An 82,456-nucleotide genomic window follows, 5' to 3' on the forward strand; every position below is an offset into this window, starting at 1 on the left:
TCGTCAGGGCGGCACAACCGAGCAAGAATGCGAAGAAACCCAAAGTGTTGGCATTCTCCAACACGCCTCGCAGGCGGCCACCCTCGAAGCCCAGCGCTGGAACTAGAGCGCCGAGTGCTAAAGAACTCACGAGAAGGGCGCCTAGAGCCCAAACAACACCCTTCCGGAGATCCTGGTCCGTCGCTGACACGCTTGCCGTCGCCGCAACGACCAGAAGGACGAGACCAATCATATAAAGAATAAAGGTAGTGATTTGAGCATGGAAGGCCGCGCCGACCACAAAGTAAAGCGCCAAACTAGCCCCGAATACATAAACCCACGACTTGGAGGTCTGCTCGGTCTCTGAGTGCGCTGGCGAGGAGTGGCGGAGCGCAAGAACGGTGATAATCGCGAAGCCGCCGACTCTCAGGGCGACAGAGATGGCCATCCCAGCCTCTGAGGACGCAATGGCCGTTGAAGAAGCTCCAACTATGGCTAACAAAGCAACCGCGTATGCGAATGGCCTACGAGCCCTGGGGGACACCGCTAAAAAGCATCCGGCAAGTATGACGGTCACGCCAAGAAGGCCCAGCGCAGGACTGCGATTCACCGAGAAATAGGCAAGTAATCCCGCGACGAGCATCAGCCCCAAGACGGAGAGGGGTCTTCTGAAAGTCATAGAAGGTTGCCCTCCAATCCATTGGGCCCTGACGAAAGATCGGCTGTGCGTCGCCAAGGCGGCTCGAGCGCAGATTCGGGATTCTGGAGTATAGAATGCAGATATTGAGCCGCGGCCTCTGGGGAAATGGCCTGATCAGCCCATTGCTGAATACGAATACGTTTTTCAGCTCGAACTCGACCAGCGCGAATCACAGACTTGAGAGCATCCGCGAAGGCCTGACGCGAGTGACTGTCGAATACCGTCCCCAGTTCATCGTCGACGATGAGATCTGAGCTTCCTGCGGCCGAACTGACGAGAACAGGCGTGCCAACGGAGAGGGACTCGTTGACGACGGCACCCCAACCGTCGAAAGCGCTAGGCAGAGCTAGGACGTCTGCCTCTGTCAGTACAGATGAAATCTCCGAGTTTCTAAGTGTCCCGAGAAAATCTACTCTAGCTTTGGGGTGTGCCTCAGCCGCAGACTTAAGTTTGTTGAGAAGCGGCCCGTCGCCCACGAGTGTCAATCGCCAGGACTGACTCGGGATTTCAAGTAAGAGGTCGAGAAGAAGGTCTGGGCGTTTTCGTTCCGTCAAAGAACCAACATACATTACGTGGACGACCCCGTCGATGTCAGCTATGGCTTTATTCAAGACTTCAGAGGAGCGTACAAAATATCCGAAGCTCAGTTGGCGAATGCTTTGTGGCAGCATTCCCGAGTATTGTTTCCGAGCTAGTGCGCCGATAAGTAGAACCGTATTGACATGCTTAATACGTGACATGCGGGACGCGTACTTTGCTTTGCGCAGGAAACGGCCAAGACCCCGATTATCAAACGGTTCCGTCGAAATGACTATCTGACCGTGGGGTTCTGCTTCAACCTGTTGACGTGCGTAGGCGAGAAGCGGGTAAGCATCAAGGCCAGAGAATATGTGATGAGTGGACCGGTCCTGGGCAGCGACGATGGAGCGCACTTCATCCTCGGAAGGGGCAACCACTAGTTGAGCAAGTCCGTAGTCAGGCTCGTCTTCCCAACCCATGGACTTACGCATGGTACTGGCCGCACCTTGCGTGACGACCAGGACTCGAACCTGCGACTGAGCTATGGCTTTTATCATGGGAGCTTGATGAACTGAGACTGTATTTTGCCAGAAGACAATATTCACGCGTGAATGATTCATGAAGAACTCCTGAATTTTTTTACTGCAACAAGAGCGGAAGCTGTTGCAAAAACTGAGCAAGCGACGGTCGCGTAGACAAGATCGGCAAAGAAGGTAGATGAAACCGCAACAATGAAGATAATGACCATTCCGATCAAGACTGGCTGCTTCATCAGGGCTTTACCGCCTGTCATGCAAAAATGCAGCGCCAAGCCGAGGAGCGTGACGACAGCGGCTCCGATAGAGGGTGCGTCGACTCGGGGGATAAAGAAGAAGAGGAGCAGAATAAGCGCGAGGGCCGTTGCGCTGGACCGGATTGCCAGGGAACCAGCCCTGAGCCGTAATTGTAGTCGCCAACCATTTACTTGGCTCAAGCCTGCCATTGTTGACGCAGCGACGAGCAGGGTTAGGATGGGTAGATCGACAAGATCAGGGTTAACGATTCTTGAGGGTAGCCAACCGTTTCCGAAGATAAAAGCCGCGATACAAGCGGAGCCCACGGCCAGAATCATGAAGGATGTTCTCTGCAGTCTCCGGTCGACAATGCTTTCATTTCCGGAATCCCACGATAGTCGAATGCTAGGGTATTGAACAGTCAAATAGAGACTAATCAATGCGGCGCTGGAGAGAACGGCGAGTTGAGACATCGCTGCAAAGGGTGCTGCGGCTTCGGAACTAGAGAAGTGCTGCAGAACAATCAGGTTCGCGCTCGCGAGAACAGTGACGCCGAGACTTGCTAAAGCGAGCTGATATCCCAATTGTCGTGGCCAAGGCGGAGTTTCGAGTTTCCGTGATGTCTTGCTGCTCCGAGGCGCGAGAAGGAGGCTGGCAAGCGTGGAGACAAGACCTGCAGTAGCCACTGCCAGCATGCCGTCTTCCCCCAAGAGGATGAGACCGATCAGAGTGAGCGTCCTAAGCGACGTACTAGTCATCAGGTTGCTCGCGTAGGCCCATGGCCTGTTCCACATGAGCCAGGCTGTCGCAGTGAATCTGGCCACAGCTAGTCCACTACCCCATGCGGCGACTGCAAGAGCCACTTCAATGTCACTGGCGAGGAGTCCGGCCACGCAGACTATAACCGCCAGTATTGCCATGGAGGCGATGAGGCGAGCCCTTGCATATCCATAGTTGCCGCGTTCGCCGTTCGAACCCGGGTGTCTTTGAAACGCGAGAGTCGCCGGTTCGGCGCCGAAAAGTGCGAAATAGGAAGAAAGCGCGAACACGATCGCCACGGTTCCGTAAGCTTCCGCCGGCAGTGCTCTCGTCAAAAAAGGCAGTTGCGCTGCTGCTGCGGCAAGGCTCAGAAGCCGCGCGGCCAACACAGCCGGCCCCGAACCACTTTTCTTCATAAGAGCCCGAAGGCGGATGTTGGCCCTCACAAGTACCGGATAATTCTCGCAGGTGTTCCGACTAGGAGAACGTTATCCGGGTAGTCCCCGATTACCGTGGAACCTGCTCCGACGACAACACCCTTTCCGACGGAACTGCCCCCTAGAAACGTGGCTCGGGCGCCCACCCAAGTGCCATCTCCTACGGATATTGGGCGACTTTTACCCTTTCCAGCTCTTCTGTCGGATTCACCGATTTCGTGTGAGCCCACGACGAACAAGACATCCTGTGAGATGTCGCAATTTGATCCAATCGAGATGTGGGCATTCGATGTCGATACAAATTCAGTTCTACGGCCGACCCAGCTGTCCTGACCGATTGATACGTTGGCATTCTGAAAGACGACGCCGCCGTTTATTCGTGACGACCCGGCTAATGCGATCCCGGCATGTCTGTAAATTCTTCTTCTCAGAGCGAAGCAGCGTGTCTGGGGCAGAAGCGAAGATACCAGGTTTGCTATATGTAATTTAGCGCCCATGGTTAGGACTTTCGCGGATTCCTGCCAAAGCGTGGTGGGCAGAGGCCTTCGAATGAATAAAGTTCAGAACGCGCAAGCTGGTATTCGCTACTTCGTAGCCAGCCGGGACGGGTGTTCCTTCGGGCATCACATTTGTTTCGATCGCTAGACGTGCTGCTCGCAACATGCCAAGTCCTTCGACTCCTGCTGTGATGATATGCCCACTGTCGAGAGCTTCTGGCCTTTCTATTGCGTCGCGAAGAGTAACTGCGGGAAAACCGAGGATGCTCGACTCTTCACTGATCGTTCCGCTGTCCGAAAGCACAAGCTTTGCGTTTGCTTGAAGTGTCAGAAAATCGTGGAATCCGAACGGTTTATGAAAGACAAGTCCCTCTCGCTGCTCTCTGGAAAGATTTTCGATCCTTAGGCGTGTCCTAGGGTGTGTTGAGATTAAGACGGGAATGTCATACGATTTCTGGAGTTCCTGGAGTCCCTGTAAGACTGAAGAAAGGCGGCGTTCGTTGTCGACGTTTTCTTCTCGGTGAAGACTGACCAAAAAGTAGTTACGGGTCTTGAGATTCTCGCGCTGAAGGACGGTGTTGCCTTCGCGTCCTTTCGTCGTCTGCGCCAGCACTTCCGCCATGGGAGAACCCGTCAAGGCGATCCGAGACGGATGAATGCCCTCGGCCAGTAGGTTCCGGCGGGCGTGTTCTGTATAAACGAGATTGTAGTCAGCAACGTGATCCACTAGTCGGCGATTTGTTTCCTCAGGGACGTTCTCATCGAACGAACGATTCCCTGCCTCCATGTGGAATACGGGTATCTTCAGTCGCTTTGCGATTACGGCGGAGATGCTGCTGTTCGTATCGCCGAGAATGAGAAAAGCATCCGGTCGTTCCTGGAGGAGAACCTTTTCGATCGAAACCAGGATGCTGCCCAACACTGCGCCAAGAGAAGAAGTGTCTGCTTGGAGAAAATAATCCGGGCGACGTAGCCCGAGGTCCTCGAAGAAAACCTCGTTCAGTTCATAGTCGTAGTTCTGGCCAGTGTGCACGAGCACGTGATCGACATGCTCATCCAGACGTTTCATGACGGCCGAAAGACGAATGATCTCGGGCCGAGTGCCAACGACTGTGAGCACTTTGAGTCGCGGGGCGGTGGTGTTCATACTGTCTCCGGGATGGTATCGGGGGCTGCGGGGTCGAAGATTTCGTTCGACCAGAACATCGTGAAGAGTGGCTCTTCACCGGTGTTGGTGATGGCGTGGGCCCAGAAGGTCGGCATGTCGACTGAACAGGGCTCATCGCCACTCACACTGACTGTGACGACCTCCTCGGAGAAGAGACGTCTCAAGGTGATGTCGGCCCTGCCAGCCACCACGGTAAAGCGTTCCATCTTGCGGCGATGGTAGTGCTGCCCGCGGGTGACTCCCGGCACGGTCGTCGAGAACGACGTCTGGCCGGATCCTCCGTGGGAGCGGATGACCTCGGTGAAACTCCCGCGAACATCAGTGTTCTGCTTGAGGGGTATGGACGGGGCCTTGTCGAACGCGAACGAACGGTAGGTGTTGAACAGGTCTCGTTCGAAGTCCGACGACAGAAGGGGAACATCGCCTCGTGAGTAGTCCTCGGCGTACGTGGACAGCGTCGAGAGTAGCCCCGACACGGTGGATGTGGTCGCGATGGACGCGAGGTGTTCGGCGCCGATCGTCCCGATCAACGCCTCCGCCGCATGCTGCGCATGGAGAAGACTCAGCTCACGGTCGACGTCGACCGACGGTCGGTCCCCGCGGCTCAGGAGATGACAGAACGTGGCCGTGACCGAGTTGTAGAACGGGCGGCCGTGTTCGCCGAACAAATTCGGCAGATGCACGTCGACGAATTCTGCGCCGACCGCGTCCGCCGCCTCTCGGACGATCCGTGCCGCTTCCTGCTTCGCTCGGCCGTACGTCGATCCGTTGCCGACCTGTGTGGAGTTCGCGAAGGCGACGGACGAAGGTGGTACGTCGGCCTCACGCAATGCCAGCGCGGCCTGCTCGGCGAAGAGGATGTTGCCCGCCTCGACCTCCTCATCCGTTCCTCGGTTCACGCCGGCGATGAGGACGAGGCGGTCGCTGCCCGAGACGGCGTCGGTGGCCGCGCCGACATCGAATCGGTCGCCCACCGCGAACGAACGCACATCGGTCGCGCCGCAGGAGTGCAGATATGCGCGGGTGTGCCAGCCCAGGAAGCCGCCAGCCCCCGTCATCGTGACCCTCATGCCGTGCGCTCGGACGATCGGATACCCGCCAGAGCCAGCTCGGAACGGACTTCAGGAAGCGCCAGGAGCATCTGCTCGACCTCGGTGATCGTCATCCGATCGACCGTGTGGGAGTCGTAGTCGGTGTACTCCACCTGCTCGGGGTCGCCTTCTTCGAAGAACGCGCTGTAATTGAGATCGCGCTTGTCGGCGGTGATGCGGAAGTAGTCGCCCATGTCTTCGGCCCGCGCCAGTTCCTCGCGGTTGGCCAGAGCCTCCGACACCTTCTCGGCGTGGCGGGTGCCGATCACGGTCACGCGCTGCTTGCTCTCGAAGATGTTGATGACGGCCTGCGCCAGGTCGCCCATCGTGCAGGCAGCGGCCTTGCGGATGAAGAGATCGCCCTGTCGCGCGTTACGAAACGCGTGTTCGACGAGATCGACAGAGGACGGCAGCGACATCATGAATCTCGTCATCGAGGGATCCGTCACCGTCAGGTCCTTACCGGCTTTGAGCTGCGAGATGAACAGCGGGATGACGGATCCACGTGAGTACATGACGTTCCCGTATCGGACGCACGAGACCGTCGTGACGGCGTTGGGGTTGTTCAGACCATGCGACTGAGCGACCTTCTCCATCATCGCCTTGCTCATTCCCATGGCGTTCACGGGGTAGACGGCCTTGTCGGTGCTGAGGCACACGAGCGAGTCGACGCCCGCGGCCTCGCTCGCTCGAACGACGTTCTCGCTACCGAGGACATTGGTCTTCACCGCTTCGATCGGGAAGAACTCACACGACGGAACCTGCTTCAGTGCGGCGGCGTGGAAGACGTAGTCGACATCGCGAACAGCGCGTTCGACGCTCAGGTAGTCACGAACGTCTCCGACGTAGAACCGGACGCGAGCGTCGCCGAGGTCGTGCCGCATCTGATCCTGTTTAGCCTCGTCCCTGCTCAGGATCCGCACCTGCCCGACGTCACTCGAGAGCAGCTTCTGCGCCACCGTTCGGCCGAACGATCCGGTTCCACCCGTGATGAGCACCGCTTTGCCGGCGTAATCCTGGTTCTGCGTCATGCTGCTCATCTTTCGATCTCGTTTTCCGTTGCTCGTGTCTTGGCTGGGGCGGTAGCTCTCATCGCGGCATCCCGGAGGATGGCTTCGACTGCGGAGACTCCTGCGAATTCGGACATGTTCTCCTCATAGAAGCGCCGTGCCCTGTCGGCCATCGCGACTCGCTCTGCGCTCGTGGTCGCGGCGGCTCGCCGGATGGCGTCAGCCAGCGCGGTCGGGTCGGAAGGCTCGGCAGTGAAGCCGACTCGCTCTCTGTCGACGAGGTCGGAGACGTCACCGTGGACGGTCGTGATGACTGGAACGCCGGCGGAGAGCGAGTTCTGCAGCTTCGAGGGGATCGTTCCGCGGAAGACGTCGAGGCCCTTCAGCGTGACGAATTGGTAATCGCTCCGAGCGTTCAGAACCTGCATACCCGATGCGTCGATCCTGCCCAGAAATTCGATGCGGGCGCCGGAGTAGCGCGCGGCCTGCTCGCGCAGATCCGGTTCGAGCACGCCTGCGCCCGCGATGAGGAGCTGTATGTCTGCCAGGTCGGAACAGCTGGCGAAGGCGTCGATGAGGACCGGGAGATCCTGTAGCTCGCCCAGGTTGCCTGCGTAGACGAAGGTGGTCGTCTCGGTACCCGTTCGGGCCGGGTCTTCGGCGAAGACGGCTGAGTCGTCGACGACATCACGCGGTGACCAGTTCAGCACAGCTGAAGAGGCTTCAGCGGCGGCGCCGCGCGACCGGAGCATCCCGAGCATCGTGGGGGCTATGGCGATGACGTGGGCGGCGCGCCGATAGGTCGACGACAGCCACGGAGTCAGCGCGGCCCCTATCGCCTTCGACGCACGACCATCGACCATGCCCGAGCCGACGATGGACTCGGGCCAGAGGTCTTGCACGTGCAGAACGTATGGCGTCCCGAAGAGGCGTCGCCAGAGGGAGGGGCCGACACTCGCGGTCATCTGCGTCGCGTAGACGTAGACGACGTCCGCTCGTCGTCCCACGGAGAACTTCGCGGCCGACGTCAGTGCGAACGACGCGTAGTTCAGCAGCCGACCGACGGCGGATGTGCTGTGACTCACGATGAGAGGCACACGATGGACAGTGACGCCACCCTGCAGCTCCTTATGGCGCAAGCGCTGCCGATAAGTCGGAAAGAGCTTGCCCTCGGGGTAATTGGGCCATCCGGTGATGACCTCGACGCGATGGCCACGTCGGCTCAACTCGTCGGCGAGCGTGACCGGTATCGAAACTCGTTCTGGCCGGAAGTACTGGCTGACGATGACGATGCGAAGTGCTCGGGGTGAGGGGGCGGAGGTCATCTGGCAGGTACCCCCACGACGGTCAGGGCTGGAGCGACGTCGTGTGTGACGCACGCGGCCGCTCCGACCACCGCACCTCCACCGACGGTCAGCCCTTGCAACACGACCGACGACGCGCCCAGCAGGACGCCGTCTCCGACGACGACGCCACCGGACACGACGGCAGCCGGATTGACGGACACGGCCCGGCCTAGAACGGCATCGTGGCCGATGGTCGCGTTCGGGTTGACGTGCGTATGAGGTCCCAGAGTCACGTTGGCAGACACGACGGCCCCAGCGCAGACGATCACGCCAGCATCACATCTCGTGTCCGTTCCGAGGCTGGCCAGAGGATGGATCAGAGCAGGGGCTGGCCGGATCTCACCAGGCATACGTTCGGCCAGCTCGAGTCGGACCCGCGGGCTGCCGATCGCGATCACATATGCATCGAACTCGACAGCCAGTTCGTCGTTCAGGAGGTCACTCACGCTACCGATGACCTCGACTCCTCGGGCGGCCAGAACTCCGATCGAGTGCTCTGCAGGACCGTCGTCGACGACGCCCAGGACATCGAAGCGGCCCGGGTCGACTTCCTCCAGAGCGTCCAGCACATCCAACGTCTCCCGCGCGAAGCCTCCTGCGCCGAGGACGATGAGACGGATGCTCATGCGGTGGCCTCCGTTGAACCACGGAACTCCGCTGTCGTGACCGAGCCTTCCGCTGTCACCCCGTCCCGCTTCAGCACCCGCGTGACGGTCTTGGCCAGAATGCGGAGATCCCCGAGGAACGTGCGCGTGTCGACGTAGTGGACGTCCAACTCGAGTTTGTCGTCCCACGAGATCGCGTTTCGTCCACTGACCTGGGCGAGTCCGGTCACGCCGGGGCGGACCTCGTGACGCCGTGCTTGACGGGGGGAGTAGCGGTCGAGATACCGCACGAGCAGAGGGCGAGGCCCCACGAGGCTCATATCCCCTCGCAGCACGTTCCACAGTGTGGGCAGCTCGTCGAGACTCGTCGAGCGGAGCACGGATCCGAAAGTCGTCATGCGGTCTTCGTCGGTCACGAGGCCGCGGTTCTCGTCCACGGGCAGCATCGAGCGGAACTTCACCAGATCGAACACCCGGCCGTTCTTGCCCGGTCGCGGTTGAACGAACAGGACGGGTCGACCAAGTCGCCTGGCGATGACGGCGGCCAGAACGAGTTGAACAGGTGCAGTCACGACGAGGCCGACCCCGGCGACCGTGATGTCGAGTGCTCGCTTGGCGATTCGGTCTGTGCGGCCTGCCTTCATGCCGCATCCAGGAACGCTTGGATCCGACCTCGGACGCGTTCCCGCTGTCCGGCATCGAGTGCCGAACCACTGGGGAGAGTGAGACCGCGCTCGAAGAGGCGTTCGGAAGCACCGGTCGATCGCGAACGGGCCGACGCGAAGACCGGCTGCAGGTGCATCGGCTTCCACAACGGGCGCGATTCGATCTGATCCGCGGCCAGCCAGGTCGACAGGTCGGCGGGCTTCCAGCCCGCGACCGAGCTGTCGACGAGGATCGACGTCAGCCAGACGTTGTCGTGCTCGTCGCCGGCGCGACCGAAGATCTCGACCCCGTCGACCTCGGCGAACATCTCGGCGTAGAGAGCGCGCATCTCTCGGCGGCGAGCGATCATCTGGTCCAGGCGCGTCAGCTGGGCACGCCCGAGCGCCGCGAGGATGTTGCTGAGGCGGTAGTTGTAGCCGATCTCCGTGTGCTCGTAGTGCACCACCGGCTGCCGGGCCTGCGTCGACAGATATCGGACGCGCTGCGCCAGGTCGCCGTCGTCGGTCAGCAGCATGCCGCCGCCAGAAGTGGTCATGATCTTGTTCCCGTTGAACGAGATGACGGACGCGTCGCCGAAGGAACCGGCTGCGCGACCAGAGTGCGTCGCCCCGAGCGACTCCGCCGCGTCGGCGAGCAGCTTCACGCCATGACGCTCGGTGAGCGCGCTGATCGCGGTGTAGTCGATGGCCTTGCCGAGCAGGTCGACGGGCACGACGGCCCCGATGCTCTCCCCGGCGGCCGACAACTCGTCGAGGACCTCCCCGAGCAGCTCGGGGTCCATGTTGCCGGTCTCGGGGTCGCTGTCGACGAAGTACGGCTCGGCACCGGTGTAGGCGATCGCATTCGCCGTGGCCGCGAAGGTCATCGACGAGGTCGGCACGACGTCGCCGGGCCCGACGCCCCACGCGACGAGAGCGACGTGCAGAGCCGCCGTTCCCGAGCTCAACGCGACACCGTGGCCGACACCGACGCGCTCGGCGAGCTCGTTCTCGAAGGCGTCGACATCAGGGCCCAGGGGGGCGATCCAGCCACCGGTCATGGCCGCCTGGACGTACTGCTGCTCGAGCTCGCCCACGTCGGGCGAGCTCATGAAGATGCGATCAGTCACTCGGGGACTTCCTGTTTCGGGTCGAGGGTCAGTTCCGCGGTCCACGGGCCGGTCTCGGCGTGCACATCGGTCAGCTGCGACGGGTGCAGCGGAGGCACCGACGTGTGAGAGATCTTCGGGTGCACGGGCCGGTTGTCGGTCTCGCCGTCGCCCACGAGCTCTTCATGCATCTTCTCGCCCTCACGGAGACCCGTGTAGACGATGCCGATGTCTCGACCCGACATGGCGATCATGCGCTCGGCGATGTCGAGGATGCGCACGGGCTCGCCCATGTCGAGGATGAGCACCTCGCTCGGTGCGCCGATGCCGCCGGCCTGCACCACGAGATGGCACGCCTCGGGGATGGTCATGAAGAACCGCGTCACGTCGGGGTGGGTGATAGTCAACGGGCCACCCGCCTCGATCAACGACGTGAAGACGGGCAACATCGACCCGCGGCTGCCCAGCACGTTGCCGAACCGCACGGAGAGGTAGCGCGCACCCGTCTCATCGGCCGCCCAGGCGGTCAGTCGCTCGGCGAGGCGCTTCGAATGCCCGAGAACGCTGGTCGGGTTCGCCGCTTTGTCGGTCGAGATGTTGACGAACGTCGTCACCCCGACTGCCTTGGCCGCGTCGAGCACGTTCTGCGTGCCCAACACGTTGGTCTTCCAGGCCTCGTCGGGGTACTGCTCGAGCATCGGCAGGTGCTTCAACGCCGCGGCGTGGAAGACGACCTCGGGGCGACGGTCTGCAAAAATCGCACGCAGGGCCTCCGGGTCGCGGATGTCGGCGAGCACGACCTCTTTCGTGTCGAGAAGGCCGTTGCCCGAGATCGACAACTGGGCCTGCTGCAGCCCGGTCTCGTCGCGGTCGAGCATGATCAGCTCGGCCGGGCTGAACTTGGCGATCTGGCGGCACAGCTCGCTGCCGATGGAACCGCCGGCGCCGGTGACCAGCACTCGCTTGCCCGCCAGATAGCCCGCGATCGACTCGACCTGCGTGTCGACGGGGTGACGACCGATGATGTCCTCGATGGCGATGTCGCGGACGTCGCCGAGGCGCGACTTGCCCTCGAGGATCTCGTCGAGCAGCGGCAGCACCATGACGCGGAGACCGGCCTCGGCCGCGAGGTCGGTGACCTCCTGCAGCAGGGTCGCGTCGGCCTTGGCGATGCCGACGATGATCGCCTCTGCCCCGCTCCGCTGGACCGCTGCGACGAGGTCGTAGCGCGTGCCAAGGACGGGAACACCCTCGATCCGGAGACCGGCGCGAGTCCGATCGTCGTCGATCAGGCCCACCGGGAGGTACGGCGAGGCCGGATCGGTGAGCATCCGTCGCACGAGGTGGTTTGCCAGGCGGCCTGCACCGAAGATCAGCGTGCGTTGTGCGCTCTCTCCCGGGCGGTGCTGGCTCTCGACGTACAGACGGGCCATGTAGCGCAGGGCGCCCATGAAGACGAGGGCGACCGGCATGGCGATGAGGATCGTGCTTCGCGCCAGCGAGATGTCGGTGCCGATGATCAGCACAGGCAGGCCGACGAGCACACCGGTGGAGAGGACCACGACCACGATCGCGCGCACCTCGGCGAAACTGCCCGGGACGAAGCGGCGACGATAGAGCCCCGTCAGGAAACCGAGGGCCGCGCTGACGAGCATCGTGACGACGGCGACGGCGAAGACCGCCCGCCAGGTGACGTCGACGTACGAGAAGTCGTAGCGCAGCGACACGGAGAAGAGGAGCGCGACGGCCCACGAGAGGGCGTCGAGCACGACCTGCAGAGCCGTGCGGCGGAGGGGAGTGGAGAGGATGCGCTCGATCACCAGGTGATCCCACCATCGGTCGAGACGACGACGTCGTCGCCCGCCCAGAGCCACACGCTGCCCGAGGCGGCGGAGACAGCGACCGAACCCGGCTCGTCCGTCGTGGCCGGCGAGCACCCGACAGGTGTCATGACGTCATCCGCGGAGGAGGAGGTGGTCGCGATCTGCGTGCCGTCGCAGCCGGCCGCTCCGGTGGACGCGACGTAGAACGTCCCCGATGCCGCCGCGATGGCGACGGCACCCTCGACTGGCGCACCCGCATCCCACGACGTCGCCGCATCGGTTGTCCGGTGCACGGTGCGGTCAGAGCAGAGCACCGCGGCCTGGGTGTCACTCACGACGGCGAGATCGACGACCGATGCGCAGGGCGCGGGGTTCTCGCTGAACGGCGCATGAACGACCGCGCGGTCGCCGCGGGAGACGTACCACGAGGCGTCGAGTCGATCGGGGTACTCGCCGAAGGCGGCGCCGGAGGTGAACGTCTGGGCGAAGGCCGTCTCGCAGGACGGACCGGCGGGGCCGACGACGAACACCGTCGCGGCTTCACTGGCCTGCACGCGATCGACGCCGGCGAAGCCGACCGTCGTCGTGACGGCCGAGCTGGTCCAGTCGGCGCCGGCGGTGTCGGTCGTCTGCAGAGTCGCCGGGACGATCTCGGCGTCGGGCGTGCAGGAACCGGCCTCGGCACGCCAGGCGGTCGTCCCGTTCACCGCGGAGATCATCCGATTGAGAGGGGAGGCCTCTGCCGCGGGCGCCGGGGTGGCTGTCGCGGTCGGCGTCGTGGTCGGGGTGGGCGACGACGCGACCGGCGCCGAGGGCGCGGACGTGTCGGCGTCGGCCGCGAGTCCGTCGGGCTCGCGGGTCAACGCGAAGGCGACGAGCGCGAGGTCGACGACGACGAAGAGGCTGAGACCGACGATGGCGAGGCGACGACGGGTGAGAGCGCGTTGGCCGCGCTTGCGGCGTGCATCGGGCATCAGGCGACACCTCCCGCTCGGCGCAGCAGATCGGCGACGACGTCGGCGGCGGGCACGAGCTGACGCCCCGACTCGGCGAACGTCTCGTCCGAGCGGCGGTAGGGGTCGACGACGTCGTCGCCGAGAGGGTCCTCGGGGGCCTCGACGGTTCCACGACGCGACGCGAGCAGCTCGACGACGGCTCGCAGCCGGTCGGCCTCGCTCGCGTCGTCGGCGAGGTGGGACAGCGCCGTCGCGATCTCGTCGTCGGTCACGTCGCGCGCCAGACGTGCCGCCTCGCGCAGGGTGAAGGTGTACCGGCTCGCTCGGGGGTGCATGGCGACCACGGCGCGACGGTGCTCGCGCGCCAACGCGATGACCAGGTCGGCATCACGCACGTCGCGTTCGAAGAGAAACCGCGCGCGGTGTCCGTCGGGCTCCAACTCGAACGACCGTGCCAGGGCGCGGGCCTGCTCGGGCATGACGTCGTCGTCGACGGCCATCGTGCCGGCACTGGAGACCGACACCGAGGTGAGGCCGGCGAGTTCACGGGCGAGGTGCAGCTCGGCGAGCGGCGACCGGCAGATGTTGCCCGTGCAGACGGTCAGCAGCGAGAAACCGGGGGAGGGGGCGTCGGCCCCGTCGAATGACACTTGTGCTCTACCGGCCCATCCGCGTCTTGGTCTTGGGGGTGGCGGGCAGGTCGCCCACGCCGGCCTCGGGGGTGTCCTGCTCCATGCCGTAGTACGCGCCGTAGTTGCCGTAGCCGTAGGCGTCGGGGCCCTTGGTCGGCAGCATCGTCAGCACGATGCCGAGCACCCGGCTGCCGATGTGCTCGAGGTTGCGCAGGGCGGACTGCAGCTCGTTGCGGGTGGTGCGCCCGGCGGCGGAGACGACCAGGGCTCCACCGGTCAGCTTGCTGAGGATGGCGGCGTCGGTGACGGGCAGCAGCGGCGGCGCGTCGATCAGCACGTAGTCGAACGAGGCCGAGAGCGACTCGAGCAGGGCGCTCATCGCCTTCGAGCCGAGCAGCTCGCTGGGGTTCGGGGGAACGCGCCCGGCCGGCAGCACGAACATCGTGCCGCGACCCCAGGGCTGCAGGACGTCCTGCAGCTCGGCCCGCCCGATCAGCACGTCGGTCAGACCGACGACGCCCTCGAGCCCCAGGGTGTCGGCCAGGCGCGGCAGACGAAGGTCGCCGTCGATGACGGCGACGGTGGCGCCCGTCTCGGCCAGGGCCACCGCGAGGTTCGCCGTCGTGGTCGTCTTGCCCTCGCCGGGCAGCGACGACGTCACGACGAAGCAGCGGTTGCCCGACTCGACGTTGACGAACTGGAGGTTGGTGCGCAGGGTGCGGAACGACTCGGCGCGGGGGTTGCGCGGGTCCTTGTGGACGATCAGGGGGTTCTTCTTCGCGCCCGGGTCGAAGCTGATGCCGCCGACGATGGCGGCGTCCGTCACGAGCTCGACGTCGTGCGAACCGTGGATGCGGGTGTCGAGCGTGCTGCGGAGCACGGCCGCGCCCACACCGAGCGCCAGGCCGACCAGCAGACCGAGGCCCAGATTCAGCGCCGTGCGCGGGGTCGCGGGCGCGGAGGCGACCGACCCGGGGACGATCGTGGCGATCTTGACGAGGCTCGCGCCTCCGTCGGCTGGACTCTCCAGGTCGTTGACGACGACCTCGTTCAGCGACGTGCCGACCGCGTTGGCGATGTCGGCGGCGCGCTGCGCGTCGGTGTCCGTGACGGTGATGTTGATCAGCACCGTGTTGAGAGGCGACTCCGCGGTGATCTTCGAGGCGAGCCCCGCGGGCGTGGTGTCGAGACCGAGGTCGGCGATGACCGGGGCGAGCACGGCGTCGCTCGACACGACGTCGACGTACGACTGCACCTTCTGCTGTGCGGCGCTGCTGCCCTGCACCGCGTCGATGGTCGACGTCGAATCCTGCGATTGCACGGACACGAACAGGCGCGTCGACGAGACGTAGGTCGGCGTCGCCAGCACGGACGACAAGGCGCCGGCGGCGATGCCAGCGAGGGTCAAGGCGGCGATTAAGACCCACCCTTTACGGAGAATGCGGATGTAGTCACGGAGTTCCACGTGGCTGGGGTCCTGTCCTGATCGAGAGCAGGCATCTCGTCGGACACCTGGGCGGCCGCCGTGTGGGCCGCGCCTCCCGGCACCCTGATTGCTCCCCACGGCATCACGCCGTGACCAATACTCACACATGCTGTGCCCTGCCTGTGATCACAGGCGCAGAAAGTTACTTCACAGTGACTTCAGCAGCGGCCTCTCGATCGTCGGGGTCGGGGTGTCGAGCAGCGGGTCGGCGAGCGACCAGGCGTCGTCGCCGACAGCTGTCGCCAACAGTGCCGGGTGCAGCGGAGGCACCGAGGCGTGCGAGATCTTCGGGTGCACGGGGCGGTCGTCGGTCTCGCCGTCACCCACCAGCTCTTCGTGCAGCTTCTCGCCCTCGCGAAGGCCCGTGTAGACGATCTGGACGTCGCGACCCGACAACGCGATCATGCGCTGAGCGATGTCGAGGATGCGCACGGGCTCGCCCATGTCGAGGATGAGCACCTCGGCAGGCGACCCGATGCCGCCGGCCTGAACCACCAGGTTGCACGCCTCGGGGATGGTCATGAAGAACCTCGTCACGTCGGGGTGGGTGATGGTGAGAGGGCCGCCCGCCTCGATGAGCGACGAGAAGACGGGCAGCATCGACCCGCGGCTGCCGAGCACGTTGCCGAAGCGGACCGACAGGTAGCGGGCACCGGTCTCGTCGGCCGCCGAGGCGGTGAGGCGCTCGGCCAGACGCTTCGAGCGGCCCAGGGCGCTGGTCGGGTTCGCCGCCTTGTCGGTCGAGATGTTGACGAACGTCGTCACGCCGACCGACCGACTCGCGTCGAGCACGTTGCGGGTGCCGAGCACGTTGGTCTTCCAGGCCTCGTCGGGGTACTGCTCGAGCATCGGCAGGTGCTTGAGGGCGGCGGCGTGGAAGACGACGTCGGGGCGACGGTCGGCGAAGATGCGGTGCAGGCTCGCGGCGTCGCGGATGTCGGCCAGCACGACCTCCTTCGTGTCGAGCAGGCCGTTGCCCGAGATGGACAGCTGGGCCTGCTGCAGCCCGGTCTCGTCGCGGTCGAGCATGATCAGCTCGGCCGGCGCGTAGCGGGCGATCTGCCGGCAGAGCTCGCTGCCGATCGAGCCGCCCGCCCCGGTGACGAGCACCCGGGAGCCCGACAGGTAGCCCGCGATCGACTCGACGTCGGTGTCGACCGGGTGGCGGCCGATGATGTCCTCGATGGCGATGTCCCGGACGTCACGGAGGCGCGACCGACCGTCGAGGACGTCGGCGAGGGGCGGCAGCACCAGCACCCGCAGGCCCGCGGTCGCCGCCAGATCGGTGACCTCCTGCAGCAGGGCGGCGTCGGCCCGGGCGATGCCGACGATGAGCGCCTCGGCACCGGAGTCCGCCGCGGCCCGGACGAGATCGCTCCGCGTGCCGAGCACGCGGACGCCCTCGATGCGCAGACCCGCCCGCGTCGGATCGTCGTCGATGAGGCCGACGGGCACGTACGCCGAGTCGGGATCGGTCAGCATACGGCGGACGAGGTGGTTCGCGAGTCGCCCGGCACCGAAGACCAGAGTGCGCTGCGCGTCGTCGCGCGGGCGGCTGCGGCGTTCGATCAGGAGGCGCGCGAGGTACCTCAGGGACCCCATCAGCACGAACGCCACGGGCGTGGCGATGACGGCGGTGCTGCGGGCCAGGTGGATCTCGGTGCCGACGAGCAGCACGGGGATGCCGACGACGAGACCCGTGAGGACGACGGTGCCCGCGACCGCACGGACCTCGAGCGCACTGCCCGACACGAAGCGCCGACGGTAGACGCCGGTGGCGAAGCCGGCGCCGGCGTGGATCAGCACGGCCGCGGCGACGGCGACGGCGGCCGAACCCCAGGCGATCTGGTGCGCCGCGAAGTCGTAGCGGACGAGCACAGCGAAGACGAGCGCCACGGCCCAGGCGCTGGCATCGGCCGCCATCAACAACGACGTGCGACGGGCCGGCGACCGCATGAACCTGGCCGCTGCCGCGTCGGCGGCAGCGGGGGAGACCCGTCGGGTCGGGCGGCGGCGGTCGTCGTTGCGTGATTCCACGGGAGTCCTTGTCTCGATCGGGGTCGGCGCTGGGCGCGGCATCGAGCGCCGGAGGGAGGCCGTGCCGTCAGCACCCTGATCGACCTCCTGCCACGACGCCGACAGCGATTCTCTCACATGCGACATGTGAAACATAAGGTGACATGCGAAGGGCGGTATCGGAAGGCGACGGGTGATCTTGCTGATGAGCGGCTGCGAAACGCGACCCGCGCCTCCTCGGCGTCCTAGCGTGTGATCACGGGCACGATCCCGTGCCCCGAGTGATCAAGGAGGATCACCATGGCAACGAATCACGCGGTCGCTTACAAGGGTCCGGGCCAGGTCGAGGTCATCGACGTCGACTACCCCACCTTCGAGCTGAAGGACGGACCGGGCGTCAACCCGGCGAACATCGGGCGCAAGGTCAACCACGGGGCGATCCTCCGCACCGTGGCCACGAACATCTGCGGCTCCGACCAGCACATGGTGCGCGGCCGCACCACCGCCCCCACCGACCTCGTGCTCGGCCACGAGATCACGGGCGAGGTCGTCGAGGTCGGCCCCGACGTCGAGTTCATCAAGGTCGGCGACATCGTCTCCGTCCCGTTCAACATCGCGTGCGGTCGCTGTCGCAACTGCAAGGAGCGCAAGACGGGCATCTGCCTGAACGTCAACCCCGACCGCCCGGGCAGCGCGTACGGCTACGTCGACATGGGCGGCTGGGTGGGCGGCCAGGCCGAGTACGTGCTCGTGCCCTACGCCGACTGGAACCTGCTGAAGTTCCCCGACCGCGACCAGGCCCTCGAGAAGGTGCTCGACCTGGCGATGCTCTCCGACATCTTCCCGACCGGGTTCCACGGCGCCGTGACGGCCGGGGTCGAGGTCGGCTCGACCGTCTACGTCGCCGGTGCGGGCCCCGTCGGTCTCGCCGCCGCGACCAGTGCGCTGCTGCTCGGCGCGAGCGTCGTCATCGTCGGCGACATGAACGCCGACCGCCTCGCCCAGGCCCGGAGCTTCGGCTGCGAGACCGTCGACCTGACCAAGGGCGAGCCCGGCGAGCAGATCGATCAGATCCTCGGCGAGCCGCTGGTCGACTGCGCGATCGACGCCGTCGGCTTCGAGGCCAAGGGGCACGGCGGCGGTTCGGGCGAGGAGGCGCCGGCCACCGTGCTCAACTCGCTGATGGACATCACGGCGGCGGGCGGGGCCATGGGCATCCCCGGGCTGTACGTCACCGGTGACCCGGGCGGGATCGATGCGGCCGCGCAGAAGGGTTCGCTGTCGCTGAGCCTCGGCACGGGCTGGGCGAAGTCGCTCTCGTTCACCACGGGTCAGTGCCCGGTGATGAAGTACAACCGCGGTCTGATGATGGCGATCCTCCACGACCGCACGAGCATCGCCAAGAACGTCCACGCCGAGGCGATCAGCCTCACGGACGCCCCGCGCGGCTACGAGATGTTCGACAAGGGGGCGGCGACGAAGTACGTGCTGAACCCGAACGACTACATCAAGGCCTGACGAGGAGGCGCGGGTCGGCCCGAGAGGGTCGGCCCGCCGCCCCTGCCGGTCGGCCCGCCGCCCCGGGGCGGGTGTATGACGGAACCACCCCATGACGAAGCCACGCGAAGCCCCGAGCCCCGAGCGTCAGAAGTGGCAGGCGTTCGCCGTGTGCGTCGCGGTCGCGGCCCTCACCATCCTCGACCTGTCGAAGGTCAACGTCGGGCTGCCGAGCATCGAGGCGTCGCTCGGCGCCGGCCCGACCGCGCTGCAGCTGATCGTCGCCGGCTACGCGCTCGCCTTCGGGCTCTCGCTCGTCCCCTCCGGTCGTCTCGGCGACCTCAAGTCGCGCCGCCTGATGTTCGTCGTCGGCCTGACCGCGTTCACCGTCGCGAGTCTGCTCTGCGCCCTCGCCCCGTCGATCGAGCTGCTGGTCGCCGCGCGCATCCTCCAAGGCGTCGCCGCGGGCATCCAGATGCCGCAGGTGCTCGGGCTGATCCAGCAGCTCTTCCAGGGGAAGGAGCGGGCGCGCGCCTTCGGCTTCTTCGGCGCCATCATCGGCGTCAGCACCGCCTTCGGCCCCACCCTCGGCGGTCTGCTGATCGCGATCGGCGGCCCGGAGGACGGCTGGCGGCTGCTCTTCTGGATGAACATCCCGCTCGGTCTCGCCGCGATCGTCTTCGCGCTGCGTCTGCTGCCGAAGGCGTCGACGGCTCCGAGCGGTCACAACGAGCTCGACCTCTTCGGCATCGTGCTGCTCGGTCTGACGATCTTCACCCTGATGCTGCCGTTCGTGCTGACCACCGGGCAGGGCGACGACCCCCTGCGCTGGCTGTTCCTGATCGGCTTCGTCGTCTTCGGCGCCGCCTTCATCCGGTGGGAGCAGCGCTACAAGGCGAGCGGCAGGTCGCCCGTCGTGCACTTCAGCCTGTTCTCGCTCGCGTCGTACCGCAACGGCACGCTGATCGCGACGGTCTACTTCTGCGCGCTGCCCGCGACGTTCCTGCTGACGACGCTCTACCTGCAGCAGGGGCTCGGGCTCGAGCCCGTCTACGCCGGCATGGTCACCATCCCGTTCGCGCTGACCAGCGCCGTGGCCGCGTTCTACGGCGGTCGGCTCGTCGAGCGGTACGGGCGCAGCCTCGTCGTGCTCGGGCTGCTGCTCGTCGCCGTCGGCTTCGTCGCGCTGCTGCTCGCCGCGATCCTCACCCCGCCCGAGATCACGCCCTACGCGATGGGCGTCGGGATGCTGCTCGCGGGTACCGGCGGCGGTTTCGTGATCTCGCCGAACCAGACGCTGACCCTGGCGGAGGTGCCCGTCGAGATGGGCGGCGTGGCGGGCTCGATGGGCCAGGTCGGTCAGCGGGCCGGCACGGCCATCGGCACGGCGGCCGCGGTGTCGACGTTCTACTCGGTGATCGCCGGAGCCGGGGGAGCGGACGGCGCGGGCCTCGTCGAGTACCACGAGGCGTATCGCAACGGCTTCTTCGTCGTGCTGGCGCTCATCTCGGTCGCCCTCGTGCTCGGTCTGCTCGACCTCCGCGGGCGCAAGACCGGCAAGGTGACGAGCTACTCGTCCGACTGAGCGGTCACGTCGGTCGAGTCGGCCACGTCGCCCGTTTCGCCGGGCCGTTCGGCCCCGTCGCTCGGCCGTTCGGCGACGATCGCGAGCACCTCGTCGTGCAGCAGGCCGTTCGTGACGATCGCCGTGCCGTGCCAAGGGCCGTCACGTCCGTCGGCGCTCGTGAACCGCCCGCCCGCCTCCTCGACGATGGGCACGAGCGCCGCCATGTCGTAGGGCTGCAGGTCGAACTCGCCGGCCATGTCGAGTGCGCCCTCGGCGAGCAGCATGTACGACCAGAAGTCGCCGTAGGCGCGGGTGCGCCAGACCCGGCCGGTCAGGTCGAGCAGCTGGGGCAGACGCCCGGCGTCGATCCAGTACTCGAGCCCGTTGAAGCTGATCGACGCGTCGGCGAGGTCGGCGACGCCCGAGACGCGCAGCGGCCCTTCGTGCTCGGTCGAGAAGGCGCCGCCGCCCTGCGTGGCCCACCAGCGGCGGGCGAGCATCGGGGCGCTGACGACGCCGACCACCGGCACACCGTCGACCACGAGCGAGATGAGCGACGCCCAGACCGGCACCCCGCGGAGGAAGTTCGCGGTGCCGTCGATCGGATCGACGACCCACTGCCGGTGCGACGGGGCGTCGTGCCCGTACTCCTCGCCGTAGAAGGTGTCGGCGGGGCGTGCAGCTGAGACGCGCTCGCGGATCGCCCGCTCGACCGCCTGATCGGCGTCGGTCACGTGACTTCGGTCGGGCTTCAGCGACACGTGCAGGTCGGCCGACCGGTACCGCTCGGTGCTGATCGAGTCGGCCAGATCGGCCAGCTCGAGCGCGAGCGCCAGATCGTCGGCCCAGGGGGAGGAGGCGGAGGAGGCGGGGGTGGGGTCGGTCACGCTGCCAGCGTACCCAGCGGGGCGGCGTCGACCCGCGCCTCCTCGGCTCGGCCTCGGGCCTCGGGGTCAGCCGCGTTCGTCGTCGCGGGCGTCGTCGGCGGCGGCCGCCTGGTCGCGCGCGGTGACGCCGCCCTTCGACGCGAGCAGCGACTGCAGCGAGGCGAGACGCTCGCGACCGACGTCGCCGAGCTCGCCCTCCTCGACCCGGTCGACGATCTCCCAGTCGTGGGCCTCGGCGAGCGGGATGCCGTCGGCGGGTTCGCCGGCGGCGGGGATGGCGTGCGCGGCGAACGACCGGAGGATGTTCTCGGGGTCGACGTGACCGAGGCCGAACGAGCGCACGCCGGGGGTGTCGACGATCCAACCGCCGGTCGGCACCTTGAACGACACCGTCGACGACGACGTGTGACGCCCGCGGCCCGTGACCGCGTTGACGACGCCGACCTCGCGCTGCGACCCCGTGAGGGCGTTGACGAGCGTCGACTTGCCGACCCCCGAGTGCCCGACGGTGACGGTCACGTGCCCGTCGAGGATCTCGCGCAGCTCGTCGAGCACGGCCGACGGTTCGCCGTCGGGCCCCGCATCGAAGGCCGAGGAGGTGCTGGTCACGATCCGCAGATCGAGGCACGAGAAGTGCGCGGCGAACGGCGCAGGGTCGGCCAGGTCGGTCTTGGTGATGCAGAGGATGGGCTCGACGCCCGCGTCGAACGCGGCGACCAGGTAGCGGTCGACGAGACGGGGGCGGGGTTCGGGGTCGGCGGCCGCGACGACGATCAGCATCTGGTCGGCGTTCGCCACGATCACGCGCTCGACGGCGTCGCTGTCGTCGGCGCTGCGTCGCAGCAGCGTCGTGCGCTCGCGCACCCGGACGATGCGGGCCAGAGAGCCCTCCGCACCGGAGGTGTCGCCGACCACGTCGACGCGGTCGCCGGTGACGACCGACTTCTTGCCCAGCTCGCGGGCGCGTGCCGTCGTGATCTCACGCTCGTCGGGCGTGCCGGCGTCCATCAGCACGCCGTAGCGGCCGCGGTCGACCGTCCACACGACGCCCTCGTCGGCGTTCGCGTAGGCCGGGCGCTGCTTCGTGCGCGGCTTGTTGCCCTTCGGGTTCGGGCGCACCCGCACCGAGCTCTCGTCGTACTGGGCGTAGTCGCCCTCGTCGGCGTCGTCGCCGTCCGTCCACCAGCTCATGCCGCGTGCCTCACAGGAATCCGAGCAGGTCGATGTCGGCCGGGCGCGCAGGCGACCGCCGACCGAGGAGGTCGTCCCAGAGCTCGACGAACTGGGGCAGCGTCTTCGACGTCACGCCGACGTCGTCGATCTCGACGCCGTCGACCGCGAGACCGATGATCGCGCCGGCTGTGGCCATGCGGTGGTCTTCGTAGCTGCGCCACTGGCCCGCGTGCAGCGGCGACGGCTCGAGGTGCAGACCGTCGTCGAGCTCTTCGACCGACCCGCCGAGCGCCGTGATCTCGGCCGCGAGGGCCGCGAGGCGATCCGTCTCGTGCCCACGGAGGTGACCGATGCCCGTGATCGTGCTGGGCCCGGACGCGAGGGCGGCCAGGGCGACGAGCGCGGGCGCCAGCTCGCCGCCGCGCGAGAGGTCGACGTCGACGCCGGGCAGCGAGCCCCCGCCGATCAGGCCGACGCCGCCGTCGACGGTGAGCGTGTCGCCGTCGAGGGTGACGGTCGCGCCCCAGAGGGGCAGCAGCTCGATCAGGTCGGCGCCCACCTGCGTGGTCTCGGTGGGCCAGTGACGGATCGACACGGTGCCCCCGGCGACCAGGGCCGCGACCAGGAACGGCGCGGCGTTCGACAGGTCGGGTTCGATCGTGACGTCGCGGCCCGAGATCGGGCCGGGTGCGACCCGCCAGACGCCGAGCTCGGGCGACTCGACCTCGACGCCGCGTCGGGCCAGGGTCTCGATGGTCATCTCGATGTGCGGAAGGCTCGGCAGCCGCTCGCCAGTGTGCCGGAGGCTCAGGCCGCGGCTGAAGCGCGGTGCCGAGAGCAGCAGGCCCGAGACGAACTGGCTCGAGGCGGAGGCGTCGATCTCGACCTCGCCGCCCTCGACCTCGCCGGTGCCGTACAGGCTGAACGGCAGGGCGCCGCGACCGTCGTCGGACACGTCGACGCCCAGGGCGCGCAGCGAGTCGACGGTGGTCGTCATGGGGCGGCGTCGTGCGCTGGCGTCGCCGTCGAATGAGACGGGGCCCAGGGCGAGTGCGGCGACCGGCGGCAGGAACCTCATGACCGTGCCGGCGAGCCCGCAGTCGACGCTCGTGCCGCCGGTCAGCTCGGACGGGGTGATCAGGTAGTCGGGGCCGAACGGCTCGTCGTTCGCGACCTCGTCGATGCGCACGCCGAGACCCCGCAGGGCCTGCACCATGAGATCGGTGTCGCGCGAGTGCAGCGGCAGCCGCAGCGTGGAGGGCTCGGAGGCGAGCGCCGAGAGCACGAGCTCGCGGTTGGTCAGCGACTTCGACCCCGGCAGCGACAAGGAGGCGCGGAGCGGCCCGGTCGCCCGGGGCGCGACCCAGCGACCGTCGTCCACCTCGGGGGCGCGGCCCTCGTCGTAGGGACTGAACTCGGGGCCGGAATACCTGAAGACCTGCATCGGTTCACCACCGTAATGCAACGAACAGCGGGAGGACCTGTGCCGACAGCACTTGCACCGAGAGAGATCACCGTGGCCGAACTAGAATCGGCCGTGATGATCACCCTCGAGGGCGACGAGCCCACTTCAGAGCCCACCGGCGCGACGGCTCCGGCCGCCGTGACGAGCGAGTCGACCGGCGCGACGGCTCCGGCCGCCGAGACCGTCGTCGAGGCGGTCGACGAGGCCTCCGTCGGCGAACCCGATCTGCGGGCGCTCTTCGAAGAGCAGGCTCTGCCGTTCATGGATCAGCTCTACGCGGCGGGCATGCGGATGACCCGCAACCCGGCCGACGCCGCCGACCTCGTCCAAGAGACCTTCGTCAAGGCCTTCGCCGCGTTCTCGCAGTTCACGCAGGGCACCAACCTCAAGGCCTGGCTGTACCGCATCCAGACCAACACGTTCATCAACACCTACCGCAAGAAGCAGCGCGACCCCTACCAGGGCACGATCGACGAGCTCGAGGACTGGCAGATGGGCGGCGCCGAGTCGGCGACCCGCGCCTCCGGCAGCACCCGCTCGGCCGAGGCCGAGGCGATCGATCACCTGCCCGACAGCGCCGTGAAGGACGCCCTGCAGAAGGTCCCCGAGGACTTCCGCATGGCCGTCTACTTCGCCGACGTCGAGGGGTTCTCGTATCAAGAGATCGCCGACATCATGAAGACCCCCGTGGGCACGGTCATGAGCCGTCTCCACCGCGGTCGCCGTCTGCTCCGCGAGCTGCTGGCCGACTACGCGCGCGGTCGCGGTATCGAGGTGCCGGTGGGCACGACATCGAAGGGCAGCAAGAAATGACCGACTGCGGTTGCGACAAGGCCAAGGCCGAACTCGAAGAATATCTGCACGACGAGCTGTGCCGCGAAGACGCGGCCGACATCCGTGAGCACATGGCGACCTGCGGCGACTGCGCGGGCGAGCACGAGGTCGGGGTGGTCCTGACCGAGGCCGTCCAGCGGGCCTGCCGCGAGACGGCGCCCGAAGACCTGCGCGGGGCGGTGCTCGCGCGACTGCGCGAGCTGCAGTCGGCTCACCGCTAGAACCCCGCGGCGCCGAGGAGGCACGGGTCGGCCGGCCTCCTCCACCGCCGGTCGTCACGGGCGGCGGGCCTGCGCTAGCGTCGGTGCATGACCGCACCGGTGCAGCCCCTCGGTACTCCGACCGCTCGCGACCTCGACGACCTCGTGTCGTTGATCCGCCTCCTCGGCTACACCCTCGACTCCGACGTCCTGTCGGCCCGGCTCGGGCGCCTGTCGATCGACGGCGGTCATGAGACCTGGGTCGTGCGCGACGCCGACGACCGCATCACCGCCGTCGCCGGCGGGCGCATCGTCTGGGCCTATAACGACGACTCACCCACGGCCGAGCTGCTGCTGCTGGTGGTCTCCGAGGTCGGACGTCGCGACGGACTCGGCTCGCACCTCCTCGGGCACGTCGAGACTTGGGCCCACGGGCACGGCGCCCGCGTCGTCAACGCCGTCGGCGCCGCCGCGACCGACACCGCCAGCCGGTTCTACCGCAAGCGCGGGTACCACGAGGCCGGCGTCCGCTACTCGAAGCTGATCTGACCGGGCGGCGCTCGCCCGCCGCCGCCACGCTCGCGACCCGGTGCGAGTGGGCCAGCGGAAGAGGATGTCCGCCGGCGGCACGACGGTGACGAGCGCGTGCAGGGCGACCCCGACGCCGAATGACAGGCCGATGCCGAGCACCGTCCAGCTGAGGCTCGTGGCCCCCACGCGCTCGGTGACGGCCACTGCCATCGCCAACCCGACGAAGTGCGAGAGGTAGTAGACGACGCTGCGACGGCCGACGACGGCCAGCAGTCTCGACACCCGACGGTGCTGGAGGGCCTGAGCCGCCCGCACGATGGCGATCATCCCGACGGCGACCGCGGGCGCCATGATGGGCAGGTAGTGCACCTCGGCGGTGCCCCGCGCGACGGCGATGGCGACGCAGGCGGCGGCCGCGACGGCGCTGACGACGACGGCCTGCGGCGTCCTCGCGACGGCGATCAGGCGGCTCGGCAGGCGGGTGAGGGCGACGCCGCCCATGAAGAAGGCCAGGAGGACGAAGAAGCGGTCGATCTCGGGGTCGGTGCCGACGCGGGGCGTGACGAGGGAGATCGACCAGGCCCCGACGGCCACGATCGTCGGCGGCAGGCGCCTCGTGAGCAGGGCGATGGCGGAGAAGACCAGCAGATACGCCAGGAACCACACGCCCGCCGGCGCGGCCAGTCGCGTGCTCAGCAGCGACTCGACCGGTGAGCTCAGCGCCGCCGAGCCGTTCGCCGCGACGACCTGGATGCCCCAGGACATCAGCGACCAGACGACGAGGGGCCACGCCACCCCGGCCAGACGTCGCGTGACGAAGCGCCACGGCCCGTGGCGCAGCGATGCGGGGACGAAGAGACCGCTCAGCACCATCAGCAGGGGCATGCGGAAAGGCGCCATGGCGTCGTTCAGCCACACCAGCGGAGCCGGCACGAGATGCGCGTTCTGCTGCAGGACGACGTAGTGGAACAGGACGACCAGCACGATGCAGGCTCCCCGCACGGTGTCCGTCCACGTCTCACGCGTCGTGGTGCCGGGATCGCGTCGAGCAGTCTGATGAAACGTCATGTATGCAAAATATCATAGACATATCAGTTTGTCGCGGTGACAAAGAGACGGGGCGACAGAGAGACGGGGCGCAGCATCGTGCGATGCTGCGCCCCGTCGTCGAGCGATGAACCGTGCCTACAGCGTGAGCGCCTTCTCGATCAGCTCGGTCTGCTGGCGGGCGCTGGCCTTGGTCGACCCGGCAGCCGGAGACGCGGACGCCGGGCGCGAAGCCACCGTGATGCGGCGGTCGAGGTGCTTCTGCAGCTCGAGCACGACGAACGGCCAGGCGCCCTGGTTCTCGGGCTCCTCTTGCGCCCAGAACAGCTCGGCCTCGGGGTACTGCGCCAGCACCTCGCGGATGCGGTCGAGGGCCAGCGGGTAGAGCTGCTCGAGTCGGACGAGCGCGACGTCGTTCTGCACGCCCCGCTTGTCGAGCTCGGCGGCGAGGTCGTAGTGGATCTTGCCGCTGTGCAGCACGACGCGCTTCGTCGTCGACGGGTCGGAGACACGGGTGCAGTCGAGCACGGGCTCGAAGCGGCCGGTCGTGAAGTCGTCGACGCCGCTGGTCGCACCGCGCAGTCGCAGCATGGCCTTCGGCGTGAAGACCACCAGCGGCCGGCGGGGGCGGGCGTAGGCCTGACGGCGCAGCAGGTGGAAGTACGACGCGGGGGTCGACGGCCGGGCGATCGTCATGTTGTCTTCGGCGCACAGCTGGAGGAAGCGCTCCATACGGGCCGACGAGTGGTCGGGGCCCTGGCCCTCGTAGCCGTGGGGCAGCAGGAGGACGACGCTCGAGCGCTGCCCCCACTTCTGCTCGGCGCTCGAGATGAACTCGTCGACGACCGTCTGGGCGCCGTTCGCGAAGTCGCCGAACTGCGCCTCCCACATGACGAGGGCGTCGGCGCGCTCGACCGAGTAGCCGTACTCGAAGGCCATCGCCGAGTACTCGCTGAGCAGCGAGTCGTAGATCCAGAGCTTGGCCTGATCGTCGGAGATGTACTGCAGGGGCAGCCACTCCTGGCCGTTCTCGCGGTCGTGCAGCACGGAGTGGCGCTGCACGAAGGTGCCGCGTCGGCTGTCTTGACCGGCGAGACGCACGGGCGTGCCCTCCGTGACGATCGAGCCCATCGCGAGCAGCTCGCCGAAGGCCCAGTCGATGTTGCCGTTGCGGCTCATGTCGACGCGCTTCTTCAGCAGCTGCTGGAGCTTCGGGTGCACGACGAAGCCCTCGGGCGGGTTGTCGTGCGCGTCGCCGATGCGGTGCAGCAGCTCGAGGGAGATCGCCGTCGACTCGGGCTCGCCGGCGCTGTCGTCGCGCTGGGTCGCCGGGCGCTCGAGGTCGGCGACGTCGTGCGCGTCGCCGGTGATGACGGGGATCGACCCGGTCTGGGCGGCGTGCGTCTCGGCGAAGGCCCGCTCGAGTCGATCCTGGAAGTCGCGGTGGGCGCCGTCGTACTCGTCTCGCGTGATGTCGCCTCGGCCGACGAGGGCCTCGGTGTACAGCGTGCGGACGCTGCGCTTCTCCTCGATGAGGTTGTACATCAGCGGCTGGGTCATCGAGGGGTCGTCGCCCTCGTTGTGGCCCCGGCGGCGGTAGCAGACGAGGTCGATCACGACGTCGCGCTTGAACTGCTGGCGGTAGGCGAAGGCGAGCTCGGCCACCCGCGCCACGGCCTCGGGGTCGTCGCCGTTCACGTGGAAGACGGGAGCCTGGATGGTCTTCGCCACGTCGGTCGAGTAGACCGACGACCGCGACTCGGACGGCGGGGTCGTGAAGCCCACCTGGTTGTTGATCACCAGGTGGATCGTGCCGCCGACGCGGTAGCCGCGCAGCTGCGACATCTGCAGCGTCTCGACGACGACGCCCTGCCCGGCCATGGCGGCGTCGCCGTGGATCAGGATGGGCAGCGTGCCGAAGACCCCGGAGGCGCCGCGGTCCTGTTTGGCGCGGACGATGCCCTCGAGCACGCCGTCGCCGGCCTCGAGGTGCGAGGGGTTCGCGGCGATGTAGACCGGGATGGTCTCGCCCGTCGCGCTCGTGAACTCGCCCTCGGTGCCGAGGTGGTACTTGACGTCGCCGGAGCCCTGGACGGTCTTCGGGTCCTGGGTGCCCTCGAACTCTCGGAAGATCTGACCGTAGGTCTTGCCGGCGATGTTGGTGAGGACGTTGAGACGACCGCGGTGGGCCATTCCGATGGCGACCTCGTCGAGGCCCTCGCGAGCGGCCTGCTGCAGCACCGTGTCGAGCAGGGAGATGGTCGACTCGCCGCCCTCGAGGCTGAAGCGCTTCTGCCCGACGTACTTCGTCTGCAGGAACGTCTCGAACGCCTCGGCCTCGTTGAGCTTGGCGAGGATGCGCATCTGCTCGTCGTGCGACGGCTTCACGTAGGGGACCTCGACGTGGTCCTGGACCCACTTGCGCTGCGCGGGGTCCTGGATGTGCATGTACTCGATGCCGATCGTGCGGCAGTACGAGTCGCGGAGGATGCCGAGGATGTCGCGGAGGAGGAGGTTCGTCGTGCCGCCGAGACCGCCGGTGACGAACTCGCGGTCGAGATCCCAGAAGGTGAGTCCGTGGCTCTCGATCGCGAGGTCGGGGTGCGTGCGCTGGCGGTACTCGAGCGGGTCGATGTCGGCCATCAGGTGACCTCTGACCCGGTAGCTGTTGATCAGCTCCTGCACGCGCGCCGTCTTGTTGATGCGCTCGGCGATGTTGACGTTGATGTCGGGGTTCCAGCGGATCGGCTCGTAGGGGATCCGCAGCGCCGCGAAGATGTCCTCGTAGAAGCCGCGCTGACCGATGAGCAGCTCGTGGACCTTCTTGAGGAACTCGCCGGAGCCGGCCCCCTGGATGACGCGGTGGTCGTACGTGCTCGTCAGGGTGATGGTCTTGCCGATGCCGAGCTCGACCAGGGTCTTCGACGCCGACCCCTGGAACTCGGCCGGGTAGTCGAGCGCCCCGGCACCGATGATCGACCCGGCGCCCTTCATCAGGCGCGGCACGCTGTGGACGGTGCCGATGCCGCCCGGGTTGGTCAGCGAGATCGTGTTGCCCTGGAAGTCGGCGGCGGCGAGCTTGTTGTCGCGAGCCCGCTTGACGACGTCCTCGTAGGCCTGGAGGAACTCGCCGAAGTGCATCTCGTCGGCCTGCTTGATGCCGGGCACGAGCAGCGCCCTCGTGCCGTCGGGCTTCGGGATGTCGATCGCGAGACCGACGTTGATGTGCGGGGGAGTGACGATCGAGGGCTTGCCGTCGACCTCGTCGTAGAAGACGTTCTGGCTCGGGAACTCCTTCAGGGCCTGGACGAGGGCCCAGCCGATGAGGTGCGTGAACGAGATCTTGCCGCCGCGTGCCCGCTTGAGGTGGTTGTTGATGACGATCCGGTTGTCGATCATCAGCTTCGCCGGGATCGTCCGGACGCTGGTCGCGGTCGGGACGGAGAGGCTCGCGTCCATGTTCGTCGCCAGCGACTTGGCCATGCCGCGCAGCGGTGCGACCGTGTTCACGGGCTCGGGCGTCGGCTGCTCGGCGGTGGACTCGGCCCGTGCCGGATCCTTCTTCTTCTTCGGAGCCTCGGCCGGGATCGGCTTCTTGGCGGGCTCGACCGAGGTCGTTCGGGCCGCGACCGACTTCTTGGCCGGAGCGCCGTCGCTCGGGGCCTGGTCGGGAGCCGGGGCCGGCGCCGGGGCGGCGGCGTCCGTCTGCGGGGGAGCGGTGGTCCGCGTCGACTCGGACGAAGTCTCGGAGGGGCTGTACGCCTCGAGCACGGGCCACCACGATTCGTCGACCGAGTTCTTGTCGACCACCCACTGCTCGTAGAGCTCGTCGACCAACCACTCGTTGGCCCCGAACTCGGCCGCCGCGCCGTCGTCCGTCGTTCCCGTCACGTGGCTAGTCACTGCCGATCGCCCACTCTCCGTTGATTGTTGATCAGGTGGGGCCCCGAGGGGCCCGCCTCGACCCAGCTTAAACGCTTACCGCGCTCCGGGGCTCTCGGACTCACAGGGATTAACGTTGTCCGCATGAGGTTCTACGAGACGACGCCGACCCACGACCTGACCTACTCCGACGTGTTCCTGGTGCCCAGCCGCTCGTCGGTGACGAGTCGCCTCGACGTGTCGCTCGCCCCCGGCGACGGCACCGGCGCCACCATCCCGGTCGTCTCGGCGAACATGAACTCGGTCACCGGGCCCCGCCTGGCGGCCACGCTCGCCCGGCGGGGAGGTCTCGGGGTCCTCCCTCAGGACATGCCCCTCCAGCAGCTCGATGCCGCCATCCGCTGGGTCAAGAGCCAACCGGTCGAGTACGACACCCCCTACACGCTCGACGCCGGCCAGACGGTCGACGCCGCGCTGTCGACCGTCCCCGCCGTCGAGGGCCACGGCATCGTCCTGCACGACGCGGACGGCGCCTACCTCGGCTGCATCGCCGCCTCCCGCCTCGCGACGGCCCCCCGCGACGCCGTGCTCGGCGACCTCCTCCACGGCGCGCTGACCTCGCTCGACGCCGACGACGTCGAGGGTCCCCGCGCGGCGTTCGACCGCCTCGTCGCCGCCGACCTCGACTTCGCCCCGGTGCTCCGGCACGGCCGCGTCGTCGGAACCGTCAGCCGCAAGAGCGCCCTCCGCTCGACCCTCTACCAGCCCGCGCTCGACGCCGGTGGGCGGCTCCGCGTCGCGGCGGCCGTCGGCATCAACGGCGACGTGGCCGAGAAGGCCAAGGCGCTCGCCGCGGCCGGCGTCGACGTGCTCGTCATCGACACCGCGCACGGCGACCAGGACGGCATGGTCAAGGCCATCGCTGCCGTCTCGGCGCTCGGGCTCGGCCTCCCCATCGTGGCCGGCAACGTGGTCACCGAGCAGGCCGTCCATCACCTGGTCGGCGCCGGGGCGACCATCGTCAAGGTGGGCGTCGGTCCCGGCGCGATGTGCACCACCCGCATGATGACCGCGGTCGGGCGGCCCCAGTTCTCGGCGGTGCTCGAGACGGCGGCCGCCGCGAAGGCCCTCGGAGCCCACGTCTGGGCCGACGGCGGCGTCCGCTACCCCCGCGACGTCGCGCTGGCGCTCGCCGCCGGAGCAGCCTCGGTGATGATCGGCTCGTGGTTCGCAGGCACGATCGAGGCCCCCGGCGATCTGGCGAGCGACGAGCGCGGCCTCTACAAGGAGAGCTGGGGCATGGCCTCGACCAAGGCGGTGCAGGGTCGCTTCGAACGACTCGACCCCTACGAGCTGGCTCGCAAGACCCTGTTCGCCGAGGGGATCTCGTCGTCGAAGATCTACCTCGACCCGCTGCGCCCCGGGGTCGAGGACCTCCTCGACATGATCACGTCGGGCGTCCGCAGCTCGTTCACCTACGCCGGGGCCCGTTCGGTGCCCGAGTTCGCGGAACGCGCCCTCGTCGGCGTGCAGTCCGCCGCAGGCTACGAGGAGGGGAAGGCCCTGCCGGTCGGCTGGTGAGAAGAGGCCCCGAGGGGCGCGCGAGTGCCGTAAGCTCTTCCGTCTATGGACGACCCTCCGTCTCCGACGCCGATCGCGTCGACGACCCCCCTCCCGCACCGTTCCGAGCGAGGTGACCGTTCGTCGTGAACGAGTGGATCCTCCTCGGCTTCGGCCTCCTCCTCACCATCGGCACCGGGCTGTTCGTCGCGAGCGAGTTCTCGCTCGTCAACCTCGACCGGTCCGAGCTCGAATCCCGACAAGGCAAGGGCGAGAAGGGGCTCACGACCACCATCGGGGCCCTGCGCATCACCTCGACGCACCTGTCGAGCGCGCAGCTCGGCATCACGCTGACGACGCTGCTCACCGGTTACACGATGGAGCCGGCGATCTCGCGACTGATCTCGCCTCCGCTTGTGGGCGCGGGCGTCCCCGAGGCCGCCGTGACGATCGCGGCGCCGATCGTGTCGATCGTGGTCGCGACCCTGCTCTCGATGATCATCGGCGAGCTCGTGCCCAAGAACTTCGCCCTGGCCCTCCCGCTCAAGACGGCGAAGCTCGTCATGCCGTTCCAGGTCGGGTTCACCACGGTGTTCAAGCCCGCCGTCGCGCTGCTCAACAACACCGCGAACGGCATCCTCCGCGCGATCGGCGTCGAACCCAAGGAGGAGCTCTCCGGTGCACGGACGGCCGAAGAGCTCTCGTCGCTCGTGCGTCGATCGGCGACCGAGGGCAGCCTCGAGGCCGACACCGCGACGCTGCTCTCTCGCACGCTGGCCTTCAGCGATCACACCGCCTCCGACGTGATGACCCCGCGACCCCGGCTGTCGTCGGTCGCGCGCACCGACAGCGCCGAGACGGTTCTGCAGCTGGCCCGACGGACGGGCTACTCGAGATTCCCGGTGACCGACGACGGCATCGACGACGTCGTGGGTCTCGTGCACGTCAAGCAGGCCGTGTCTGTCCCTCGTGAGCGTCGCGCCGACGTGCCCGTCTCGGCCCTGCAGACCGACGCCGTGCGAGTGCCCGAGACCATGACCCTCGACAACCTGCTGACCGAGGTCAGGGGCAGGGGCTACCAGATGGCGGTCGTCGTCGACGAGTACGGCGGCACCGCCGGGGTCGTCACCCTCGAGGACCTCATCGAAGAACTGGTCGGGGAGGTGTCGGACGAGCACGACCGCAGCCGCGTCGACGTCGTCCGATCACGCAACTGGCTGACCTTCCCGGGTCTGCTCCGCCCCGACGAGCTGCTCGAGCGCGCCTCCGTCAAGGTGCCGGAGGACGGCCCGTACGAGACCGTCGGAGGATGGCTGATGAGCGAGCTCGGACACCTGCCCTCGGCGGGCGACGTCGTCGAGACCGAGGCCGGCGCGTTCCGCGTCGAGCGGCTCGACGGGCGTCGGATCGATCGGATCCGCTTCACGCCCGCCACGGACGACGACCCGGCCGACGGGTCGGGTGCGGTGCCGGTCGACCCGACCCGCGCCTCCTCGGCCACCGCTGCGGCGACCCCTCGCGGGTCTTCCGCCGACCGGAAGGCCGTCCGATGAGCGGCGACTGGTTGGGCATCGTCTGGCTCGTGCTGCTGCTGATGGGCAACGCGTTCTTCGTCGGGGCCGAGTTCGCCGTCATCTCGGCCAGACGGTCGCAGATCGAGCCCCTGGCCGAGGCTGGCAGCCGCGCCGCGCGCACGACCCTCTGGGCGATGGAGCATGCAACGATGATGCTCGCGACGACGCAGCTGGGCATCACCATCTGCTCGCTGCTCATCCTGAACGTGTCCGAGCCGTCGATCCACCACCTCCTGGAGGGGCCGCTCGGTCTGACCGGATTGAGCCCCGAGCTCGTGAGCGTCGTGGGCTTCGTCATCACATTGGTGCTCGTGTCGTTCCTGCACGTGGTGTTCGGCGAGATGGTGCCGAAGAACATCTCGTTCTCGCTGCCCGACCGCGCAGCGCTGATGCTCGCGCCGCCGCTCGTCGCCATCGCGCGCGTGCTGCACGTGGTGGTCGTCTCGCTGAACTGGTCGGCGAACACGGTGCTGCGGGCGTTCAAGGTCGAACCGAAAGACGAAGCGGCCAGCGCCTTCACCGTCGACGAGGTCGCCAACATCGTCGCGCAGTCACGCCGGGAGGGCACCCTGACCGACGCCAGCGGCACCGTCCAGGCGGCGTTCGAGTTCACCGAGAAGAAGGTGTCCGACGTGGCGGTCCCCATGCCGGGCCTCGTCACCCTGCCCGAAGACGCGACGCCGTCGGACGTCGAGCGGGCCGTCGCGCAGAACGGCTTCTCGCGCTATGTGCTGGTCGACGACCAGGGCGACCCGACGGGCTACCTGCACCTCAAAGACGTGCTCGACCTCGACGACGACGAGTTCGGCGACCCTGTGCCGCCGAAGCGGATCAGACAGCTCATCTCGATCTACCGGGGCACCGACTTGGAGGACGCCCTGGCGACCATGCGCCGCAGCGGCGTGCACGTCGCGCGGTCGTTCGACGAGTACGGCACGACCGAGGGGGTGCTCTTCCTGGAGGACATCCTGGAGGAGCTCATCGGCGAGGTTCAGGACGCCACGCGACGCGGTCGCTGACCGCGCCGCGGCGTCCGTGTGACGCGAAAGGGGCCCTCGGCATGGCCGAGGGCACCTTCTGCGTCACCTCGATGGGCGGGGTTGCTGGCGGCGGCGTCGAGGTGACGCGAAAGGGGCTCTCGGGGTGAGCGAAGGCCCCGTTCGCGTCACCTCGATGGCGGCGGGCGGCGGGCGGCGGCCGGCGCGCGGTGGGTCAGCGCGCGCGGAAGGGTGCGCGCTGGTACTGCGCCGGCACGTAGTCGAGCTCGACCCCGAGCTCGGCGGCGGCCCGCAACGGGAAGTGCGGGTCGCGGAGGAACTCGCGCGCCATCAGCACCACGTCGGCCCGACCGCTCGCGACGATCTCGTCGGCCTGCTCGGCCCCGACGATGAGGCCGACCGCGCCGGTCTCGACCTCGGCCTGCGTGCGCACGTGCTCGGCGAAGCGCACCTGGTAGCCGAGGCCGACCGGGATGCTGACCCCGGCGACCAGGCCGCCGGTCGAGATGTCGAACAGGTCGGCACCCGCCTCGCGCGACCACGCGGCCACGGTCGCGGTGTCGTCTTCGTCCCAGCCGCCCTCGGCCCAGTCCGTGGCGCTGAAGCGCACGAGCAGCGGGTAGTCGTCGCCGACCTCGGCGCGCACGGCCCGGACGACCTCGAGCAGGAGGCGCGCCCGGTTCTCGAGGGAGCCCCCGTACTCGTCGGTGCGCTCGTTGCTGAGCGGCGAGAGGAACTGGTGCAGCAGGTAGCCGTGGGCGGCGTGCAGCTCGATCAGCTCGAAGCCGGCGTCGACCGAGCGGCGAGCGGCGACACGGAACGCCTCGACCAGACCGCCGACCTCGGCGGCGGTCAGGGCCACAGGCTCGTCGTAGCCCTCGAAGGCGACGGCGGACGGTGCGACCGTCTGCCAGCCGCCCCGGTCGGCCGCCACGGTGCCCTGCTCGGCGCTCCACGGGCGGAACGTCGACGCCTTGCGACCGGCGTGCGCCAGCTGGACGCCGGGCACGGATCCCTGCGACCGGATGAACGCCGTGATCGGGCGGAACGCCTCGAGCTGCTCGTCGTTCCACAGACCGAGATCCTGGGGCGAGATGCGGCCCTCGGGGGTGACCGACGTGGCCTCCGCGATCACCGCACCCGCGCCTCCTCGGGCCAGCGCACCCAGGTGCACGAGGTGCCAGTCGGTCGGGACGCCGTCTTCGCGCTCGGCCGAGTACTGGCACATGGGCGCCACCCAGAGCCGGTTGCGGAATCTCTGACCGCGCAGCGTGATCGGATCGAAGAGTCCGAGGGGGCGGTCGCCGACCTCGTCGCCGTTCTGCACGGTCTTCTGCGCGGGGGTCTGCGGGGTGGTCGTGGGTGTCGCTGCCGTCTGAGTCACGAGTGGGGTCATCGCCTTTCGATGGTGGATCGTCGTCGGGGTGCAACGGTACGCGGGGGCGGGATGTTCCCTCGGGCGCGGTGCAGCGGGGAAGGGCGCGGCTGACCTCGGGTCGCGAGCGGACTCGCGGCGACCGACGCGCGGCGACTAGCGTCGACGGCATGACCGACTTCGTGCCGTGGACCCCCGCCGACGCCGCTGACTGGATCGCCGTGCCCGCGGCCGACGACGACAAGTACAGCCGCGGTGTGCTCGGCGTCGTCACCGGCTCGAGCGCGTACCCCGGCGCCGCCGTGCTGGGCGTCGAGGCGGCGCTGCACACGGGGCTCGGAATGCTCCGCTACCTGGGCCCGGCGCGCGCGTCGGACTTCGTGCTCCATCGCCGACCCGAGGCCGTCACCAGCCCGGGGCGGGTCCAGGCCTGGCTGCTCGGCTCGGGTGTCGACCCCGACCACCTCGACGACGAGACCCGCGAGGGGTTCGCGACCGGCGCCTCCTCGGGGCTGCCGCTCGTGCTCGACGCCGGTGCCCTCTCGCTGCGCGACGAGGCCATCGGGCCCATGGTGCTGACACCGCACTTCAGAGAGCTGGCGCGGGCGTCGGGTCGCGAGGTCGCCGACGTGGCCGCCGACCCGGGCGACGCGGCGAGGCGCGCGGCGGCGGAGTGGGGCTGCACCGTGCTGGTCAAGGGGCACCGGACCCACGTGGCCTCGCCCGAGGGCACGCTGCTGGTCGCCGAGAGCGCGCCGACGTGGCTGGCGACGGCCGGTGCGGGCGACGCGCTCGGCGGAGTGCTGGGCGCCCTCGTCGCGACGCACGCCGACGAGATCGCCTCCGACGACGAGGCCCTCGCGCGGTTGGCCGCCACGGCGGCGGTCGTCCACGGTCTGGCGGCGGAGCGGGCGAGCGGCGGCGGACCGATCACCGTGCTGGGCCTGATCGACGAACTGCCCGCCACGATCGCGTCGATCGTGGCGGGCAGAGGGCGCGAAGCCTAGGAGGCGGGGGTCGCCGCCACGAGGAACTCGACGGTGCCCTGGTCTTCGACCTCGACGAAGCCGAGGCTCGGCGCGGTCACGCCGTAGTCGGAGAACGTGACCGGGATCGAGCCGCTGACCTGGACGCCGTCGCCGGAGAGCGCGGCCTGGAGCGGCACCTCCACGGTCTGCGTGACGCCGTGCATCGTCAGCTCGCCGGTGGCCTGGACCGTCGCGACCTGGCCGTCGGACGGCACCGCGGCGTCGATCGGGTCGGTCAGGGTGAAGGCGGCGGTCGGGTAGGTGCCGACCTCCATCGCGTCGTCACGGAAGTACCCGTCGCGGTTGCCGCTGTCGGTGGCGATGCTCGCCACGTCGACGGTGATGTCGGCCGCCGTGACGGTGGTGCCGTCGACGGTCACGGTGCCCGAGACCTGATCGGTGGTGCCGACCACGGTGACGTCGGTGCCGTTCAGCACCTCGTCGACGCGGTAGCCGGCCGAGCTGCCGTCGCCCACCGACCAGTCGCCGGTGAGCTGGCTCTGATCGACCGTGCTGGCGCCGGGGGTGAGTGACACGGTGGGCGCGGCGTCGGGCTCGCCGACGATGACGTCGCGGTAGAAGGCGGGGCCGGCGACGGCCGCCGTGACTCCGACGCCGACGACGAGGACCGCCGCCACTCCGATGATGATTCCGGTCTTCTTCTTCATGGTTCGTGTCTCCTGGGTCGGCTCGGGTTGGGCGTGACCACGCCGCGGGGTCGGCTCGGATGCCATGGGCCGGAACGGCTTGGTGGAGATGATGGCGGGTGAGTCTATGGGGTGGCTGGAATCAGCTGGGAGTCACCCGTCAGGCGGTGAAGCGGGTGAGGAACTCTCTCGCCCGCGCGGTTCGCGGCGCCGTGAAGACCTGCTCGGGCGGGCCCTGCTCGGCGACGCGACCGGCGTCGAGGAACACGACCCGGTCGGCGACGTCGCGCGCGAAGGCCATCTCGTGGGTCGCCATGACGATGGTCGTGCCGACCTCTTTCAGGGTGCGGACCAGATCGAGCACCTCGCCGACCAGCTCGGGGTCGAGAGCGCTCGTGATCTCGTCGAGCAGCAGCAGGGTCGGACGCGGGGCGAGGGCCCGGGCGATCGCGACGCGCTGCTGCTGGCCGCCCGAGAGACGGTCGGGGTAGGCGCCCGCCTTGTCGCCGAGACCGACGCGTTCGAGCAGCTCGCGGGCCCGTGCGTGGGCCTCGGCCTTCGGACGCCGCAGCACGTGGCGACTGGCCAGCGAGACGTTCTCGAGCACGGTGAGGTGCGGGAACAGGTTGAAGTGCTGGAAGACCACGCCGATCCGCGCGCGCACCGCGTCGGCCTTGACCCGGGGGTCGCTGATGTCGTCGCCGCCGAGCACGATGCGCCCGTCGTCGATCGGCTCGAGGAGGTTGATCGTGCGAAGCAGCGTCGACTTGCCCGAGCCGCTCGCCCCGATCAGCGCGACGACCTCGTCTCGGGCGACCTCGAGGTCGATGCCGTCGAGCACCGTCGTGGCGCCGAACGACTTGCGGACGCCCTCGAGACGGAGGACGACCTCGGGGCCGGGGCCGGGGCCGGCGTCGCCTGTGATGCGTGACCCGGTCATACGACGCTCCCTGCCTGTTCGCGACGACGGAGGCGCGCCGACAGCCAGTCCGTCAGCCACAGTGTCGGCAGGGCCAGCACGACGAACAGCAGCCCTGCGAGCACGTACGGCGTGAAGTTCGCGGCGGTCGCCGTCTCGATCTGGGCCGCGCGCACCGCGTCGACCGCCCCGAGCACGGAGATCAGCCCGACGTCTTTCTGCATCGAGACGAAGTCGTTCATGAGCGCCGGCGTCACCTTGCGGATCGCCTGGGGGAAGACCACCAGACGGAGGGTCTTGGCGTGACCGAGACCGAGCGACCGCGCGGCCAGCCGCTGCGAGGGGTGCACGGCGTCGATGCCGGCCCGCACCACCTCGGAGACGTAGGCCGAGTAGGTGAGGATGAGCGCGATCGTGCCCCAGAACTCGGCCGGGAGGCGCGGGATGCCGAGCCCGAGACCCGGCAGACCGAAGCCCACGAGGTACAGGACGATGATGAGCGGCAGCCCACGGAAGAGGTCGGTGTAGCCCCGGACGAGCGCGCGGACGGGGAAGAACACGGGGCCCCGGAGGGTGCGGAGGGCGGACAGCAGCGTCGCGAGCAGCGCCACGCCGATCGCCGCCACCACGAGCACCCTGATGTTCAGCCAGAGGCCCTCGACCACGCGAGGCCAGGCGGCGATCAGGGTGGGGCCGTCGAAGAAGCTGAATTTCACGCGCTCCCAGCCCGGGGTGCTGGTGACCGCCCACCAGGCGAGGGCCGCGAAGACGATCGTGCTGACCACGGCGACGAGCACCGAGCGGACCGACTGGCGACGGCGATAGGCCCGTCGCCCCAGTTCGAGATCGCTGATCGGGGCGGACCCCGGGGCGATCGCGGTGGGCGCTACGAGAGGTCCGAGACGTCGTAGTCGGCGAGCCACTGCTGCTGCAGCTCGGCCAGCGTGCCGTCGTCGCGCAGATCGTCGACGGCCTGCGTGACCTCGTCGGTGAGGGCGCTGTCGAGCGGCAGGACGATGCCGAGCTGGTCGCTGGCGCCGTCGACCGCGGCCAGCTGACCGAGGACGACACCGCCCTCGACGAAGTAGGTCGCCGTCGGGACGTCGAGCACGATCGCATCGACCTGCCCCGACTCGAGGGCGGCCTTGGCGTCGTCGTTCGAGTTGTAGGCCTGCACGCCGCCGTCGGGATCGATGACCGACTCGGCCGCGGTGAAGCTCGTCGTACCGCTCTGAGCCCCGATGTCGAGCCCTGCGAGGTCGGCGACGCTGGTGGCGCCCTCGGCGGCCGAGCCCGGCAGCGTCACGACGGCCTGGCGGGTCTCGTAGTAGGGCGACGAGAAGTCGACCGCCCTGGCCCGCTGATCGGTGATCGAGAACTGCTGCAGGTTCAGGTCGAAGGTCTTCGGGCCGGGGGCGATCGACTCGTCGAAGGTGGCTCGCACCCAGACTACGTCGTCGCGGTCGTAGCCGAGACGATCGGCGACGGCGTACGCGAGCGCGGACTCGTAGCCGTCGCCGGTGGTCGGGTCGTCGTCTTCGACCCAGGGGGAGTAGGCGGGCTCGCCGGTGGCGATCGTCAGCTCGCCCTCGGTGACGGCACCGACGCCGTCCGAGCCCTCGGAGTCGGACGTGGGCGCGCAGGCGGCCAGGACGCCGACCGAGAGGAGGGCGGCGGCGACGGACGCGACGAGTCGCGACGGTGTACGGGTCATGCCCCCGAGGATAACGGTGACCGACGACACCGCCGAGCTGTGCGGCGTCGTGTGACGCGCGGCGGCTAGCCTGACCGGATGACCGTCGCCGCGCCTCCTGAGATCCCCGGCGCGCGGACGACGACGGGGCGGATCGTTTCGACGCTGGCACAGCGGCGGGTGGTCCTCTGGACGGCCTTCGCGGTCGTGCACCTCGTGGTCGCCTGGGTCGCGCTGGCCGGCCCCGACCAGTCGCTCGGCGACGTCCGCACCGTCTACCGGTCGTGGATGGACGACTTCGTCTCGGGCGGCGACCGGGTCGGGATCGACGTCGCCTGGGTGTACCCGCTGCTGGCGGCCTTACCGATGCTCGTCGCGCGACTCGGCGGCTCGACCGACTACGCCACCGTGTGGCTGCTGGTCGTGATCGCCCTCGACGCGATCGCCTTCGCCGTCCTGCTGCGCCGGGCGACGCGGACGACGCCGGCGACGACGACCGCCGCCTGGTGGTGGCTGCTCTTCGTCGTCGCGCTCGGCCCGATCGCCTTCGGGCGCATCGACGCCGTCACCGTGGCCCTCGCCCTGATCGGTCTGCTGCTGGTGGCCGAGCGCCCCGTGGCGGCCTCGGTCGTGCTGACGATCGCCGCGTGGGTGAAGGTCTGGCCGGCCGCCCTGGTCGCCGCCGCCGTGCTGGCCTCCCGTCGCGGTATCTCGATCGTCGTCGCCGCTGCCGCGACGACGGTCGTGGTGGTCGCCGTCTCGCTGGCGCTCGGCAGCGGCTCCACCGTGCTCGGCTTCGTCGGTCAGCAGGCGGGCCGCGGGCTGCAGATCGAGTCGCCCGCGGCGACCCCCTGGCTGTGGCGCGCTGCGGCGGGGGTGGCCGGCACGGGCGTGTACTACGACCAGCAGATCCTCACCTTCCAGGTGCAGGGCGACGGGGTCGGTCTCGCGGCCAGGGCCGCCACGCTGGTCATGGCTCTGGTGGTGGGCGCCGTGGTGCTGCTCGGTCTGCGGGCGCGACTGGCGGGGGTCGCCGCGCCGCACCTCCTCGGTCCGCTCGCTCTCGCGCTGACGACGGTGCTGATCGTGACCAACAAGGTCGGTTCGCCGCAGTTCGTGTCGTGGTTGGCCGTGCCCGTCGTCGTGGGGCTCGTGACGTCGCGGGCCGGCGGGCCGTCGTTCCGACTCGCGGCGGGGCTGGCGGTCGGCATCGCCGCCCTGACCCAGCTGATCTACCCGTGGTTCTACGACGACCTGCTGCGGGTCGAGCCGTGGATGCTCGTCGTCATCACGCTGCGGAACCTCGGCGAGATCGCCCTGCTCGTCGTCGCGTGCGTCATGCTGTGGCGTCTCGGGGGAGTGCGCCGCGGCCCGGCCGCTGACAGGATGAGCGCATGATCGTCGCCTTCTCGCTCTCGCCCAGCGGCGGTGCCCCCGCCGGAGACCTCGACCCCGACGCCCACGGCGACTCCGTGCACGCCGCGGTGGCCGCCGCCGTGCGGGTCGTGCGGGATTCCGGGCTGCCGAACCGCACCTCCTCGATGTTCACTGAGATCGAGGGCGACTGGGACGAGGTCATGGCCGTCGTCAAGGAGGCCGCGGAGGCGGTGGGCGCGTTCGGCAGTCGGGTCTCGCTGGTGCTGAAGGCCGACATCCGCCCCGGGCGGACCGGCGAGCTCGACGGCAAGGTCGAGCGCCTCGAGCGGGCCCTCGAGGCCTGAACGACGCCTCGCAGTCGGCCCCGTGACGCGTCAGCGCGCGGGACGGCCTCGGAAGTCGGCCAGCGCCTCGGGCGTGTGCCGCTCGAGGTGGTCGAGCAGCTTCCGGTAGTTGTCGTCGCGCCGGTTGGCGATGAAGAGGCGTTTGCGGCGGGCGTCGCGGGCGTCGATGCCCGACCCGTCGATGGCGCCCGGGCTGAGCAGAGGGCGGTACGACGCGATGTCGCTCACCAGGACCCAGCGTGCCGGACGGAACCAGGACTGCACGAGGAGCCCTTCGTCGTGGACGTCGAGGCGCGTGCGCCGGATGCCGCGCCAGAGGAGGACCTCCATGGCCCCGAGGGCGCACAGTGCCCCGGCGATGGCCGAGCCCTCGGCGACGTCGGGCTCGTCGGTGAAGGGGACCTGCAGCGCCAGCACGAGACCGAAGAAGAACGAGGCCAGACCGACGACGGCGAACATGACCGACACGAGGCGCGGGGGGTGCGTGGTGAACAGCGGGGGGGAGTCTGGTGCCGCCGCTCGACGCGACCGGCTGAGGAGTGAGGCGGCGAGCGGCACGCCCACGGCGGCCAGGACCGAGACGGCGGTCACCACGAGCCCGAGGACGGTCCAGTCGATCATCCGGCGATGATACCGACCACTCTGTGGAGAGGATCGCGACAGAAGGCGCCTCTGCCCGTACAGTTGGCATGTTCGAGCCCCGGGGGCGCGTCTTGCGCGGGGGCGGACGCCGGGATCCGTGACGAGTCGTTCGTTGGACACGGCGTCGAGACGACGTATCACCAGGGGGAACGAGAATCGTGGCGAATCCGACCGGCAACGAAGAAGTGACGTTCGACGACGCGACAGCGGACGCTCTCGTCACCGAGGCCAACGCATCGGCCGAGGCGATCGAGGGGCAGGTGGCTTCGCGCCGGTCGTATCGGACCACGGCCGAGCAGGACTTCCTCGGGCGCTTCTCGGAGATCTTCGGCGCGAACCAGGACACCGCGAAGGCGGACGGCGACAAGATCGTCGCCGCGCTCCGCGACATCGCGAGCTGGGTCGGCACGATGAAGGAGTCGGCGCAGAAGGAGAACGCCCGTCGCAAGCGCGCCCGCGAGTGGACGGAGCGTCAGGAGAACCGGTCGGACATCGAGAAGTGGTGGGACGGCATCGTCGGCGGAGAGGACATGCCGACCGAACCGGCCGAGAAGGAGCCGACCTTCCCGGCGTCCACCGTCGCCACCGGTTCCCGGGAGACGCCCCTGCCCGCATCTGGAGGCGGCGCTGCAGGGGGCGGCGCTGCCGGAGGCGCCTCGTCGGCACGACCCGAGAACCTCCGGTCGTTCGCCACGGGCTCGTCGCAGCTCGACACCGAGCTGACGGGCCGGCCGGCCGCGCTGCGGGGCAAGCTCGCGGACTTCGCGTCGCGGTGCAAGTGGGGCGAGATCGAGGCGAGCGGACTCGTCACGGGATTCGAGAAGTGGCTCGAGGCCAACGGCCAGGACGTCGCGTGGGCCAACACCGTGGCCGACGCGTTCGCGGCCGCCGGAGGAGAGGGCGACGTCTCGACCGTGTCCGACTCGGCGCTCGCCGCCGCCCTCCAGGCGGCGGGGGTCTCGGCCGACCGGACCGCCCTGACGATCGATCCGCCACGGGCCTTCGGCGAGCAGCCGACCACGGGCTTCACGATGGACCCCGTCAACACGACCACCGGCAACTTCCTCGAACCCGAGCACGACCTGGGCTTCGGGGGAGCCTCGGCGTCACTCGCCATGACGCGCATGTACAACTCGCTCGACGACCGCGTCGGTCTCTTCGGCCCCGGCTGGTCGTCGGTGCTCGAGACGAGGCTGCTGATCGACGACGAGGGAGCGTCGTTCGTCGGGGCGGACGGACGCCAGATCCGGTTCCCCCGTCAGGACACCGGCTGGGGCCGCGGCATCGGCGAGAACCGCTGGCTGACCGAGGAGGACGGCCTCCTCGTCGTCAGCGACAACGAGGGCGTGCGCGTCGACTTCACGCCGTCGGGTCGCTGGGTCGGGCAGCGAGGGAGGCGCGGCACGGCCGTCCGGGTCGAGTACGACGGCGACGTGGTCACCCGGCTCGTCCACGAGCGGGGGCGCTCGATCGAGATCGAGCACCTCGACGGCCGAGTCGTGGTCGTGCGCGGATCGGACGGCCGGCGGGTCGAGTACGAGTACGACCAGGGCCGGAGGCTCGTCGGCGTCACCACGCCAGGGGGGACCCGCCGATACGGCTGGAACGACGAGGGGCTCGTCTCGACGGTCACGAGCGCGGCGGGCGTGATCGAGGTCGACAACACGTACGACGAGCACGGACGCGTCGTGCTGCAGGTCAGCCCCCATGGCCGCCGGGTCCGTTTCGCCTACCTCCCCGGTCGGGTGACGGTCGTCTCCGACGAGGACGGCAGCCGGTCGAACACCTGGCTGGCGGACGCCAAGGGCCGTCTCGTCGGCGTCGTCGACAGCGACGACCGGCGGCAGTCGATGAGCTACGACGCCCACGGGAACCTCGTCTCCGCCACGCAGCGCGACGGGGCGATCACCGTGCACGCCTACGACGACCGCGGTCGTCGGACGCGCACGGTGACTCCGGCGGGAGCCGACATCACCTACGGCTACGACGACCTCGATCGCGTGACGACCGTCGTGACCGAGTCGGGCGGGGTCGTCGCCTTCGAGTACGACGGCGACGACCGGAACCCCTCGGCGATCATCGACCCCGCCGGCGGGCGAACCGAGTCGACGTGGCGGGACGGCCGCCTCGTCCGCGTCGTCGACGCGACGGGCGTGCCGCTCGAACTCGAGCACGACCGCTTCGGGGACATCGTCGCGGCTCGGAACGCGGACGGCGGCGTCGTGCGTCTGGAACGGGACGCCACGGGTCACGTGGTGGCCTCCACGACCCCGTCCGGAGCTCGGACCGAGTACCGCTACGACGGCTCGGACGAGCTCGTCTCGCGGCGCGATCCCGACGGCGCGCTGTGGCGCTTCGAGCGCGGCCCGGCGGGTCGACTCGAGGCGGTCGTCGATCCCCGTGGTGCGGTGACGCGGTACGGCTACGGTCCGGCCGGCGATCTGGTCTCGGAGACCGATCCTCTCGGGCGCACGACCACCCGCACGATGGACGACCAAGGCGACGTCTCGCGCCTCGAGCTGCCCGACGGAGCCGCCTGGGCCTTCGAGCACGACGCCCTCTCCCGCCTGCGGGTCGTCACGGATCCGACGGGCGCGCGCTGGGATCGCGAGTACGGGGTCACCGGGGACCTCCGGTCGATCACGGACCCGACGGGTGTGCGGCGCCTGGCGGAACGCGACGAGACGACCGGACTCTCGTCCCTCCGAGACGCCTTCACGACGACGACCGTGCGGACGGACGAGTTCGGGCGGCCCGTCGAGATGACGTCCGACGAACGCGGGCACGAGCTCGTCACCTACGACGCCTGCGGTCGTCCCGTCGAGCTCGTCGACGGGGAAGGCGGACTCACGCGTCTCGAACGCGATCCGGCCGGCCGGGTCGTCGCCGTCACGACGGCGACCGGGGCGCGATCGACGTACGAGTACGACGCCTGCGGACGGGCCGCCGTCGCGACCGACGCCTCCGGCGCGCGGACCAGCCTCTCGTACGATGCCGACTCGCGCGTGTCCACGCGCACGTCGCCGACGGGCGAGGTGGAGCGATTCGAGTACGACCCTGTGGGTCGTCTCGTGAGTCGCACGATCCCGGGCGCCGGAACGGCACGGTACCGCTGGGACTCCGTGGGTCGTCTCGTCGGCAGCCACGACCTCAGGTTCGGACGGAGGAGCTTCCGATACGACGACGCGGGGCAGCTGATCGCCGTCGTGAACGGCCTCGGCGGCGTGACCTCGTACGACTACGACGAGCGCGGTCGCCCCGTCACGATCACCGACCCGGCCGGCGGCGTGACCCGTCGCGCCTACGATGCCGCGGATCGCGTGACGGCCGTGACCGATCCTCTCGGGCGGACGACGAGGTACTCGTACGACGCCGCGGGGCGTCTCGTCGCACGGACGGACCCCGACGGGCACCTCCTCGAGAACGGGTACGACCGCGCGGGCCGGCAGAGCAGCGTGAGCGTCGACGGCGCGGTGATGCTCGAGATCTCCCGCGACCCCTTCGATCGAGCGGTCGTCGTGAGCGATCACAGCAGGGGTGAGGGGCGTTCGATCGAGCACGAGCTGCGGTACGACCGACGTGGACTGCTCGTCCGTCGATCGCGGGGTGCCGAGTCCATGACATGGGAGCGCGACGCCGACGGCGCCGTCGTCACCCGTACCGGCCCCACGGGTTCGCGGACGGAGTATCGACGTGATGCGAACGGTCGGGTCGTGGGGGTCGCACTCGACGGTGCGCACCTCGGAGGCGTCACGTACGACCGGGCGGGCCGCGTCGTCGAATCCATCGCGAGCGACCTCGTGCAGACGTGGTCGTACGAGGGCGGCGTCGTGGTGGAGCACACCGCGACCCGGGCGAGCGGAGTCGATGGGACCCGCGTCGAGCACGACGCCGATGGGCGCATCTCGGCGGTGGAGCAGGGCGGCGGTCGCGTCGAGTACCGCTACGACGACGCCGCGCAGCTCGTGGGCGCGCAGGCGAGGGGAGGCGCCGGGCGCAGCTGGCGGTACGACGTGGCCGGCCGGCTCGTCGTCGAGACCGCCGACGGGGTCGAGACCCGACGGGAGTACGACGCGGCAGCCCAGCTGGTCGCCACCGCGACGCTCGGCGTTCGTGTGGAGTACGTGCACGACGGCCTCGGGCGGCGGATCCGCCGCACCGAGCCGGATGGCACGACGCGGCAGTACGCCTGGTCGGACCTCGGGCGTCTCGGCGGCATCGTCGACCGCGACCGCGACGGCGCGGAGATCGGACGGATCGACGTCTGGGTCGACGGCCTGGGTGAACTCGCCGAGGCAGGGGGAACGTCGATCTGGTGGGACTCCGCCGCAGCCGTGCCGGCGCTGGCCTGCCTCGGGCCAGCACCCGTGCTCGCACTCCCCGGCGGGGTCACGGCGATCGACGACGCGGTCCTGTCCAGCGGGTGGCGCGCGGCGCGCGCCACGGACGTCGACGACCCGTGGGAGGCGCTGGCCGCCGTGTCGAGTCCCGGTTCGGGGCTCGGACTGCCCGACGGCATCGGCCTCACGGCAGGCGGCGGTCTCACGATCGGCGGCCTCGACTGGCTCGGCGCCCGCGTCTACGACCCCTCGGCACGGGGATTCCTGTCGACGGACCCGATCGTGGCGACGCTCGGCGCAGGATGGGCGGCCAACCCCTACTCGTACGCGGGTAACGACCCCCTGCAGGCGCTCGACCCGCTGGGCCTCAAGCCCGCCACCGACGCCGACCTCAAGGCCTACAACGATGCGAACCAGGGGTTGCTCGTCGACGCCTGGGACGAGGTCAAGTCGCACAAGGAGGCGATCCTCGCCGGAGTCATGATCGCGGGGAGCATCGCCCTGATGTTCGTGCCCGGTGTCAACATCCTCGCGCTGGCTGCAGGCGGTGCCCTCATGGCGGGCGGGTTCAGCATCATCCAGCAGGGCCCGGACAGCGGGAACGTCGACTACAAGCAGGTCGGTCTGCAGATGCTGATCGGAGGCGCCGCGGGTGCCGCCGGCGGAGCCGCTGCGATCGCCGCGTCGAAGGCCGCTCCGGCGGTGACCCAGGCCGTTGCGCCGGTCGTCCAGCGGATCGCGTCTCCGATCGGCCAGCGCGTCGCGACCGCCGCCGTGGGAAAAGCAGGCCAAGGAGCGGTCTCAGCTGGTGTCGAGAACGCGACTTCGAGCGTTCTGGACTACGGCTTGGACCATAGCCAGAACCACTCAGTGGGCGGGTTCGTCGGTGCAGGTGCCCAAGGGTTCGTGACAGGGTCTCTGACGAGTGGTGTCTCGAGCGCAATTCCTAGCCCGCGGGTGCCGGAACCCTTCGCGGCCATGCCGCCTTCGCCGTCGCACTCGGCAAGCGCCCCTTGGGTAGGTTTGACCGATAGCCTTCTGGCTCGCGGCGCGGAAGGCGTAGTCGCCGGAGTTTCGCAAGTCGGGCAAGACTCCTTCGGTTCGGGCTCCGACAACCCGACTACACCCTTGCAATCCTTCTCTCAGGGCTTCCTTAAAGGAGCTGAGGGACCTGCTGTCGCGCGACATTAGCCCGATGAAGCCTGTGGAAACTATCGAAATGGAGATGCGACCCTGTCGGCTCAACATGACCAGTCAAGTGGACGCGTGAAGCGGCGATCCATGCGCCGCCAGTGGGTCACGTTTCTGGCGGGCATCGGAGTCATTCTGCTCGCTATCGGTTTTTTCTTCGTCGGACCCTTGATTCTGACGGCGTATGACGACTCCCATCGAGAATCGCTGACGTGCACTGTCTCGTCCGTTGAAACAGTGTCCGGGCGTAGTTCGAATCGAGGGGTGGGCGGGGCGTCTGCGTTGGTACGAGTAGGCACCGACGCATGCGGGGTCTTGGATCTTCGCGACGGAGTCACGATTCGCAATGTCGACGCCATCGCGTCTGAACTGAAGGAGGGCGAGACCTACGTGTTCTCCGTTGGCCAGGGCTCGCTTCGGCTCGAGCCGGTTCTGCAATTCTTCAAGCAGCAGCCGCTGATTCTCGAGTATCGCCCTGCGGATCCAAAGCCTAGGTAACGGGGTGAGTGACCGCTGACTGAGAAAAAAACTCAGGAGCTGATCGAGGTATCTCGTCCTCGAATTCGTCGAGTTCGAGTCGCTCCGCCCAGAAATAAGCGTTCGGTGCGTCGCGCGCGGCTCATCCTGATCGGCGGGCTCGCAGTTTTCGTGGTGCTCGTCGGTACGTTCGGCGTCGGACCTCATGTCCTCGAGTCGTACGACTCCTCTCACCGAGAAGAACTCACCTGCAGGGTCGACTCGGTGGACGCCCTGTCGGGGCGGAGCTCGAGCCGGACGGGGATCGGCGGTGCCTCCGCGCTCGTGAGGGTGCAGACCGACTCTTGCGGCGTCCTCGACATCCGCGACGGGGTCACTCCCGAGAACGTCGACGGCATCGCGGCCGAGCTGACCGAGGGCGAGACCTACGTGTTCTCGGTCGGCGCCGGCTCGCTGCGGGTCGAGGGCCTGCTCGGATTCTTCAGGCAGGAGCCGCCCATCTACGACTTCCGCCCCGCTGCGTGACGACGGCGCCCTCGGGGCTGTCACCGCGCCTCCCGAGGTCGTAAGCTCGTCGGTGGTCTCGCGCTCATCGAATCGATTCGGTGACGCCCCGACCGGCCGGAGGCGCGGGTCGCCTCCGACGCCCCACCCGGCCCGTTCGACGGAGAGCCCCGGGCCACCGCCGCCCGACACCTCCCACCCCAGCGAAGGCAGCCGCCCGTGAACACCCTCTCCACCCGTCGCAAGACGTTCGCCCTGATCGCCCTGGCCCTCGGCGGCTTCGGCATCGGCTCGACCGAGTTCGTGGCCATGGGGCTGCTGCCCAACATCGCGCAGGATCTGCTGCCGGGGCTGTACGCGCAGTCGTCCGACGAGGGCATCGCCCGCGCCGGCTGGCTGGTCAGCGCCTATGCGCTCGGCGTCGTCGTCGGGGCGCCCACCATCGCCGCGATGTCGTCGCATCTGCCGAAGAAGAAGCTGCTGATGGGCCTGCTCGGGCTGTTCGTGCTCGGCACCGTGCTCTCGGCCGTGCTGCCCTCGTTCGGCTGGGTGCTCGGCGCCCGGTTCTTCGCCGGTCTGCCGCACGGCGCCTACTTCGGCATCGCGTCGATCGTCGCCGCGACCATCATGGGGCCCGGCAACCGCGGCAAGGGCGTCGCGCTCGTGCTCAGCGGGCTGACGATCGCCAACGTGATCGGCGTGCCCACGATCACCGCCCTCGGCCAGGCGCAGGGCTGGCGCGTCGCGTACCTCGCGGTCGCCGCGATCTTCGCACTCACCTTCGTCGCGGTCGCCCTCGCCGTGCCGCACCTCGAGGGCGACTCGTCCGCCTCGATGAGGCGCGAGCTCAGCGCGTTCCGCAAACCCCAGGTCTGGCTCGTGATGGGCATCGGCGCGATCGGCTTCGGCGGGTTCTTCGCGGTCTACAGCTACATCGCCAACGCCGTCACCGAGGGTGCGGGCGTCGACGAGGGCGTCGTGCCGTGGGTGCTCGTCGGCGTCGGGGTCGGCATGACCATCGGCAACGTCATCGGCGGATGGGCCGCCGACAAGAACCTCAAGGCGGCCCTGACCGTCGGGTTCGTCGGGCTCATCGCCGCTCTCGTCGCCTACGCGCTGCTCGTCGACGGCATCGTCGGCATCTTCGCGACGACGTTCCTGCTCGGGCTCGTCAGCTCGATGATCGGCCCGTCGGTGCAGTCGCGCCTCATGGAGGTCGCCGGCGAGAGCCAGGTGATCGGCGCCGCCCTCAACCACTCGTCGATGAACCTCGGCAACAGCGCCGGCGCCTATCTCGGCGGGGCCGTCATCGCCGCGGGCTTCGGCTTCGCCGCCCCGGGCTGGGTCGGAGTGGCCCTGGCCCTCGCCGGCGTCGTGCTCACGGTCGTGAGCTTCCGTCTGCAGAAGAGCGGTGACGCCCGTCAGGCGGCGCTCTGCGCGGCGGCTGCCGAGGCGGACCACAAGGAGGACACCGACAGCGGCTCCATCTTCATCGTGCAGAACTGACGGAGGCGCGGGTCGGCGCGAGAGCCGACCCGCGCCTCCGGCAGGGGGACGCTAGAAGCTGGTCTGCGTCGGCAGATCGGTCTGCAGCAGGATGCCGTCTTGGATGGCCCGCTTGCGGAGCGCGACCTTGGTGCCCACGTCGTAGCCGGCGACGCGGTACTTCTCGCGGATCCGCTTGAGGTAGCTCTTCGCCGTCTCTTCGCTGATGCCGAGCTGGTACGCCACGGCCTTGACCGGCTCGCCGCCGCCGTAGAGGGCCATGACTCGTCGCTCTTGAGCGCTGAGCTTCGGCACGCCCCCGACCTCGGCCGCGTTCAGGGCCAGGTCGAGCTCGGCCGAGATGTACGACTCGCCCTGCGACGCCGAGCGGATGGCCTCGACGATCATCTCGGCGTCCTCGCTCTTCACGAGGTAGCCGAGCGCGCCCGCGGCGAGTGCCTCGCGCACGACGTTCGGCTCGGAGTACGTGCTCATCAGCACGGTCTTGACGCCGGTGGTCTTCAGCGTGTTGATCTTGAGCGAGATCGGGATGCTGTCTTTCAGATCGAGGTCGAGCAGCACGACGTCGACGGGGAACTCGGGGTGCGTCAGCAGCTCGGGCCACGAGGCCACGGCGGCGACGACGGAGATGTCGCCGGCCGCCCCGCGGATCCACTCGCTGAGCGCGCCGAGCAGCATCTTGTGGTCGTCGACCAGGGCCAGGCGGATGCGATCGTCGGTGTTCGTCACGGGGTCCTTCTTTCTGGGGAGCTTGACCATCATGCTAGATGCCGGGGGAGGAGCGGTGCCGGCGACGCGGAGCGGCCACGCCGATCACAGTTCGGCCGGGTTGTCGACCAGGCACGAGACCTGCAGCCGCACGCTCTGCTCGTGGGTCGAGACGGTGTACTCGCCCACGCGCTCGAGTGCGCTCCAGGTGGCCGGGGTGACCCGGTTCCGGCGGATGCCGGTCGTGGCGACCACCACGGGGATCTCGACGCTGCGCCCGGCGAGCGAATGCGCGGTCGCGGTGACGGGCCCGAGGGTCAGCGTGATCGTCGTGCCGGGGGTGCGGCTCTTCGAGTCGCCGAGCAGCAGCCAGACGGCCTGCAGCAGACCGTCGCGCTGCGGCGGAGCGAGGAGGCCCGCGAGGGACGACGGGTCGGCGAGCGTGACCGATCGGCCCAGGTACTCGGACTCGGTGACGGCGTGGTGCAGCCAGGTCTCGCGCCGACCCTCGATGAGGTGCAGGCGCAGCTCGGTCGCGAGCGACGCGGCCTGCGACGCGACCTTGGGGGCCAGCGGCAACGGCACGTCGCCGCCCGCCACGCCGTCGAGCAGCTTCTCGGCGGCGAGGTCGAGTCGGGCGAGCTCGTCGCTCGCGAGCATGCCGACCGCGAAGCGCGGCTGCGAGACGTTGCTCTGCACCAGCACGCGATCGAGCTCGACCTGCACCATGCGGCGGAACCTCTGCAGCACGAGCGTCGCGACGGCGCTCGGCAGCACGGCGAGCGAGATCATGGCGATCTGCTGGGGCCCGGTGTCGGCGGTGATCGGGGTCGTCGCGAGGGTCATCGCGACGAAGGCGGCGAAGAGCAGGGTCGTGGCGACGACGATCTCGCGGGCGGGTCGCAGCGTGACGATCGGGAGGAGGCCGAAGCCGACGGCGACGCTGACCGTCGCGTAGGCGCCGACGTCCCGCAGCGGGGCGATGGCCACGAAGTCGAGCGCGACGACCAGGGCGAGCACCACGGCGATGGCGGCGAACAGGCGACCCGTCAGTCGTTGGCCGCGGATGGTGACGAGCGCGGTCGTGACGACGAAGACCGCGATGTAGAGGAGCCATGCGGTGAGGACGGGGGCCACCGACGGGTAGTCGTCGAGGTGGCTGAAGAAGAAGATGAGGCCGTAGACGGCCTGCAGACCGGCGAGGACGGCGGCGCCGATGCCGAGATGGCCCGTGCCGAGGGTCGCCCCCGCGGCCCGGGCCTGACGCAGCGAGCGGGCCCCGGTCGAGCCGATCGGCAGTCCACGGGCGGCGCGACGCCCGCGGGTGACGCCGAGGGTGTTCTCGTCGACGTTCATCGCGGGGCCTCCAGGACGACGGTGGTGCCCGCGCCGGGCGACGAGAACAGGCGGGCGCTGCCGCCGACCTCGCGCAGGCGCCCGACGACGGACTCCTTGAAGCCGAGTCGCTCCTCGCTGACCCCGGCGAGGTCGAAGCCGACGCCGGCGTCGGTGACCATGGCCCGGACCATGCTCTCGTCGTGGATGATCGTGACGTGCGCCTCCGTCACGCCGGCGTGCCGGCGGACGTTCTCGAGGCACTCGGCGAGGGCGAGCAGGAACGCGTCGAGCACGTGGCTCGGCAGCAGCACCTGACCCGTGCCGTGCCAGCTGACCTCGAGGCCCATGCGGCCGAAGCGCTGCTTGACCGACTCGAGGGTCTGACCCAGAGGGTCCTCCTCGACGGTCTCGAGCGAGTACTCGCCCGACGCCTGCGGCTGCGGCGTGCCGCCGAGTCGGAGGTGCCTCAGCAGCCGCGCGTCTTCGGCGGCCTGGGCCTGCAGCGCCTGGGGCGTCACCCCGACCCCCGAGTGCGCCAGCAGCGTCAGCGTCGCCAGCACCGTGTCGTGCAGCAGTCGCGCCCCCTGTCGGCGCTGCGCCTCGGTCTCGCTGGCCTGACGCTCGGCACGGTGCGCGTTGCCGATGCTGTAGATCCGCCGCGCGGCGAGCGGCACGCTGCGGCCCAGCCAGACGCCGGTCACGAAGACGAGCACCCAGCCGAGCACGACCGCCGCGACCGGGTACGTGAGGAAGGATCCGGTGGCCGAGGCCACCAGTGCGACGGCGACGACGAAGGCCACGGCGGCGACCGCGACGCGGACCCGGCTCGACGAGAGGACGACGCAGAACGACGCCGTCGCCCCGCCGACGAGCGGGATGACGGCGGTCGCGAGGGCGGGGTCGGTCGGGTCGCCCGACGGCAGCAGGGCGACGAGGCTCACGGCGATGCCGGAGACGAGCCCGATCAGCACCCAGCGCGGGGCCGCCGACCGGCCGACCATCCAGAGGGACGCGATCAGGAGAGCGGCGAGCGGCACGATCGCGGCGAGGTGGAGGGGCTCGGTGACGCCGGGGATGGCCAGGGCGACCAGCGAGACGACCGCGCAGGGGATGCCGAGGGCCCGGGCGGTGCTGCCGAGCAACCGGTCTCGCTCCTGCGCGAAGATGTCCATGCGGATCCCAGGTGTGCATCGGGTGTCGTTCATCCTGTCGGTTGACAGCAGACCCCATGCTTCCACACAGGACCCCCCGCCGGGGGGCGTACGCGCCGTTCAGTCGACGAGCAGTCGTCTCAGGTGACCGCCGACGGCCTCGTTCTCGATGAGGAACCCGTCGTGGCCGAACTCGCTCACGATGACCGCGGGCTCGTGCCCGTCGATGCCGTTCGCGAGATGGTGGGCGATGATGCGCTGGTCGGACACCGGGAACAGCCTGTCGCTGTCGATCCCGAGCACGAGCGTGCGGGCGGTGACGCGGTCGAGGGCGGCGGCGACCCCGCCCCGACCTCGGCCGACGTCGTGCGAGTTCATGGCGCCCAGCAGGCCCGCGTAGCTGCCGGCGTCGAACCGGCGCGTGAACTTGTTGCCGTGGAAGTCGAGGTAGCTCTCGACCTGGAACCGGCCCGGGCCGCCGAGGGGCGAGATCTCGCTCTGCCAGCTGCGGCCGAACCGGGCGTTGAGCTCGTCGGGCGAGCGGTAGTTGAGCAGGGCCATGCGCCGGGCGAGGGCGAGACCCCGGTAGGGCCCCTCGCCGTCGGGCGCGTCGTAGAAGTCGCCGTCGTGCCACGCGGCGTCCATGCGGATCGCCTCGTACTGCACCGTGTTGAGCGCGATCTGGTCGGCGCTGACGACCGGCGGGGCGGCGAGAACCGCCAGCCGATCGACCCGGTCGGGGTGCGACACGCCCCACTCGAGGGCGTGCATGCCGCCCATCGAGCCGCCGACGACGGCCGCCCAGCGTCCGATGCCGAGACGGTCGGCGAACGCCGCCTGCGCCTCGACCTGGTCGCGGATGGTCAGATGCGGGAACCTCGAACCCCACTCGACCGCGTCGGGTGCGAACGACGACGGCCCGGTGCTGCCCTGGCAGCCCCCGAGCATGTTCGGGGCGACGACGTGCCAGCGGTCGGTGTCGATCGCGAGACCGGGGCCGACCACGCCGTTCCACCAGCCGGCGGTCGGATGCCCAGGACCGGCGGCGCCGCGCACGTGGCTGTCGCCGGTGAGGGCGTGCAGCAGCAGGATCGCGTTGCCGCGGTCGGCGTCGAGCTCGCCCCAGGTCTCGTAGGCGATGCGGGGGCGGGGGAGCACCGAGCCGCTCTCGAGCCCGAGATCGCCGAGGGTGACGAAGCGCCGGTCGCCGGGGTCGTCGCCGTCGCGCCACGCGCCGGTGACCGGCGGCCGCCCCAGCATCGCCAGGCGGGTCCGCTCGCTGACGACGCTCGACGGGACGGTGTCCTCGGGTGTGCTCTGCCAGTCCATCGATCCCATCCTGGTGGACCCGAGGAGGCGCGGTGCGATTGTTACCGCACCGCGCCTCCTGCAGGGTCCGGGTCAGCTGCTGCGGAGCGACTCGCGGGTGACCGCCCGGGCCGCGGCGAAGCCCGCCTCGAGATCGGCCTTGAGGTCGTCGATGTTCTCGAGTCCGACCGAGAGTCGCACGAGACCCGGGGTGACGCCCGTGGTCAGCTGCTGCTCGGGGGTCAGCTGCGAGTGGGTCGTCGAGGCGGGGTGGATGACGAGACTGCGGACGTCGCCGATGTTCGCCAGGTGGCTGAAGAGGCTCAGCCCGTCGACGAGCGCGCGGCCGGCGTCGACGCCGCCCTTGAGCTCGAACGAGAGCACGGCCCCGACGCCGCGGGGGGCGTACTTGTTGGCCGCGGCGTACCAGGGGCTCGTCGGCAGGCCGGCGTAGTAGACGGCCGCGACGTCGGATCGGGAGTCGAGCCACTCCGCGATCTCCTGCGCGTTCTGCACGTGGCGCTCGATCCGGAGGCTGAGGGTCTCGATGCCCTGGATCAGCGAGAACGCCGTGTCGGGGCTGTTCGAGGCGCCCAGGTCGCGCAGCAGCTGCACCCGCGCCTTGATGATGTACGCGAGGGGGTCGCCGACGGCCTGCGTGTAGACGGCGCCGTGGTACGACGGGTCGGGCTGCGTCAGCCCGGGGAACCTCTCGGCGTTCTCCGACCACGCGAACGCGCCGCCGTCGACGATGAAGCCGCCGATGACGGTGCCGTGCCCGCCGAGGAACTTCGTCGCCGAGTGCACGACGATGTCGGCGCCGTGCTCGAGGGGGCGGATCAGGTAGGGGGTCGCGATGGTGTTGTCGACGATCAGCGGGACGCCCTCGGCGTGGGCGACGCCCGACACCGTCTCGATGTCGAGGATGTTGATCTTCGGGTTGCCGATCGTCTCGGCGAAGAACAGCTTCGTGTTCGGGCGGACGGCGCGGCGCCACTCGTCGGGGTCGTCCTGGTTCTCGACGAACGTCGTCTCGATGCCGAGCTTCGCGAGCGTGTACTTGAAGAGGTTGTAGGTGCCGCCGTAGATCGACGACGACGAGACGATGTGGTCGCCCGCCTGCGCGATGTTGAGCACGGCGAAGGTCGACGCGGCCTGACCCGAGGCGACGAGCAGAGCGCCCGTGCCGCCCTCGAGCGCCGCGATGCGCTGCTCGACCACGTCGTGGGTGGGGTTCATGATGCGCGAGTAGATGTTGCCGTTCTCGGCGAGGGCGAAGAGGTCCTGTGCGTGCTGGGCGTCGCGGAACACGTACGACGTCGTCTTGTAGATGGGCGTCGCGCGGGCGTGCGTCGTCGGGTCGGGCTGCGCCCCCGCGTGGATCTGCTGCGTCTCGAACTTCCAGGTGGACGTGTCGTCGCTCATGCTGTGCTCCTGCGGTCGGGGTCTGCGGCGGCCGATCGGCCGGACTGCGGTGCTGCAACGCTACGCAGGGCGCGCTGGGGCTGTCCACGCGGGCGGACACGCGACGTAACCCGGCGCGCTAGCGTCGACGGATGCCGGGTCGACCGGCGGAGCGTCGGCCGCGGCCGACCCGACGACGAGGAGCAGTGGATGACGAAGCGTGTCGTGGTGACGGGGGCCAGTTCGGGGATCGGGGCGGCGACGGTCCGGCTGTTCCGGCGACGCGGCTGGGACGTGATCGCCGTCGCCCGACGCGAGGAGCGCCTCCTCGACCTCGCCGCCGAGACCGGGGCGACCGCATTCAGAGCGGATGTCACCGTGGACGCCGACGTGGCCGCGCTGCGCGAGCACGTCGAGTCGACCGGTCCGCTGCATGCGCTTGTCAACAACGCCGGAGGCGCGTTCGGGCTCGACAGCGTCGAGTCGGGTTCGACCGACGACTGGCAGCGGATGTTCGACGTGAACGTGCTCGGGACGAAGCGGATGGTCTCGGCGCTGCTGCCGGCCCTCCGCCGGGGCGCCGACGCCGAGCGGGCGGGCGGCGCCGGGGGCGGCGCCGACATCGTGACCGTGACCTCGATCGCCGGTCACGTCGCCTACGAGAACGGCGGCGGCTACAACGCCTCGAAGTTCGCCGAGCACGCCCTGGTGGCGGTGCTGCGCCTCGAGCTCGCCGGAGAGCCGATCCGCGTGATCGAGATCGCACCGGGCATGGTGCACACCGAGGAGTTCTCGGTCAATCGGTTCGGCGGCGATCAGGGCCGGGCCGACGCCGTCTACACCGACGTCGAGGGGCCGCTCGTCGCCGACGACGTCGCCGAGGCGATCGTGCACTCGGTGGAGCTGCCGGCGCACGTCAACCTCGACCTCGTCACGCTGAAGCCGGTGGCCCAGGCCGCCCCGCACAAGGTCGTGAAGGGCCCGCTGCAGACACGGTGACACGCCGACGGCGGTCGTCGAGGGTGGTCGAGACGGGTGATTCGCGGACGATACGACGGATCACCCGTCGGTCTTCCGAGCAGGCTCGAGGCGTTCGCAGCCGGGTCCCGACCGCCCCCGGAGGGGGCTCGGCGACCCCCGGACGGGGGGCACGCGAGCGGCTCCCGTGCCCGGTCAGGCGGGTCCGCTCATCTCGAACTGAGTACCACTCAGTCAGATTCGGGGGACAAGCCGTGTCCCCCCGATGTGCCCCGGCCGGGTCGACGATCGGCGCGGAAGCGATGGCACTCGGCCGCGCCGCACAGGGCGCAGTCGCTGCCGCGGCGGTAGTGCTCGTGCGCCTCGCGGGCGTGCCCGCAGACGCAGAGCGTGCTGTCTTCGTCGACTTTCCGCGCCATGGGGCTCCTCCGAGCATCGGTCCGATGTGCCGTCGTGCGACGGCGCCTCGGCGTGCCCTCGACTGTACCCACGACACCCGGGCCAGGGGCGTCGACTCTCGTCGCCGACCGCCCGAGCGGGGGACAGCGGGCGGACGGGCCGTCGGTCGAGGGTGCGACGAGCGCCGTCCGGGTGAGGCGGCGGCCCGGGCACGACCGACGGAGGCCGACGGGCGACACGACGCGATCCCGGGTACTTGCGCTGCCTCGGATCGAGCGTAGGTTTGGTCTCACCCGACGGCGACGTCGTTCAGCCCGAAACTGATCGACCGAGCCCAGCTCTCCTGGCGTGAACCCGAAACTCCGCCCGTGCAGAGCTCCTCTCGCAACACCCCTTTGCCAGTTCGCTTACCCCTGCAAGGACCCCATGAACCAGGTGTTCCCCACGCCCGAAAACGGCGCCGCTCCCCGTATCTCCATCGTCGTCCCGGCACGGAACGAGGCCCGCAACCTCGAGATCGTCCTGCCGATGCTCCCGCTCGTGCACGAGGTGATCCTCGTCGACGGCAACTCGGTCGACGACACCATCGCCACGGCCCAGCGCGTCATGCCCGACATCAAGGTCGTCCGTCAGACCCGCAAGGGCAAGGGCAACGCGCTGGCCTGCGGCTTCGAGTCCGCGACCGGCGACATCATCGTCATGTTCGACGCCGACGGCTCGGCCGACCCGGCCGAGATCCCCCGCTTCGTCGAGGCGCTCACCTCGGGCGCCGACGTCGCCAAGGGCAGCCGCTTCGTCCACGGCGGCGGCAGCGAGGACATCACGCGCTTCCGTGCGCTCGGCAACTGGGGCCTCAACGCCCTGACCAACCTGCTGCTCGGCACCAAGTACACCGACCTCTGCTACGGCTACAACGCCTTCTGGGCCCGCATCGTCCCGAGCCTCGACCTGCTGCCGGCCGACCTCGCACCGCGCGCCGACGGTCAGATGCACAACGGCGACGGCTTCGAGATCGAGACCATCCTCAACTGCCGCATCGCCGCCCTCGGCTACGACATCGTCGAGGTCCCGAGCGTCGAGAAGCTCCGCATCCACGGCGTCAGCAACCTCAACGCGATCTCCGACGGATTCCGCGTGCTGCGCGTCATCCTGGAGGAGCGTCGTCGTCGCCCCTCGGCGGCCGCGCGTCTCCGTCGGTCGATCCGCGAGGCCGCCCTCACGTCGGCCGAGGCCACGAACGAGCCGGCGCCCGTCTTCGCCGTCGTCGACGGCGCCCGTCTGGACGCTCGACTCGGAGCCCGCCAGGACGTCGCGTGACCCAGCAGCCGACGACGGTCTCCGTCGTCGTCTGCGCCTACACCGAAGACCGATGGGACGACCTGGTCGCCTCGGTGGAGTCCGTCCGCGGGCTCCCCGAGGCGCCCGAGGTGCTGCTGGTCGTCGATCACAACGACGGCCTGCTCGCCCGATCGCGCGATCGGTGGAGTGACGTCGTCGTGGCCGCCAACGAGTCCCGGCAGGGGCTCTCCGGCGCCCGCAACACGGGGGTGGCCCTGGCCTCGGGCGACATCGTCGCGTTCCTCGACGACGACGCCTCGGCCGACCCCGCGTGGCTGACGCACCTGCTCGGCCCGTTCGCCGACCCCCGCGTGGCCGGGGTCGGCGGGCATGCGACGCCCGTCTGGCCCGAGGGCGGCAACACGCTCTACCCGGCCGAGCTGCTCTGGATCGTCGGCTGCAGCCACCGCGGTCTGCCGACCCGGCTCTCGGACGTGCGGAACGTCATCGGCTGCTCGATGGCCTTCCGCCGCGACGCGGTCCTGTCGGTCGGCGGCTTCAACCTCGACACCGGGCGCGTCGGCACCATCCCCCTCGGGGGAGAGGAGACCGATCTCTGCATCCGGATCCGGCAGGCCGACCCGTCGGCGCGAATCGTCCTCGAACCGCGGGCCGACGTGCGTCACCACGTGACCGCAGGTCGGGTGACCTGGGCGTACCTCCGTCGCCGCTCCTTCTACGAGGGGGTGTCGAAGGCGGCGCTCAGCCGTCAGTTGGGCGCGTCCGACTCGCTGTCGAGCGAGTCCGCCTACCTGCGTCGCGACATCCCGCGCGCCGCGCTGCGCGAGCTCCGCTCGGTCGGCAGAGGAGGCGCGGGTCGTCTGGCCGCGCTCGTCACCGCGGTCGTCGCCACCGTCGCCGGCTACGCCCTCGGCAGCCTGCGCCGCGCCTCCCTGGCTCCCGTCGATCCCTCGGCCGGCCAGGTCCTCCCCGCTCGCGGATCGGCCCGTCCGGCGGCCGTCGGACCGACGGACGGCGCCCCGTGACCGATCTCCAGCTCGTCCGGCCGATGGCCGGCTCCGCCGCGCCCTCCTGGGGCGGTGCGCTCTGGGTCGGCGAGGTCGACGTCGACGAGCTGACCCGCCCCGGTGTCGGCGACGTCGTGCTGGCGGCCCCCGAGGGGCATCGGGCCGCCCGGCTGCTCGTCCGTCGCGGTCGCGCCGTGCTGGGCTTCGTCGAGGTCCCCGTGGTCGACGGGCGGATCCCGCTCGAGCTGCTCCGCTCCGAGGTGGCCGCGCTGGCGACGGTCGTCGTGCCCGTCGAGCCGATCCACCTGCCCTCGGTCACGGTCGTGCTGTGCACCCGCGACCGTCCGGGTCATCTCCGCGGCGCCCTGCGCAGCGTGCTCGAACTGGACTACCCCGAGTTCGACGTGGTGGTCGTCGACAACGCCGCCGCGACCACGGAGACCCGCGACCTCGTCCGCACCGAGTTCGACGACCCGCGCGTGCGCTACACGGCCGAGCCCGTCGCGGGCCTGTCGAGCGCGCGCAACGCCGGTCTCGCGGCCGCCACGGGCGAGATCGTCGCCTTCACCGACGACGACGTGATCGTCGACGGGCAGTGGCTGCACGGCCTCGCGTCGGGCTTCGCCCAGGGCGAGGACGTCGCCTGCGTGTCCGGGCTCGTGCCGAGCGGCGAACTGCGCACGCCCGTCCAGCGCTTCTTCGACGACCGGGTGTCGTGGTCGCAGAACACCACCACGCGCGTCTTCCGGCTCGACGAGCCGCCGGTCGACCTGCCGCTGTTCCCGTTCTCGGTCGGCGCGTTCGGCACCGGCGCCAACTTCGCCCTCCGTCGCCCGGTCGCCCTGCTGCTCGGCGGCTTCGACACCGCCTTCGGCGTCGGCACCCCGACCGGCGGAGGAGAGGACCTCGACGTCTTCACCCGCGTGCTGCTCGCCGGGCACGCCCTCGTCGTCGAGCCGTCGGCGCTCGTCTGGCACCGGCACCGCTCCGATCTCGGGGCCCTGCGCGTGCAGGCCAGGGGGTACGGCACGGGGCTCGGCGCCTGGCTGACGAAGATCGCCCTCGACCCCGTGACCCTGCGGCTCGCTCTCCGCCGCGCCCCCGGGGCGATCCGGGTGCTGGCCGCGAAGCGCCGTGTCGAGGGGGCGCCCGCCGACGTCGACGGACCCTCGCGCGCCTCCTCGGCTCCGGTCGACGCCGACCTGACCCGCGAGATCGCCCGCACCGCCCGGCAGGAGCTGCTCTCCGTCGCGCTGGGGCCGATCCTGTACCTGCGTCAGCGGCGTCGTGGAGCCGGGCTGATGGGCCGTCGCAGCGCGGGCACCGGGACGCGGCGCACGACCGGCGCCGACCCCTCGGTCGCACGGCGGTCCGCATGACCGCCGTGACGAACGGCGCAGGGGGCTCCGTGCCGGCCTCGGTCGCCGACGTGCGCGTGCCCATCTCGGCCGTCGACCGACTCGGAGCCGGCGGATACATCGTCTCGGTCTTCGGCCCGATGACGCTGCCGTCGCGCGACGCGATCGCCGACGCCCTCTGGCGCATCGCCGCCGTCGGCCCCGACGCCCGGCTCGGACTCGTCGCGCTCGACGACCGCACCTGGGGCTTCGGCCTCGAGTCGCTCCGTGAACGATGCGACCTGATGGTCGTCGAAGCGCCCGAGTTCGCGAGCGGAGACGCGGGCGACGCGCTCGAGCGGCTGATCGGCCGGCTCGAGCCCGGGCCGCCCGTGCGCATCCTGCTGGCCGGCGACCGCCTCCTGATGATCCTCGACCACGGCGTCGTCGACGCGCGCTTCACGACCCGCCTGCCCCTCGCCCTGATCGAGGTCGCGACGGGTGGGGACATCCCGGCGTGGCTGACGGCCGCGAACGCCCGGAGACCGCTCTGGTCGGCGTTCGTCGAGACCTTCGCCAAGCACCCCGCCCGCGTCGCGACGCTCCTGCGGGTGCGCCGCGTCGAGACCCCCGTCGTGCCGCAGCGGGTGCCCGTCGAACGCCCGCTGATCGGCTGGACCGGCTCCACCGCCGTCGTCGTGGCGAACGGGACCCGCGAGACGTTCAAGGGGCTGCACGCCTGGCTGCGTCGGCGCGACGAGCCGGTGGCCTTCGGCGCGGGCGTCATCGTCGCGCTGCGGGCCGCCCTCGCCGCCGAGGGGCTGCGTCTCGGGCCGGACAGCGAGATGGTCTACGACGTCCGCGGGTACCTGCCCACCGGGGTCGAGGCCACGGGCAGCTTCGTCACGGGGATCCCCGTGACGGGCGGCGACGATCTCGTCGCGGTCGACCAGAGCCTGGCGCAGACAGCGGCGTCGGGGCGGCCCCTCGCCGCGCTGATGGCCGGTGCCGTCAAGGAGGCGCTGCGCCCGGCGCGTCGCCGTGCGCCCGGAGCCACGCCGGCCAGGGCGAGGGCCAGGGTCGTCGTGAGCAACCTCGGGGTCAACCGCTCGCTGCAGTCCCTCCCGTGGGTGCGTGACGGGCGGGTCGTCGACACCGCGTCGGCCGTGCACCCCATCGCGCCCGAGACGGTCGCGGTGCAGCTCGTCGTGCTCGACGGACGGCTGCACGTGGCGGTGTCGTACAACGACACCTCGTTCGACCGCGACGCCGTGCGCCGCGCGGTGCAGGCGTTCGTCGACGACCCGGTGGGTCTGCTCGACGGGGTCGTCTCCCGCTAGTCGCCCTCGGGGCGGAGCAGCGCGGCGATGTCCTCGTCGACGAGCGTGCGGATGCGCTCGTCGCGCCCCTCGTCGTAGTCGGGCAGAGGCGAGGCGGCCCAGCCGAGGCGGTCGACGACCGTGCTGCCGACGTCGTCCCAGGCCCGGGCCCTCGCAGCCGCCACGAGCGACGCCACGAAGTCGTCGTCGGCGGCGCTCTGGGCGATGCGCGCCGCCAGCTCCTTGTGGGTGGCCTCGCGGAGGCGCAGCGCGTCGATGTCGTCGACCCGGTAGTCGAACTGGTGCCGCGACCGGCCGTACGACCGGTGCGTCCGCCGTCGGAGCGTCTTCAGCCGCGCGACCCCCTCGCGCTGCTCGGCCTCGAGCCGCGCCAGCTCGTCCCGGGCCGCCGTCGTCGCGACGTCGTCGTCGAACGGCAGATGCTCCTGCAGCGCCCTGACGATGACGGTGTTCGCGACGGCCACGACCGCGGCGGCGCGGACGATCAGGAACCCGTCGTCGACGGCGCGCTCGAGCGGGGTCGGGTCCGCTCGGCGGACGGGAAGGCCTGGCAGGTCGGGGAGCACCGGTGACGGATCCTCTCGGGTCCCCTCCGACCCTACCCACGCGGCCCTCCGCACGTAGGGTGAGGCGATGACCGCCCGCGACCCCGATCCCGTCTCCGACGTCGCCCCCGAGCTCTCCCGTCGGCCGTTCATCCGGCAGCACTGGGGCGGGCTCGCCTTCGCGCACTGGAGGGTCGAGCCCGACCGGGTCGCCCCGCTGCTGCCGCACGGCACGCGGCCCGACGTCTTCGACGGGTCGACCTGGGTCGGTCTGATCCCGTTCGAGCTATCGCGGAGCGCGTTCGGGCCGTTCCCGCCCGTGCCGGTGCTGGGAACGTTCCTCGAGACCAACGTGCGGCTCTACTCGGTCGACGAGCAGGGGCGGCGCGGCGTCGTCTTCCGCACGCTCGAGGCGGAGCGCCTGCTGCCGGTGCTCGCCGCGAACGCGGGCCTGGGGCTGCCGTACCGCTGGGCCTCGATGACCCGCAGGAGGCGCGGGGGAGTCGTCGAGTACGCCTCGCGCAGGCACGGACCCGGCCCGCGACCGGCCACGCGCCTCCACGTCCGTCCGACCGACGAGGTCGTCGTCGGCGACCCCCTGGCCGACTTCCTCACGGCGCGCTGGGGCATGCACGTCGAGCGGGGCGGGACGACCCGGTTCTGGCCGAACGAGCACGGCGCGTGGCCGCTGCGGCGGGCCGAGCTGGTCGACCTCGACGACGAGCTGGTCGCCGACTCCGGTCTGCCCGGGGTCGCCGATCGGGAGCCCGACTCGCTGCTCTGGTCGGACGGCGTCGACACCGTCTTCGCGCCTCCCGGGGGTCGCTGGGTCGGGCCCTGACCCGGCGGTCTTCGCGGTCCGCGCGCGGGCGCACTACGGTTGCTGGCATGGTTTCCTCACCCGACGACTCGACCGACACCGCCGCAGCACCACCCGAGGCGCCGCCGGCGACGGGTGACACGGCGGGCGGGTCGACGGGCGCCCCCGAGCGCGAGGTGCTCGGCTGGCTCGAATTCGGCGAGGCGGCGCGGCATCTGGCGAGCGACGTGGTCGCGGCCGACTTCACCCCCGACGTGATCGTGGCCGTGGCCCGCGGCGGGCTGGTGCTGGCCGGCGCCATCTCGTACGCCCTCGACACGAAGATGTGCGGCTCGATCAACGTCGAGTTCTACACGGGCATCGACGAGCGCCTGCCCGAGCCCGTGCTGCTGCCCCCGACCCTCGACGCCCCGTCGCTCGAGGGCAAGCGCGTGCTGATCGTCGACGACGTCTCCGACTCGGGTCGCACGCTCGTGCTCGTCCGCGACCTCCTCGCCGCCGTCGCCGCCGACGTCCGCACCGTCTGCCTCTACAGCAAGCCGCGCACCCTGCTCGAACCGGACTTCGTCTGGAAGCGCACGTCGCGCTGGATCACCTTCCCGTGGAGCGCCCTGCCCCCGGTCACCCGCGACAGCGGCGCGGTGGTCGAGGCGTGAGCATCCACCTGGTGGGCGGCGGCTGGTCGCCCGACTCGCCCGAGCTCTACGACCTCTTCGTCGCCGAGGCGGCCGTCCGCGGCGGCGCCGTCGGGCGCGCCGTGCCGCGCATCGCCCTGCTCGTCGTCGTCGCCGACGACTCGCCCTCGGCCGAGTTCCGCACCGGCTACCCCGCGATGATCGCGTCTGAGGGGCGCTGCGAGGTCGTGACGAGCGTCATCGAGGCCGGCGAGACGTTCGACACCCGGGTGCTGAGCGACGTCGACGGCCTGATCGTCGCCGGCGGGCTCACCCCGGCGTACCTCGAGGCCGTGATCCCGCTCGTCGACCAGGTGCGCCTCCTGGTCGCCGACGGGCTGCCGTACCTCGGCTTCTCGGCCGGCGCGATGATCGCCGCCGACCGGGCGCTGCTCGGCGGCTGGCTGATCGGCGACGTGCCGGTCTGCCCCGAAGACGCGGCGGAGGACCTCGACGAGGTCACCCTGAGCGGCGGCCTCGGTCTCGTCGACATCGCCGTCGACGTGCACGCCGCCCAGTGGGGCACCCTCACCCGGCTGATCGCCGCGACCGAGGCCGGGCTGGTCTCGGGCGGCGTCGCGATCGACGAGAACACCGCGCTCGTCGTCGGCGACGGGGCCCTGACGGTGCTCGGCACGGGCAGCGTGTGGCGGGTCGAGCCGCAGGTCGACGAGGGCGGCAAGATCGTCGGCGTCTCGGTCGGCACCCTGGGCCCGGCGTGACCGACGCCCCCGGTGGCGCGTCGCCCGAGTCGGCGGCCTCGGCCGAGTCGCCCGCCTCGCTCGAGTCGCCCGCCTCGCCCGCCTCGCCCGAGTCGGCCGCGCGCCGGCCCCTAGCCGAGCAGATCGACGCCGGCTGGGCGGAGGCGCTCGAGCCGGTCGCCGACCGCATCGCCGACATGGGCGAGTACCTCCGTGCCGAGGTCCGCGCCGGTCGCGGCTACCTGCCCGCGGGCGAGCACGTGCTCCGGGCGTTCAGGGCGCCGCTCGAGAGCGTGCGCGTGCTCATCGTCGGTCAAGACCCGTACCCGACGCCGGGGCACCCCGTCGGGCTCTCGTTCTCGGTCGACCCCCGGGTCCGCCCCATCCCGCGGAGCCTGGCGAACATCTACCGCGAGCTGCACGACGACCTCGGCGTGCCGCCGGTCGCGCACGGCGACCTCACGTCGTGGTCCGAGAACGGCGTGATGCTACTCAACCGCGTGCTGACCGTCCGCCCCGGCGAGACCGCGTCTCATCGCGGCAAGGGCTGGGAGCCGGTCACGCAGCGGGCGATCGAGGCCCTCGCGGCCCGGGGCGGCCCTCTCGTCGCCATCCTCTGGGGGCGCGACGCCGCGGCCCTGAAGCCGATGCTCGGCGACGTCCCGACCATCGAGTCGGCGCACCCGAGCCCACTCTCCGCCTCACGGGGGTTCTTCGGCTCGAAGCCGTTCAGCCGGGCGAACGCGTCGCTCGTCGAGCAGGGCGGCGACCCCGTCGACTGGGCGCTGCCGCCCGCCTGAGCCGCGCCGCGCCTCCTGAGCTTCAGGCACCCCGGCCCTGGGGTGAGCGGGCGTCTCCGGCGAATGCGGGCGTGGAGACTCGCCCGTCGGCGTCGCACTCGCCCGTCCGCGCAGGTGTAGGAGCGTCCGCCTGGGCTGCGCCGCGCCTCCTGGGCTGCGCCGCTCCTCCTGAGCTGCGCCGCGCCTCCTGAGTGCCGGGCGTAGCCGCGGGCGGAGCGGGCGTCTCCGGCGCATGCGGGCGTGAAGACTCGCCCGTCGGGGTCGCACTCGCCCGCCTGCGCAGGCGAAAGAGCGGCCGCCCGCATGGCAGAGTGGCACCGTGCTCGAAGAGGAATACCAGCCCCGTCGTCGCCTGCCCCGCGCCCTGCAGTCGCCGGCGCCCGTCGAGCCCGCGTTCCGGTTCGAGGTGCGTGCCGCCGCCCCCGCCGATCTGCCCTACGTGCGCGAGATCTACAACCACTACGTCGCGAACTCGTCGGTCACCTTCGACGAGGACGCCATGACGCTGGCCGAGTGGCGGCGCAAGTTCTCGTTCGTCACGTCGCTCGGCATGCCGTTCCTCGTGGCGGTCAACCCGAGGGGCGAGGTGCTCGGCTACGCGCTGGCCTCGCCCTGGGGCGGCAAGGCCGCCTACCGCTACACCGTCGAGACCTCGATCTACCTGCGGGCCGCGTCGACGGGCAAGGGGCTCGGTGCGGGGCTGCTGGAGGCGCTCGTCGAGGCGTGCCGCGACGCCGGGATCCGCGAGATGGTCGCCGTGATCGCCGACAAGAACGCCGAGGCGTCGGTGGCCCTGCACGCCCGACTCGGCTTCGTCGAGGTCGGGCGCATGGGCCGGGTGGGCTTCAAGTTCGGGCGGTGGCTCGGCACCATCACGATGCAGAAGTCGCTGAAGAAGCGACGCGGTCGACTCGGGCGCTGAGCGCGGGCACGGCACGGCACGGCACGAGCTCGGCCCGGCACGAGCTCGGCCCGGCACGAGCTCGGGCGGACCGACCCGGGGGAGTCGAGGAGGCGCGGCCAGGCCTAGGCTCGACGGATGCCCGAACTCCACGACCTCACCGCCCACGAGCAGTGGAACCAGCTGCGGCACGGCAGGGTGACGCCACGCGAGCTGACCGACCACTACCTCGAGCGGATCGAGCGCCTCGACGGCGGCGGCACCGGTGAGCCCGCAGGCGGCGGCCGCCCCGGCATCGGCGCCTTCACGACGGTCACGGCCGACGCCGCCCGTGCCCGCGCCGACCGGCTGACCCGGGAGGGGCCGACGGCCGCGCCGCTCTGGGGACTCCCGTCCGCCGACAAGGACCTCACCGACCGGGCCGGGGTGCCCACCCGGTCGGGCTCGCGCCTGGCCGACGGCAGGGTGCCGACGACGTCGTCGGAGATCGTCGACGTGCTCGACGAGGCGGGCGGCATCAGCCTCGGCAAGACGGCCACCCCCGAGTACGGGCTCACGGCCTACACCGAGACGCTGATCGGGCCCCCGACCCGCAACCCCTGGCGGCCCGAGACCGGCGCGGGCGGTTCGAGCGGCGGGGCCGCGGCGGCCGTCGCGGCGGGTCTGCTGCCCTTCGCCCCGGGGTCCGACGGCGGCGGCAGCATCCGCATCCCGGCGGCGGCGACCGGTCTCGTCGGTCTCAAGCCCTCGCGGGGCCGAGTGCCGTCGCAGTCGGGGCTGTCCAGTCTCGGCGGACTGGCCGTCGGCGGGCCTCTCGCCCGGACGGTCGCCGACGCCGCGATGCTGCTCGACGCCATGGTCTCGCCCGACGGCCGCCCGCCGCGGCACGGGCAGGCGCTGCACGCTCCGACGTCGCCCGACGGGGCCTACCTCGGCACCGCGCTGCGCGGCGAGGGACGCTTCCAGGTGGCGGTGATGACGACCAGCCCGTGGGACGACGCGTTCGACGTCTGGGTCGACCCGCGCCTCCTCGGCGTCGTCCGGCACACGGCCGATCTGCTCGCCGACCTCGGGCACGGCGTCGACGAGACCACGATGCCGGGCTCGGACTACCCGACGCTGTTCCGCACCCTGTGGCAGGCCGGGGCCGCGGGCATCCCCGCCGAGACCGAGGCCGAGCTGGCGAGGCTCGAGCCGATCACCCGATGGCTGGTCGAGCAGGGGCGGCGGGTGACCGCCCGCGAGCTGGCCGCGACCCTCGTCGGGCTGACCGCCTTCGAGCGCACGGTGATCGAGAGCTTCGCCCCGTACGACGCCGTGCTGACGCCGACGCTCGCCCTGCTGCCGCGCCCGATCGGCTGGTACGACGACGTCGACGCCGAGCGCAACTTCGAGCAGCAGTGCCTCTACTCGCCGTTCACGTCGTTCGTCAACGTCGCGGGGCTGCCGGCCATCACCCTGCCCGTGGGCGAGATCGACGGGCAGCCGGCGGGTGTGCAGCTGATCGGCCGTCCGGGTCGCGAGGACGTCCTGTTCGCCCTCGGTGCGCAGCTCGAACGGCGTCTGCGGTGGCAGCGTCGGCACCCGCCCGGGTGGTGACCGGGCCCGCTCAGTCGAGCGTCGGCACCGACGCCATGAGGCCGCGCGTGTAGTCGTGCCGCGGGTTCCGCAGCACGTCGTCGGCCGCCCCCTGCTCGACGATGCGCCCGTCGTGCAGCACGGCGACCCGGTCCGCGAGGTGCTGCACCAGTCCGATGTCGTGCGACACGGTGAGCAGCGAGAGCCCGAGGTCGTCGCGGAGCTCGCGCAGCAGGGCGAGGATCTGCGCCCGCACGGTGACGTCGAGGGCGCTCATCGGCTCGTCGCCGACGAGCAGCCGGGGGCGGTGCACCACGGCCCTGGCCACCGCGACGCGCTGCCGCTGCCCTCCGCTCAGCTCGTGCGGGTAGCCGTCGCCGTGCTCGCGCGTGAGTCCGACCCGTCCGAGCATCTCGTCGACCAGCGCCCGGTGGTCGCCGTCGATCGACAGCGCCCGCAGCGGCTCGGCCACCGTGTCGCGGATCCGCATGCGGGGGTCGAGCGAGCTGTACGGGTCCTGCAGCACGACGCCCGTGTCGCGGCGGAACCAGCGGAGCGCCGCCGCCCGACCCGGTCGCACCGGGCGCCCATCGAACGTGACGGACCCCGCGGTGGGCGCGTCGAGCGCGAGCAGCAGCTTGACGAGCGTGCTCTTGCCGCTGCCCGACTCGCCGATCAGCGCCACGCTCTCGCCGGCGGCGACGTCGAGGTCGGCGTCGATCAGGGCGTGCCGCACGGCGCCCGGCTGGAACGGCGAGGGCCGCGGCAGCCGGTAGGTCCGGGTCAGACCGCGACCGGTCAGCAGCGGAGCCGAGGAGGCGCGGGTCGGGTCGTCGACGGTCACGTCGTCCTCCAGATGGTCGCCTCAGTCGCCGCCACGAGCCCGCGGGTCACGGGGTGGGCGGGCCGGGTCAGCAGCTCGCGCACGGGGCCCTGCTCGACGAGGCGGCCGGCCGACAGCACCGCCGCGTGGTCGACGACACGGCGCAGCACGGCCAGATCGTGGGTGACGAACAGCAGCGAGGTGCCGCGTTCGTCGACGAGGCGGCGGAACAGGTCGAGCACCTCGGCCTGCGTCGAGACGTCGAGCGCCGTGGTCGGCTCGTCGGCCAGCAGGAGGCGCGGGCGGGCGATCAGGGCCGTCGCGATCACGACGCGCTGGCGCTGACCCCCCGACAGCTGGTGCGGGTAGCGGTCGACGATGCCGGCCGGGTCGGGCAGACCCACCTCGGCCGCGGCCTCGATCGCCCGGGCGCGGGCCTCGCGGCGCCCGATGCCCTCGTGCAGACGGAGCGGCTCGGCGATCTGGCTGCCGATGGTCCGGATCGGGTCGAGCGAGGTGCGCGGATCCTGGAACACGACGCCGATCTCCGCGCCCCGCAACGGCGCGTGGTCCCGGTCGGACAGGCCGACCAGCTCGCGGTCGTCGAGTCGGATGCTGCCGCGGACGGTCGCGGCGTCGGGCAGCAGCCCGAGCACGGCGAGCAGGGTCATCGACTTGCCCGAGCCGGACTCGCCGATCAGGCCGAGGCGCTCGCCGTCGCCGATCGACAGCGACACGCCCTCGATCACGGGTCGGCCGCCGAGGTCGACGTGCAGGTCGTCGATGGAGAGGCTCACGAGACGACCCCCGGTCGGTCGGCGGGCGTCGCCGCACGCGGACGGAGGCGCGGGTCGGCGGCGTCGCGGACGGCGTCGCCGAGCAGGTTGAAGGCGAGCACGGTCAGGGTGATCGCGGCGCCCGGCCAGACGATGCTCCACGGGTGCACCCCGATGAACTTCTGCAGATCGCTCAGGAGGCGCCCCCACGACGCGGTCTCGGCGGACGCGCCGTAGCCGAGGAACGACAGCCCCGCCTCGGCCAGGATCGAGGTCGCCATGGCGAGCGAGAGCTGCACGGCGAAGAGCGGGGCGACGTTCGGCAGCACGTGCCGGGTGACGACGCCCAGGGCGCCGACGCCCGCGGCTCGGGCGGCGAGCACGTAGTCCTCCCGCCCCACGCGTCGGATCTCGGCGCGCGAGACGCGGGCGATGTTCACGCCGTAGCCCGTGCCCGCGGCGATGACCACGACGCCGAGCGATCCGCCGAAGGCCGCCGCGAGGGCCATCGCGATGAGGATGGTGGGGAACGCGACGAGCACGTCGATCAGCACCGCGACGGAGTCCCTCGCCCACCGCGGGGTCAGCGAGCCGAGCACGGCGAGGAGCACCCCGACGACGAGGGCGGTCGCGCCGGAGGCCAGGGCGACGAGCGCGGTCGTCGTCGACGCGCGGGCGACGTAGCTGAAGACGTCGCGACCGACGGAGTCCGTGCCGAACAGGTGCTCGGTCGAGGGCGGGGCCCAGGCCGCGTACGGGTCGGTCGCGAACGGATCGAGCGGGGTCCAGAACGGACTCGCCACCGCCGCGATGGCGACGAGCGCGAGCCAGCCGACGCCGAACGCGCCCGTCGGCGAGCCGACCACGGCGCGCAGCCACGACCCGCGCCTCATTCGCCGCGCTCCCGTGATCGGGGGTCGACGCTGCGGTGCACGACGTCGACGACGAAGCCGACGGCGAGGACGATCGCGGTCAGGGTCATCAGCTCGCCCTGCACCTTGGTCAGATCGCGGCGGCCGACGTCGGCGACGAGCATGCGACCGACGCCGGGCAGGCTGAAGAGCTGCTCGACGAGCACGGCGCCGACCACGAGGCCGGCCACCTGGATGCCGAGCACGCTCACGACGCTCAGCATGACGTTCGGCAGGCCGTGGCGCACGAGGGCCCGGTCGCGGGTCATGCCCTTGGCCGCGGCGGCGCGGACGTAGTCGGCGTCGAGCGCCCCGAGCGCGGCGGACCGGGTGAAGCGCAGCAGCACGGCGCCCTCGACGAGGCCGATGGTCACGGCGGGCAGCACGAGTGATCGCAGAGCCGCCGCGGGGTCCGACCACCCGTCGATCGGGAACCCCTGCGTGGGCAGCCAGCGCAGGGTGACGGCGACCAGCGCGATCAGGAGCATGCCCGCCCAGACCGCCGGCACGGCGGCCAGCACCTGGGCGCCGACCGACACGGCGGTGCCGAGCGGCCGACGCCGACGGAGCGCGGCGAGCACGCCGAGGGGCACCCCGATCAGCAGGCCGATCACGAGCGACAGCCCGGCGAGCGGCAGCGTGACGGCCAGCTTGTCGGCGATCTCGTCGCCGACCGGGGTGCCCGTCACGAGCGATCGGCCGAGGTCGAGTCGCAGCAGCCCGCCGGCCCAGTCCAGGTACTGCGAGACGATCGATCGGTCGAGGCCGAGCTCGGTGCGGAGCGCGGCGACCTGGGCGGGCGAGCCGGTCGTCCCGGCGATGACCTGGGCCACGTCACCCGGCAGGAGGCGCAGGGTGGCGAAGATCAGGACGCTCGCGACGACCAGCCCCAGCGCGAAGAGGACCAGTCGACCCGCCGTGAATCGGATCACTCCGTCGCGGCCAGGTCGGACAGGTCGAGACGGGTGGTCGTCGACGAGGTCGGGAACCCGGTGACGCCGTCGCGCACGGCGGTGAGGGTCGTCGACGTGTACAGCCACTCGGCGGGTGCGTCGGCGGAGACGATCTCGGCGGCCTCGGCGAGGGCGGCGTCGGCGTCGGCCGGGTCGGTCGCGGCCAGAGAGGCCGCGTAGAGCTCCTGGACGGCGGCGGAGTCGTAGCCGAAGTAGTAGTCGGGGTCGGCCCAGTTGCCGAAGTCGTGGGTCTCGGCGTGGTTGACCATGCTCAGCTGGAAGTCACGGGGCGACCCGTCGGACGGGGCGACGAAGACGTCGGTCAGCCAGGTCGAGAAGTCGACCTGGTCGACCGTCAGCGTGATGCCGACGGCCTTCAGCTGGGTGGTCAGGACGTCGCCGATGGCCGCGGGGTAGACGTTCGCGTACTCGAGGGTCAGATCGAGGTCGGACCGCCCGGCCTCGTCGAGCAGGGCGCGGGCGGCGTCGGGGTCGTACGCGTCGACGTCCGTGAGGTCGCGATACCCGGGGTCGAGCTCGGGGATCGGTCCGCCCTGGTCGACCGCCGACCCGCCGGTCGCCGCGATCAGCGCGTCGTTGTCGACCGCGAGTCGGATGGCCTTGCGCACGCGGGGGTCGGTGAACGGCTCGACGGCGTTGTTGAAGGCGAGCGTGTACTTGTCCGTCGTCTTCCCCTCGTCGACCGTGAGGCCGTCGATCCCGTCGAGCTGGCTGCGGAGGGTGGCGTCCACCGCGGTCTGCACGTCGATCTCACCCGAGATCGAGGCGTTGATCCGGGCGGAGGGGTCGGGGATGTAGCGGAAGTCGACGCCGCCCACCCCGGCGGGCGTGCCCCAGTAGTCGTCGTTGCGGCTGAGACGGAGGTTGTCGCCCTGGGTCCAGCTCTCGAGCGTGAACGGGCCCGTCCCGTTCGCCGTCGTCGACAGGTCGTTGTCGGCGGCCTGCTCGAGCACGAGACCGGCACGACCGGTGAGGGAGAACAGGAGCGCCGAGTCGGGGCGCGACAGCGTGAGGACGATCGTCGAGGGGTCGGGGGAGGTGATCGATTCGACGGCGTCCAGGTCGCCGTGGTTCGCGAGGGTGTCGTCGTCGGCGACCTGCTGCAGCGACCAGACGACGTCGTCCGCGGTGAGCGCGGCCCCGTCGTGGAAGGTCACTCCCTCGGCCAGGGTGAAGGTGTAGGTCAGTCCGTCGTCGCTCACCTCGTGCGAGGAGGCGAGGACGTCGACGATCTCGTTGTCCTGCGTGCGGCCGACGAGACCCTGGTAGACGTTGTCGATCAGCACCTGGTCGAGGGCGATGCCCGCGGTCCGCCGGATGTCGAGGTCGGTCGGCTCGAGGACGAGACCGACGGTCACCGTGGCGTCCGGATCGGGTGCGCCCGACCTGTCGGAGTCGGTGGACGACGAGCAGCCGGCGGTGACGAGCACGAGAGCGGTGACGGCGGCGAGGAGGGGCAGGGTGCGCACGCGGAGGGGCCTTCCGGGGGAGGGCCGGGGCGTCGATGCCCCGGCGAAGGATGCCGAGGTGGTCTCGGCTCTGCTGCGGGGGATCTCCGGTCGCTGGCGGAACGGTCGTCACGATCCGCCACCGTGGTGCTGTCGGACACGGCGCGGCCCCTTGCCGCGGGTCGCTGACGGACTCGCGGACGCGTCAGAACCTACCACCAGGGTGTGAATCAGGTGGACGCGTCGCGAGATAGGTGAGGCTTACCTATACTGATCCCGACATGTTCCTCGAATACAGCGACCCGCCCCTGCAGCACGACGCCACGCGTGTGCTGTTCGCCGGCGACGCCACCTCGATCGACCACCTCCGCGGCATGCTGGCGGCCCTGCCGCTCTGCGCCAGGGGGCAGGTCTTCGTCGAGGTCGACGACAGCAGCCAGATCGTGCCGCTCGCCTCGCCGGGCCGGGTGTCCGTCACCTGGCTCGCCCGTGATCGCCGGTCGGGTGCGCCCGGCTCCGGCCGGTCGTGCGACCGCGGCGAGGCGCTCGAACGCGCCGTCCGGGCCTGGCTCGCCGAGATGTACGTCGACACCGAGTCGCTCGTCGGGGGCGAGCACGTGATCTGGATCGCCGGGCCTCCGTCGTTCGCCTACGACCTGCGCCACGATCTGCACCGCGTGTTCCACGCGGTCGACGGGGCCGTCGCGCTCTGATCTCCTCCCGGTGGGCCTGTCGCCGCTCAGGTAAGGCATGCCATACTTAGGGTGTGCTTACTTCATCGCTCGACGCCTCGCCCGTGACCGTCGAAGGCGATGTCGTCGAACCCGAGGCCGCCTCCAAGCCGGCGCACCGTCCCTACCGGGCTCGCATCGTGCGTCGGGTCCGGCTCTCGCCGTCGTTCGTCCGGCTGACCTTCGCGGGGCCCGATCTCGTCGACTTCGGCGCCGACGGTCTCGATCAGCGCATCAAGGTCGTCCTCCCGCTCGAGGCCACCGGGTTCGACACCTTCCCGTCGGGCGACTGGTGGGGCGGGTGGCGGGCGCTGCCCGACCACGAGCGCAACCCGTTCCGCACGTACACGGCCCGTGCCGTCCGCCCCGCGCTGGGCGAGGTCGACGTCGACTTCGTCGTGCACGCCGACGGCGGCCCCGCGGCCGCCTGGCTGGCCGAGGTCTCGGTCGGCGACGATGCGATGCTCGTGGGGCCCGACGCCACCAGCGGCGTGACCGGCAGCGGGGTCGAGTGGAACCCGCGGGGCGCCTCCTCGGTCCTGATCGCCGGCGACGAGACGGCCGTCCCGGCGGTGTCGTCCATCGTCGAGAGTCTCCCCTCCGACGCACGCGGCTGCGTGTTCCTCGAGGTGCCGACCGCCGACGACGCTCTCACGCTCGTGGCCCCGGCCGGGGTGAGCGTCCACTGGCTGCCCCGATCGACGTCGGGTGCCGAGCACGGCGCCCTGCTGATCGACGCCGTCCGCGGCTGGACGAAGCGCTACGTCGCCGCCTGGCACCACGGGGTCGAGGTCGACGAGGTCGACGTCGACCACGACATCCTGTGGGATGTCCCTCAGGGCGCGGCGCTCCCCGGGCAGGCCCTCGAAGGCGAGCTCTACGCCTGGCTCGCGGGCGAGGCCGCGGCCATCAAGACCCTCCGCCGGTTCCTCGTCGCCGAGGTCGGCATCGACCGGCGCCAGGTCGCCTTCATGGGCTACTGGCGACTCGGCCGAGCCGAACTCTGACCGCTCCTCAGACCGCCGACGGCAGTCCGACGATCTCCGAGCTGCGGTCCCACAGGGCGGCGGCGAGCGAGTCGTCCTTCGCCTGGGGCACGACCAGCCCGTTCGGCTTGAGCTGGTCGAAGTAGGTGCCGCTCGGCACGCCGACCGTGCTGGGGCCCGCCAGCTGGATCAGGGGCAGTGCGCCGGCCGCGGCCGAGATGCCGTAGTGACCGTTCGTCAGCACGTTGGCCATCCGCCACATCGGCGAGTCCGCGCCGAAGTTGGTCTTGACGATGCCGGGGTGGAACGAGAACGCCTCGAGACCGGTGCGCTTCGCCAGCTCGCGGATGAACAGGATCGTCTCGATCTTGCTCGTGCCGTACTGCCGCCAGCCGCCGAGCCACGGGCGCTTCGCCCAGTCGAGGTCGTCGAGGCGGACACGACCGAACAGGTTCGCGACGCTCGCCGTCGAGATGACCCGGGCCCGGCTCTCGACCAGTCGGGGCAGCAGCAGCCTGGTCAGCAGGAACGGCGCGAGGTGGTTCGACTGGAGGATCCGCTCGTGCCCGTCGGCCGTCAGCCCCCGCGGGTTGACGAGGCCGCCGGCGTTGTTGGCGAGCACGTCGATGCGAGGGTACCTCTCGAGGAGGCGCTCCGACAGCGAGCGGACGTCGTCCAGTCGGTCGAAGTCGGCCACGAAGGCCGTGCCGCCCACCTCGTCGGCGACGGCGCGCGTGCGCTCGGGGTTGCGACCGACGATCGCGAGATCCGCGCCGCCCTTCGCCAGGGCCTTCGCGGCCTCGCGGCCCAGACCGCTGCTCGCTCCGGTGATGATCACGGTGCGGGTCATCGGTAACCGCCTTCCTCGAGGCCGGCCTCGATCTCGAACCTGTTCGTCAGCGGGTCGCTGCCGGCCAGGAAGTACATCAGTGGCATCAGCATGCCGTATCGACGCCACTGCGTGACGTGCACGGCCTCGTGGCGGAGCACCCGCGGGCCGTCGTTGTGCCGGGTCAGGTAGACCCGGCCGACGCAGGTGCCGCCGCGACGGAAGGCCCACCGGGGCAGGCCCCGGCAGACGATCAGGTCGCCGACCACCCGGATGCGACCGGTGCTGAGGGGCACGCCGACGGCGAGCCCCACCAGGGTCGCGAACGAGCAGCCCAGCCGCGACACGGGGGAGTCGAGCAGGATGCCCGTCACGGACGCCCGTAGACGTCGAGCAGCCGGAGCCACACCTCGCTCACGGTCGGGTACGACGGCACGGCGTGCCACAGGCGGTCGATCGGCACCTCGCCGACGACCGCGATCGTCGCGGTGTGCAGCAGATCGCTGACGTCCGGGCCGACGAACGTGGCGCCGACGACCACCTTGCGGCTCTCGTCGACGACGAGCCGGGCCCGGCCCTTGTACGAGTCGGAGTGCAGGGCGGAACCGGCGACCGAGGCGAGGTCGTAGTCGACGACGCGGACGTCGAGCCCGCGCCGGCCTGCGGCCTCGGCGGTCAGGCCCACGCTGGCGACCTCGGGGTCGGTGAAGGTGACCTGCGGCACGGCGGCGTCGTCGGCCGTCGCGACGTGGGTGCCCCACGGCGCGGTGGAGAGCTCGGTGCCCTGCGCGCGGGCGGCGATGACCTCTCCGGCCGCGCGGGCCTGGTACTTGCCCTGGTGGGTGAGGAGCGCGCGGTGGTTGACGTCGCCGACCCCGTACAGCCAGTCGGTGCCGTGCACCAGGAGGGTGTCGTCGACCTGCAGCCAGTCGCCCGGCTCGATGCCGACGTTCTCGAGACCGAGGTCCGAGGTGCGGGGCACGCGCCCGGTCGCGACGAGCACCTCGTCGGCGACGATGGTGCTCCCGTCGTCGAGGGTGACCTCGACGGTGTCGTGCTCGGTGCGGACGACCGACGTCGGCGAGACCCCCAGGCGGAGGTCGACTCCGAGCTCGCGCAGACCGTCGCCCACGAGCTCGCCGGCGAAGGGCTCCTGGCCGCCGAGCAGGCCGCTGCGGGCGATGAGCGAGACGGTCGCGCCGAGCCCCTGGTAGGCCGTGGCCATCTCGGTCGCCACGACGCCGCCGCCTATCACGACGAGGCTCTGCGGGATGCTCTTCGCGCTGGTCGCCTCGCGGCTCGTCCACGGGCGGGCCCCGGCGAGGCCCGGGATGTCGGGCAGCAGGGCGGTCGAGCCGGTGGCGGCGACGACGGCGTGGGTCGCGGTGTGGACGACGCCGTCGACCGTGACCTCCTTGACGCCGGTGATGGTCGCGTGACCGCGGATGAGGTCGATGCCGGCCCCCGACACCCAGTCGGCCTGGCCCGAGTCGTCCCAGCCGCTGGTGAAGGAGTCGCGACGGCGGAGGACGGCGGCGACGTCGACGTCTCCGGTCACGGCCTGGGCCGCGCCGTCGACGGCCCGGGCCGCACGCACGACGGCGGTGGAGCGCAGCAGCGCCTTCGACGGCATGCACGCCCAGTAGGAGCACTCGCCGCCGACGAGCTCCCCTTCGACGAGGGCCACCGTCAGCCCCTTGCGCTTGGCGTAGTCCGCCACGTTCTCGCCGACTGCGCCGGCGCCGATCACGATGAGGTCATATGTCGTCATGCCCTGACCGTAGTCCTCGCCCCCGAGCATCCGTCCGGCCGTGCCCTGGCCGTTCCGCGCGGCGATCCTGAACGCGGGATGTGCGTTCGGTCGATGTGGACGGGGTGCTCGATACCGTGCAATGACCACGCGCTGACGCGCCAAGCAGAGGAGGTCTTCATGGGACTCGACGACAAGATCAAGAACGCCGCTCAGGACATCGCGGGCAAGGCGAAGGAGGCCATCGGCGACCACAAGGGCGACGACAGCCTCAAGGCCGAGGGTCAGAAGGACCAGACCGCTGCGAGTGCCAAGAAGACCGGCGAAGACGTGAAAGACGTCTTCAAGTAAGACGCGTCATCACGCCCGAAGCCCGCTCCCCTCGTGGGGGCGGGCTTCGTCGTGCGCCCGGGCCGCCGGTCGTGCGCGTCAGTCGTGCGCGCCGGTCGAGCACGCGTTCCGCACCGGTCAGGAGCCGGAGAAGCGCGCCTCGCGGCGCTCCGTGAAGGCGGCGAGCCCCTCGCGGGCGTCGTCGCTGGTCAGCAGCCGCACCAGTTCGGGTTGCAGGCGCGCCTCGGCCGCGGCCTCGCCCTCGCGCAGCGCGAGTCGCGCGTTCGCCAGAGTCGCCTGCACCGCGAGCGGCGCCTGCGAGGCGATCCGCTCGGCCAGGGCGAGGGCCCGATCGAAGGCGGCCCCCTCGGGGACGACCTCCTGGACGAGCCCGATGCGCCGCGCCTCCTCGGCGTCGAGGAGATCGCCCGTCAGCAGATACCGCATCGCATCGCCCCAGCCGACCCGGCGGGGGAGTCGCGTCGTGGCGCCGCCGAAGGGCAGGATCGCGCGGCTCACCTCGATCTGACCGAAGCGCGTCGACGAGTCGGCCACGACGATATCGCTCGCCAGCGCCAGTTCGACCCCCAGGGTCAGGCAGGTGCCCTGCACGGCGATGACCACGGGCTTCGTCAGCGCGGTGCCGTCGACCTGCCACGGGTGCAGACCGCCTTCGGGGACGATGTCCAGCCCGGCGTCCGTCACGGCGGGCATGACGTCGCCGAGGTCGAGCCCGGCGGTGAAGTGGTCGCCGTGGGCGAACACGAGACCGACGCGCAGCTCGGGATCGCGGTCGAGGCGGCCGTAGGCGAGCGAGAGCTCGCGCAGCATCCGCAGGTCGGCCGCGTTGCGCTTCTCGGGTCGGTCGAGCCCGATGAGGAGCACGTGGCCGCGTCGTTCGATGCTGACCCGGGGGCGGTCGGCGGCGCCGGTGCCGCCCGTCGCGTCGGCGCCGATCATCGCGAGAGCGCCCCGACGATGCGGAGGATGGTGCCCATGTCGTCCGATGCGCTGGCCGCGTCGACGGGTGCGAACGAGCAGAGCCCCGCGCCGACCAGGGTGAAGCGCGACTTCAGGGCCGTGATGGTGGCGATCAGGGTCGCGAGGTCGATGCCGAAGGGCTGCGGGGCGAGCAGGCCGTCGAGCGTGCCCGGGTCGAGCACGTCGAGGTCGACGTGCAGGTACACCTCGGTGGCGCCGGTCTCGGCCACCGCGGCGACGACGTCGTCGGGCGCCAGGTCGAGCGACGAGATGGTGGTCACGCGCCGGCTCTCGACGTAGCGGTCTTCGGCGTCGTCGAAGGTGCGGGCGCCGGCGAGCACGATGCGGCTCGGGTCGAGGGGCGTCTCGGCCGGGTCGAGGGTCGGGAGGTCGTCGGCGACGTCGCCGATCAGGGCACGGAGGACCATCCCGCTGAAGGCGCCGCTCTCGCTGCTGCGGGGGCTGTGCAGGTCGGGGTGTGCGTCGAACCAGACGACCGCCGTCGAGGGGGTGAGCGCATGCCGCACGGCGCCGAGCTCGATGCCGCAGTCGCCGCCGACGACCAGCGCGGGCGAGTCCGCCGTCGCGAGCTCCTGCTGCAGCGCGTCGGCGACGGTCAGCACCGACGAGAGCCGGTGCACGGGGCTGCCGAGGGAGTCGCCGGCGCCGACGGGGACCTCGACCAGGGTCGTGGCGGACGCGGGCAGATCGCCGAGCACCGCGTAGGCGCCCTCGGCGAGCCGCATGGCCCTCGACGACGGAGAACCCTGCCACTGCGGAACCACGACGAACCTCACGCGCGTCAGTCTGGCACAGCCCGGGGGCGCCGTGGCGGATGATCCGGTGCGCTGCGGAGGCGGCGACGCCGTGCCCCGAGGAGGCGCGGGTCAGCGGGCGAGGGCGGCCTCTCGGGTCTCCCAGGGCCGGCTCGCCCGAGCCACCAGACGTTCGAGCGGACCGCGTCCGACGAACCGGCGCCACAGGGTCGCGTAGACGAGGGTGCCGATCACGGCCGCGACGAGCCAGCCGAGGGGGAGCCCGTACGACCCGCCCGTCGACCGGTACGCGGTGAAGAGCGGCGCCGTGATGAGCAGATGCAGGGTGTAGACGGTCAGCGGCTGGGCACCCGTCGCGGCGAGCGGGGCGAGGAGCGCACGGACGACGCGGGTCGCGCCTCCGTCGGGTCGGGCCGCGCCGGTGATCACGAGCAGCAGCCCGACGACGGCGAGGGCGACGCCGCCCGAGCCGACGATCTCGGCCGGCATGCCCTCGTGATCGGCGGGGTCGAGAGCCGCGACGGCGGCGGCCCCCGGCAGGAATCGCGCGCCGTAGCCGACGACGGCGGCGACGACGCCGACGATGATCAGCAGTCGCGCCGTCTTGGGCCGGGCCAGGTCGCTGCGGGCGGCGACGAGACCCGCGATGAGGAACGGCAGCCACACGAGTGCTGGGTAGGCCCCCACGAGCAGGGTGTCCGCCGCGAGACCGGGGAGGCCCGACAGGGTGGTGTCTCCGACCGGGTCGACCGGCACGAGGGTCGCCGCGAACGGGGCCGCGACGGCGACGACTGCGGCGAGGGGGACGAGGAGGCGCCGACGCAGCCAGAGGACGCCCAGCAGCAGGAGGAACATCACGCCGTAGTAGGGGAGGATCACGAGCACGTAGGCGTTCCAGGCCTGCAGCAGGAGTCCGAGCACGATGAGCAGCGCGGCCCGGATGGCGATCGAGGCGGAGACCCTCGCCCGACGACCGGGCGGCGTCGCGCGGGCCCCGCCGGAGACGAGACCGAGCGAGACCCCGGCGAGGGTGGCGAACAGGATCGCCGAGCGGCCGTCGAAGACGCGCTCGTCGAGCAGCTCCCGCGGCCACATGTGCGCGGCGAACATGCCGAGCACCGCGACACCGCGGGCGACGTCGATCCCGACGAGTCGACCCGACGACGCTGCGGGCGCCGACCGGGGTGACCCGCTCGAGGGGCTCGACGCACCCGCGGTGCCGACGGTCATGCCCCGAGCTTGAGCGCGGCCAGGCGCGCCTCGATCTCGGTCTGCTCGTCGAGGTCCTCGAGGCCCTCGAACTGCGCGTCGAGACTGGAGGCCGCGAGCTCCTGCTGGCCGAGCACCTTCGCCTCCTCGCGTCGCACCTTGTCCTCGAAGCGGCTGATCTCGCTCGTCGGGTCCATCAGGTCGATGCTCTTGACGGCGTCGGCGACCCGCGACTGCGCCTCGGCCGACTTCGCCCGCGCGTTCAGCTCGTCGCGCTTGCTGCTCAGCTGGTCGAGCTTGCCGCGCATCTGCGTCAGACCCGTCTTCAGCTTGTCGACGACCTGCGTCTGCGAGGCGATGGTCGGTTCGGCGTCCTTCGCCTCCTTCTCGGCCGACAGCTGCTTGCCGAGGGCGACTTTCGCCAGGGCGTCGAACTTGTCGGCGTCGACCGTGTTGCCACCGGCGCGTAGCTCGTCGGCCTTGCCGCTCGCAGCGCGCGCCTTGCGCTCCCAGTCGGCGGCGGCGGCGACGTCCTCGGCGTGATCCTGTTCGATGAGACGGAGGTTGCCGATGGTCTGAGCGACGGCGCTCTCGGCCTCCGAGATGCTGCTCGTGTAGTCGCGGACCAGCTGATCGAGCATGAGGCTCGGGTCCTCCGCCTGGTCGAGGAGGCTGTTGATGTTCGCCCTCGTCAGCTGGGCGATGCGACCGAAGATTGACTGCTTCGACATGGGGTGGTCCTTTCGAGTGGGTGGTCGTGGGTCGTGAGTCGTGTCTGGTTCGAAGAGTCCGGGTCAGAACCGGCCGCCGCCGGAGCGCCTGCCGCCACCGCCGCC

At 70.4% G+C, this 82,456-nt stretch carries 73 protein-coding genes and 1 pseudogene (1 of these 74 only partly in view); 29 read left to right on the plus strand and 45 right to left on the minus strand.

The genetic code is table 11. The features are described 5' to 3' along the window. The 16 genes from SOM11_RS12190 to SOM11_RS12260 all read right to left on the minus strand — a co-directional run. Nucleotides 1-427 carry the beginning of a hypothetical protein gene (locus SOM11_RS12190; RefSeq protein WP_320478177.1) on the minus strand. The gene continues 632 nt to the left of window position 1, outside the view, so the window shows 427 of its 1,059 coding nt (coding positions 1-427); its start codon is at nt 425-427; its stop codon lies off the left edge, out of view. 227 nt (nt 428-654) lie between these two features. Continuing rightward, nucleotides 655-1,803: a glycosyltransferase gene (locus tag SOM11_RS12195; RefSeq protein WP_320478178.1), complete on the minus strand. Its 1,149-nt coding sequence runs from the start codon at nt 1,801-1,803 to the stop codon at nt 655-657. An 11-nt stretch (nt 1,804-1,814) separates the two neighbouring features. After that, nucleotides 1,815-3,146 carry a hypothetical protein gene (locus SOM11_RS12200; protein WP_320478179.1) on the minus strand — a complete coding sequence of 444 codons (1,332 nt, stop codon included), beginning with the start codon at nt 3,144-3,146 and terminating at the stop codon, nt 1,815-1,817. 26 nt (nt 3,147-3,172) lie between these two features. Continuing rightward, nucleotides 3,173-3,664: an acyltransferase gene (locus SOM11_RS15090; RefSeq protein ID WP_414655462.1), complete on the minus strand. Its 492-nt coding sequence runs from the start codon at nt 3,662-3,664 to the stop codon at nt 3,173-3,175. Continuing rightward, entirely contained in the window at nt 3,654-4,811 is a 1,158-nt protein-coding gene (wecB, locus tag SOM11_RS12205; RefSeq protein ID WP_320478180.1) for a non-hydrolyzing UDP-N-acetylglucosamine 2-epimerase, read from the minus strand. The genes SOM11_RS15090 and wecB overlap by 11 nt, the downstream gene beginning before the upstream one ends. Continuing rightward, nucleotides 4,808-5,890: an NAD-dependent epimerase/dehydratase family protein gene (locus tag SOM11_RS12210; protein WP_320478181.1), complete on the minus strand. Its 1,083-nt coding sequence runs from the start codon at nt 5,888-5,890 to the stop codon at nt 4,808-4,810. The genes wecB and SOM11_RS12210 overlap by 4 nt, the downstream gene beginning before the upstream one ends. A gap of 8 nt (nt 5,891-5,898) precedes the next feature. Beyond that, entirely contained in the window at nt 5,899-6,954 is a 1,056-nt protein-coding gene (locus SOM11_RS12215; protein ID WP_320478182.1) for an SDR family NAD(P)-dependent oxidoreductase, read from the minus strand. A 5-nt stretch (nt 6,955-6,959) separates the two neighbouring features. Further along, the gene (locus SOM11_RS12220; protein WP_320478183.1) at nt 6,960-8,258 is read right to left on the minus strand and encodes a glycosyltransferase family 4 protein; all 1,299 of its coding nucleotides are present in this window, start codon (nt 8,256-8,258) and stop codon (nt 6,960-6,962) included. Then, nucleotides 8,255-8,905 (minus strand): NeuD/PglB/VioB family sugar acetyltransferase, encoded by a 651-nt coding sequence (locus SOM11_RS12225; protein WP_320478184.1) that lies wholly within the window; start codon nt 8,903-8,905, stop codon nt 8,255-8,257. Before SOM11_RS12225 ends, SOM11_RS12220 begins: the two co-directional genes overlap by 4 nt. Continuing rightward, the gene (locus SOM11_RS12230; RefSeq protein ID WP_320478185.1) at nt 8,902-9,528 is read right to left on the minus strand and encodes a sugar transferase; all 627 of its coding nucleotides are present in this window, start codon (nt 9,526-9,528) and stop codon (nt 8,902-8,904) included. Before SOM11_RS12230 ends, SOM11_RS12225 begins: the two co-directional genes overlap by 4 nt. Further along, on the minus strand, nt 9,525-10,658 hold the full coding sequence (locus SOM11_RS12235) for a DegT/DnrJ/EryC1/StrS family aminotransferase (RefSeq protein ID WP_320478186.1): 1,134 nt from the start codon (nt 10,656-10,658) through the stop codon (nt 9,525-9,527). Before SOM11_RS12235 ends, SOM11_RS12230 begins: the two co-directional genes overlap by 4 nt. Beyond that, nucleotides 10,655-12,457, minus strand: a complete 1,803-nt coding sequence (locus tag SOM11_RS12240) for a nucleoside-diphosphate sugar epimerase/dehydratase (RefSeq protein WP_320478187.1) — start codon at nt 12,455-12,457, stop codon at nt 10,655-10,657. Before SOM11_RS12240 ends, SOM11_RS12235 begins: the two co-directional genes overlap by 4 nt. Beyond that, complete coding sequence (locus SOM11_RS12245) at nt 12,454-13,434, minus strand: hypothetical protein (protein WP_320478188.1); 981 nt, start codon at nt 13,432-13,434, stop codon at nt 12,454-12,456. Before SOM11_RS12245 ends, SOM11_RS12240 begins: the two co-directional genes overlap by 4 nt. Further along, nucleotides 13,434-14,066 (minus strand): low molecular weight phosphatase family protein, encoded by a 633-nt coding sequence (locus SOM11_RS12250; protein ID WP_320478189.1) that lies wholly within the window; start codon nt 14,064-14,066, stop codon nt 13,434-13,436. Before SOM11_RS12250 ends, SOM11_RS12245 begins: the two co-directional genes overlap by 1 nt. A 7-nt stretch (nt 14,067-14,073) precedes the next feature. After that, on the minus strand, nt 14,074-15,513 hold the full coding sequence (locus tag SOM11_RS12255) for a polysaccharide biosynthesis tyrosine autokinase (RefSeq protein ID WP_320478190.1): 1,440 nt from the start codon (nt 15,511-15,513) through the stop codon (nt 14,074-14,076). 168 nt (nt 15,514-15,681) lie between these two features. After that, nucleotides 15,682-17,490 (minus strand): polysaccharide biosynthesis protein, encoded by a 1,809-nt coding sequence (locus tag SOM11_RS12260; RefSeq protein WP_414655463.1) that lies wholly within the window; start codon nt 17,488-17,490, stop codon nt 15,682-15,684. Between the two features lie 360 nt (nt 17,491-17,850). Between SOM11_RS12260 and fdhA the strand changes: the two genes are divergently transcribed. Both fdhA and SOM11_RS12270 read left to right on the plus strand, forming a co-directional pair. Next, entirely contained in the window at nt 17,851-19,068 is a 1,218-nt protein-coding gene (fdhA, locus tag SOM11_RS12265) for a formaldehyde dehydrogenase, glutathione-independent (RefSeq protein WP_192058253.1), read from the plus strand. A gap of 91 nt (nt 19,069-19,159) precedes the next feature. Next, nucleotides 19,160-20,632 carry an MFS transporter gene (locus tag SOM11_RS12270; RefSeq protein ID WP_192058251.1) on the plus strand — a complete coding sequence of 491 codons (1,473 nt, stop codon included), beginning with the start codon at nt 19,160-19,162 and terminating at the stop codon, nt 20,630-20,632. Here SOM11_RS12270 and SOM11_RS12275 read toward each other — a convergent pair. The 3 genes from SOM11_RS12275 to aroA form a co-directional block, all read right to left on the minus strand. Next, a complete protein-coding gene (locus SOM11_RS12275; protein WP_320478192.1) occupies nt 20,617-21,501 on the minus strand; it encodes an inositol monophosphatase family protein in 885 nt (294 codons plus the stop codon). The two genes, SOM11_RS12270 and SOM11_RS12275, sit on opposite strands and share 16 nt — an antisense overlap. 66 nt (nt 21,502-21,567) lie before the next feature. Further along, nucleotides 21,568-22,692 carry a ribosome small subunit-dependent GTPase A gene (rsgA, locus tag SOM11_RS12280; RefSeq protein ID WP_320478193.1) on the minus strand — a complete coding sequence of 375 codons (1,125 nt, stop codon included), beginning with the start codon at nt 22,690-22,692 and terminating at the stop codon, nt 21,568-21,570. Nucleotides 22,693-22,702: 10 nt separating this feature from the next. Beyond that, nucleotides 22,703-24,118: a 3-phosphoshikimate 1-carboxyvinyltransferase gene (gene aroA, locus SOM11_RS12285; RefSeq protein WP_320478194.1), complete on the minus strand. Its 1,416-nt coding sequence runs from the start codon at nt 24,116-24,118 to the stop codon at nt 22,703-22,705. A 72-nt stretch (nt 24,119-24,190) separates the two neighbouring features. On the opposite strand from aroA, the gene SOM11_RS12290 reads away from it, so the two are divergent. The 3 genes from SOM11_RS12290 to SOM11_RS12300 all read left to right on the plus strand — a co-directional run bounded on the left by SOM11_RS12290 (nt 24,191) and on the right by SOM11_RS12300 (nt 25,722). Further along, nucleotides 24,191-24,952 carry a sigma-70 family RNA polymerase sigma factor gene (locus tag SOM11_RS12290; protein ID WP_320478195.1) on the plus strand — a complete coding sequence of 254 codons (762 nt, stop codon included), beginning with the start codon at nt 24,191-24,193 and terminating at the stop codon, nt 24,950-24,952. Continuing rightward, on the plus strand, nt 24,949-25,194 hold the full coding sequence (locus tag SOM11_RS12295) for a zf-HC2 domain-containing protein (RefSeq protein ID WP_192058243.1): 246 nt from the start codon (nt 24,949-24,951) through the stop codon (nt 25,192-25,194). Before SOM11_RS12290 ends, SOM11_RS12295 begins: the two co-directional genes overlap by 4 nt. Before the next feature lie 87 nt (nt 25,195-25,281). Further along, a complete protein-coding gene (locus SOM11_RS12300) occupies nt 25,282-25,722 on the plus strand; it encodes a GNAT family N-acetyltransferase (protein WP_243215100.1) in 441 nt (146 codons plus the stop codon). A 111-nt stretch (nt 25,723-25,833) separates the two neighbouring features. On the opposite strand, the pseudogene SOM11_RS12305 reads toward SOM11_RS12300, so the two are convergent. Both SOM11_RS12305 and SOM11_RS12310 read right to left on the minus strand, forming a co-directional pair. Continuing rightward, nucleotides 25,834-26,772: pseudogene (locus SOM11_RS12305) on the minus strand (acyltransferase family protein); the annotation flags it as partial. 117 nt (nt 26,773-26,889) lie between these two features. Next, nucleotides 26,890-30,654, minus strand: a complete 3,765-nt coding sequence (locus SOM11_RS12310; protein WP_320478196.1) for a multifunctional oxoglutarate decarboxylase/oxoglutarate dehydrogenase thiamine pyrophosphate-binding subunit/dihydrolipoyllysine-residue succinyltransferase subunit — start codon at nt 30,652-30,654, stop codon at nt 26,890-26,892. A gap of 123 nt (nt 30,655-30,777) precedes the next feature. Here SOM11_RS12310 and SOM11_RS12315 point away from each other — a divergent pair, with 123 nt between their 5' ends. The 3 genes from SOM11_RS12315 (at nt 30,778) to SOM11_RS12325 (ending at nt 34,786) form a co-directional block, all read left to right on the plus strand. Continuing rightward, nucleotides 30,778-32,214, plus strand: coding sequence for a GuaB1 family IMP dehydrogenase-related protein (locus tag SOM11_RS12315; RefSeq protein WP_192058237.1), 1,437 nt, complete (start codon nt 30,778-30,780; stop codon nt 32,212-32,214). Between the two features lie 125 nt (nt 32,215-32,339). Continuing rightward, the gene (locus SOM11_RS12320; protein WP_320478197.1) at nt 32,340-33,746 is read left to right on the plus strand and encodes a hemolysin family protein; all 1,407 of its coding nucleotides are present in this window, start codon (nt 32,340-32,342) and stop codon (nt 33,744-33,746) included. After that, nucleotides 33,743-34,786 carry a hemolysin family protein gene (locus SOM11_RS12325; protein WP_192058233.1) on the plus strand — a complete coding sequence of 348 codons (1,044 nt, stop codon included), beginning with the start codon at nt 33,743-33,745 and terminating at the stop codon, nt 34,784-34,786. Before SOM11_RS12320 ends, SOM11_RS12325 begins: the two co-directional genes overlap by 4 nt. Nucleotides 34,787-34,979: 193 nt before the next feature. On the opposite strand, the gene SOM11_RS12330 is transcribed toward SOM11_RS12325, so the two are convergent. Further along, nucleotides 34,980-36,161, minus strand: coding sequence for an NADH:flavin oxidoreductase/NADH oxidase (locus SOM11_RS12330; RefSeq protein ID WP_320478198.1), 1,182 nt, complete (start codon nt 36,159-36,161; stop codon nt 34,980-34,982). Between the two features lie 149 nt (nt 36,162-36,310). On the opposite strand from SOM11_RS12330, the gene SOM11_RS12335 reads away from it, so the two are divergent. Continuing rightward, on the plus strand, nt 36,311-37,147 hold the full coding sequence (locus SOM11_RS12335; protein ID WP_320478199.1) for an ADP/ATP-dependent (S)-NAD(P)H-hydrate dehydratase: 837 nt from the start codon (nt 36,311-36,313) through the stop codon (nt 37,145-37,147). Here the strand turns inward: SOM11_RS12335 and SOM11_RS12340 are convergent. The 4 genes from SOM11_RS12340 to SOM11_RS12355 form a co-directional block, all read right to left on the minus strand. Continuing rightward, nucleotides 37,144-37,836, minus strand: coding sequence for a YceI family protein (locus SOM11_RS12340; protein WP_320478200.1), 693 nt, complete (start codon nt 37,834-37,836; stop codon nt 37,144-37,146). The genes SOM11_RS12335 and SOM11_RS12340 overlap by 4 nt on opposite strands. Before the next feature lie 139 nt (nt 37,837-37,975). Next, nucleotides 37,976-38,755 (minus strand): amino acid ABC transporter ATP-binding protein, encoded by a 780-nt coding sequence (locus SOM11_RS12345; protein ID WP_243214260.1) that lies wholly within the window; start codon nt 38,753-38,755, stop codon nt 37,976-37,978. Further along, entirely contained in the window at nt 38,752-39,531 is a 780-nt protein-coding gene (locus SOM11_RS12350) for an amino acid ABC transporter permease (RefSeq protein WP_243214259.1), read from the minus strand. Before SOM11_RS12350 ends, SOM11_RS12345 begins: the two co-directional genes overlap by 4 nt. A gap of 89 nt (nt 39,532-39,620) precedes the next feature. Then, the gene (locus SOM11_RS12355) at nt 39,621-40,448 is read right to left on the minus strand and encodes an ABC transporter substrate-binding protein (RefSeq protein ID WP_320478201.1); all 828 of its coding nucleotides are present in this window, start codon (nt 40,446-40,448) and stop codon (nt 39,621-39,623) included. Between the two features lie 78 nt (nt 40,449-40,526). On the opposite strand from SOM11_RS12355, the gene SOM11_RS12360 reads away from it, so the two are divergent. Both SOM11_RS12360 and SOM11_RS12365 read left to right on the plus strand, forming a co-directional pair. Beyond that, the gene (locus SOM11_RS12360) at nt 40,527-41,825 is read left to right on the plus strand and encodes a glycosyltransferase 87 family protein (RefSeq protein WP_320478202.1); all 1,299 of its coding nucleotides are present in this window, start codon (nt 40,527-40,529) and stop codon (nt 41,823-41,825) included. Further along, a complete protein-coding gene (locus tag SOM11_RS12365) occupies nt 41,822-42,148 on the plus strand; it encodes a thiamine-binding protein (protein WP_243214255.1) in 327 nt (108 codons plus the stop codon). Before SOM11_RS12360 ends, SOM11_RS12365 begins: the two co-directional genes overlap by 4 nt. A 30-nt stretch (nt 42,149-42,178) precedes the next feature. Here SOM11_RS12365 and SOM11_RS12370 read toward each other — a convergent pair whose 3' ends face one another. Then, complete coding sequence (locus SOM11_RS12370; protein ID WP_192058215.1) at nt 42,179-42,769, minus strand: hypothetical protein; 591 nt, start codon at nt 42,767-42,769, stop codon at nt 42,179-42,181. A gap of 179 nt (nt 42,770-42,948) precedes the next feature. On the opposite strand from SOM11_RS12370, the gene SOM11_RS12375 reads away from it, so the two are divergent. The 4 genes from SOM11_RS12375 to SOM11_RS12390 all read left to right on the plus strand — a co-directional run bounded on the left by SOM11_RS12375 (nt 42,949) and on the right by SOM11_RS12390 (nt 50,808). Beyond that, nucleotides 42,949-48,321 carry a DUF6531 domain-containing protein gene (locus SOM11_RS12375; RefSeq protein ID WP_320478203.1) on the plus strand — a complete coding sequence of 1,791 codons (5,373 nt, stop codon included), beginning with the start codon at nt 42,949-42,951 and terminating at the stop codon, nt 48,319-48,321. A gap of 75 nt (nt 48,322-48,396) precedes the next feature. After that, nucleotides 48,397-48,819, plus strand: a complete 423-nt coding sequence (locus SOM11_RS12380; RefSeq protein ID WP_320478204.1) for a hypothetical protein — start codon at nt 48,397-48,399, stop codon at nt 48,817-48,819. Nucleotides 48,820-49,062: 243 nt separating this feature from the next. Next, on the plus strand, nt 49,063-49,323 hold the full coding sequence (locus SOM11_RS12385; RefSeq protein ID WP_320478205.1) for a hypothetical protein: 261 nt from the start codon (nt 49,063-49,065) through the stop codon (nt 49,321-49,323). Nucleotides 49,324-49,521: 198 nt separating this feature from the next. Next, nucleotides 49,522-50,808 (plus strand): MFS transporter, encoded by a 1,287-nt coding sequence (locus tag SOM11_RS12390; RefSeq protein ID WP_320478206.1) that lies wholly within the window; start codon nt 49,522-49,524, stop codon nt 50,806-50,808. A gap of 51 nt (nt 50,809-50,859) precedes the next feature. Here SOM11_RS12390 and SOM11_RS12395 read toward each other — a convergent pair whose 3' ends face one another. The 5 genes from SOM11_RS12395 to SOM11_RS12415 form a co-directional block, all read right to left on the minus strand. Further along, on the minus strand, nt 50,860-51,537 hold the full coding sequence (locus SOM11_RS12395; RefSeq protein ID WP_308196197.1) for a response regulator transcription factor: 678 nt from the start codon (nt 51,535-51,537) through the stop codon (nt 50,860-50,862). A gap of 84 nt (nt 51,538-51,621) precedes the next feature. Beyond that, nucleotides 51,622-52,872 carry a hypothetical protein gene (locus SOM11_RS12400; protein WP_243214250.1) on the minus strand — a complete coding sequence of 417 codons (1,251 nt, stop codon included), beginning with the start codon at nt 52,870-52,872 and terminating at the stop codon, nt 51,622-51,624. After that, nucleotides 52,869-54,026: a sensor histidine kinase gene (locus SOM11_RS12405; RefSeq protein ID WP_243214248.1), complete on the minus strand. Its 1,158-nt coding sequence runs from the start codon at nt 54,024-54,026 to the stop codon at nt 52,869-52,871. The genes SOM11_RS12400 and SOM11_RS12405 overlap by 4 nt, the downstream gene beginning before the upstream one ends. Nucleotides 54,027-54,125: 99 nt before the next feature. Continuing rightward, nucleotides 54,126-55,334: a homoserine O-acetyltransferase MetX gene (metX, locus tag SOM11_RS12410; protein WP_320478207.1), complete on the minus strand. Its 1,209-nt coding sequence runs from the start codon at nt 55,332-55,334 to the stop codon at nt 54,126-54,128. 72 nt (nt 55,335-55,406) lie between these two features. Beyond that, on the minus strand, nt 55,407-56,738 hold the full coding sequence (locus SOM11_RS12415; RefSeq protein WP_192058202.1) for a bifunctional o-acetylhomoserine/o-acetylserine sulfhydrylase: 1,332 nt from the start codon (nt 56,736-56,738) through the stop codon (nt 55,407-55,409). A gap of 189 nt (nt 56,739-56,927) precedes the next feature. On the opposite strand from SOM11_RS12415, the gene SOM11_RS12420 reads away from it, so the two are divergent. From SOM11_RS12420 to SOM11_RS12440, 5 genes are all read left to right on the plus strand, one after another. Further along, nucleotides 56,928-57,716 carry an SDR family oxidoreductase gene (locus SOM11_RS12420; protein WP_320478208.1) on the plus strand — a complete coding sequence of 263 codons (789 nt, stop codon included), beginning with the start codon at nt 56,928-56,930 and terminating at the stop codon, nt 57,714-57,716. Nucleotides 57,717-58,520: 804 nt separating this feature from the next. Next, nucleotides 58,521-59,411, plus strand: coding sequence for a glycosyltransferase family 2 protein (locus tag SOM11_RS12425; RefSeq protein WP_192058198.1), 891 nt, complete (start codon nt 58,521-58,523; stop codon nt 59,409-59,411). Next, nucleotides 59,408-60,418, plus strand: a complete 1,011-nt coding sequence (locus tag SOM11_RS12430; RefSeq protein WP_320478209.1) for a glycosyltransferase family 2 protein — start codon at nt 59,408-59,410, stop codon at nt 60,416-60,418. The genes SOM11_RS12425 and SOM11_RS12430 overlap by 4 nt, the downstream gene beginning before the upstream one ends. Continuing rightward, nucleotides 60,415-61,779, plus strand: a complete 1,365-nt coding sequence (locus SOM11_RS12435; RefSeq protein ID WP_320478210.1) for a glycosyltransferase family 2 protein — start codon at nt 60,415-60,417, stop codon at nt 61,777-61,779. Before SOM11_RS12430 ends, SOM11_RS12435 begins: the two co-directional genes overlap by 4 nt. Then, nucleotides 61,776-63,077, plus strand: coding sequence for a hypothetical protein (locus SOM11_RS12440; protein ID WP_320478211.1), 1,302 nt, complete (start codon nt 61,776-61,778; stop codon nt 63,075-63,077). Before SOM11_RS12435 ends, SOM11_RS12440 begins: the two co-directional genes overlap by 4 nt. Here SOM11_RS12440 and SOM11_RS12445 read toward each other — a convergent pair. Further along, complete coding sequence (locus SOM11_RS12445) at nt 63,074-63,643, minus strand: hypothetical protein (RefSeq protein WP_192058193.1); 570 nt, start codon at nt 63,641-63,643, stop codon at nt 63,074-63,076. The two genes, SOM11_RS12440 and SOM11_RS12445, sit on opposite strands and share 4 nt — an antisense overlap. Nucleotides 63,644-63,710: 67 nt before the next feature. Between SOM11_RS12445 and SOM11_RS12450 the strand changes: the two genes are divergently transcribed. The 6 genes from SOM11_RS12450 to SOM11_RS12475 all read left to right on the plus strand — a co-directional run bounded on the left by SOM11_RS12450 (nt 63,711) and on the right by SOM11_RS12475 (nt 69,117). Then, on the plus strand, nt 63,711-64,463 hold the full coding sequence (locus SOM11_RS12450; RefSeq protein WP_192058191.1) for a YqjF family protein: 753 nt from the start codon (nt 63,711-63,713) through the stop codon (nt 64,461-64,463). Nucleotides 64,464-64,510: 47 nt separating this feature from the next. Further along, the gene (locus tag SOM11_RS12455) at nt 64,511-65,098 is read left to right on the plus strand and encodes a phosphoribosyltransferase (protein WP_320478212.1); all 588 of its coding nucleotides are present in this window, start codon (nt 64,511-64,513) and stop codon (nt 65,096-65,098) included. Further along, complete coding sequence (locus SOM11_RS12460; RefSeq protein ID WP_320478213.1) at nt 65,095-65,838, plus strand: Type 1 glutamine amidotransferase-like domain-containing protein; 744 nt, start codon at nt 65,095-65,097, stop codon at nt 65,836-65,838. Before SOM11_RS12455 ends, SOM11_RS12460 begins: the two co-directional genes overlap by 4 nt. Beyond that, nucleotides 65,835-66,617, plus strand: coding sequence for a uracil-DNA glycosylase (locus SOM11_RS12465; RefSeq protein WP_320478214.1), 783 nt, complete (start codon nt 65,835-65,837; stop codon nt 66,615-66,617). Before SOM11_RS12460 ends, SOM11_RS12465 begins: the two co-directional genes overlap by 4 nt. Nucleotides 66,618-66,936: 319 nt before the next feature. Further along, nucleotides 66,937-67,539, plus strand: a complete 603-nt coding sequence (locus SOM11_RS12470) for an N-acetyltransferase family protein (protein ID WP_320478215.1) — start codon at nt 66,937-66,939, stop codon at nt 67,537-67,539. Between the two features lie 117 nt (nt 67,540-67,656). Continuing rightward, entirely contained in the window at nt 67,657-69,117 is a 1,461-nt protein-coding gene (locus tag SOM11_RS12475) for an amidase (protein WP_320478216.1), read from the plus strand. A gap of 10 nt (nt 69,118-69,127) precedes the next feature. Here SOM11_RS12475 and SOM11_RS12480 read toward each other — a convergent pair whose 3' ends face one another. From SOM11_RS12480 to SOM11_RS12500, 5 genes are read right to left on the minus strand one after another with little or no spacing between them, the layout of a single operon-like run. Continuing rightward, nucleotides 69,128-69,940, minus strand: a complete 813-nt coding sequence (locus SOM11_RS12480) for an ABC transporter ATP-binding protein (protein ID WP_320478217.1) — start codon at nt 69,938-69,940, stop codon at nt 69,128-69,130. Then, nucleotides 69,937-70,716, minus strand: a complete 780-nt coding sequence (locus SOM11_RS12485) for an ABC transporter ATP-binding protein (RefSeq protein WP_320478218.1) — start codon at nt 70,714-70,716, stop codon at nt 69,937-69,939. Before SOM11_RS12485 ends, SOM11_RS12480 begins: the two co-directional genes overlap by 4 nt. Further along, nucleotides 70,713-71,588, minus strand: coding sequence for an ABC transporter permease (locus SOM11_RS12490; protein ID WP_243214231.1), 876 nt, complete (start codon nt 71,586-71,588; stop codon nt 70,713-70,715). The genes SOM11_RS12485 and SOM11_RS12490 overlap by 4 nt, the downstream gene beginning before the upstream one ends. Continuing rightward, a complete protein-coding gene (locus SOM11_RS12495) occupies nt 71,585-72,538 on the minus strand; it encodes an ABC transporter permease subunit (RefSeq protein ID WP_192058177.1) in 954 nt (317 codons plus the stop codon). Before SOM11_RS12495 ends, SOM11_RS12490 begins: the two co-directional genes overlap by 4 nt. Beyond that, nucleotides 72,535-74,049 (minus strand): ABC transporter substrate-binding protein, encoded by a 1,515-nt coding sequence (locus SOM11_RS12500; RefSeq protein ID WP_320478219.1) that lies wholly within the window; start codon nt 74,047-74,049, stop codon nt 72,535-72,537. Before SOM11_RS12500 ends, SOM11_RS12495 begins: the two co-directional genes overlap by 4 nt. Before the next feature lie 260 nt (nt 74,050-74,309). Here SOM11_RS12500 and SOM11_RS12505 point away from each other — a divergent pair, with 260 nt between their 5' ends. Together SOM11_RS12505 and SOM11_RS12510 are read left to right on the plus strand one after the other, a co-directional pair. Further along, a complete protein-coding gene (locus SOM11_RS12505; RefSeq protein WP_192058173.1) occupies nt 74,310-74,741 on the plus strand; it encodes an SIP domain-containing protein in 432 nt (143 codons plus the stop codon). Between the two features lie 53 nt (nt 74,742-74,794). Then, entirely contained in the window at nt 74,795-75,766 is a 972-nt protein-coding gene (locus SOM11_RS12510; protein WP_320478220.1) for a siderophore-interacting protein, read from the plus strand. A 7-nt stretch (nt 75,767-75,773) separates the two neighbouring features. On the opposite strand, the gene SOM11_RS12515 is transcribed toward SOM11_RS12510, so the two are convergent. From SOM11_RS12515 to SOM11_RS12525, 3 genes are read right to left on the minus strand one after another with little or no spacing between them, the layout of a single operon-like run. Beyond that, nucleotides 75,774-76,595 carry an SDR family NAD(P)-dependent oxidoreductase gene (locus SOM11_RS12515; protein WP_243214225.1) on the minus strand — a complete coding sequence of 274 codons (822 nt, stop codon included), beginning with the start codon at nt 76,593-76,595 and terminating at the stop codon, nt 75,774-75,776. Then, nucleotides 76,592-76,981, minus strand: a complete 390-nt coding sequence (locus SOM11_RS12520; RefSeq protein ID WP_192058169.1) for a Fe-S oxidoreductase — start codon at nt 76,979-76,981, stop codon at nt 76,592-76,594. The genes SOM11_RS12515 and SOM11_RS12520 overlap by 4 nt, the downstream gene beginning before the upstream one ends. Continuing rightward, nucleotides 76,945-78,345, minus strand: coding sequence for an NAD(P)/FAD-dependent oxidoreductase (locus tag SOM11_RS12525; RefSeq protein ID WP_320478221.1), 1,401 nt, complete (start codon nt 78,343-78,345; stop codon nt 76,945-76,947). The genes SOM11_RS12520 and SOM11_RS12525 overlap by 37 nt, the downstream gene beginning before the upstream one ends. A 159-nt stretch (nt 78,346-78,504) precedes the next feature. Here SOM11_RS12525 and SOM11_RS12530 point away from each other — a divergent pair, with 159 nt between their 5' ends. After that, the gene (locus SOM11_RS12530; protein WP_320478222.1) at nt 78,505-78,675 is read left to right on the plus strand and encodes a CsbD family protein; all 171 of its coding nucleotides are present in this window, start codon (nt 78,505-78,507) and stop codon (nt 78,673-78,675) included. A gap of 117 nt (nt 78,676-78,792) precedes the next feature. On the opposite strand, the gene SOM11_RS12535 is transcribed toward SOM11_RS12530, so the two are convergent. From SOM11_RS12535 to SOM11_RS12550, 4 genes are all read right to left on the minus strand, one after another. Continuing rightward, the gene (locus tag SOM11_RS12535; RefSeq protein ID WP_320478223.1) at nt 78,793-79,614 is read right to left on the minus strand and encodes a crotonase/enoyl-CoA hydratase family protein; all 822 of its coding nucleotides are present in this window, start codon (nt 79,612-79,614) and stop codon (nt 78,793-78,795) included. After that, nucleotides 79,611-80,432 (minus strand): arginase family protein, encoded by an 822-nt coding sequence (locus tag SOM11_RS12540; RefSeq protein ID WP_320478224.1) that lies wholly within the window; start codon nt 80,430-80,432, stop codon nt 79,611-79,613. Before SOM11_RS12540 ends, SOM11_RS12535 begins: the two co-directional genes overlap by 4 nt. Nucleotides 80,433-80,522: 90 nt before the next feature. Then, complete coding sequence (locus tag SOM11_RS12545; protein ID WP_320478225.1) at nt 80,523-81,641, minus strand: DUF418 domain-containing protein; 1,119 nt, start codon at nt 81,639-81,641, stop codon at nt 80,523-80,525. After that, on the minus strand, nt 81,638-82,351 hold the full coding sequence (locus tag SOM11_RS12550) for a PspA/IM30 family protein (RefSeq protein ID WP_243214218.1): 714 nt from the start codon (nt 82,349-82,351) through the stop codon (nt 81,638-81,640). The genes SOM11_RS12545 and SOM11_RS12550 overlap by 4 nt, the downstream gene beginning before the upstream one ends. Nucleotides 82,352-82,456 lie beyond the last annotated feature (105 nt).

Source organism: Frigoribacterium sp. CFBP9029 (assembly GCF_034045305.1).
GTDB lineage: Bacteria > Actinomycetota > Actinomycetes > Actinomycetales > Microbacteriaceae > Frigoribacterium.

Excerpts from the sequence above, each read along its gene's own strand:
- SOM11_RS12200 (WP_320478179.1), bottom strand. The coding sequence starts at position 3,146 with ATGAAGAAAAGTGGTTCGGGGCCGGCTGTGTTGGCCGCGCGGCTTCTG.
- SOM11_RS15090 (WP_414655462.1), bottom strand. The coding sequence starts at position 3,664 with ATGGGCGCTAAATTACATATAGCAAACCTGGTATCTTCGCTTCTGCCC.
- wecB (WP_320478180.1), bottom strand. The coding sequence starts at position 4,811 with ATGAACACCACCGCCCCGCGACTCAAAGTGCTCACAGTCGTTGGCACT.
- SOM11_RS12210 (WP_320478181.1), bottom strand. The coding sequence starts at position 5,890 with ATGACGGGGGCTGGCGGCTTCCTGGGCTGGCACACCCGCGCATATCTG.
- SOM11_RS12215 (WP_320478182.1), bottom strand. The coding sequence starts at position 6,954 with ATGACGCAGAACCAGGATTACGCCGGCAAAGCGGTGCTCATCACGGGT.
- SOM11_RS12220 (WP_320478183.1), bottom strand. The coding sequence starts at position 8,258 with ATGACCTCCGCCCCCTCACCCCGAGCACTTCGCATCGTCATCGTCAGC.
- SOM11_RS12225 (WP_320478184.1), bottom strand. The coding sequence starts at position 8,905 with ATGAGCATCCGTCTCATCGTCCTCGGCGCAGGAGGCTTCGCGCGGGAG.
- SOM11_RS12230 (WP_320478185.1), bottom strand. The coding sequence starts at position 9,528 with ATGAAGGCAGGCCGCACAGACCGAATCGCCAAGCGAGCACTCGACATC.
- SOM11_RS12245 (WP_320478188.1), bottom strand. The coding sequence starts at position 13,434 with ATGCCCGATGCACGCCGCAAGCGCGGCCAACGCGCTCTCACCCGTCGT.
- SOM11_RS12260 (WP_414655463.1), bottom strand. The coding sequence starts at position 17,490 with ATGCGGTCGCCGGCCCGTCGCACGTCGTTGTTGATGGCGGCCGATGCC.
- fdhA (WP_192058253.1), top strand. The coding sequence starts at position 17,851 with ATGGCAACGAATCACGCGGTCGCTTACAAGGGTCCGGGCCAGGTCGAG.
- SOM11_RS12270 (WP_192058251.1), top strand. The coding sequence starts at position 19,160 with ATGACGAAGCCACGCGAAGCCCCGAGCCCCGAGCGTCAGAAGTGGCAG.
- rsgA (WP_320478193.1), bottom strand. The coding sequence starts at position 22,692 with ATGAGCTGGTGGACGGACGGCGACGACGCCGACGAGGGCGACTACGCC.
- aroA (WP_320478194.1), bottom strand. The coding sequence starts at position 24,118 with ATGCAGGTCTTCAGGTATTCCGGCCCCGAGTTCAGTCCCTACGACGAG.
- SOM11_RS12295 (WP_192058243.1), top strand. The coding sequence starts at position 24,949 with ATGACCGACTGCGGTTGCGACAAGGCCAAGGCCGAACTCGAAGAATAT.
- SOM11_RS12300 (WP_243215100.1), top strand. The coding sequence starts at position 25,282 with ATGACCGCACCGGTGCAGCCCCTCGGTACTCCGACCGCTCGCGACCTC.
- SOM11_RS12315 (WP_192058237.1), top strand. The coding sequence starts at position 30,778 with ATGAGGTTCTACGAGACGACGCCGACCCACGACCTGACCTACTCCGAC.
- SOM11_RS12325 (WP_192058233.1), top strand. The coding sequence starts at position 33,743 with ATGAGCGGCGACTGGTTGGGCATCGTCTGGCTCGTGCTGCTGCTGATG.
- SOM11_RS12330 (WP_320478198.1), bottom strand. The coding sequence starts at position 36,161 with ATGACCCCACTCGTGACTCAGACGGCAGCGACACCCACGACCACCCCG.
- SOM11_RS12335 (WP_320478199.1), top strand. The coding sequence starts at position 36,311 with ATGACCGACTTCGTGCCGTGGACCCCCGCCGACGCCGCTGACTGGATC.
- SOM11_RS12340 (WP_320478200.1), bottom strand. The coding sequence starts at position 37,836 with ATGAAGAAGAAGACCGGAATCATCATCGGAGTGGCGGCGGTCCTCGTC.
- SOM11_RS12345 (WP_243214260.1), bottom strand. The coding sequence starts at position 38,755 with ATGACCGGGTCACGCATCACAGGCGACGCCGGCCCCGGCCCCGGCCCC.
- SOM11_RS12355 (WP_320478201.1), bottom strand. The coding sequence starts at position 40,448 with ATGACCCGTACACCGTCGCGACTCGTCGCGTCCGTCGCCGCCGCCCTC.
- SOM11_RS12360 (WP_320478202.1), top strand. The coding sequence starts at position 40,527 with ATGACCGTCGCCGCGCCTCCTGAGATCCCCGGCGCGCGGACGACGACG.
- SOM11_RS12365 (WP_243214255.1), top strand. The coding sequence starts at position 41,822 with ATGATCGTCGCCTTCTCGCTCTCGCCCAGCGGCGGTGCCCCCGCCGGA.
- SOM11_RS12370 (WP_192058215.1), bottom strand. The coding sequence starts at position 42,769 with ATGATCGACTGGACCGTCCTCGGGCTCGTGGTGACCGCCGTCTCGGTC.
- SOM11_RS12400 (WP_243214250.1), bottom strand. The coding sequence starts at position 52,872 with ATGAACGTCGACGAGAACACCCTCGGCGTCACCCGCGGGCGTCGCGCC.
- SOM11_RS12405 (WP_243214248.1), bottom strand. The coding sequence starts at position 54,026 with ATGGACATCTTCGCGCAGGAGCGAGACCGGTTGCTCGGCAGCACCGCC.
- metX (WP_320478207.1), bottom strand. The coding sequence starts at position 55,334 with ATGGACTGGCAGAGCACACCCGAGGACACCGTCCCGTCGAGCGTCGTC.
- SOM11_RS12415 (WP_192058202.1), bottom strand. The coding sequence starts at position 56,738 with ATGAGCGACGACACGTCCACCTGGAAGTTCGAGACGCAGCAGATCCAC.
- SOM11_RS12420 (WP_320478208.1), top strand. The coding sequence starts at position 56,928 with ATGACGAAGCGTGTCGTGGTGACGGGGGCCAGTTCGGGGATCGGGGCG.
- SOM11_RS12425 (WP_192058198.1), top strand. The coding sequence starts at position 58,521 with ATGAACCAGGTGTTCCCCACGCCCGAAAACGGCGCCGCTCCCCGTATC.
- SOM11_RS12440 (WP_320478211.1), top strand. The coding sequence starts at position 61,776 with ATGACCGCCGTGACGAACGGCGCAGGGGGCTCCGTGCCGGCCTCGGTC.
- SOM11_RS12450 (WP_192058191.1), top strand. The coding sequence starts at position 63,711 with ATGACCGCCCGCGACCCCGATCCCGTCTCCGACGTCGCCCCCGAGCTC.
- SOM11_RS12455 (WP_320478212.1), top strand. The coding sequence starts at position 64,511 with ATGGTTTCCTCACCCGACGACTCGACCGACACCGCCGCAGCACCACCC.
- SOM11_RS12475 (WP_320478216.1), top strand. The coding sequence starts at position 67,657 with ATGCCCGAACTCCACGACCTCACCGCCCACGAGCAGTGGAACCAGCTG.
- SOM11_RS12490 (WP_243214231.1), bottom strand. The coding sequence starts at position 71,588 with ATGAGGCGCGGGTCGTGGCTGCGCGCCGTGGTCGGCTCGCCGACGGGC.
- SOM11_RS12505 (WP_192058173.1), top strand. The coding sequence starts at position 74,310 with ATGTTCCTCGAATACAGCGACCCGCCCCTGCAGCACGACGCCACGCGT.
- SOM11_RS12515 (WP_243214225.1), bottom strand. The coding sequence starts at position 76,595 with ATGACCCGCACCGTGATCATCACCGGAGCGAGCAGCGGTCTGGGCCGC.
- SOM11_RS12525 (WP_320478221.1), bottom strand. The coding sequence starts at position 78,345 with ATGACGACATATGACCTCATCGTGATCGGCGCCGGCGCAGTCGGCGAG.
- SOM11_RS12530 (WP_320478222.1), top strand. The coding sequence starts at position 78,505 with ATGGGACTCGACGACAAGATCAAGAACGCCGCTCAGGACATCGCGGGC.
- SOM11_RS12535 (WP_320478223.1), bottom strand. The coding sequence starts at position 79,614 with ATGATCGGCGCCGACGCGACGGGCGGCACCGGCGCCGCCGACCGCCCC.
- SOM11_RS12545 (WP_320478225.1), bottom strand. The coding sequence starts at position 81,641 with ATGACCGTCGGCACCGCGGGTGCGTCGAGCCCCTCGAGCGGGTCACCC.
- SOM11_RS12550 (WP_243214218.1), bottom strand. The coding sequence starts at position 82,351 with ATGTCGAAGCAGTCAATCTTCGGTCGCATCGCCCAGCTGACGAGGGCG.